The following is a 113432-nucleotide window of genomic DNA, read 5'->3' as shown; positions in this document are numbered from 1 at the left end:
GTCCAATGGGGTGGAGGGCATGCCCGGGTCCGGCGCCGCCCAGGTAGCCATCCCGTCGGGCGGGGCGACGTGGGTCGGGCGGAACGCGAACTCGTCCATGGGCGGCTGCCTGTCTCCCGGCTGCTTCTCGTCGGGCTGCTTCCGGGGTTCTCGCTACTTCGTTGCTTCCGTTGCTCCCGCTATTTCCGCATGATCGCCGGCTCCTGCCGGCGCAGCAGAGCCAGCACGGCGAAGAACAGCACCGTCGACAGGCCCACCAGGATGCCCATACAGCGCAGCCAGCGGGCGCGGTCGGGGCGGAACAGCGGGTCCGCGGTGATGGCGGTCGGGAAGATCGTGTGCAGGTCGACGGTCTGGGCCATGGCGGCCAGACCCCAGCGGGAGGGCACCAGCCAGGCGAACTGCTCCAGGCCGGGCACCCCGTGCAGCTTCAGCATGGCGCCGCTGAAGACGATCTGCACCACCGAGAGGAGCACCAGCATCGGCATGGTGGCCTCTTCCTTGCGGACCAGCGCCGAGACCAGCAGGCCCAGCATCATGGCCGAGAAGGAGAGCATGGCGACGGCCAGGATCAGCTCGGCCAGCGGCGGCAGCACGACGCCGCTGTGCACCCGGACCCCGGTGGCCAGCGTCGGGCTGAGGTTCACCCCGGCCAGGCCGACGGTGGTCAGCACGGCGGCCTGGGCCACCGTGATCGTGCCGAGCACCACCACCTTGGAGACCAGGTACGCCGATCTGGACAGCCCGACCACCCGTTCGCGCTGGTAGATCGGCCGCTCCTTGACCACCTCGCGGACGGCGTTGGCGGAGCCCGTGAGCAGCCCGCCGATGCAGAGCGTGAGGACGACGTTGATGGCGTTGTCGGAGGAGATCCGGGAGCCGGCCATCGCCCGGCACATCACGCCGATGATGAACGGCAGGGCGATCATCACGGTGAGGAAGAGCCGGTCCGCGGCCAGCACGGCGGTGTAGCGGCGGACCAGCGTGGCCAGCTGGGAGAACCAGCCCTGCGGCTTCTCCCGCCCGAAGGGGCTCCCGGCCTCGGCCGGGTGGGCGGCGGGGACGACCGGCACGGAGCCGGTGGCCACGTACCGCTGGTACTGCGGGGACTCCCGGTACCGGCGCTGCCAGGCGGCGTGGTCCTCGCTCTCGAACGCCTCGAAGGCCTCCGGCCACTCGGAGTAGCCGAAGAACTCCAGCGCCTCGCCGGGCGGGCCGTAGTAGGCGGTGCGGCCGCCGGGGGCCAGCACCAGCAGCCGGTCGCAGACGGACAGGCTCAGCACGCTGTGGGTGACCACGACGACCGTGCGGCCGTCGTCGGCGAGGCTGCGCAGCATCGTCATCACCGAGCGCTCCATGCCCGGGTCCAGGCCGGAGGTCGGCTCGTCCAGGAAGAGCAGCGAGGGCTTGGTGAGCAGCTCCAGGGCGACGCTGACGCGCTTGCGCTGGCCGCCGGAGAGACTGGAGATCACCAGGTCGGCGCGGCCGTCCAGGCCGAGTTCGTGGATCACCTGGTCGACCCGGGCCTCCCGCTCCTCCTTGGTGGTGTCGCCGGGGAAGCGCAGTTCGGCCGCGTAGGAGAGCGCGCGGCGGACGGTGAGCTGGGTGTGCAGGATGTCGTCCTGCGGCACCAGGCCGATCCGGCGGCGCAGCTCGGCGTAGTCGCGGTAGAGGTCGCGCCCGTCGTAGAGGACGGTGCCCTCGTCGGCCGGGCGCAGGCCGGTGAGGGCGTTGAGCAGGGTGGACTTTCCGGCGCCGCTCGGGCCGGCCACCGCGAGCAGGGCCTTCTCGGCGAGCGGGAAGCCGACGTCGTCCAGCAGCACCCGGTGGTCGGGGCCGACCCGCACCACCAGGCCCTGGACGTTGAGCGAGATCTCGCCGGTGTCGGTGTACTCGACCAGCTCGTCGCCGGAGAGGCAGAGCGCGGAGTGGCCGATGCCGATGATGTCGGCGGGGCCGACCGGGGCCCGGGTCACCGGGCGGCCGTTGAGGTAGGTGCCGTTGTGGCTGGTGAGGTCGACGATCTCGTGGCCGCCGTCGGGGAGGGTACGCAGCTCGGCGTGGTGGCGGGAGACGAGGAGGTCGTCCAGGACGAGGTCGTTGTCGCCCGCCCGGCCGATCCGTGCCGTGCGGCCCGGCAGCCGGATGATCGCGCTGGGCTGGCGGAAGACGCCGGAGGCCTGCGGGGCGACCAGCGAGGGCCGCTCGGCGGCGGCGGGCGCGGGCAGGCCGGCGAAGGTCGCGGCCGGGCCCTCGGCCGGGTCGCCGAACCGCAGCCGGGTGCCGGGGACGACGTCCTCCTGCTGGATCCGGCGGCCGTCGGCAAAGGTGCCGTTGGTGCTGCCGACGTCCTCCAGCTGCCAGTGGCCGTCGGTGGTGTGCAGCACGGCGTGGTGCCAGGACACCCGGGGGTCGTCGAGGACGATCTCGCTGGTCGGGTCGCGGCCGACGTGGTACGCCCGGCCCGGGTCGATCAGCTGCGAGTCCGTGTCGGTGACAAGAACCATTGGCGGCGCGACGGGCGCGCCTGCGCGCTCTCCCATGGTTGGAGTCTAGTCCGGTGGGGCGGGCGCAGCAGGGTGGAGCGGGCCCGGCAGGCTGGGGAATTGGACTGGACCACTGGATGTGCACCGGGCCGCCGCCCTATCGTTCGGGGTGCCGCCCCGCCCTTCGGGGGTGCCGCCCTGTCATTGCTGTGCACGACTCCTCGCGAGCCCCGGGGCGGACACATGAGCGTCTGGCCGCAGTTGCGCGACTCCCGGCTCGTCCGGGTCGGCCGGGCTTCCGGAACGGTCCTGCGCTGCGGGCTGATGGACACCATGCTGGCCGACCTCTCCGTCTCGGTCGTCCTCTTCTTCGAACAGGCCCTGGACGAGGACCGGCTCGCCGCAGGGCTGGCCCGGGCGCTGGAGCGGGTCCCGGTGTTCGCCGGACGGCTGCGCACCGTCGGCGGCGCGCTGGAGGCCGTCTGTGACGACTTCGGTGTTCCGATGGACAGTTACGACGTGGACGGCACCCTCGCCGAGGCGATGGGCCGGGTCACCTCGGCCGGCGGGCAACTGGTCGACCCGGTGGACGCCCCGGCCGCGCGGGCCGGCGGCGTCCCACTGCTGACCGTCCGGCTCACCCGGCCCTCGGGCGGCGGCACGGTGCTCGGCCGCTCCTGGCACCACGCGATCGGCGACCTGCAGAGCTTCATGCTGCTGATGCACGCCTGGTCCGCCGCGTCCGAGGGTGCGGAGCTCCCGGAGGCAGAACTGACGGAAGATCCATGTCGGGGATCAGGTCCTCCCGGCCGAACGCGAAGGCGGCGGCGCGGCAGTGCACCGGCGCGTTCTCGATGATCTCCCAGGTGGTCGAGGTGAAGTCGACGGCGGCCTGCGGCACCCCGGCGCTCTTCAGCGCCTCCGGCACCGGGGTACCGGCGCGCAGCAGCTCCAGGAAGTCCTCGACCGGCTTCGGGTCGGCGCCGGCCTGCCGCATGCCCTCGACGTAGAGCTCGAAGTGGCTGGTGTAGCCCTCGCCGAGCTCGTCGCTCTCCTCCACCAGGACGATCTCGTTGATCAGCCGCCGGCTGGCGGTCGGGCCGTCCGGGACCCACGGCACGTCGACGTTGGTGAGCTCGCGCTGGAGGCTCTTCAGCAGCGACATGAAGTCCCAGACGGCGAAGACGTGCCGGTCCAGGAACATGCGGACCCGGCCGATGCTGTTCAGGCCGCAGTAGACGGTGTGGCCGACGACCTCGCGGCGCAGCGGGTCGATCGCCTGCTGGAGGCTGGTCAGGCCGGGGTGTGAACGATCCCAGTGGTAACGGTTGTTGGACATGTGAAGCTCCCTCACGGGTGGGGCAGGATTCTGTCACGCTGAAGACACATCGCAAAGAGGTTGCGCCGCAGCCGAGTTACTTCCTGACGGTCCGAGTCCATGACGGCGCTACTTCATGACGGCGCTACTTCATGACGGCGCTACTTCATGACGGCGCGCAGCGCGTGCCGCAACTGCTCGCGGCCGGGCTGGAGGGCGCGGTCGAGCGCGGGGGCGAAGGGGAGCACCGCGCCGTCCGGGCGGGTGATCCGGCGAGGTGGCGCGATGAGCCGCATCTCCTCGGCGGCGGTGGCCAGTATCTCGGCGCCGATGCCGCAGCTGCGGTTGGAGTCGTCGACTCGCCCGGAGTTGCGATCAGTGGTGGAGAAATGGGTCGGAGGCACGTCGCCATCCCCTGTTCGAGGCCGACAGCGCAACCAGGTTCTTCGCCGGTATCTCCGGGCCTGGCCCGGCCGGCCGGGGCGACCGCCCCGGCCACGGGGCCGCGCCACGCCCCCGCCACGTGCCGCGGGGGCGTCCACGCACGGTCCCTCAGGGGCGCCGGCGGTCGTTGAGCCGGGCGGCCCGGCGCGTCAGGTGGTCGCGCTCGGCGAGGTCGGGCGCCTTCCGGGCCGCCTCGGCGTACAGCCGTGCCGCCGTCGCCACGTCGCCGTCGCGCTCGCGGAGGTACGCCGCCACCGCGGTGTGGCGGGGCAGCGCGTCGTCCAGCGCCGCGAGCGCGGCCAGGCCGGCGCGTGGTCCGTCGGCCTCTCCGACGGCCACCGCCCGGTTGAGCCGCACGACCGGGCTGTCCGTCAGCTGCACGAGCTCGTCGTACCACTCGACGATCTGCACCCAGTCGGTCTCCTCGGCGGTGGGCGCGTCGGCGTGGAGTGCCGCGATGGCGGCCTGGGCCTGGAACTCGCCCAGCCGGTCGCGGGCGAGGGCCGCCTGCAGGATCCCGACGCCCTCGGCGATCGCCCTGGTGTCCCACCGGGCGCGGTCCTGCTCGGCGAGCGGCACCAGGCTGCCGTCGGGTGCCGTCCGGGAGGCGCGCCGGGCGTGGTGGAGCAGCATGAGGGCGAGCAGCCCGGCCACCTCGGGGTGGTCGACCTGGGTCGCGAGCTGCCGGGTGAGCCGGATGGCCTCGGCGGCGAGGTCGACGTCGCCGGAGTATCCCTCGTTGAAGACCAGGTAGAGGACGCGCAGGACGGTGGCGACGTCGCCGGGCCGGTCGAGGCGCGTGCCGGAGACGGTGCGCTTGGCCCGGCTGATGCGCTGTGCCATGGTCGCCTCGGGCACCAGGTAGGCCTGCGCGATCTGGCGGGTGGTCAGCCCGCCGACGGCACGCAGCGTGAGCGCGACCGCGGACGACGGCGTCAGCGACGGGTGGGCGCACAGGAAGTAGAGCTGGAGCGTGTCGTCCACCGCGGGTGCGGGCCCGGGCGCCGGCTCCTCGTCGACGAGGTCCTCACGGCGGCGGCGGGCGGCGTCGGACCGGGTCGCGTCGAGGAACTTCCGCCAGGCCACGGTGATCAGCCAGCCCTTCGGGTCCCGCGGCGGGTCGGCCGGCCAGACGCGGACCGCCTCGACCAGCGCTTCCTGCACGGCGTCCTCGGCCGCCGCGAAGTCGGCTCCGCGGCGGACGAGGACGGCGAGCACGCTCGGTGAGAGGCTCCGGAGCAGGGCCTCGTCCATCGATGAGGTCACTCCGTGATGGTGGGCGGCGCGGACAGGAAGGGGCGCAGCTCGAGCCACTCGTGGATCGGCTTCCCGCCCGCCCCGGGGGCGGCCGACAGCTCCCCGGCCAGTTCGACGGCGCGCTCGTAGCTGTCGACGTCGATCACCATCCAGCCGGCGATGAGGTCCTTGGTCTCGGCGAACGGGCCGTCGGTGACCGGCGGGCGCCCCTCGCCGTCGTACCGGACGAACGTCCCCCCGGGGGCGAGTGCCTGACCGTCGACGAACTCACCGGTCTTCTCGAGCCGGGCCGCGAAGTCGTTCATGTACTGCACGTGCGCCGAGATCTCCTCCGGAGTCCACTGGTCCATCGGCACGTCGTTGACCGAAGCCGGGGCGCCACGGTAGTGCTTGAGAAGCAGGTACTTGGCCATCGTGTTTCTCCTCGGTACTGGTGCGGCCCATTGTGGTCGCTCTCAGTGCGGGGACGGAGCCGGCCACCGGTTCTCGACATCGCGGTCGGAATTATTTTGGCGCCCGGGGACGAGCCGGGTGAGCCGCCTCGCGGCGCTCCGGTCCACGGCGCGGCGCGGCGTGGCGCGAGGTCGGGACGGAACGAGGTCCGGTGCCGTGTCCGGCAGGCCCCGCCCGGACGCCGGGGGCCCGGGCACAACGCGGGCCCGCCCCTCGCCGCCGGTCACCTCACCTCCCACTCATGCCGCCTCCGGTGCGGGCCCGGCCGTGCGGGCAGAGACTGGTGGTGGATCCTGCCGCCGAGGCTGGGAGAGCCATGCTGCTCGGACTCACCACCGCGCTGGTCGCGACCGTCTGCTTCGGCTTCGGGTCGGTCTTCCAGGCCCGCGGCGCCCGGTCGGCTCCCCGGGCGGACCGGGTGCGGGTCGGGCTGCTGGCCGCGCTGGCCCGCTCCTGGCAGTTCCTGCTCGGCACCGGCCTGGACATCGCCGGCTTCGCGTTGAGCATCGTCGCGCTGCGCACCCTCCCGCTCTTCCTCGTCCAGGCGGTCACCAACGCCAGCCTGGCCGTCACCGCGCTTGCCGCCGCCCGGCTGCTCGGCGCCAGGCTGCGCCGCTCCGACCTGGCCGGGATCGCGGCGGTGGTGGCCGGTCTGACCCTGCTCGCGCTCGGCTCCGGCCACGAGGGCCGCGACCACGCCCCGCCCGCCTTCCACTGGTCGCTGCTGGCCACCACGGCGCTGATGCTGCTGCTCACCTTGGTGCTGGCCCGGCGCAGCGGCAACGCGGCGGCGGTCGGCCTCGGACTTCTCGCGGGCGTGGGCTTCGGTGTGACCAGCCTGGCCGTGCGCGTCCTGGACACCGCCGGCCCGGCGGATGTCTTCACCGATCCGGCGGCGTACGCGCTCGCCGTCGGCGGGCTGGGCGGCTATCTCGCGTACGCGCTCGCCCTGCAACGCGGGACGGTGACGGCGGCGACGGCCGCAGGGACGGTCGCCGAGACCTTCGGCCCGGCCCTGGTGGGGGTGGTCGCGCTCGGGGACGCGGCGCGCCCCGGCTACGGCTGGTGCGCGCTGACCGGCTTCGCGGTCGCGGTCGGCGGCACCTTCGTCCTCTCCCGCTTCGGCGAGGTGGAGCCCGAGGTGGGCCCCAGTGCCCGTCCGGCGCCGGACGAGGCCGCCGAGGCCGCGCTGCCACCCCGGTAGGCCGGCGGACGGCCTCAAGCACCTCGAACGACACCTGCGCACCCGAACGACACCTGCGCTCGCCGAACGGCACCCGTGCCCCGAACGGTGCCCGGTCGCCCGGACGGCGCTGCCGTGCGAAGGTGGCTTGCCGGGCAAAACATGACGGACCGAACACACCGGACGAACCGAGCAGGCACAGGCCACACGGCACAGGCCATGCAGGGCACACGCGCCGGACGCACGTTCGGGACCCCCGCGCCCGACCCGGCCGACGGCGCGGCGCGCACAGAGCGGCAGGAGCCATGACGGACGAAGCCCAGCACTCCTTCCGGAAGCCATTCCGGAAGCCCCGCCGGCCCGTGGCCGACCCGCCGGTGGTCCTGGTGACCGGCGCTTCCTCGGGCATCGGCGCCGCCACGGCGACCCGCCTCGGTACGGCCGGCTGGCAGCTGCTCCTCTCCGGAACGGATCGCGCCCGCCTGGACGATGTCGCCGCCCGCACCGGCGGCCGGGCCCTGCCCGAGGACCTCGCCAAGCCGGACGGCCCGCAGCGCCTCGCCGAATCCGCCCTCGCCGCCGCCGGCCGGGTGGACGCGCTGATCGCCAGCGCCGGCCTCGGCTGGCGCGGCCCCTTCGCCGAGACGCCCACCGACACCCTGGACCGGATGATCGAGGTCAACCTCGCCGCCCCACTGCGTCTGGTCCGCCTCCTTCTGCCCGGAATGCTGGAGCGCGGCCGCGGCCGGATCGTGCTGCTCGGCTCCATCGCCGGCCAGGTCGGCGTGCGCGACGAGGCCGCCTACGCCGCGACCAAGGCCGGGCTGGCGATGTTCGCCGAGAGCCTCTGGTACGAGCTGCGCGGGACGGGCGTCGGCGTCCGGATCGTGCTGCCGGGTGCGGTCGAGACCCCGTTCTTCGCCCGTCGCGGCACCCCGTACCAGCGCGAACGCCCCCGCCCGGTCACTCCCGAACTGGTCGCCGAGACAGTGTTCGCCACTCTCACCACCGCCTGTGACCGGCCGTTCGTCCCGCGCTGGCTCGGCTTCCCGGCCCGGATCCACGGCGTCGCACCTGGGGCGTTCCGGCGGATGGCCGCCCGGTTCGGCTGAGGCAGGCGCCGATGGACCGGGCCCGTACCGTCCGCCGGGCCGCCCTGGCGGTGGCGGGCGTCCAGTTCGTCCACCTCTCCCCGGCCGCCGTCCGCCTGACCGCCGTCCGCCGTACGGTGGCCCGCCGCACCGCCGGGTACGGCACCGAACCCCGCCATGTGGCACTGACCTTCGACGACGGCCCGGACCGGCGCAGCACCCCTTACATCCTCGACGCCCTCGACGGCATCGGAGCCCGCGCCACCTTCTTCCTGCTCGGCGCGATGCTGGAACGCGCCCCGGGCCTCGGCCGCGAACTGGTGGCCCGCGGCCACGAGGTGGCCGTCCACGGCTGGCACCACCGGCAGCAGTGGTACCCGGCCCCGGGGCGTGATCTGCGGGAGCTGCGCCGCGCCACCGAGGCGGTCACCGGGCTCTGCGGTGCCCGGCCGCGCTGGTACCGCCCGCCCTACGGCGTCCGCACGGCCGGCCCGGCGCTGGCCGCCCACCGCCTCGGCCTGCGCACCGTCCTCTGGACGGCCTGGGGCCGGGACTGGACCGACCGCGCCACGGCCGACTCCGTCTTCGCGACCGCCCGCCCCGGCCTCACCGGCGGCGCCACTCTGCTGCTCCACGACTCGGACTGCACCTCGGCCCCCGGCTCCTGGCGCGCCACCCTCGGCGCCCTCCCGCTGATCGCCGCCCACTGCCGGAGCCACGGCCTGACCCTCGGCCCGCTGCGCGACCACGGCGTGCCGTGACGCGCCGGGCGGGCGGCCGTAGCCCCACGTGCTCCGGCCCACGTGCTCCGGCCCACGTGCTCCGGCCCACGTGCTCCGGCACCGCCCGATCCGGCCCCTGCTACCCGCCCTGCTCCGGCCTGCTACAGCCCTGATGCCGCTCTGGTACAGCCCTGCTAGAGCCCCACCCGCTCCAGCGCCGCCGCGAAACCCGTCCGCCATCCCTCGGGGGAGGCGCCGGGCGAGGGGGCCGGGGAGGGGCGGTCCAGGGCGGCGAGGGCGTTGCGGACGACCTCGGCGGGGCCGGCCGAGGTCACGTCGGCGTGGCCCAGCTCCAGTTCGTGCTGGAGGTTGTCGCGGCCGTGCCCCTGGACGACGTCCAGCAGGAGCAGTCGGCGGCCGAGCGCCCGCGCCTCGCTGCAGGTGTCGCCGGAGCTGGTCACCACCAGGTCGGCGGCGGTCATCAGCGCCGGGATCCGGTCGGTGTACCCGAACGGGTGCAGGTTGGGGCGGGGCCCGGCGGCGTGCCGGAGCCGGCGCTCCAGCTCGCGGTTGCGGCCGGCCACGGCGAGCACGTGCGGCCCGGCGTCCGCCAGCGAGGCCGCCGTCCGGGCGAGCGGGCCGAGGCCCCAGGACCCGGACATCAGCAGCACGCACCGCGCGTCCGGCGGCACACCGCACTCGGCCCTGGCCTGCGCCCGCCCCGGCGGGCGGTAGAACGGCTCCCGCAGCGGCGCGGGCAGTACGGCGACCGCCGCGTCGGGGTGGTAGCGCCGCACCGCGCACGCGGCGACCTCGGAGGTGACCAGGAAGAGGTCGGTGCCGGCCTGCACCCAGAGCCGGTGGGGGGTGACGTCGGTGCAGAGGACGAGGTGGCGGAAGACGGGCGCGCCGTGGTCCCTGCCCAGCCGGTTCACCGCCGAGGTCGCGGTGGCGAACACCGACACCACCAGCTCCGGCCGCTGCTCGGCGACCAGCTTCCGCAGGGCCGGCACCAGCCGGGTCCGGGCCGCCGCGTCGGCGAGCAGCGCGATCCGGGCGCCGGGCCGCAGGGCGGAGAAGTGGAAGGCGTCGTAGACCCCGGGCAGGCCGAGCAGCCGGCGGAAGACCAGCTCCCCGGCTGCGCCGGACCGTTGACCGAGCAGGGCCATCGCGTCCACGGTGCTGGTGGTCCACCCGCGGTCGTGCAGCGAGTCCGCGCAGGCCTGGGCCATCACGTCGTGGCCCTGTCCGAGTGAGCCGGAGACCAGCAGCGCGTGCGGCACCGGGCGCGGCCTCAGGGAGTGCCCGAAGCGGGCTTGGGCGCGGGGGCCGGCGCCGCCTCGTCCCGGTACCAGTCGGCGTACTGCCGTACCCCGTCCGCGAAGTTGGTACGCGGCGACCACCCCAGCAGCCGCTTGGCCTGTGCGGCCGAGATGCGGCGCCCGGAGTAGTCGGCTGCCCGCGCCTCGATGTGCTCGATGCTGACCGGACCGAGCAACCGGTCGACGGTGTCGGCGATGTCCCGCACCGAGATCGCGGTCGAGCCCTCCAGGGCGAAGGTCTGGTCCTCGGCGGTGGGGGAGAGGGCCCGGACGTGGGCGTCCGCGAGGTCCTCGACGTAGACGAAGTTGCGGCTCTGCCGGCCGTCCCCCGCGATGGTGATCGGCCGTCCGGCCAGTGCCGCCTGCACGAACCGGGCGACCACCAGCTCGTCCCGCATCCGCGGCCCGTACGGGATGCCGTAGCGCAGGATGGTGAAGTGCCGCCCGTACAGCTCCCGGTAGCTGTGCACCAGCATCTCGGCGGCGAGCTTGGTGGCGACGTACAGGTGCCCGCTGTGGTCCAGCTCGATCGGCACGTGCTCGTCCAGCTCCTGCTCGCCGTTGTCCATCCCGGCCTCGGCGAGCGCGGCGCCGTAGACCCAGACGGTGCTGGCCAGCACGGTGCGGCTGAGCCCGCTGCGCCGGGCCGCCTCCAGGACGGCCTCGGTGCCGTCGATGTTGGTGCGCACGGCGCGGACCGGGTCGGCGGCGACGTGTTCGACGTCGGCCATCGCGGCGAGGTGGAAGACCACCTCGCTGCCGTCCAGGGCGGCGGTGAGCGCGGGCAGGTCCAGGATGTCGATCCGGGCGTGCTCGGCGCCGGGGTTGAGGTACTTGTCGGTGGTGTCCACCGCGAGCACCTCGTGCCCGGCCGACAGCAGCCGGTCCACGACGTGTGAGCCGATGAATCCGCACCCCCCGGTGACGGCTACGCGCACGTTCTCTCTCCTTCTCCGGCTGGCTGGGTCGGGGCTCTCCGGACGGCGGGGTGCTCCCGGCAGGGGCTCATCCCGCGAGCCGCCGGTGGACGGCCGTGACCGCCGCGATCACCTGGTCGGTCTCGTCCTCGGTCATGTCGGAGTGCACCGGCAGGCAGACCTGCCGGGCGCAGAGGTCCTCGGCGACCGGCAGCGGCCCCCGTCGGTAGGGGGCCAGGACCGGCTGCAGGTGCAGCGGGAGGTCGTACACCTCGCCGGAGAGCCGGACGGCGTGCTCCTCGGCCACCGCCCGCTTGAACGCGGCGCGGTCGACGCCGGCCGGCAGCAGCACCACGTACTTGTAGTAGTTGCTGCGCGAACCGGCCGGCTCGGCCATCGGCCGCAGGCCGTCGAGCCCGGCGAGCGCCGCGTCGTACCGCTGGGCGACCCGGCGCCTGGTCTCGACGAACTCCTTGAGCCGCCGCAGGTGCACCGTGCCGACGGCGGCGTTCAGCTCGCTCATCCGCCAGGAGGCGCCGAACCGGACGTGGTGGTTGGTGGTGAACGATCCCTTGCCCTGGTCACGGTGGATCCGGGCCTCGTCGCGCAGCTCGGCCGACTCGGTGAGGATCATGCCGCCCTCGCCGCTGGTGGTGACCTTGGTCGGATAGAACGAGAAGGCGCCGGCCAGGCCGAACGACCCGGCGGGGCGCCCGTCGTAGCTGCTGCCGTGGGCGTGTGCGGCGTCCTCCACCAGCGGGATGCCGCGCCGGTCGCAGATCGCGCGCAGGGCGTCCACCTCGGGGGTGATCAGCCCGCCGATGTGCACCAGCACCACGGCGGCGGTGTCCGGGGTGAGCGCCGCCTCCAGCGTCTCGGGGCTGAGGGCGAAGGTGGCCGGGTCGACGTCGGCGATGACCGGCCGCCCACCCGCGTGCAGGATGGCTCCGGCGGTCGCGTAGAAGGTGACGGCCGGGACGACCACGTCACGGTCGCGGACGTCGACGGTGCGCAGGACGATCTCCAGCGCCGCAGTGCCGCTGGCGACGGCGACCGCGTGCGTGGCACCGTGCTCGGCCGCGAAGGCCTCCTCGAACCGCTCGGTCCAGGGGCCGAGCGTCAGCGCGCCGGTGGCGAGGATCTCCGTCACCGCGTCCGCGACGGCCGAACGGTCGCTCTCGTCGAAGACGATGCGAGCGGCTGGAACGCCCATCGGGCCTCCTCCGGCAGCAGGATGAACACTTCATCGAACAGGCATCTCTGGGAAACACGTATCTCCGGGCAGACCGGGCAAAAACGGTCGGGCCAGGCACATCACGCTACTTCGCCCGCCCGGCCCCGGCCCGTCGTCACCGCCCACCCGGGTGATCCGCGGCCCCCAGCCCGCCGCGCCCCGCCGCCCTCGCCCGCCGCCCTCGCCCGCGCCCGCCGCCCGCCCAAGGGCTCCGGGAGGCGACCCCTCTGTCGCCCTGCGCAGGCCGCGGATACTCCGTCCGGGTGTCGCCATCGCTGCGCACACAGCACTCACCGGGCGTGTCCGAGGACGCCCGCGGCGCCCTCCCAGGCCCGGGCGCCCTCCCAGGCCCGGGCGCCCGACCAGGTCCGGCCGGGTCCGGCCGGGCCGGAACGGGGCGGCGGGGTGCCCACGACGGAGCGACAATTGACTCGGCCCGACTCAAGGCCCGCAGCCCGGCGGGGCCTGTGCGGAAGGAGGCCGGCGATGGTTCGTTCGGTCGGGATAGACCTGGGCACCACCAACTCCGTCGTCTGTGTCCTGGAGGGCGGCGAACCCACCGTCGTCCCCAACGCGGAGGGCGCCCGCACCACGCCGTCGGTGGTGGCGTTCGCCAAGGCCGGCGAGGTGCTGGTCGGCGAGGTGGCCAAGCGGCAGGCGGTGACCAACGTGGACCGCACCGCCCGTTCGGTGAAACGGCACGTCGGCGAGGCGCAGTGGCGCTTCCCCGAGGCCGGCGACGTGGACGGCCGGCGCTACACCGCGCAGGAGATCTCCGCCCGCGTGCTGCAGAAGCTGAAGCGCGACGCCGAGGCCTACCTGGGCGAGGACGTGACCGACGCCGTCGTCACCGTCCCGGCGTACTTCAACGACTCCCAGCGCACCGCGACCAAGGAGGCGGGCGAGATCGCCGGCCTGAGGGTGCTGCGCATCGTCAACGAGCCGACCGCGGCGGCGCTCGCGTACGGGCTGGACAAGGAGAACGACCAGACGATCCTGGTCTTCGACCTCGGCGGCGGCACCTTCGACGTCTCGCTGCTGGAGATCGGTGACGGGGTGGTCGAGGTGAAGTCCACGAACGGCGACACCCGTCTCGGCGGCGACGACTGGGACCAGAAGGTCGTGGACCACCTGGTGCAGCAGTTCAGGAACGGCTACGGGATCGATCTCGCCAAGGACAAGATGGCCGCGCAGCGGCTGCGCGAGGCCGCCGAGAAGGCCAAGATCGAACTCTCCTCGGCGAGCGAGACCAGCATCAACCTGCCCTACGTCAGCGCCTCCGCCGACGGTCCGCTGCACCTGGAGGAGAAACTCACCCGCGCCCAGTTCGAGCAGCTCACCGCCGACCTGCTGGAGCGGTGCAAGGGCCCGTTCCACCAGGCGGTGCAGGACGCCGGGATCCAGGTGTCCGACATCGACCACGTCATCCTGGTCGGCGGCTCGACCCGGATGCCGGCCGTCACCGAGCTGGTCAGGTCGCTCACCGGGAAGGACCCGCACAAGGGCGTCAACCCGGACGAGGTGGTGGCGGTCGGCGCCTCGCTCCAGGCCGGTGTGCTGAAGGGCGAGGTCAAGGACGTCCTGCTGCTCGACGTCACCCCGCTGTCCCTCGGCATCGAGACCAAGGGCGGCATCATGACCAGGCTGATCGAGCGCAACACGACCATTCCGACCAAGCGCTCGGAGATCTTCACCACGGCCGAGGACAACCAGCCGTCCGTGCAGATCCAGGTCTTCCAGGGCGAGCGCGAGATCGCCTCGTACAACAAGCGGCTCGGCATGTTCGAGCTGACCGGCCTGCCGCCCGCGCCCAGGGGCCTGCCCCAGATCGAGGTCACCTTCGACATCGACGCCAACGGCATCATGCACGTCGGCGCGAAGGACCTCGGTACCGGCCGCGAGCAGAAGATGACCGTCACCGGCGGCTCCTCGCTGCCGAAGGACGACATCCAGCGGATGATGCGGGACGCCGAGCAGCATGCCGAGGAGGACCGGCAGCGCAGGGAGACCGCGGAGACCCGCAACCAGGCCGAGCAGCTCGTCTACTCGACCGAGCGGCTCCTCGCCGACAACCCCGAGAAGGTCCCCGGCGAGGTCAGGACCGAGGTGGAGGCGGCGCTGGCCGACCTCAAGGAGAATCTCAAGGGCGAGGACACCGCTGCCGTCCGGATCTCGCTGGAGCGGGCGGCCCTCGTCGCGCAGAAGATCGGCACGGCCATCTACTCCCAGGCCTCGTCCGGCTCCGGCACCCGGCCCGCGGAAGGCGCCACGGACGGCTCGGCAGGCGGCCCGGCGGGCGGCTCCGAGGGCGCGCCGGGTGGCGAGGAGGAGGTCGTCGACGCCGAGATCGTGGACGAGGAGAGGCCTGGCCGTCCGGGCGGCTGAGCCGGGCCTCTCCTCGTCCGGAACGGCCGGCCGCGGCCCGCCGGCCTTCGCATAGAGTCCGGCCCATGGGGAACAGGGTGGGAGCGCGTGAGCTCTACGAAGGACTGCTGGGACACGAGGGCACGGATGCGTACGGGGAGGTCGTCACCCCGTGGCTGGACCGTGCCCAGGGTGGCTACCGCACCTCGCTCGCGGTGGCGGCCGAGTGCAGCGGGTGGTGGACGGCCTACCGCACCGACGACAGCGTCCTGAGCCTGCACCGGCAGCTCTACGCCCTGAGCCGGGTGAGCGACATCCTGCTGCTCGGCCGGCAGCCCTCCGGCGATGCGGTGGACGACGTCATGCCGTGGCCCGCGTTCCCGGACCACGAGTACCTCGGGCTGTTCGGCGCCCTCGGCATGACACCGGCCGGGGCCGGGGCGGGGCGCCGGTTCGACCCCGTCCTGCACGAGATCGTCGAGGTCGAGCAGGCCGACGACCCCCGGTCGCCGATCGAGGTCACCGGGGTGCTCTGGCCGGGCCTGATGCTCGGCGACCTCGTGTTCGGCCGGGCGGGCGTCCGGGTCCGGGCCGGCGCCGAGCATGCGCAGCGTGGTGTGGCCGACCGCTCGCCGCTGTACTGGGGCTTCCGGCGCCGTCACCGGCCGACCGTCGACCTCTCCCAGGGCTGGGGCGGCAACTCGCAGTGGGCGACCGGCCTGCGGCTCGACTACCGGACCTCGTCCGGCGACCGGCTCAACGTGGACGGCGACCGCCCGATCGACGGCAGCACGGCACTCGGCCTGGACCACCCGGAGAACCTCAGCCCGCAGGAGCGGCTGCTGACACCCCGCGAGCGCCGCGAACTGCTCCGCCACCGCTGCCTGCTCCGGACACCCGAAGCCGCCGCCGACCTGGCCGCTCTGGCCCCCTGGGAGAAGGAGCTGACGCCCTTCGACTGGATCCTCCCCGCCGGCGAGGAGTGAGCGGCGTGCCTCCTCCCCGCAGGCGCCGGCCCACCCGGCCGTGCGGCGGGAGTACGGGTAGTGTCGGCGGTCGTCAGGCCGGGGTGCGGCGCCGTGCCGGGCCCCGCCTCCTGCGGACGGAGGGCGATCGCCCGTCCGGTTCCGCGCGGCGGCGGAGGCCTCCGCCTGGCCGAAGGGTGGGTGGTCCCATGCCGTCGGGTCGTAGGGATCCGCTCGGACCGGCAGCCGGTGCCTGGGTGGCCGGCATCGACGTCGGCGGCACCGGGATCCGGCTCGCCCTTGCGCCCGGCACCTGGCCCGAGGATCTTTCCGGCGCGCGGACGACGGCCGTCGCCGTGGCTGCCCGGGTCGGCGCGTCGGGCCATGACGCGGACGCGCTGCTCGCCGCACTGCTCCCTGCCCTCGACGCCCTGGCCGCCGGGCTGCCCACGGGCGCGAGGATCGGCGCCGTCGCCGTGGGCGCCACCGGGATGGCCCTGCTCGGCCGCGACCTCGCCGCCAAGCTCCCCGGTCCGCTGGCCCGCGCCACCGGCGCGGCGCGGCTGGTGCTGGCCGGTGACGCCGTCGCCGCGTACGCGGGCGCGCTCGGCACCCGGGCGGGCGTCGTGGTGGCGGCCGGCACCGGCCTGGTGGCGGTCGGCTACCACCCGGTCGCGGGCTGGCGGCGGGCCGACGGCTGGGGCCAACTGCTCGGCGACTGCGGCAGCGGCGGCTGGATCGGGCGCGCGGGCCTGGAGGCGGCTCTGCGCGCGTACGACGGGCGGGCCGGCGGCTCGCCCGCCCTGCTGGCGGCGGCCGAACAGCGCTACGGCCCGGTGACCGGCCTGCCCGCCGCGCTCCAGCCACGCCCCGACCGTGCCGCGCTGCTGGCGGCCTTCGCCCCGGACGTGGCCGCCGCGGCCGACACCGGCTGCCCGGTCGCGGACGGGATCGTCCGGCGTGCCGCCGGGGAGATCGCCACCAGCGCGACGGCCGCCGCCACCGCAGCCGGGCTCACGGCACCCACGCTCGCCCTGACCGGAGGCCTGTTCCGTCTCACCCGCCTTCGCGAAGCCACCCGCACCGCTCTGACCACCCGCCTCCCGTCGGCCCGTCTCCACCGGCCCGACGGCCCGCCCCTGCTGGGAGCCCTCCGCCTGGCCGCCACCGCGGCGACGGGCCTGCCCTGGCCGGTCGATCCGCCCCTGCTCGACGTCCTGCGCACGCCCGCCGCCTGAACGCCGACCGAACGCCGCCACCGGCGGGAGGTGCGCCGTCAGGCCGTCCGGACGGCGAGCGTGCCCTCGAAGCGCGCCCCCGATGGGCGCTCCTGACGGTGCCCCCGGCGCGTCCTGCGGACCCGCCCCGGCTCCCTCGCCGGGCGAGCCGGGGCAGAGCGGCGCAGGATGGATCCTCCCGGGCAGCACGAGGCTCCCGGGTTCCACCAGCGGAACGGGCCGGCGATGGGAGGCCGTCATGATCGGTATGGCGGACATCAGGGAATGGCGCGGCCAGGCCGTGGTCGACGAGAAGGACCACCGGATCGGCACGCTCGAATCCGTCTACGTGGAGACCGCCAGCGATCAGCCGTTCTTCGCCACGGTGACGGTCGGCCTGCCGACCCGCCACCGGCTGGCGTTCGTCCCGCTGGACGGCGCCGTGGTCGGGCCGGGGTACGTACGGGTCGCGTTCCCCAAGAGCCTGGTCAAACAGTCGCCCTCGATCGATCCCGACGACGTCCTGCCGGCCGAGGACGAACCGGCGGTCTTCGCCCACTACGAACTGGCCTACGAGACCGGTGCCGGCGGCGAACGCCGGCTCGCCCGGCGCTGAGGCCGGCCCCGGGCCGGTCCCGGCGCGCCGTTCCCCCGTGCGGCCGCGCCGGGACGGGACACTCGGTCGTCGCCTCCCGGCACCGCCGGGCGGAGTCCCGACCTGTCCGACCGCCACCTCCCACCCCCGGGCTGCCACCGATGTCCGTCTCCATCGCCCTGTTCACCCAGGACCTCCGCCTGCACGACAACCCCGTCCTGCGGGGCGCCCTGGACTCCGCCGACGAGGTCGTGCCGCTCTTCGTCCTGGACCCGGACGTCGCCGCCGCCGGCTTCGCCGCGCCCAACCGGGCCGCATTCCTCGCCGACTGTCTCGCCGACCTCGACGCCGGGCTGCGCGCCCTCGGCGGGCGGCTGGTGCTGCGACGCGGACCGGCCGCCGTGGCGACGGCCCGGCTGGCCGAGGAGGTCGGCGCCGCCTCGGTGCACGTCGCGGCCGGTGTCAGCGCCTTCGCCCAGCGCCGGGAGCTGGCCCTGCGGGCACTCCTCGGCCCGCGCCTGCACGTCCACGACAGCTCGCTCACGGTGGCCGTGCCCGGGGCGCTCACGCCCGCGGGCAAGGACCACTACGCCGTGTTCACCCCGTACTTCCGCGTCTGGCAGCAGGCGCCGCGCCGGCCGGTCCACCGCGCGCCCACGGCGGTGCGCACACCGGCAGGCGTCGGCGGCGAGCCGCTGCCCGCCGCCGTCCCCGACTCTCCGGGCCTGCCGGCCGGCGGGGAGCGGGCCGGGAGGAAGCTCTGGCGGGGCTACGCCCTCGCCCGCTACGACGAGTTGCACGACGACCTCGCGGCCGACGGGACATCACGCCTCTCGCCGTACCTGCACTTCGGCTGCCTCTCCGCCGCCGAACTGGCCGCCTCCGCCGGACGGAAGGGCGGCAGCGGTGCGGACGCGTTCGTCCGGCAGCTCGTCTGGCGGGACTTCCACCACCAGGTGCTGGCCGCCCGCCCGGAGGCCGCCCACCGCGACTACCGCACCCGCGGCGACCGCTGGCTCTCCGACAGTGCGGAGGCCGAGGCCTGGCGCGAGGGGCGCACCGGCTTCCCGCTGGTGGACGCCGGGATGCGCCAACTCGCCCACGAGGGCTGGATGCACAACCGCGCCCGGCTGGTCACGGCGTCCTTCCTGGTGAAGACGCTCTACCAGGACTGGCGGACGGGGGCCCGGCACTTCCTGCGCCTGCTGGTCGACGGTGACGTGGCGAACAACCAGCTCAACTGGCAGTGGGTGGCCGGGACCGGCACCGACACCCGGCCGAACCGCGTGCTGAACCCACTCGCCCAGGCCGACCGGCTGGATCCGGACGGCGCCTACGTGCGGCGCTGGGTGCCCGAACTCGCCGCCCTCCCCGGGCGGGCCGTCCACCGCCCGTGGCGCCTGGACCGCCCGCCCGCCCGCTATCCGGCACCACTCGTCGACCCCGACGCGATCTCCGCCCGCCTCCGCCACGGCCGCGGTCTCGACTGAGCAGACCGGCCGCTTGGTCGCCCGCGCCGCCCGTACCCGCATGCCTGCCGCGCCCGGCCGCCGTGCCCGCCGTGCCCGCCCGGGACGTCGGAAGCGGGCGCGCCGCGGACCCGCGGGTCCGCCTGGATCGTCCCGGAGTTCCCGGACCGCCCGATATTCCGTCATGCGTCGTTCATGTCCCGGTCGCTGACCTTCGGATGAATGGGGCCGCACGCAGTTGTACAGCCAACTGCGGAAACCCTCCTCCCGCCTCCGTGACCAGCCGCCGACGGACCCGGCCCTGCCCGTACCCCCGGGCGGGCCGGCTGCCCGAGCGCGGCGGACAGGACAACCGTGGCCACCGGCAGCGCCCTGACGCTCACCTCACCCGCCAGCCCCGTCGAGGGTGACCGGCTCACCTTTCACTGGACGACCGACGCTCCCGACGCCAAGAACTGGGTCGGCATCTACGACGGCACCCGCCAGCCCGGCACCGGCAGCTCCCTGCTCTGGAAGTACACGGCGGCCGCCGCCGGCGACGTCCAGCTCGACACCTCGGCGCTCACCGGCGGCCCGTACACCGCCTACCTGCTGGCCAAGGACGGCTACGGAATCCTGGCGAAGACCGCCCCGTTCACCTTCCGCCCCAAGCCCGCCGTCGTCCGCCCGCACAGCGCCGTCGACGCGCTGACCACCGCCCCGGTCGCCCCCGGCGCCGCCGTCTCGGTGCGGCTCGGCGGCCTCTGGTCCCGCCCGGCCGGGAACCCGGCGGGGACGGCCACCTTCCGCAAGATCAGCGGAGCTTCCTGGCTCTCGGTGGCCGCCGACGGCACGGTCACCGGTACCGCGCCAGCCGGCGCGACCAGGAACCCCGAGACGGTCGTCGTCGGCGTCCGGGACAGCGCCGGTGCCACCGACAGCGTCACCGTGCAGGTCCCGGTCGCCGATCCGGCCGGCCCGCTGCGCCTGAAGGTGGCGAGCTGGAACCTCGCCGAGGCGGGCGCCGCCTTCACCGACGCGCCGGAGAAGCAGCTGCGCGTCGTCCTCGCCCAGGGCCTGGACGTGCTGGCGCTCCAGGAGACCGCCGGGACGGCCGCCCAGAGCCTGGCCGGCGCCCTCGGCTGGTACGCCTACCAGAGCGCCGGCAGCGTGGGCATCCTGAGCCGGTACCCGCTGACCGCCGTCACGGCCGTCACCGCCTCGCTGCCCGCCGCCGGGGCCACCCTCCAGCTTCCTGGCGGCCGCGCCGTCCGTTTCTGGGCCGCCCACCTGGACGAGGCCGACTACGGCCCGTACGCCGTCCAGGACGGCCGGAGCGCCGCCCAGGTGGAGGCCGCCGAGACCGCCTCCACCCGCGGCCGGCAGGCCAAGGCGCTCGCCGCCGCCGTCCAGGCGGACGTCACCGCCGGGCGGGCCGTCGTCCTCGGTGCCGACCTCGCCTCGCCGTCGCACCTGGACTGGACGGCCGCCACCGCCGCCTCCCACAACGGGGTCGGCCCGGTCGGCTGGCCGGTGACCACCGCGCTCCAGGCCGCCGGACTGACCGACAGCTTCCGTGAGGAGAACCGCGACCCGGCCAAGGCGCCCGGCCACACCTGGTCCCCGGTCCGCAAGCAGCGCGGCAGCAAGCCGGAGCCGCAGGACCGGATCGACTACGTCCTGTACGGCGGCCCGCTGAAGCTGGTCGAGGCGCACACCCTCGTCGCCGACTGGCCCGCCACCGGCACCGACCCGGCCGCCCTCGCCGCCAACCAGTGGCCCTCCGACACGGCCGCCGCCGTCGCCACCTTCCAGCTCTGACGGCCCGGCGCGCACCCGCGCGCCTCCGCGCCCCGGCGCCCGCCCACCCTCCTCCGCCACCCCCGAGAGGCCCGTTCGCCATGTCCGAACTCTCCCGCCGTACCTTCGTCGGCGCCACCGCGGCCGCCGGCGCCGCCGTGCTCACCGGCCTTCCCGCCGCACCCGCCGACGCCGCACCCGTGCCCGCCGCAGGCCGGCTCACCGGCACCATCGCCGACGTCAAGCACGTCGTCGTCCTCATGCAGGAGAACCGCAGCTTCGACCACTACTTCGGCACCCTCAACGGCGTCCGCGGCTTCGGCGACAAGCAGGCCCTCCGGTTCCCGGACGGGACGGACGTGTTCCGCCAGCCCGACGCCGGGCGCAGCGACGGCGGCGTGATGCTGCCGTACCGCATGGACACCTCCAAGTACAACGCGCAGAACGCGGGCGGCCTCGCCCACGACTGGGCCACCGGCCACCAGGCGATCAACAACGGTGCGATGAACAAGTGGATCGCCGCCAAGGGCGAGCGCACGATGGGGTACTTCACCCGCGCCGACATCCCCTACCAGTACGCGCTGGCCGACGCGTTCACCCTGTGCGATGCCTACTTCACCTCGTTGGCGGGCCCGACCGACCCCAACCGGCTCTACCTCTGGACGGGTACCGCCGGTCCCGGCCGGGACGGCACCACCGGCCCGTGGATCGACAACACCCCGGTGACGGACAACCCGGTCGCCGACTGGACGACCTACGCCGAGCGCCTCCAGGCAGCCGGTGTGAGCTGGCGCGTCTACCACAACCCGAGCAAGGACGACCGGACGGGCGACTACGACGACAACGCCCTCTCCTACTTCAAGCAGTTCCACAACTTCCCCACCACCGACCCGCGTTACGTCAACGCGATGACCAGGTTCGACCCGGCCGCGTTCGACGCGCACTGCAAGGACGGCACCCTGCCGACCATCTCCTGGCTGGTCGCGCCGTACCTCTTCTCCGAACACCCGGAGGCCGGGCCGGCGTACGGGGCGCACTGGGTCGACATGGCGCTGCAGTCGCTGATGTCGAACCCGGCGGTCTGGCAGCACACCGTCTTTCTGGTGATGTACGACGAGAACGACGGCTACTTCGACCACATGGTCCCGCCCACCCCCGAACCGGGCACGCCCGAGGAGTACACCCAGGGGCGGGCGATCGGCCTCGGCAACCGGGTGCCGCTCTGGGCCATCTCGCCCTGGTCACGCGGCGGATACGTCAACTCCCAGGTGTTCGACCACACCTCGGTGCTGCGATTCATGGAGCAGGTCACCGGCGTCGCCGAGCCCAACATCTCCGCGTGGCGGCGGGCCGTCTGCGGCGACCTCACCAGCTGCTTCGACTTCACCGCCCCCGACTACTCGATACCGGCGCTGCCCGACACCAACGCCCTGATGGCCAAGGCCGACGCGGGCACCAAGCTCCCGGGCGTCCAACTCCCGGCCGCCGGCGCCCAGTCGATGCCCGTCCAGGAACGCGGCGAGCGCCCGCACCGCCACCTGCCCTACCAGCCCTGGGCCGACGTCGACGTGGACCGGAAGACCGGCAAGGTCACCTGCACCATGACCAACGACGGCACGGTCGCCTTCCCGTACACCGTCTACCCGAACATCGTGCTCCCGTTCGCCGGCACGCCCTACACGGTGGCCCCCGGTGCCACCGCCACCTACGTCTGGGAGGCCGCCGCGACCCACGGCCGCTACGACTTCACGGTCCACGGCCCCGACGGCTTCGTCCGCCGCTTCGCCGGCACCGTGGTCCGTGACGGCCGGAACGCCCCGGACGGCCCGGACGGCCAGAACGACGTCGGCGTGCCGATCGTGACGGCCGACCTGAGCAACTCCTCCCGGCTCACCCTCCAACTGGTCAACGACGGCATGACCGACGTCGCCTTCACCGCCGCGCCCAACGACTTCGCGGGCACCGCGCAGACCGTCTGGGTCAAGCCCGGCAAGCAGGTCAACCTGGCCTGGCCGCTGGACAAGCAGGGCCGCTACGACGTCGTCGTGACGGCCGCCACCGGCCTGCGGTTCACCCAGCGCTACGCGGGCTGGGTCCACTGACCACCCCTTGAGCGAGACCGCCTGCTGAGCGCGACCACCCGCCCCAAGCCCGGCCGCACCACCGTCCGGGGGCTCCGAACCGGTGACCCCCGGACGTGGCGCGGCCACCCCGCCGGGCCACGCGGCTACCGTCGGGCGCATGCAGAAAATCATCACCTTCCTCTGGTTCGACGACCAGGCCGAAGAGGCCGCCCGCTTCTACACCTCGCTGTTCGCCAACTCCCGGATCACCGTCATCACGCACTACGGCGCGGACGGCCCCGGCAAGCAGGGCTCCGTCATGACGGTCGAGTTCGAGCTCGACGGCCAGCGCTTCGCCGCCCTCAACGGCGGTCCCACGTTCCACTTCACCGAGGCCATCTCGCTCCAGGTGGAGTGCGCCGACCAGCAGGAGGTCGACCGGCTCTGGACCGGGCTCCTCGCCGACGGCGGCGAGGAGAGCGCCTGTGGCTGGCTCAAGGACCGCTACGGCCTCTCCTGGCAGATCACCCCCCGCGTTCTGATCGACCTGATCGCCGATCCGGACCGGGGCAAGGTCGACCGCGTCATGGCGGCCATGATGCGGATGCGGAAGCTGGAGATCCAGCCGCTCCTCGACGCGGCGCGGGGGTGAGGCCGTGAGTGCCGCGCCCTACCGCTGCATCCTCTACCTCAGGGCCACCCCCGAGCACGTCTGGCACGCGCTCACCAACGCGGACGAGTCCGCCGTCTACTGGGGCCACCGCAACGTCTCGACCTGGCTGCCCGGCGCCCGCTGGGAGCACCGGCGCGCCGACGACTCCGGCATCGCCGACGTGGCCGGCACCGTCGAGACCGTCGAACGCCCGCACCTGCTGGTCACCACCTGGGCCGGTCCGGACGAGCAGCGCCCGGCCGGCCCCTCCCGGGTCACCTTCGAGCTCCAGGGGCACCTGGACCTCACCCGGCTCACCGTCACCCACGACCGGCTCGCCGACGAGGCCGAGCGCGCCGACGCCGAAGCCGGCTGGGCGGCCGTCCTGTCCAACCTGAAGACCTACCTGGAGAGCGGCCGGCCGCTCCCGCAGGAACCCTGGTCGATGCCCTGACACCCGGCCGTGGGGCGTGTCCGACCGCTCCCGCCCGGCGCTCCCCAGGTCAGAACACCTAGGCCCGCTCGCCCGCCCGGTTGCCGCGCCAGAGCCGGGCCAGCCGGGCGGGCCGCAGCCGTCCGGAGCGCAGCCGCTCGCCGCGGGCGAGCCGGCGCAGCCACGCGAACCGGGAGAACCGCTCCCGGTTCGCCACCGAGGCCCGGTCCAGCTCCTCCATCAGCCGCCGGCTGCGGTGTTCGAGGTCCAGCTCGTCCAGGATCCGGTCCACCTCGGCCAGCAGCGCGCCGTGCAGCTGCCACGCCTCCGGGTGCTCCTGCACCTGCCGCAGCAGCAGCTGGGCGACGTTCTCGCGGCTGGCCCAGGCGGCGGCCAGCTCTGAGGTGAGCCGCCGTTCGGCCTCCTCGGCGTTGCTGCTCACCTGGGTGGTGACCAGCACCGCGAAGCTCACCAGGGCCCCGCCGACGTGCGCCAGCAGCTCCTCCAGCGCCACCGCGACCTCGGCCGGGAGGAGCCGCTCGCCCGGTGCGCGCCGCTTGGCCAGGTCGGTCAGCGAGCGGGCCAGCACCCGGATCACCACCACGCAGATCTCCAGCGTGTCCAGCCCCGTGCGCAGCACCAGCCGGGAGAGCAGGCCCTCGCTGATCCGCGGGTTGAGCCGCAGGCTGTCCTCGGCCTGCCGCAGTGCCCCGTCCACGTCGGCGATGGCCTGGTCCAGCCGCCGGGCCTCGTGCAGGCGCTCGGCCGCGCGCTCGACCGGAGTGGGCCGGCCGAGCTCCTCGGCGATGCCGTTCAGCAGGTGACGGGCGCGCCGGGCGAGGTCCTCGATCGACTCGCCGGCCGTGTCCACCCAGACCGGCGGCGCGAACACCAGGTTGAACAGCAGCCCGACGACGGCGCCGATCAGCGTCTCCAGCACCCGGTCCCAGGCCTGCGAGGTCACCTGCGAGACGCCCAGGATGAGCATCGCGCTGATCGCCACCTCCTGGACGAACTCGTCCACCCGGACGAACCGGCCGATCGTCAGCGAGGCCAGGATGATCAGCCCGAGGCTCCACCAGGAGAGCCCGACCACCGAGCTGAACCCGATCGCGATCAGCACCCCGACGACCACCGAGTTGACCCGGCGGATGCTGGTGGTCAGCGTCGAGTAGACGGTGACCTGGACCACCAGCAGCGCCGTCAGCGGCGCGGTCAGCGGGGCCGGCTCACTGCTCAACTGGGTGGCCACCGCGTACGACAGGGTGGCGGCCACCGTCGCCCGGATCGTCTGGACGACGAAGGGTTCTCGGGTGCCGCGGCGCAGTGCGGTCGCGAAGGACTCCGGTAGTAGGGCCATGCCGCCCTTCTTCCCCCGTGACGCGGCCTCCACCGCCGAACCGCCGGACCGCTACCCGAAAGAGCCGCCCGCCGGTGCGGCCGGGGGTGGTGCTACGGCTGCTTGCGCTGGTCGCGGAGCAGCTTCCACGGCGCCATCGCCGACTCGACCTGCACCCCGAGGCTCATCTTCGACGCGCCCTTGATCCGCTCCTCGAAGCGGATCGGCACCTCCCGGACGGTCAGCCCGCGCTTGACGACGCGGTAGTTCAGCTCGACCTGGAACGAGTACCCGTTGCTGTTCACCGAGGGCAGGTCGATCGCCCGCAGGGTCTCCGCCCGCCAGGCCTTGAAACCGGCGGTGGCGTCCCGGACCCCGAGGCTGAGGATCGTGTTGACGTAGAAGTTCGCCCAGGCCGACAGGGCCTTGCGGTGCCACGGCCACTCCTCGGCGGTCGAGCCGCCGGGCACGTAGCGGGAGCCGATCACGACGGCGGTGTCGTCGGCCAGCAGTGTCTCCACCATCACCGGGAGCACCGACGCGGGGTGCGAGAGGTCGGCGTCCATCTGGATCACCACGTCCGCGCCCTCCTCCAGGGCCCGGGTCATGCCCGCGATGTACGCCCGCCCGAGGCCGTCCTTCTCGGTGCGGTGCAGCACGCCGACCGTGCCGGGGGAGTCCGCCGCGAGCTTGTCCGCGACGTCCCCGGTGCCGTCGGGGGAGTTGTCGTCGACCACCAGCAGGTTCAGGCCGGGCAGCTCGAGGTCCGCGAGCAGCCCGGCGAGGACCGGGAGGTTCTCCCGCTCGTTGTACGTGGGTACGACGACAACGACCTTGGGGGAGGCCTCGACCATGTTCTATCCCTCGCGCGATCCCCGGCCCGTGGCGCGCCGTCGGCGCCTGCACCCGGCCGGACAGTTGTTCATGTCGGTCGGGCGAGTCTAGCCGCGTGGGGATGGGCGGGTTCCACCGCGGGTGCCCGGTGGTAGGCCCAGGGGCGCCGAGCGGGCGACGCGCGGGGGCACGCCCGCCGCGTTCCCGGGTACCGGTGACCAGGTCACATAGCCTGACCGGGCCGTCCGTCCGGCGGCCAGTGGTCGGGAGCCGCACGAGGGTGGGCGGCCGGCGTCGTGGACAGGGGAGTACGTGGGCTCGTCAGCTTCGGCCGATCCGGGGGCCGCTCGGGGGCCCGCCCCGTCGGTACGACAGCGAATTCGCGCGTGGATGCTCCAAGGCGCCGAAACGGCGACACAGCACCCGGGCCCCCACGCCCAGGCCCCCGTCGAGCACAAGGGCCAGCGCTGGTGGCGGGTGATGTGCCTGACCGGCCTGGACTACTTCTCCACGCTCGGCTACCAGCCCGGGATCGCCGCGCTGGCGGCCGGCCTGCTGTCGCCGGTGGCGACCATCGTGCTGGTGCTGGTCACGCTGTTCGGTGCGCTGCCGGTGTACCGGCGGGTGGCGCAGGAGTCCCCGCACGGCGAGGGCTCGATCGCGATGCTGGAGCGGCTGCTGTCGTTCTGGAAGGGCAAGCTCTTCGTCCTGACGCTGCTGGGCTTCGCCGCGACCGACTTCATGATCACCATCACCCTGTCCGCCGCCGACGCCACCGCGCACCTGGTGGAGAACCCGCACCTGCACAGCGCGCTGAGCGGCCGGCAGGTGCTGATCACGCTGATCCTGGTCGCCCTGCTCGGTGGCGTCTTCCTGAAGGGGTTCAGTGAGGCGATCGGCCTGGCGGTGGTGCTGGTCGCGGTCTACCTGAGCCTGAACGTGGTCGTCGTCATCACCGGTCTCTGGGAGGTCCTCCGGGCCCCGCACCTGGTCACCGACTGGAAGGACGCGCTGACCGCCGAGCACGGCAACGCGATCGCGATGATCGGCGTCGCGCTGATCACGTTCCCCAAGCTGGCGCTCGGCCTGTCCGGCTTCGAGACCGGCGTCGCCGTGATGCCGCACATCGAGGGCGACCCCGACGACACCGAGGAGAAACCGACCGGCCGGATCCGCGGCGCCCGCAAGCTGCTGACCACGGCGGCGCTGATCATGAGCGTCTTCCTGATCACCACCAGCTTCATCACCACGCTGCTCATCCCCAAGCCCGCCTTCCAGCCCGGCGGCGCGGCCAACGGACGCGCCCTCGCCTACCTGGCCCACGAGTACCTCGGCAACACCTTCGGCAGCATCTACGACCTCTCCACCATCCTCATCCTCTGGTTCGCCGGCGCCTCCGCGATGGCCGGGCTGCTCAACCTGATGCCCCGCTACCTGCCCCGCTACGGCATGGCTCCGGACTGGGCCCGCGCGGTGCGCCCGACCGTCCTGGTGCTGACCGCCATCGGCTTCCTGGTGACGTGGCTCTTCGACGCCAGCGTGGACGCCCAAGGCGGCGCGTACGCCACCGGTGTGCTGGTGCTGATCAGCTCCGCCGCCATCGCCGTCACCATCGCCGCCCACAAGGCGAGGGAACGGAACTGGACGATCGGCTTCGCGGTGATCGCGGCGGTCTTCCTCTACACCACGGCGGTGAACATCGCCGAGCGGCCGGACGGCGTCAAGATCGGCGCCTGCTTCATCGCCGGCATCATGCTGCTGTCGCTGCTCTCCCGGCTCAAGCGCGCCTTCGAACTGCGGGTCACCGACGTCGTCCTGGACGAGGCGGCGGAACGTTTCGTCCGCGACTACACCCACCGGCCGCTGCGGCTGATCGCCAACGAGCCCAACAACCGCGACCTCGTGGAGTACCAGGAGAAGAAGCGGCAGATCCGGGCGGACAACGACATCCCGGCCGAGGACGACCTGGTCTTCGTGGAGGTCACCGTACGCGACCCCTCGGAGTTCGAGGCCGTGCTGCGCGTCCACGGCGAGGTGCTGCACGACCGCTACCGGGTTCTCTCGCTGGAGAGCTCCAGCGTGTCGAACGCGCTGGCGGCGCTGCTGCTGACGGTCCGCGACCGGACGGGGCAGCAGCCGCACATCTACTTCGAGTGGACGGAGGGCAATCCGTTCGCGCAGTTCCTGCGGTTCTTCCTGTTCGGCCACGGCGAGGTCGCCCCGGTCACCCGCGAGGTGCTCCGGGAGGCCGAGCCGGACCGGCACCGCCGCCCCCGCGTCCACGTCGGCTGAGTCCTCGGCCGCTCCCGGGCGGCCCGCCCGGGCCCGGGGCCGTCACCTGCTGGGGCGGGACCTGCTCCAGGCGGGGGCGACGAGGGCGATCAGGCCGATGGCGAAGACGAGCTGGAGGAGGTGGCGGATCCAGTCGATGCCGGAGGTGTGGCGGACGCCGACCCAGCCGGCCACCGCGTTGCCGAGCAAGGCACCGGCGGCGCCGAGCAGCATCGTCAGCCACCACGGGATCGCCTGCGGGCCGCGCAGGATCAGCTTGGCGATCACGCCCAGCACGAAGCCGATGAGCAGAATCCACAGGAGCTGGAACATCGCATTCCACCTTTCGAGGCGCGTCGTCACATGATCGCCCGGATCGCCGGGCCCGGCACGTCGGAGCGGTGCGTGGCGTCCGCGTGCCCGGTGTCCGCACGCCCGCAATCTGCGTCAAGTTGTCTGGACAGCTTGGGGTCGACGGGTCGTCACCGAGCCGACATGCGGCACTCCGGCACCGTCCATCTGGGGCACGTAGACATAACGGGTCCGGGCCGAAACCAGCCCCCGCCCGGCGCCCGTGACAAGGAGCAACCCCCCGATGAGTCCGATGCCCGAACTGTCGCGCCGCACGATCCTCGGTGGTGCGGCGGCGGCCGCCGCGCTGTCCGCCCTCCCGCTCAGCGTGCGCGAGGCGCTGGCCGCGCCGGCGAAGCCCGGCAAGCCGGCCGCAAGGGCGTCTTCGACTCCACCCTCGTCTCGCCCGCCGTCCCGATCCCGGCCGGCACGGGCACCCTGCACCTCGCCTTCGACTCCCACTACCGCCAGGAGGCCCCGCAGAAGGCGACGGTCACCGCCGTCTTCGACGACGGCACCGAGACCCGCCTGCTCGCCTACGGCAGCGACGCGACCGGAAACGACAACGCCGGCAAGGACGTCCAGGTCACCTTCGTCACCAAGCAGTTCGCCGTCCCCGCCGGCGCCCGCACGGTGACCCTGAAGTTCCGGATGTACGACGCCGGCAACAACTGATACTGGGCCGTCGACCACATCCGCCTCGACACCAGGCCCATCACCGTCTGACGCCCCGGCAGGCCCCGGCCCGCGCACCCCGCCCGCCCGGGGTGCCCGGGCCGCGCGCGTGGGGAGCGGATTCGCGCCGGGTGATCGCCGGAACGGGCCGGAAAGTCGCTGTGCGTCAACGCGGCGTCACGTCAGGATGTCATGGACGCGGACACGCCGCGTCGACGAGAGGAGCCGAGAGCCGTGATCCGTCTTCGGGCTGCCGCCCTGACCCTGGGCTGTACCGCTGCTGCGCTGACCCTGACGATGTCCACCGCGCACGCCGCGCCGGGGGACACCACCAACGTCTGCGGGTCCGTGCTCACCCCGAGCGGGTTCGTCGACGTGCAGTGGTGGAACAGCGCCGGCTGCGGGGCGGGCACCTTCAGCCCCAACTCCAAGAAGATCATGCAGCTCACCGGCTACCCGGTGGGTACCGTGGTCAACGCCTGCGCCTCCACCTGGCCGCCGGCGGGCTGGGTGCAGGTCAGTGACTTCTACAGCTCCAGCTGCAACTACTCCGCGGTGCCCAGCTTCAGCAAGAACTCCTGGCAGCTGAAGCGCGTCTCCTGACGCTCCGCCGCTGCTCCCCGCGGACCCGGAGGTCCTGGCTGCTGCCTTGCTGGAAGCCTCCGGGTCAACGCGGTGAGGTCGTGCACACGGATGTGCCGGTGGCCGCACAGACGGCCACACCCGCGCCGAGCTGCATGGGGACCGAGTTGCCGCTCTGGCCCAGCTGTTCCCAGGCGGCAGCAGCCTGGGCCCGCGCCGAGGGGGCGAAGCAGCCCGGGTTCTCCTTGACGACGATGGCTGCCGCCCGTGTCTTGATTGTGCGCACGGTGTCCTCCGTGCCCAGCTTCGACCACTCGTCCATGAGGTCCGCCGCCGTGCGCCGCGGCCCCGAGCACGACGGCTCGGACGGACTGTGCACCTGCGCCCCCACGACGTACCCTCCACTCGCGAACACCACAGCACCGGCGGCCAGAGCCAGGACGATCCCCCAACGCCTTCTCATGGCAACCCACCGTAGGGCCGCCCGGCTCACGAGACCAGTGATTACGTCGGGCCGTCGGCGGCCCGCCGTCCCGGCCGGAGGGAATTCCTCCTGACGTGTCGAATCCGGCGGAGGAGCCGCGTCGTACAGGATGAGGCCGCGGATGCGAGGACGCCCTCCAGGGCGCCTGGATCACCGTCGCCGCCCGGCGCAAGGCGATCGACTGGCTCCGGCGCGGATTGGCCGTCGCCGACCGTGCCCGCCCGGCTCGCCCCCCTCGCCCGTCTCGACGCCCAGGAGCACCCCGCCGAGCCGGACGACCCGGGGCGCCCGAGGGCGACCGGCTGCGGCTGACCTTCACCTGCTGCCACCCGGCACTGGCCCTGCCGGCCCGGGTCGCGCTCACCCTGAAGACCCTCGGAGGCCTGAACACCGGCGAGATCGTCCGGGCCTTCCTGGTCGGCGAGACCACCGTGGCCCAGCGGCTGGTCCGCGCCAAGCGAAAGATCGCCCAGGCCGGCATCCCCTACCGGGTGCTCGGTCGGCTGGACCCGTCCCCGGTGGTCGAGGTGAACCGCGCGGTGGCCGTCGCCCGCGCCACCCGCCCGAAGGCCGGCCTCACCCTGCTCGCCCCGCTGCTCGACGACCCCCGGCTGGCCCGCTACCAGCCCCTGCACGCCGCCCGGGCCGACCTGCTGCGCCGGGCGGGCCGCTACGGCGAGGCCGCGGACGCGTGCCGGGAGGCGATCCGGCTGACCGCCAACGAGGTCGAGCGGGCCGAACTCGAACGGCGGCTGGGCGCCCTGCCGGGCTGACCGTGCCCGGCGCGCGCGGTCAGGCCTCGCGGCCGGGCAGGGCCGTCCGGCCGGGCATGACACCCCGACCGGAGGGCCTCGCGGCAGGTCGGGTCTCTCGACCGGTCAAGTCTCTCGATCATTGAGATATATGATGCGACCGACCGTCACCGGCCCCGGCACGAAGGGCGCTTCACGATGCTCACCGGCAGCCCCACCGCCCGGCGCCGAGCCCGGCTGCTGATCCCGCTCGCCCTGCTGATCGTCTGGCTGGGCCTCGGCGGGGCGTTCGGCTCGTACGCGGGCAGGCTCTCCGAGGTCGCCACCAACGACCGGGCCGCCTTCCTGCCGCGCAGCGCGGAGTCCACCGAGGTGGCCCGGCTCGGGCAGGAGTTCCAGACCGCCGCCACGCTGCCGGTGATCGTGGTCTGGGAGGGCCGCACCGGGGCCGTCGGCGACGCGCAGCGCGCCGCCGCCGAGCGCGCCCTGGCCGCAGCCGCCCGCGTCCCCGGCGCCACCGGGCGGGTGTCGCCCGCCGTGCCCGCTGGGGACGGCCGAGCCCTGCAGGGCGTCGTCCAGCTCCGTGCCGACCTCGGGCGGCAGACCGGCGACAGCGTCCGCGCCGTGCGCGAACTCGCAGCCCGGGTGCCGGACACCACCGTCGGCCTGGCCGGCCCGGCCGCGGTCGCGGCCGACCTCGGCAGCGCCTTCGCCGGCATCGACGGACTGCTGCTCGGCGTCGCCCTCGGTGTGGTGCTGCTGATCCTGCTCGCGGTCTACCGGGCCGTCCTGCTGCCCCTGCTGGTCATCCTCGGCGCGGTCTTCGCCCTCGGGATCGCCTGCGCCCTGGTCTACCTGCTCGCCGGCCGCGGCCTGGTCCGGGTGGACGGCCAGGTGCAGGGCCTGCTCTCGATCCTGGTGATCGGTGCGGCCACCGACTACGGGCTGCTGCTCTCCGCCCGCTTCCGGGAGGAGCTGCACCTGCACGGCGACCGGTTCGCCGCGATGCGCACCTCCTGGCGGCGGTCGGTCGAGCCGATCGCCGCCTCCGGCGCGACCGTCGCCCTCGGGCTGCTCGTCCTGCTGCTCTCCGACCTGACCAACAACCGGGCGCTCGGGCCGGTCGGCGCGGTCGGGATCGGCTGTGCGGTCCTCTCCGCGCTCACCTTTCTGCCCGCCGCCCTCGCTCTGCTCGGCCGCGCCGCCTACTGGCCGGCCCGGCCGGCCGCCGACGGACGGGCTCCGGTACACGCCGTCTGGGAGCGGGTGGCCGCGCTGGTCGGCCGCCGGCCGCGCGCCACCTGGGCGGCGAGCCTGGCGGTGCTCGCCGCCCTGGCCGCGTTCGCGCCCACCCTGGACTCCGGCGGCGTGCCGCAGAGCGAGCTGTTCGTCAAGGCCCAGCCCTCGGCGGCCGGCCAGCGGCTGCTGTCGGCGCACTTCGCGGGCGGCTCGGGCAACCCGGCCGTCGTCCTCGCCGAGGCCGGGCAGGCCGAGGCGGTGGCCGCCGCGGCCGCCGTCCCCGGGGCGGCCGGCGTCCGGCCGTACACGGGTGGGGCGCCGGGAGGCGTTCCCAAGGTGGTGGACGGGCGGGTCCGGCTGGACGTGACGCTCGCCGACCCGGCCGACAGTGACGAGGCCATCGCCACCGTTCGCCGCCTGCGGCAGGCGGTGCACGCGGTGCCGGGCGCGGACGCGCTGGTCGGCGGGTACACCGCGCAGCAGTACGACACCCGGGTCACGGCGGAGCACGACCGCTCGTTCATCATGCCGGTGGTGCTGCTCTGCATCCTCGCCGTGCTCGTCCTGCTGCTGCGCTCGCTGCTGGCACCCGTCCTGCTGGCCGCCACCGTCGCGCTCTCCTACCTGGCCACACTCGGCGTCAGCGCGCTGGTCTTCCCGCACGTCTTCGGCTTCACCGCCACCGACCCCTCGGTGCCGCTGTACGGGTTCGTGTTCCTGGTGGCGCTGGGCGTGGACTACAACATCTTCCTGATGACCCGGGTGCGCGAGGAGGCGCAGCGGGTCGGCACCCGGGAGGGGGTGCTGCGCGGGCTGACCGCGACCGGCGGGGTGATCACCTCGGCCGGGGTGGTGCTCGCCGCGACCTTCGCCGCGCTCGGCGTGATCCCGCTCGCGTTCCTTGCCCAGATCGCCTTCATCGTGGCCTTCGGAGTGCTGCTGGACACACTGCTGGTGCGGTCGCTGCTGGTGCCCGCGCTGGTCCGCGACCTCGGGGAGGGGGTCTGGTGGCCCGCCCGGCCGGGCCGGGTGACGGCTCGTCCGGCGGTGCCGGAGCAGGTCGGCGAGCGGGTCTGACGGCGCCCGTCGGCGGGTGCCGTCGGCGCGCGCCGCGGGTGAGCGCCGCCCGTTAGGCTGAACGGGTCAGCACGCCGTACACGACCCGGAGCGGATGATCTTGTCGGAGCAGGAGCCGAGCACGCCCCCGACGATGCCGGTAGCGGCCGACGCGCCGGCTCTCGGGCGGCTCCTCCAGGACCTCGCCTCCGAGCTGCACCTGCTCGGCCACGGCTTCGCCGCCGCGAGCGGCCTGCATGCCACCGACGTCCAGGCGCTGCTGGCCGTCATGCGGGCGGCGCCCGGGCAGGACGGCGGCCCCGGCGGGATCACACCCGGCCGGCTGCGCGAGGAGCTGGCCCTCACCTCGGGCGCCGTCACCGCGGTGCTGGACCGGCTGGAGCGCGCCGGGCACATCCGGCGCACCCGGGACGCCGCCGACCGCCGGCAGGTGCTGGTGCACTACCTGCCGGGCGCCGGGCTGATGGCCGCCGAGTGGTTCGCGCCGGTCGCGCGGCGCACGGAGGTGGTGCGCGGGGAGTTCACGGCGGCGGAGCTGGCCGCGGTGGCCCGCTTCCTCGGCCGGCTCACCGGCGAGCTGGAGGAGCTGCGGTACACGCGCTGACCGCGGCGCCCGCCCCGGCCGGGGCACATGCGCCGGCAGCGGCACCTGCACAGACCGCGCCACCTGCGCTGACCGTGCCTCCCGCGAGCTCTATCGGCCGAGCCGACGGGTGATCAGCGCGTCCAGGCCGTCCAGGATGCGCTCCAGGCCGAACGCCAGGGCCTGGTCGTGGCCGTCCTGCGCCGTCATCGCCACCGCGAGCGCGGGGAAGCGGTCGGCGTGCTCCTGGACCAACCCGCCGAGGACGGCCAGCATCTGCGACTCGGGTCCGCCGCCCGGCCCGGCGGCCCGGGCCTGCTCGGCGATGCCGCGGACGTGGCCGGCCAGCAGGACGGCGGCGTCCATCCGCTCGGGCCCGGTCAGCCCGTTTCCGTCCAGCGCGGCCACCACCCGCTCCAGCCAGGCGAGTTCCCTCGGGCCCATCACCCGGGGGCCGACGGGGGCGTCCAGCAGCCAGGGGTGGGCGCCGAAGACATCGGTCAACTGCGCGGACCAGTCGCGGAGTTGCTCGCGCCAGTCGGGCGCGCCGGTGGCCGGGGCGGGTTCGCCGACCGCCTCCTCGACCATCAGCGCGACCAGCTCCGCCTTGCCCGGCACGTACCGGTAGAGCGACATCTTCGTGTAGTCGAGCAGTCCGGCCACCCGCTGCATCGAGACGGCGCCGAGCCCCTCCGCGTCCGCGATCTCGATGCCGGCCCAGGCGATCCGCTCCAGGGTGAGCGCCGGCTTGGGCCCCCGGGTCGGTTTCGGGTGGGGGCCCCAGAGAAGTCGGGCCGTGTCGGCCGCCCCGCTGCCGGATCCAGTGCTCAATTCCCGCTCCCGTCCTGCCTCCGGCGCCGGCTCCTTGCCGAACCGGCCCCACTGTGTCTACCGTACACAGCAGCAATCAGTGTCCGACAGACACAGTTTCTGGAGGGCGACGGACCTCGCCGCGCCCCGCCGGCTTGCGGCGGGCTGCGGCGATCTCATCGGATGGAGCGGTTTCTCATGGGCACGAAGGTCCTCATCTCGGGGGCGAGCATCGCCGGGCCCGCGCTGGCCCACTGGCTGGGGCGGTACGGCTTCGAACCGACCGTCGTCGAGCTGGCCCCCGCCCTGCGCGGCGGCGGCCAGGCCGTCGACTTCCGCGGCGAGACCCACCTGACGGTGCTGGAACGGATGGGCGTGCTGGACGAGCTTCGCCGGATGGGCACCGGCGGCAGCCCGATGAGCTTCGTCGACCGCCGCGGCCGTCAACTGCTCCACCTGCCGGCCGACTTCGCCGGAGGTGACGTCGAGGTGCCGCGCGGCGAGCTGGCCCAGGTGCTGTACCGGCACAGCCTGCCCGCCACCGAGTACGTCTTCGGCGACTCGATCACCGCGCTGGAGGAGACGCCCACCGGCGTCCGGGTGGAGTTCCGGCACGGCGCGCCGCGCGCGTTCGACCTGGTGATCGGCGCCGACGGGCTGCACTCCAACGTCCGCCGGCTGGCCCTCGGGCCCGAGCGGCGCTACGTCCGCCACCTCGGCTACTACGCCGCCACCTGGCAGCTTCCCAACGACCTGGGCCTCGCGCCCGGTTCGGTCGGCCTCAATGTGCCGGGCCGGCTCGCCTCCGTCGGCGCGGACCACCGTGACCCGGGCAGGGCCGGCGCCTTCTTCCTCTTCGCCTCGCCCGAACTCGCCTACGACCGGCACGACATCGAACAGCAGAAGAAGCTGGTCAGGGACGCCTTCGCCGGCCTCGGCTGGGAGGTGCCCCGGCTGCTGGAGAGCCTGCGCGAGGCCCCGGAGCTGTACTTCGACTCGATCAGCCGGGCGGACGTGCCCGTCTGGTCCACCGGCCGGACCGCCCTGGTCGGCGACGCCGCCTGCGGCGCCACCATCGGCGGCATGGGCACCGGCACCGCCGTAGTCGCCGCGTACGTCCTGGCCGGCGAACTCGCCCGCGCCCGCGGTGACCACCGCGCCGCCTTCGCCCGGTACGAGAACACCGTCCGCGGCTACGCCGAGGGCTGCCAGAAGGGCGGCGACCGCACCGGCCCGTTCCTCGCCCCGGGGACGGCGGCCGGACTGCGGGTGCGAAACGGGCTGCTGGGGCGGCGGTGGATCCTCAACCGGATGCTGGAGCTGGGCAGGAAGGTCGGCAGCACCATCGAACTGCCCGACTACGAAGCCGAGTCGGCGGCACACTGACCGGTGCGGCCCCCGCCGTCCGGCGGGTTCATCTCATGGGCGTGATCCGGGTGCCGCCGTCCAGCACGGCCTCCACCGAGACGGTGGCCCGGGCGGGCCGTTCGACGGCGAGGGTGTGGTCGGGCGCGGGCCGGTCGGCCGTCCAGTCGGGGCCCTTGGCGGTGATCCGGGCGACCCGGCGGCTGCCCGCCGCCAGCAGGAACTCGGTGCCCTGCGGGGAGCGCCACCACGTCCAGCCGACGGTGTCCTGCTCGAACCGGCTGCACGCCCGCCCGGGCCCGCCCCCGGTGCGCTGCGGGCTGCGCGCCCCCGGCAGCAGGACGGCGGTCGCGGCGCTGCCTTCGCCGTTCCACCGGTCGGCCCGCAGACAGACCCAGGACGCCGCGCCCGCGTTCTGCGGCAGCTGCTGCACCGCGAACGCCCAGAGGTCCAGCTGCTTGACCCCCGGCGTGCCGTCCGGCACCGCGCAGCCGCCGTGCGCCCAGGCCTGGAGCGCCTCCGGAGTGACCGCCTCGCGGGGCTCGCGGTCCGGCTGGGTGCGGTCCGGCGGCGGGGTGTAGCTGAGATGGGCGGGGACGAGCCCGCCGAGGTCGGCCAGCAGGAAGGCGTGCTTCTCGGCGATCACGGGGGAGGAGTACAGCTGGAGCACGGCGGCGCCCCGGCAGTCCGCGAGCGGCCCGGGGGAGCTCATGGCCGCCGGGGCGCCCGGGGCCACGGCCGTCACCCCGTCCGCGCGGTCCAGCGGCTTGGCGGGAGCGTCCGGCTGGTCGATCCGCCGGGTTTCGGCCGCGTCGATCCAGGGTGCGAGCAGGTAGCGGGCGGAGGTGCCCTGGCGGCGCAGCACCACCGCGCCCGCGGTGGTGACGGAGGAGCCGTCGGCCCGGGCGAGGTCGAGCCCGCCGCCGCGCCCGTCGCTGTAGCGGGCCAGCCGCCCGCCGTCGTACAGCACCACCACGGCCGTGCCGTCGACCGTGCCGGCGAACAGCAGGTGCGGCGTCCCGGTGGGCGGGGCGGTGTCCGTGCCCGGCTCGGCCCTGGTCTGCGGGCCGGGCCGGGCGGCCTGTGCCCAGGCGGTGAGCGCCTGGCCGAGCAGGGTGGTGTCGTCGCGGCGGTCGCCACGGGCGGGCCACGCGGAGAAGTCGAGCCGTGCGGTGTGCTGCCACTGGTCCGGCGCGACCCGGACCAGCCGGGCCGGGTCGGGCGCCGCCCCGGCCGGCGGCGCGGGGAGCGGGTGGGCGGCGGCCGGGCCGCCGCCGGAGGATCCGGACAGCACGGCGGCCGTGGTGGTGAGCGCCAGCGCGGCCGCCGCGAGCGAGGCGCCCACGGTGCGGCGGCGGCGCAGCAGGTCGGTGGGCTGGACACGGACGGCGCAGGGGTCGAAGGCGGGCAGTTCCGGCGCGGCGGAGGGGAGTTCGGCGGCCCGGTCGACGGCCCGGTCCGGCTCGGCGGCCCCGGCCGCTCGCAGCACCTCGGCGGCCTCCCCGGGCGTCAGGCCCTCGACCGCCAGCAGCGCGAACGCCGCCCGCGCGGACGCGTCCAGACCGGCCAGCTCCCGGTCCAGCGCCGCGTCCTCCTCCCCGCCGCCCGGGGTGAACAGCCGCACCCCCCTGACCCGTGGCGCGAGCAGCCGGTCCACGGGCCGCGGCCGCAGGGCGGCGCGGAGCACCCGCAGTCGGAGCGCGGCGTACACCGGGTCCTCGTCCGGGCCGGCCGGGGCGCCCGGGCCGGCGGGGCGGCGCCAGCGGGAGGGCAGGGCGCACTGGACGGCCGCGTGCGCGGCGAGGACGCGGCTGTGGCGGTCCCGGTCGGCGGGCAGGGCCAGGTACGCCAGCCGCACCAGCCGGCGGTAGTGGCGTACCAGAGCCGCCTCGGCCTGTGCCACCGGGCGCACGGAGGCGCCTTGCGGCGATGGTCCGGCTGTCCGTCCTGCCAACGCGTCCTCCCCGGAGCCGTGCGTGGTCGTGGTGGACGGTCCAACGAGTCGATCATGTGATGGTTGCGCCGTCCGGGGCGGGTCTTCGCGGTGCGGGCGGTGGCGGGGCCGGCGCGCGGGCCGTGAGGGGGGTGTTGGGCGGGCAGGGCCGTTGGTCCCCGATTTTCAGCCCGTTGGCCTCTGGCGGTGTGCCTGGGCAGGGGCGATGCTCCAGGCGTACCCGGCCGGACGACGGTCGTCCGGCCGACATCCTTCGCGGACGAGGTGAACCGGCGTGCGGCATGCCACCGTCGAATCTGTGATGACCAGCCCTGTGGTCCGGGTCGCGCCCGAGACCGGCTTCCGGGAGATCGTCGCGCTGCTGGCCGAGTACGACATCACCGGTGTGCCGGTGGTGGACGCGCAGGGGCGGCCGCTGGGCATCGTCTCGGAGGCGGACCTCCTGCTCACCCTGGCCGCGCAGGAGGACCCGGGCAGTCTCCTGCCGGCCCCCGAACTGCCCCGGACCGGGCCGGGCGGCGCCGTCACCGCCGCCGACCTGATGACCGGCCCGGCGGTCTGCACCACGCCGGGCACCAGCGTGGTCGCGGCGGCGCGGCAGATGCGCCGGCACGGGGTGAAGCGCCTGCCGGTGCTGGATGCGGAAGGCCGGGTGTTCGGCATGGTCAGCCGGGGCGATCTGCTGCGGGTCTTCCTGCGCGAGGACCGGGTGATCCGGCGGGAGATCGTCGAGGAGGTGCTCGGCCGGATCGAGGGTGTCAGCCCCGCCGAGGTGGGCGTGGAGGTGGACCAGGGCCGGGTGGTGCTCAGCGGCACCGTCCCGGAGCCGCACCTCGTCCCGATCGTGCTGAACCTGTGCCGTTCGGTGGACGGTGTCGTCTCGGTCACCGACCGGCTGGGCAGCAGCGGCGCGGCGCCGGCCCCGGTCGGCTGACGGCGGCCGGCCGCCGGTCGCCGGTCGCGGACCCGGAGGATCCGCTTCGCATACTGCGGAGCGTATCGGGTAAGTCACTCTGTGTACCGGCCGGCATCGGGCCGCCGGTGCGCAGGGGCACCGGGGAGGCGGCCGTGGCAGTCGTGTTCGATGCGGACTTCACTTCGACCAGGCAGTGGACGGCGGGCCGCAGCAGCGCCTATCCCCGGATGGGGCCGACCAACCGGGGCGATCACAAGCTCGACTTCCTCGGCCGCGCCTACTGCCCGGGCGGGGTGTTCACCGCCACCCGGCGGCACGGCGGCGAGCTGTGGACGTGCAGCCTGCTCACCACCGAGGGAAGCGCGGAGGGCTTCCAGGTCCGCACCGGCGACGTGATGGATGCGCGGGTCACGCTCCCGGTCGAGCTGGGTGCCTGGCCGGCCATCTGGACCTGGCGGGACGGCGGCAACGAGGTGGACGCCTTCGAGTACCACCCCGACCACCCGGACCTGCTGGAGATCTCCAACCACGTCCGTGGCGGCTTCCGGTACTGGCACGGCGGCGCCGCCGGCATAGCCCCGGGCGCGACCTTCGACCTGAGGACCGTGCTCGGGGCGTACTCGGTCGACTGGTTCGTCGACGGCACCCTGGTGCATGCGGACCGCCGCGGGGTCGGGCCGGACTGGCACGCGTACCTGATCGTCAACATGTCGGTGGCGGACGGCACCTACCACGACCGCCCGCCGGCCGACGGGCCGGACCGGCTCAGCTGGGTCTGCCACAGCCTGCGGGTCGAGCGCTGAGGCCGTCGCCTGCGGGTCGAGCGCCGAGGCCGGCGCCCGCGGCAGGGCCGCCCGGCCTCAGGCGGCCGGCGGGAACGTCGCGGTGATCAGGCCGCGCGGGCCGGAGCGCTGGAACCAGACCACCCGGCGGTGCGGACCGATGAACGCGGGGTGCGTCACGTAGAGATCGTCGCGTGGGGCCTGCTCGTTGCCGGGCGTGAGGGCGGCGTCATGCGCGTCGTCGGCGATGGCGCGCAGGAGCGCGTGGGCGGTCGCGGTCGCCGCGGACGGGGCGATGGCGAGGGCGGTGAGCTCGTCCCAGAGGCGGGTCGAGACGTAGGCGATCGGCGAGCGGCCGAGGGCCGGGTGCGGGCGACCGTCCTCGTAGCGGCGCAGCACCCCGGCCGCGACGAGCCGCTCGCGGTCGTCCGCCGGCGGATGGTGGTCCATGGGTCGCAACGCTACCCGCTGGCCCTGACCGGCGGGGCGGGAGAGCTTTTCCGGGCATTCTCAGACAGCCTCACGTCCGCCCGGTCGCTTGCGGGCGCACGATGGTGGGTGGGGTGCCGCGGTGGACGGGGCGCCGGACACCTCGGCGGGCCCGGGCGGGCCGGAAGAGGAGGTCGTCATGAGGCACTGGTACGGACACGGGCACGGACACGCCCTCGGCGGCTGGGGCCTGGGGCTGATGGCGATCGTGATGCTGCTGGTCGTGGCGGTGCTGGTGCTGGCCGTCGTCGCGCTCGTCCGCCATCTGTCGCGGACGCCGCGGACGGTGCCGCCCGGCGCGTGGGGGCCGGGTGGGGCGGCAGCGGTGCCGCCCGGGCGGGCGGAGCCGCCGACGGCGGAGCAGTTGCTCGCCGAGCGGTTCGCCCGCGGGGAGATCGATGCGCCGGAGTACCGCCACCGGCTGGACACGTTGCGCGCCGCCGAGGGGCCGGGGCCCGGCACGGGCGGCGGAGGGTGAACGGGCGGAGGGCCGCCGCGTCGACTTGGGTTCGCGCGGCGGCCCTCCGGTCTGTGTCAGGTGCTGTTACTCGACGACCAGCTCGACCGGGATGTTGCCACGGGTGGCCCGGGAGTACGGGCAGACCTCGTGCGCCTGCTTGACGAGCAGCTCGCCGCTCTCGCCGGCGAGGGCATCCGGCAGCTCGACGCGCAGGACCACCGCGAGGCCGAAGCCGGCGCCGTCCTTGCCGATGGAGACCTCGGCGGTGACCGAGATCTCGCCGGTGTCGACCCGCGCCTGCCGGCCGACCAGGCTCAGGGCGCTCGCGAAGCAGGCCGCGTAGCCGGCGGCGAACAGCTGCTCCGGGTTGGTGCCCTGTCCGCTGCCGCCGAGAGCGGGCGGCATCGCCAGGGCGAGGTCCAGCTGTCCGTCGGAGCTGACGGTGCGGCCCTCCCGGCCGTTCGCGGTGGCCACTGCGGTGTAGAGCGCGTCCATGGGTCCGTTCCCTTCCGTCCTGCGTCGGTCGTGCTTCTGTCCTCGGCGGCCGGGTTGACCGCCTTGCGGGTTCAAGTAGAGCACGCAATTCAATTGCGCACAACTGAATCGCGCATGTGGCCGGTACGATGGGGTTCATGGCCAAGCTCCCCGAGACCGATCGCTCCGACTCGACCGACGCGTACCTGCTCCGCGACGAGGAGCTGCTCCGCCTCGACCAGCAGATCTGCTTCTCGCTGAACGCCGCCTCGCGCGCCTTCGGCGGCGTCTACCGGGTGCTGCTCAAGGACCTCGGCCTCACCTACCCCCAGTACCTGGTCATGCTCGTGCTCTGGGAGCACGGCGACCTGCCCGTGAAGCGGATCGGCGAGCGCCTGCGACTGGACTCCGGCACCCTCTCCCCGCTGCTCAAGCGGTTGGAGGCGGCGGGCCTGGTCCGCCGCGAGCGCAGCCCCGAGGACGAGCGGTCGGTGAACGTCAGCCTCACCGACGCGGGGTTGGTCCTGCGTGAGCGGGCGGGCCAGGTGCCGCGCCGGCTCCTCGCCGCGACCAGCCTCCCGGTCGAGGACCTGGCCGCCCTGCGCTCCCTGCTGGACCGGGTCACGGGCGCGCTCGACTCGGCCGTCCTCGCGGGCGGCGACGGCGCCTGACGTCGGCGGACGACGGCGGACCTGCGGAAACGGCGGCGGACCCCGGCTGGCGCCGGCGGACCTGCGGCGACGGCTCAGGGCGTGTTGGCGGGGGAGCGGCGGTGAGTTGTGATCGGCTTGGCGGCATGCTCGGGGCCCGCTCCCTGAGCGGACCTCGCCGGATGGATCAGAAGGGCCTGCGATGGAGCTGTTCCCGCCGATGCCGCTCGCAGGGTGGCAGGACACCAAGGAGACGCTGCACCGCTTCGCTCAGATCGTCGGGAAGATCCGGCTCGCGGCGAGTGTGCGGCGCAACCACTGGTGGAACGTGCCGTTCCACCTCACCGGGCGAGGGATGACCACTCGCCCGATGGGCCGGATCGACGGCATTCCGGCCGCCGGCGCGGTCTCCGGTCCGATCTTCACGATCGACTTCGACTTCGTCGAGCACCGGCTGGTCGTCGCCACGGTGGACGGCCGGACGGTCTCCTTCCCGCTGGCCGGCCAGTCCGTGGCCTCGTTCCACCGCGCGACCCTGGACGCCCTGGCGGCCCTGGGCGTCCAGGTCGAGATCCGGATCCCCCGCCCGTACGCCCTGCCCGACGCCGCCCGGCCGTTCGCCGAGGACGTCGAGCACGCGTCGTACGATCCCGACTGGGCCAACCGGTACTGGCGGGTCCTCGGCCAGGTGGCACTGGTGCTGGAGGAGTTCGCGGCCCGGTTCTCCGGCAAGGCCAGCCCGGTGCACCATTTCTGGCACAGCCTGGACATCGCCCACACGCGGTTCTCCGGGCGGATCGTCCAGCAGCCCCCGCAGGCGGACCCGGTCACCCGGGAGGCGTACTCGCGTGAGCTGATCAGCTTCGGGTTCTGGTTCGGCGACGCCGACCTGGGCGAGCCGGCCTTCTACTCGTACACGGCCCCCGAGCCGGCCGGGCTCGCCGAGGAGCCGCTCACGCCGGCCTCCGCGCGGTGGCTCGCGCGCAACGGCGGCCACCTGGCCGTCCTGCCCTACGACGCGGCGCGTTCCGAGGCCGACCCGGTGTCGGCCGTGCTGGCCTTCTACGAGAGCGCCTACCAGGCCGGGGCCACGCGTGCCGGCTGGGACGCCGACGGCCTCGCCTGCCCCGGCGGCATCACGGACCAGCACCTGCGGGGTCCGTCGCTCTGAGGCGGTCAGTGCAGGTGGAGCTGCCAGTCGGCGGGCACCTTGCCGCGCGGTCCCGGCGTCGGCTGGGAGAGCGGGTGTGCGGCGGGCGGGGCCAGCTGCGGGCCCTCGTAGTACTGCCCGGTCTCGACGTTCCAGAACCACGCCTCGCCGGGTTCGAAGCTCGCCAGGAAGGGGTGCCCCGCCGCCCGGGCGTGCTTCGTGGCGTGCTGGGAGGGCGAGGAGTCGCAGCAGCCGATGTGGCCGCACGCGGTGCAGCGCCGCAGGTGCAGCCACCACCCCGGTCCGTCATCCGTCAGGCACTCCACGCATCCGTCCCCGCTCGGCCGTGCAGTGGGGTCGATGCCCGGGATGTCGTCATCGCTCATGTCGCATGCCTCCCTGGTCGGGCGCGGGCGCGGGCGCGGGCTCGGGTGCTGCGGCGCTCGCGGGCACTCCGGCGGTCCCGGGCACTCCTGCACTCCGGCCCCACGACGGTCCGGCGCCGGGTGTACCGGGCCGTACTTGCATCGTAACGGCGGGAGGGGCCGGCCGGCGGACCCGTTCGGACGCAGTGCCCCGAGCATCGCCGTCGGGGCGGGAGTGCGCCGCGTCGAGCGGCCGGGGCGGTCCCTCCGGGGCGGCGAGGCGCACCGTGTCCGGCACTCCGAAGTCCGGCGCGTTGGCACCGGAGGCGGTTCGAAGTGTCCGGTACGGGCGATATGGGTCCACACTCTAGGGAAGAGCTTGTCGCCCGTCCGGCGGCAGGCCCGCACTCCTCTCCCGGAGGTACTTCATGTCCAGGATCAGTGACAGCGACTCCATGCCCACGCCGGACCACCTGCTCCACACGGGGGCCGAGCACCCCGTCGACCCCGAGGACATGGTGCGCGCCTCGGGGCGCGAGCCCACTCCCGCGCTGATCGAGAAGGCCCGGCAGGACCTCGCCAAGTACGGAGCCGCAGCGGTGGAGCGCCTGCTCCCCTGACCCGCCATCTGCGGGAATGCCGGCCACCCCCCCGAACGCCGGCGCCCGCGCGAAGAGCCGGCACCGCCAGAAGGCCCCGCAGCGAAGCGGGGCCTTCTGCATGTCCGGGGCCCGTCGCCGGTGGAGCGCGTGGGGGCGATCGGCGTCACCTTCCGCGGGTGCCGCGGGTCTGCATATGCAGGTAGTCGACATATCTTGTCTGATGACTTATGGTCCTCATGTGGCGGCCCGTCAGCTACGGGCGTCCAGCGGCCCCGTGCCCGCCGACGCCCCTGCTCGCCGACCTCCGTGACCGCTGCCACGGCGTGCTGGTCCGGCAGGTCGGGCGGACCGGCCGCGAAGTGACCGTTCATCAGATGCCTGCGTGTCGCCGGCACAGATCCGTGTTCCACGAGAGGAGCGCAGTGCACCACCGTTCCCGCACGCCCAGGGTGTTCGGCGTCGGCATAACCGCCGCCCTGAGCCTGGCCCTGGCCGCGCCACCCGCGCTGGCCGGACCGGCCACGGACCCCGATCCCGTCCCCGGCCTGGTGGCCGGCCAGGGCACCGCCGCCCCGCAGCTGGTCACAGGCCTGGCCGAGCCGGCCTCCGGCAGCCCGGCCGACGCCGCCCGGGCCCATCTCGCGGCCCACCCGGACCGCTACCGGATCGATCCCGGTGAGCTGGCCGAAGCCGGTACCGAGCGCAGCGCCGACGGCCGACGTACCGTCAGGTTCCAGCAGCACCACGGCGGTGTGCCGGTGCTCGGCGCGCAGTACCTGGTCCACCTCACCGGCGACGGTGCCGGGCAGAAGGTCGAGTCGGCCGGCGGCAAGTACTTCACCGGCCTCACCGCGCCGACCACCCCGGCCGTCCCGGCCGCGACGCTGCGCGACCTCGCGCTCGGCTCGCTCACGGACCCGCGCGCCCGCGCCGCGGCCACCGCCGAGGACGCCGGACTGGTGATCCTGCCCGGCGGCGCCGGCCGGCTGGCCCAGCACTTCACCCTGCGCGGCGCCGACCCGGCCACCGGCGGGCGGCTGGTCCGCGAGGTCTTCGTGGACGCCACCGCCGGAGCGATCGCCCTGGCCTTCGACGCCCACGCCCCGTACGACGTCGGGGGCAACACGACGACGCGCGCCGCGGCGGCCGCCGTCGAACCTGCCACCGGCACCGCCCCGGACGCGTTCGGGCGCTCCGTCAAGGTGAACATCGGCCGCCTCCCGGACGGGAGTTACCAGCTGACCGACCTCACCCGGCCCGCCACCATCACCACCTACGACGCGGCCGGGCGGGACGCCGAGGACTTCCGGGGCGCCATCCCCGCCGACGCCCTCCCGGCCCACTCCCCGACCCCGGACTTCCCGGCGGCCAGCGGCACCAGCGGCGCCACCGACGCCCACCTCAACGCCGCCACGGTGTACGACTTCTACCACGACCGCCTCGGCCGGGACGGTCTGGACGGAAAGGGCGGCCCGATCACCTCGGTGGTCAACGTGACGGCCGGCGGCGATCCGTTCCCGAACGCCTACTGGGACGGGAAGAAGATGGTGTACGGCGCCGCCGACGCCACCAAGTACCAGCCGTTCTCCGTCGCGCTCGACATCGCCGGGCACGAGATGACCCACGGTGTCGTCCAGAACACCGCCAACCTGATCTACGCGGGCCAGTCCGGCGCGATGGACGAGGCGCTGGCCGACTACTTCGGGAACGCCATCGAGGTGACCGCCCGCGGCCTGCAGATGAACGACCCGAAGGCCGCGCTGCTCGGCGAGAGCAAGTGCCGCACCGGTACCCCGGAGGCCTGCGCGGACCGCCGGTTGGACGACCGCCGCACCACCGTGGACGACTACGTCGGTGCGGGGCGCGGGCTCGACGGCGGCGGGGTGCACCTCAACTCGACGATCTTCTCCGGCGCGTTGTGGGACATCCGGCGCACCCTCGACCCGCTCACCGCCGACCGGCTCGTCTACCGTGCGCTCGCCGACTACCTCACCCCGCTCGACGACTTCGTGGACGGGCGCAACGCCGTGCTCGCCGCCGGGCGTGCGCTCGACCTCAGCCCGGCCCAGCTCCGTTCGGTGGCGAAGGCGTTCGACGGGCACGGGATCCGGGCCGGCTGGCAGTCCCGGATCGGCCTGGACAGCCGCACCGTGCTGCCCGAGGTGAACAGCATGCTCGCCGCGCCGGCCGCCGCCAACGGCCGCTGGGTGATGTCCAACAGCGATCCGCTGGGCAAGACCGTGCCCGCCCTGTACACCGGCTCCGTCACCGGCGGCGGTGCCCCCACCCGGCTCAGCCCGGACGACGGCCGCTACCACATCGCGGCCGCCACCGACGGCAAGTCCGCCGCGTGGCAGGTCCAAGGACTCGACTCCGAGCACCGGTGGGGGGCCGAGGTGCTGACCCGCTCGCTGTCCGGCGGCGAGATCCGCAGCCTGTTCCGCTCCGCGACCCAGCAGCCCAGCGAGGTCCGGATCTCCGGCAACGACATCGCCTTCATGGTGTCCGACTCCGACGGACGGTCCCGGGTCCACCTCTCCCACAACGGCGCCCCGGGGGTGGAACTCCCGCTGCCCGACGGTCACGCGCCGATGGGCCTCACCCTCAAGGACGGCACCCTCGGCTGGACCGAGTACTGGACGGCCGGGGAGGACCGCGTCTACGCGCCGACCGTCTACTCGATCGCCGCCGGCAAGGTCACCGCCCAGTACCTGCCGCAGGACGGGAAGGCGCGCATCGCCTCCACCGTGCTCGCGGGAGGACGGCTGCTCTGGGTGGAGACGCCCGGTGACCCGACCAAGCACACGGCGATCCGGTCCGGGGCTCCGGACGGATCCGGGGTGACCGATGTGCTGCCCGGCAACGCGCCGTACGCCGCGCCGAGCGCCACCATCACCGCCTCGGACCGGGCCGTCACCTACGAGTCCCCGAGCAGCAAGCCGAGCACCGGCTGGTCCAACGCCGCGCTGCCCAAGCTCTGGCAGATCCCGGTCACCGGCGGCACGCCCCAGCGGCTCTCCTGCAACCGGGGCGGCCAGTACCAGGCCTCGGCCGACCAGGGCACCCGGGTGATCTGGCTGGACGCCACCCCCGGCCGCACCGACCTGGTGGTCCGCGACCGTCCGGCCGGCGGCTGCTGACCCCTCCTGCTCCACGGCCGGCCGGCCGCCGAACCCTTCGGCGGTCGGCCGGCCGTCGGTTCGTCCGTCAGGCCGACCGGCCGACCGCTGCTGTGCGATGCGCGCACCCCGGTGCCGCCGCGAACCCGCCCGCCACGGTGTCCGTCATGTGAGCGTCCCGGGCCCCGAACCGGCCGACCGGTCAGCCCCGCACCTCTTCGGCGGCTCTCCGGGCAGGCCCGTGGTCACGCTCGGACGGGGCTCCGGCCGCCGATCGCGCCGCCGGCCGCCAGCAGGTGCAACGCCTGCGCGCTCGCCCCCGCCCACCACAGGAGTGCCGTCAGCAGCAGCCCTCCGGCCAGTGCCGGTATCGCCGCGCGCCGGTCATGTGCTGCCCCCCGTTGTGGTCGTGCAATCCGTGAATCCCCAGGTCAGGTGGATAGTACGGGATGCTGCGCCGACGACCGGTCGACCGTCCGGGGGGCGGGCACGGGCGGGGCGGGGACTCCCGGGCCCTCTTCGGTGAACCGGGCCGACGAACCGTCACCGGTACCAGATCCTCAGCACCCTGATGACCAAGGGCGACGCGAAGTACTCCACGCCCTTCCTCACCGACCTCGCCGACGACATCGTCGACAGCGAGAAGAAGCACCCGGGCCTGTGGAGCTACCGCGCATCGCACGACGGCACCTCACTGGGCGCCGACCCGCTGGACGAGGTCCTCGGGGTGATGGGCCGCCGGCCCGAGGCGGCGACCTCCTACCTGGACCCGGGCGCGGACGCCTCCAACAAGCGGCTGCACTACCTGTTGAAGGAACGGGACTGGCCCGAGGGCTACCTCACCGGCTACACCGGCATGATCAAGATGGAGGACCCGCTCTCCCAGAGCGCCCCGGCCGCCGCGATCGAGGCCGCCTCCACCGGTGAGCGGGCCGGTACCGCCCACGACGGCAAGCACACCGAGGGGCAGGCCCGCGTCATGCACGACACCATCGTCACCATGGACGAGGGGCACGGCGGCGACAGGATCAAGGACACCCTGCGCCAGCCGCTCGCCAACGCCCTCGCCGACTACGTCGGTGACACCCACGAGCTGCTGAACGGCCGCAACGACGCCTACAACGGCCACACCGGGCACGACTCGGTCTGGAAGGACGGCGACACGACCCGGATGGCCGTCGGCCAGGACAGCCCGGTCCGGTTCATGCGCGGTCTCTCCGAGGATCCGGCCGCGTACGGCACCCTGCACCAGGCGGAGACCGGGAAGATCGCCCAGGAGCTGGCGGCCATCGGGCCCAACCCCACCGGGTCCCAGATGAAGGACCCGATGGGCAAGGGCGCTGCCGCGCTCGGTGTCTTCGACGCCATCCGGGCCGACGCCGCGATGGACATGCGCGACGACAAGAACGCCCAGGCCGACTGGAAGGCCAAGGTCCTCTACCACACCATCGGCGCGCCGATCACCCCGATCGCCCCGCTCGGCGACGGCGCCCAGCGCATGGTGGACACCTGGACGTACGCCGTCAGCCTGGAGGAGAAGGACCAGAACAACACCGAGGCCAACGCGAAGATCTCGGACACCTACCTGGGCGCCAACCGCGAGATGTCCGACCTGGTCGGCATCTGGGCGCGGGACCGCGGCCAGAACCCGGACAGCCCCGAGATCAACTCGCTCCAGGACGACATGCTCAACAGCCGCAACCGCAGCAACGACGTCGCGAGCCGCTACCTCGGCCGGGGCAACGCCTGATGGTGTCCGCCCCCGTCTCCCGCCGCACCGCGGCCGCCGCCACCGCCCTGGTGGCGGCCGCGGTCGGCGCGGGTCTGTGGTGGTCCGCCGGGCGTGACGTCCCCGACCGCGACTGCGCCGGACTCCGCGGCGACGACCGCGTCCGCACCGTGCTCGGCGCCTCCTGGCGGTCCGACCTGCCGTGCGGCGAACTCGCCGAGGGCCTGCGCCGGGCCACCGTCGGCGGCGACCCCGGTAGCCACACCCTGGAAGACCCTGGAACAGGCCCGCGCCCTGCGGACCGTCCTGCTGGCGGTCGCAGGCCGGGCGGACCACCGCGTCCACCCCGACGTCCGCAGGCCGCTCGCCGAGGCGCTCGCCGACTACGCCCTTGACACGCATGCCGTGCTCACCGGGATCAACGACGTCTCCACGGCCCACGACGGGCCCGGCGCGGACGCCTGGCAGGACGGGCTGGCTCCAGCAGGTGGCCGCCGCTCCCGACCGCTTCGCCCGTCTCCACGACCAGGCCGCCGGCCTCCTCGCCCTCTGGGCCGAGGCCACCCACCGGGACAAGGAGAAGACCGGCCTGCCCGCGCTCCAGGACCGGGCCCGCACCACCACCGACCGTGAACGGGCGGACACCGTCAAGCAGTGCGAACAGGGCAGCGACTGACGCCCGGTCTCCCGGGTCGGCGTGGGGACCACCGGCGCGCGGGCTACCGGGGCGGGCCGCAGAGGTGGGACTCTTCGGGTATGGACCGGGAGCCCGAGTACGGCGGAGCCGGGCCGGCCGGGGTACTCGATGTCGCGCCGACGGCCCGTACGGCGCTCGCGTGGCTTCCGCCCGAGCAGCTGTGGCCGCCGATCCAGGACATCCGCTGGGAGCACGACCCACAGGTCCGCCGGTGGCCGCCGCACGTGAACCTGCTGTTCGGGTTCGTACCGGAGTCCGAGTTCCGGCGGGCGGTCCCGGCCGTAGCCGCCGCGGTGGCGCGGACGCAGCCCTTCACGGCCCGCCTGCACGGGGTGCGCAGCTTCCGGCACCGGGCGTATGCGACGGTCTGGCTCGACCCGGCTGCGGCCGGTGCGGCACCGTGGACCGCGCTGTACGGGCTGCTGCTGGCGCGGTTCCCGCGCTGCGGCGGCCGGCGCCCGGGGTTCACCCCGCATCTGTCCCTGGGCCGGACCCGGGATCCGCAGGGCCTCGCCGCCGAGTGCGCGGCCCGGCTCGGGACGGCGTCCGCGGAGGTGCGGGAGGTGGTGCTGCTCTCCCGCCGCGGCGGCGACGATCCGATGCTGCCTTGCGCGACCGTCGCCCTGGGCAGCGGCGAGGTCCGCTGGGCGCCCGGCCCCTCCCCGCCCGGCCCCTCCCCGCCCGGAGCCGGCTGAGCCGCCCGGGCGACGCCGGCCGGTCTGCCCGTTCTCCCACGGCAACGGGCCGGCTCACGGCGGCAGCGGGGCCCTCCTGCCCTCCGCCCGGAGCCAACCGGCCGAGGCGGCCCGCAGGATGCGGCGGAATTTCGGGCACTCCCGGTGGCTGGGCGCGGGGCAGTCGGCGGCGTGCTGCAAGGAGTCGCGCAGGGCGCTGAGTCTGCGGATCGTCGCGTCCAGCTCCTGCGCCTTGGCGGCGAGCATCAGCCGGTCGAAGCGCGGCTGTCCGTCGGGCGCGAGCATGCCGGCGGTCTCGTCGAGGGAGAACCCGGCGGCGCGGGCCAGGGCGATCAGTCCCAGCTGTTCGATGACGCCGGGATCGAACTGGCGGCGCAGGCCGCGCCGGCCGGTGGAGGCGATCAGCCCTTTCTCCTCGTAGAAGCGCAGGGTGGAGACGGGCACTCCGGTGCGTCGCACCACCTCGGCGATGTCCAGGTCTGTCATCTGTTGACCTCAAGTCGGCTTGAGGTGGAACGGTGTCATCCCCGGCCCGCGAAGGCAACCGACAGGAGACGGCCATGGAGAACACGCAGAACGCGCAGACCACCGCCGAGGACCAGGCGGCACGGTGGAACGGCCCCGGCGGCCGCGCCTGGGTCGAGGCCCAGTCCGTGCTGGACGCGATGCTCAAACCGTTCGAGGACCTGCTCCTGGAAGCGGTCTCCGTCGGAGCCGGAGACCGGGTGCTCGACGTCGGCTGCGGCACCGGCGGCACGACGGTGGCAATCGCCGGGCCGGCCGGCGCGCAGGGCCGCTGTGTCGGCGTCGACATCTCCGAGCCCATGGTCGCCGCCGCCCGGGCGCGCGCCGAGCGGAAGGGCTCGCAGGCCCGCTTCGTCTGCGCCGACGCGCAGGAGTACGCGTTCGAGCCCGCCGCCTTCGACGTGGTCGTCTCCCGTTTCGGCGTGATGTTCTTCGACGACCCCGTCCGGGCCTTCGCCAACCTGCGGCGCGCCGCGCGGGACGGCGCCGAGCTGCGGTTCCTCTGCTGGCGTGGCCTCGAGGAGAACCCGTTCATGACGACGGCAGAGCGCGCCGCGGCGCCGCTCCTGCCGGACCTCCCCCCGCGCCGGCCGGACGCGCCGGGGCAGTTCGCCCTCGCGGATCCGGACCGGATCCGCCGTGTGCTGGCGGAGAGCGGCTGGGACGGGATCGACCTCCGGCCGGTCGACGTGGTCTGCACCCTGCCCGAGCGGGAGCTGGTCCCGTACTTCACCCGGTTCGGCGCGCTCGGTCCGGTACTGCCCGGGGTCGACGAGCGGACCCGCGCCCAGGTCGTCGAAACGGTCCGCGCGGCCTTCGACCCCTTCGTGCACGGCCCGGAGGTCCGCTTCACCGCGGCCTGCTGGCTGGTCGGCGCCCGCGCCTAGCCGGCCCCGGGCGCCGGTCACGCCCCGTCCCCAGCGTCGAAGCGCGCAGGGGACGGGGCATGACCGGGACGTCTCGCGGCCGGTTGCCGGCGGAGTCAGCCCATGGTCTTGGCGCCGTCCAGGGCCTCGCGGATGATGTCGGCGTGGCCGGCGTGCTGGGCGGTTTCGGCGCTGATGTGCAGCAGGACACGGCGGGCGGACCAGCGGGCGCCGGGTTCGAACCAGGGGGCCTTGGGCAGCGGGTGGGAGGCGTCGAGGTCGGGGAGGACGGCGATGAGTTCGTCGGTGCGACGGGCGGTGTCGGCGTAGTCGGCCAGTACGCCGACGAGGGTGTCACCCGGGAGCATCCGGAACTCGTCGGCGCGCCGGGCGAAGTCGGCTTCGGTCATGGCGCTGAAGTCGCCCATGGCCGTGGGGCCTTCGAGGATGAAGTCCACCCATCCGCGCTCGACCGAGGTGACGTGCTTGATGAGGCCGCCCAGGCAGAGCTCGCTGGCGGTGGTGCGGAGTCCGGCCTGCTCGTCGGTGAGGTCGCGGGTGGTGAAGCGCAGGAATCGGCGGTGCTGGCCCAGCACGGCCAGCAGGTCGGCGCGCTCCCCGCCGACCGCGACGCCGCTCTGCTCGGGGGCGCTCTGCTCGGGGGTGGTCGACTCGGGGGTGGTCGTGGTGTCGGTCATGGTCTCCGCCTTCGTTGGTCCTGTTCCGTGGCCAAGAACTACGGTAGGGGCCATGTGGGTCAGATCATGTCCTAGTTGACGAGTGATCGGGAGTCGGTTGCCTACGCCGGCCCGACCGTCCGGCGTACCTCGTCCTTGCTGACCACGGCCACGGCCGCACCGACCATGCCCATGGCCGTGAACTCCTCCCGGAACTGCCCTGCGAACTCCGCCCAACCGCCGCGGCCGCCGCCGCCCGCGCCGAGGTCGTCGCCCGGCCGCCGAGCCCCGCCGCCGGCCCTCCCGCCGCCACCGCTCGCAAGACGGCCCGTCGCGTCGGTCCGCCCGGCGTGGTTGTTCCGGCCGCGCTGAGATCCATCACTGTCCCTGGGGCGAGGTCCGGGGCGTCGGGGGCCGGGGGTCGGGTGACCGGCCTCGGCCGCCGACCACGGGCCTTCGAACGCCGGGGTGCTGATCGTCAGTAACAGGGGGCTGCCGTGAGCACCACGAGAGGCCGACGTGACGGCGTGTTTCCTACCGTCCGATCATCAGCCCGTGTGTGTGAGCGGTCCCGCTCCGGACGGGTGGCCGGGGCGCACCTCAGGTGAGGAAGCCGGCGTGGACGTGGTCGCGGTGGGTGGGATCGGAGAAGAACTGGTTGGCGGTACGGCCGCCGCTCAACTGCCGGGGCCCGCCCACGTTGTAGGAACCCGCGGCGGCCGCTGCACGCATGAAGCCGTCGACGAGTTCGGCCGGGGTGGCCGGGTCGACGACCGGATGGCCGTCGATCTGCCAGGTGTCGAAGGCCCGGCCCTGCGGGTGGTCGCTGGGGCGGGTGGTGCCGAAGACGTCCAGCGGGTGGCCGGAGCGCACCACGCTGACCTGGAAGGTGTAGTCACGGGCGAGGGCCAGCATCGTCTGCAGCACGCTGTCGTGGACGGTGCCGCTGCGCAGGTCCGCGACAGCCGCCGGCGGCAGCTGGATGCGCTGCTCGGCGAGTACCTGCCCGGCGGCCGTCGGCAGGACGGCCGCGGCCTGCCCGGGCTCGGCCGGGTGCAGGGCGGTGACCGTCCAGAGCGGCTCGGCCCGGCTGAGCCGTACGTCCACCGTGGTGCCGCCTGGGGTGAGCGTGCCGTCGGCGGCCAGGGTCCACTGCCGGCAGACCACCAGCACGCTCGCCGAATCGGTGAGGATGCCGCCGTACTGGGCGTCGACCACCTGGAGCGCGGCCTGCGGCGCGGCGGGCAGCAGGGCCCCGGCCTGGTCCGCGAGGGCCGCCGGCAGCCCGAGCGCCGCCACCCGCTGCTGCGCCGCCGCGGCGCCCTGGCCGCCGGGGCCCCACGCGCCGAGCGCCTGGACGACCTCGACGGCACGGCGTTTGACCTCCGGACTGACCTCGCCCGGGCCGGGCTCCCAGGGCGTGGTGGCGGGCAGTGCCGCCGCGGCGGAGGGGGACGTGGAAGCAGCGGGGGATGCAGAGGCATCGGGGGCCGCGGTGCCGGACGGGGCCGACGGGGCGGCCGGGGCGGTCGACGGGGCTGCGGAGTGGCCGCCGGTGCCGCAGCCGGCCGCGCCGAGCAGCACCGCCAGCCCGCCGGCCAGCACCGTCCGCCGCCCGGGGGCGCAGGGGAGGTCGCTCACGCCCCCACTATGGGCAACAGGGCGCCCGCTGCGCGAGCGGACGCGGCCGGTGCCGGGCGGGCCGCTTGCGCGCGACGGGGTGGGCCGTGGTGGCGGACGGGGCTGCGCAGTGGCCGCCGCTGCCGGCACGCTGCCGGTGCCGGGCCGGCCGGCGCGGTTTCCCCGCCGTGGCAGGGCTGCCGCGGCGGGGAACAGGAGGCCGCCGGGGCGGTCCCGCGGTGGCGGGACGGCCCGGCGGCCCGGGTGCCGCGTGGGGCGGGCGGGGGTTACGTGGCGGTCCGCTCGTTCACGCAGAGGATGTTCCCTTCGCTGTCCTTGAACCAGGCCGCGCGCATGCCCTCGGCCTCCGCGACGCCGTTGACGGTCTTCAGTCCCGGCATGTCGTACTCCTCGAACGTGATGCCGCGGCCTCGCAGCGTCGCCATCTCGGCGTCGAGGTCCGAGACCTTGAAGCTCGCCAGCGTGTGGGCTGCCTGCCCGGCGCTCGGCGTCTCGTAGAGGCCGAACTCCGTCCCGCCGCACTCGAAGGTGAGGTCCTGCGGGCTCTCCTCGCTGACCTTCAGGCCGAGAGTGTCCGTGTAGAACCTCCTCGCCCGGGCAATATCGGCGGCCGGGATGATGGCCACCAGCGGTGCGTCTCCAAGCATTGCCATCGCCTCCTCCTCCTTCCAGGCTAGGGACCTCGGCGCGGTGGCGCGCGGTGCCGGTGCGGCAGCCGTGGCGGGGCGGTCCGTGGAGCCCGGGTGTCCGGCCCGGGTGTCAGGCCATGGTGTCCGGCCATGGTGTCCGGCCGGGGCGACGTGCCGGGGGAAGTCACCCCGGCGGTGCGGGCCGCCCGCGGAGGGCCCAGCCCCGCGGTACCCGTTCCAGCACACCCCCGGCGAAGACCTCGTAGAGCGGCAGCGTCTCCAGGTGCACATAGCCGATGTGGCAGTCGCAGACCGGCAACGGGCACTCCCGGGGCAGGAGTCGGGCGCGGTACGAGCCGTCGTAGAGGTTGCCGAGCACGTCACGGACGAAGTGGCAGCGGCGGGCGGTGCCCTCGCCGTCGACCGAGAGCACCGACTCGCCGGTGCGGCAGGGCCGGCCGGCGCTCGGGTGTGCGTGCCGGCTGTAGCCGAAGTGCGGGTCGAGCGCGTGCCAGTCGGCGGCCTCGGCGTCGGTGTAGGTGCGCCCCTCCTCGGCGTTGATCCAGAGGTAGACGGCGGGGGAGAGCGCGGCGCGCAGCCGGCGGGCCTCGGCGAGGTGCTCGGGCCGGCCGACCACGCCGACGCTGTAGCGCACGCCGAGCCGGTCGAGCTCGCGGCACTTGGCGAGGAAGCGGTCGTGGCCGACCTGCCCGGGGTGGTAGGTGACCCAGAGCGCCAGGGTGGCGAGGTCGGCCTCGGCGAGCCAGTCGGTGCGGCAGCTGAGGTTGGTCTGGATCGCGACCCGCCGTACGTGCGGCATCCGGCTCAGTTCGACCAGCGCCCGCCGGTACCAGGACCGCACCAGCCCCTCGCCCCAGGGCGTGAACAGCAGTGACAGCGTGTCGCCGGTGCCGGCTCGACCGGCGGCCCAGCCGGTGAACCGGTCCAGCGCGGCGCGGTCGGCCCGCAGCTGCCCGGGTGTGTCGCGCCGCTTGGCGAACGGGCAGTAGGGGCAGTCGTAGTCGCAGGAGGCGAGCGGGCCCCGGTAGAGCAGGGTCAGGTCGAGCCCGCCGTCCGGGACCGGGGGAACGGCCGGGGCCGGGCGTATGGCCGGGGCCGGCCGCGCGCCTGGGGCCGCGGTGACGGCGTCGTCCCCCTCCGGGCCGGTCGCGGGCATGCCGAGGAAGGTCATTTCACCTCGTATTCGGCCATCAGGCGGTGCACCTCGGGTGAGAACAGCATCGGACCGGCGAGGTCCGAGTGCGCCAGGCCCTCGGGGGAGAGCACCAGCCGCAGCGGGTCGGCGGCCAGCCAGCCCCGTGCCTCGAACTCGGCCAGTTCGGCGGGGAAGTCCTCGGCGGGTGTGGAGCCGAACCGGTCCCGGTACTCCGCCAGCGGCATTCCCTCGGCCTGGAGCAGCGACTGGACGAGGTGGCGCCGCCGCGCCTCCTCGGGCGTCGTGTACCGGCCCACCTCGGCGCGGTGGAAGTCCCCGGTGGCCACGTAGTCGTCGATGATGCCGCGCACCTCGGTGGCGTTGACCGCGTAGTCGAAGGAGTAGTGCAGCCGCGAGGTGTACGAGCGGGCGCCGCAGCCGAGGCCGACCATGCCGTCGGTCTGGCACGCGTACTCGCCGCTGCCGGCCTGCGGGGAGGCGGCGCGCCGGAACATCCGCATCGACACCTGCTGGTAGCCGTTCGCGAGCAGGTGGTCGCGGCCCGCCCGGTAGAGGGCGAGCCGCCGGGCGTCCCAGTCGGCCGGGCTCTCCTGCTCGCCGCGCCTGGCCAGCCCGGTCAGCGGCCGGACGTACAGCGGGTAGAGGTACAGCTCCTCGGGCTGCCAGGCCAGGGCGGCGTCCAGTGAGCGCAGCCAGCCGGCCTCGGTCTGGCCGTCGATGCCGTAGATCAGGTCGATGTTGAGCACGGGGAAGCCGGCGGCGCGGATCCGGCCGAGGGCGGCCTCGACCTCGGCGCGCTTCTGGGGGCGGACGGCCGAACGGGCCTCCCGGTCGTCGAAGGACTGCACGCCCAGGCTCAGCCGGGTGGTGCCCCGGGCGGCCAGCACCTCCAGCCGGTCGGTGGTGGCGGTGGCCGGCGAGGCCTCCACGGAGAGCGGGACCGCCTGAAGGTCGGCGCCCATCCGCCGCTCGGTGATGTCGCAGAGCCGCTCCAGCTCGGCGGCGGTCAGGTACGTGGGCGTGCCGCCGCCGAACGCGGCCAGCGCGAACCGGGCGCCGCCGTCCAGCGATCGGCGGACTGCGGCGGCCTGGCGGTCGAGCGCGTCCAGGTAGGCGGTGGTCAGGCCGTCAGGGCTGCCGATCCGGGTGAACAGGTTGCAGAAACCGCAGCGGACCTCGCAGAACGGGATGTGGAGGTAGAGCGAGAGCGCGTGCTGTGGCTCGCCGGCCCACAGCTCGCGCAGCGCCGGGCGCTCCGGCAGTGGGCGGTACGCGGTCTTGTGCGGGTAGGCGTAGACGTACGAGCGGTAGGGGGACTCGGCGGGTCGGGCGGGCACCGTGGTCATGAGGTCTCCTCGGCGGTGGCCGTCGGGCGGGGCGGCTCGGCACCGCCGGCGGTGCCGGAGGGGCCGGTGCCGACGGGAACGGCGCGTACGGGGGCCGGGCCGGTGCCGGCGGGGATGGTGAAGTGCGCGTACGGGACCGTCCAGACCACCTCGTGGCCGATCCGGTGGCCCGTGTAGCCGTCCTCGCCGTACGCCGTGCCGTGGTCGGAGCAGACGATCGCGAAGCACGGCCGGCGGGCGCTCATCGCCGCGAAGAGCCGGCCGATGTGCGCGTCCACGTACACCAGGGCGGCTGCGTGGCTCCCCCGAGAGTCCCCGTGCTCGCGCGTGGCGCCGGGCAGGTGGAACCAGTTGGGCTGGTGCAGCGCCGAGACGTTGACGAAGAGGAAGAGCGGTTGCCCGTCCGGCTGTGCGGCGGCGACCTGCTCGGCCCGGGCCACCTGAGCCTCGAAGGAGACGGGGGAGGGGACGCCCATCTCGGGCGCCCAGTGGCTCTCCTGGAAGAGCCCGGGCAGCACCGAACCGAGCGGCCCCTGCTTGTTGAAGAAGCCGACGCCGCCGATGCAGACCGTCCGGTACCCGGCCGTGGCGAGCGCGCCGGGCAGGTCGGGCGCGTCGAAGACCCAGGTCCGCGGCGCGGTGGTCTCCGAGCCGGCGAACCGGGCGGCGAACAGGCGCGGGTGCGGCCCGTCCGGGGAGGCCGGGGTCGGCAGGAACCCGGCCAGGATCGCCTGGTGCGCGGCGTAGGTGAAGCTGCCGGGGGAGTGCCGGCGCTCCCACCGGCCGCCCGGGAGGAAGGCGGCGAGGTTCGGGATCCGCCCGGCCGCCGCCAGCTCCTCGGCGACATCGAACCGCAGCGTGTCGAGCGTGACGAGGAGCAGGTCGTGGCTGCCCACGACGGCGTTCATGTCGGGTGACGGTGCCGGAGGCGTGGGCCCGGGGTTCTGGTGGCTCATCGGATCGGTTCCCTGGGTGCGTTGTTCGCCGGCGCCGGAGGGCCGTCGAGGTGGTGGCGGCGGAGGAAGGCGGCGAGCTGGGCGCCGTACGTGTCGAGGCCCTCGGCGGGGCCGCCGGGCAGGCCGGTCAGGTTGGGCAGGAGGTCGCCGAAGGCGTTCACCTCGCCGACCAGCGCGCGGCGCCAGCCGGCGGTGGGCAGCACGTCGACGCCGACCATCAGGGAGTCCGGGAAGCAGGCCGCTGCCCGCTCCGCCGTCTCCAACAGCGCCGGCCAGGCGGCCCCGGCGGCCTCCCGGGCCGACGCGAGGCTGCCGCGGGCGCCGCCGAGGTGGAGGTTGGTCATCGGCTGGGAGCCGGTGCGCACCACCGCGTGGGTGGCCCGCCCGGCGACCACCACCACGCGGAGGTCCGCCGAGCGGCCGGACTGCGAGGCCTTCGGAATCCACTGCTCGACGTGCAGGCCGTCCGGTGCGAGCCGGTCGACCAGCTCGGCCACCTGCCGCTCGCTCCGGTGGCGCCGGACCCGCAGCGAGTTGTGCAGCTGCCCGCCCGCCGGCTCGGCCGAAGTGGTGGCCAGGACCTGCCCGCGCGGGCCGAACTCCAGCGCCACCACGCCGGAGGCCGAGGAGCCGTGCGCGGGTTTGACGAACACCCGGCGCAGCCCGGCGGCGCGCAGCCGCTCCCGGAGGTCGTCCCAGCCGTCGACGGCCGCGCCGCCGAGCGCCCGGGGCACCGGCACCCCGGCGGCCGCCAGCAGGGCGTGCGCCCGGCGTTTGTCGAACATCACGGCGATCTCCTCCGGATCGCCGAGCAGCCGCACCCCCGGCAGCCGGGCCAGCCCGCGCAGGGCGGCCATCACCCCCGCGTACCAGGCCGCTCCGCCCTCCACCCTGGTCGGCGCGTAGGAGGGGCCGAGCGCGGGGCCGCGCAGCAGCTCGTCCACGGCCGCGTCCTCGCCGGGCGACTCGATCCGCACCACGCTCCCCTCGGGCAGGTGGTACGCGCCGCGCAGCACGTCGATCCAGGGCAGGACGGCGGGCTCGGGCAGCCCCGCCGCCCGGGCCGCGGCGGCGAACAGCGTGACCCGCCGGTGCCCGGGGTTGCCGAGCACCGTCAGGAGCGGACGTGTCGGCTGTGTGGTCATGTGCGGTACGGACATCAGGACCTCCGCGCGGTTACTCGGCGACGGCGACGTACCGCCACTGGTCGTCCGGCTTGCCGGCCTCGGAGAGGTCGGTCGCGACCCCGGGCAGCGCCTGGCGCAGCCGCTGCTGCATGGCCTCCGTGAGGTAGTGGTGGTGCAGGTCGAGGGCCTTCAGATGGGTGAGCGGCTGCCCCTCCAGGAGGGCGGTGGCGCCCTGGTCGGTGAGCACGCCCATGGAGAGGCTGAGCGACTCCAGCCGGGCCACCACCGGGGCGTGGGCGACGGCGGCGGCGATGTCGTCCTGCCTCTCGCTGTCCTGCAGGCCGAGGTGGCGCAGCGCGGGGAACCGGGAGCCGTCGAGGAACGGCGCCAAGTCCTCCAGGGTGGAGTCGCCGCCGTAGTTCTCCACGCCCAGCCAGAACTCCAGCCGCTCCAGCGCCGGGAGCTCGCTGTCCGCGACCGCCCGCAGCACCGCGGCCGGCAGGCCGCCCGACTCGAACCGCAGCGCCCGCAGGCGCTCGTGCCGCACCGGCTTCAGGGAGAGGCCGTCACCCTCCACCATGTCCCCCGCGGCGCCGCGCACCACCAGCTCCTCCAGCAGCGGGAACGTCGTCAGCACCGGGGTGACGTCGACCATGTCGATCCAGGAGATCTCGCACTCCTCGTACGTGAGGTCCCCGAGGAAGAGGGCGCGCAGCGCCGGCAGGCGGCCGGCCGCGGCGAGGATGGCCGTCAGCGGCTCGGCGAAGCTCTCCGGCCCCTCGTGCGACCACTCGCCGACGACGACTGCGGTGACCCGCTCGGTGTCGACGGTGCCGAGGAAGTGCTGCCACTGCTCGACGAAGCTCTTCGGCGAGTCGTACTCGATGCCGATCTTCCAGGCGACCGCCGCCGCATCGGGCAGCGCGGCACCCTGCTCGACGGCCGGGACGAAGTCGAGGACGGGGAGGCCGTGGAACTGTTCGATGTGCTTGCCGACGGTCATGCGCTGCTCCTCCGGGGGGTCGGGACCGGTCAACTGTCTACCAGTCGGGTCCGACAATCCGGCGGCCGGGGCACATACCGGGCGCGCTCCCGGGCGGGTCGGCAAGGCGGTCGCGAGGCGGCCGGTGATCCACCACCCGGCGGTGCTCCGGCGCAGCGGCGTGTTCCGCACGTGCGACACCGCCCGCGCCGGAGGGGGTGCGGGCGGTGGGTGGGTGCAACGCGTCGTCAGGAGGCCCCGTTGCCGTTGAAGGAGCCGGCCACGTGGTCGCCGCCGGTGTTGGAGATGTCGGCGCCGGCGAGCTGGTTGGCGGTGCCGATGACGGTGATGGTCGTGGTGGTCACGGTCGGGCCGTCGGCGAAGGCCTGGGCCGGGACGGCCGCAGCGGCGCCGACGGCGGTGAGGAGGACGGCGAGGGCGCGGACGGTGCGGTACATGGCGTAATCCCTTCGTGGGCCAACTTGCCCCGCACACTGGGGACTCGTGTCGCGAACCCGGGGGGAATGTCACTCGGGCGGGGTGTCTCGCGTGTCGTCCGGGGACCGGCCGCCGCCACGGCGAGGAGGGTGGTGACGCCGGTGGGGCGGGGGCGGATCGGCGTCGGCCCCGCCGCCCCGGCCGCCCGGCGGCATCACCACCGCCGCGGAGCGGCCCGGGCGACGCCCGGAAGCATGCTCTACAGGCCCGAAGGCCGGTACACCGTCAGGCCGTTGGGTGTTTTGGCGAGCCGGAGTGCGCCGGCCGCCGGGACGCTTTCGCCGTCGACGGCGATCCGGTCCGCGGTGCCGATCGAGTCGAGGTCGAGCGCGGTCAGCCGGGCGGCGTGGTAGACGCGGGAACGGGAGAGGGTGCCGGAGAGGAAGGCGGCGGTGAGCCTGGTGCGGGCGAACGGGCTGCCGCCGTCGACCACCCGGATGTCGAGCAGGCCGTCGGCCAGGCCGGTCCGGCGGGTGGGGGCGAACCCGGGCGGGTCGTACGCGCCGTTGCCCGCGAACAGCAGCCAGACGCGGCGGGTGCGGCCGCCGGCCTCGACGGTGACCGGTTCGGCGACGGCCAGGGCTCGGGCGACGGCCACCGCCAGGGCCGGCCACTTGCCGAGGCGGTCCTCCAACGACTCGCGCAGCCGGACGAGTTCGGGGTAGACGCCGAGGCTGAAGGTGTTCAGGAAGACCCGCCGACCGGTGTCGTCCACGGCCAGCCCGAGATCGACCCCGCACGCCGAACCGGTCGCCACCGCCTCCGCCGTCGCCTCGGGCGTGTCGATCCCGAGGTCCAGCGCGAAGTGGTTGAGCGTGCCGCCGGGGAAGACGGCCAGCGGCAGGTTGCGTTCCGCGGCCAGCGACGCGGCGAGGTTGACGCTGCCGTCGCCGCCGCAGACCCCGAGCGCGCCGCCGGCCGCGGCTGCCCGGTCGGCGGCCTCGGCGAGCAGCGCGGGCAGGTCGTCGTCCGGGCCGTAGAGCCGTACGTCGGCCTGCGGGAGCAGGGCGCGCAGCTCGGCCGCCGTCTCGTCCGGGTCGGCCGGCAGCAGCGCTCCGCCGCCGGAGCCGCTGTTCACCACCACCGACAGGCCCGCTCCCTCGGGCAGGGCCGGGGCCGAGCGGCGTGGCGGGCCGGCGGGCGGCGGACGGTCGTTCGACCGGGGCCACCAGCGCAGGGTCACCGCCGCCAGGGCCGCACCGAGCCCGAGCCCGGCCAGCACGTCACCCGGGTAGTGCGCCCCGGTGTAGACCCTGGACGCCCCGACGGCGGCCGCCACCGGTGCCAGCGCGGCGCCCAGCAGCGGCGCCTCGATCGCGACGCCGGTCACGAAGGCCGCCGCCGAGGCCGAGTGCCCGGACGGGAAGGAGGTCGTCACCGGCTGCCGCAGCAGCCGCCGGACGGCAGGCACCTGGTCGAGCACCGGGCGGGGCCGCCGGGTCAGTTGCTTGGCGGCGATGTTGGCCGCCGTGGAGGCCAGCGCCAGCGAGCCGATCCCGCGCAGGGCCGCCCGCCGTCCCTCCCGCCCGCCGACCGCGCCGAGCACCGCCGCCGTGCCCAGCCAGAGCACCCCGTGGTCGGCGGCATGGCTCAGCCCGCGCAGCCACGGCTGGGTACCGCGCAGCCGCGCGAGCGCCACCCGGTCGAACAGGGCCCGGTCCACCGCATCGAGTCGACTCATACGGCGAGCCTAGGGCCGACCGGCGCGCGTCGGCAGGTGCGGCGCCCTCCAGGGCACGGGACGAGTACCCGGTTGAGTACGGGTACTCAGGTGCGGCGCGGTGGTGCGGCGGAGACTGGTCGGCAGCTCGCCCGCCCATCGGAGGATCACGTCGCCGCCATGCTCAGCCGCACCGCATCCCTCCTCGTCCCCGCCGTCGGCACCCTGCGGGTCACCGTCGACCCGGGGGCCGACCTCCGGCCGGGGAGCATCGTCGCGGCGAACCACACCGCGCTCACCGACCCGGCGATCGTGCTCGCCGCCCTGCACCGCCTCGACGCGCGGCCGGTGGTGCTCGCGGCGGCCGGTCTCTGGCGGGTGCCGATGCTCGGCCGGCTGCTGCGGCGGGACGGCCACATTCCCGTCCACCGCGGCACCGAGCACGCGGCCGAGGCGCTCGACGCGGCCGCCGACGCGCTCGCCGCCGGGCGCGTGGTGCTGATCTACGGCGAGGGCGGGCTGCCGCGGCGCCGCGACTCCGGCGAGCGCCCGCCCGGCCCCTTCCGCAGCGGCGTCGCCCGCCTCGCGGCGGCCACCGGCGCGCCCGTCGTCCCCCTCGGCCAGGCCGGCGCCCGCCGGGTCGCGTCCGGCGGCCCGCTGAAGCAGCTGGCCGGCCTCGCCACCGCCCCCGCCCGCCGGCCGTCCCTGCACGTCCACCTCGGCGCGCCGCTGCGGCTCGGTGGCGACCCGGTCGCCGCGACGAGGGCGGCGCACGATGCGGTGACGGCGGCCTGGCGCGTGGCGGCGGGGGCCGCGGGGCGCTGAGGGGGCGGGCGGGAGGCGGTGCGGGCACTCGGGCGGCCACGCTGTCGCGTCGCCGCGGAGCCGCACTGCTGCATCGCCGTATCGCCGTATCGCGGACACTGCGGACCCCGCGGCCGCGCCCCGTACACCGCTGCCGGGCCGCCGCCCGGCCGGCCCCGGCCGGGGCGAAAAAAACCGGTTGGCCGGGGCCTCCGGGTGCCGGGATGATGTGGGTGTGTCGCGTACGTTCGAAGAGCTGATTGCCGAGGCCGAGGCCGTGTCCGTGGACGGCTGGGACTTCTCCTGGCTGGACGGGAGGGCCACCGAGCAGCGGCCGTCCTGGGGGTACCAGCGGCTGCTGGGGGAGCGGCTGGAGGCGGCCTCGGCGGCGCTGGACATCCAGACCGGCGGCGGTGAGGTGCTGGCCGCGGCCGGGAACTTCCCGCCGGCCATGGTCGCCACCGAGTCGTGGCCGCCGAACATCGCCAGGGCGACGAACCTGCTGCACCCGCGGGGCGCGATCGTGGTCGCGGACCCGGACGAGCCGCCGCTGCCCTTCGCCGACGCGGCGTTCGACCTGGTGACCAGCCGACACCCCGCGACGGTCTGGTGGGCGGAGATCGCCCGTGTGCTGCAGCCCGGCGGCACCTACTTCGCACAACACGTCGGGCCGGCGTCGGTGTTCGAGCTGGTCGAGTACTTCCTCGGGCCGCAGCCCGAGGCGCGCCTGGGCCGGCACCCCGACGGCGAGAGCGCCGACGCGCGGGCGGCCGGGCTGGAGGTGGTGGACCTGCGGTCGGAGCGGCTGCGCATCGAGTTCCACGACATCGGGGCGGTGGTCTACTTCCTGCGGAAGGTGATCTGGATGGTTCCCGGCTTCACCGTCGACGCCTACCGTGACCGGCTGCGCGAACTCGACGCGCTGATCCGGGCGGAGGGGCCGTTCGTCGCGTACTCCGCCCGCTTCCTGATCGAGGCCCGTAAGCCGGTCTGAGCCGGCACCCCCGCTGCCCGGCGCCCGGGCGGGCCGGGTTCGGGTCGGCGGGCTAGCCTGGTGGGAGGGGCCGGCCTGACGGGTGGGTCCGTGTGGTTCCCGGCCCCCGGCCCGAACCGGTCGAGGCCGCCGGCCCGGGCAGTGGCGTGCGGATCAAGGGCGGGTGACCGAGGGCCCGCGGATGCGCCGGCCGCCCGCCACCGCGTGCCGCCCTTCGGCGAGGCCGCTCGCGCCCCCGGACCAGGCCACCCGGCCTCACCGCTCAGGATTCCAGGAGCTGTTGTGAGCAACGAACCCAACGGATCGGGCGAGCTGGACGAACCCGGCCCCATCGACTACGTGGTCATCGAATTCCCCGGCAGCCGGTTGACCGGTGAAGGGATGCCGCTCCTGGTCGACCTGGTCGATCGCGGCATCATTCGTATCCTCGACCTGACGTTCGTCACCAAGCAGGACGACGGCACGGTGACCGGGCTCGAACTGGCCGACGTGACCGGCGACGGGAAGCTCGATCTCACCGTTTTCGAAGGTGCCTCCTCGGGACTGTTCGACGAGGGCGACCTCACCGAGGCCGGGTCCCTCCTCGCGCCCGGTGACTCCGCCGCCGTCCTCCTCTACGAGAACCTGTGGGCCGCGCCCCTGGCGGCGGCCCTGCGCCGCGCCGGCGCCCGCATGATCGCGGGTGGCCGTGTTCCGGTCCAGGACGTCATCGAGGCGCTGGAGGTGCTCGACTCCACGACCTGACCGGGCCGAAACGACAGGTCCGATGCTCGTACCGTCCCCCTTCTCACCACTGGCAGGAAGCCATGCCCGGACTACTTCGGGGAGTCGCCCGAACCGCGGTCGTCGCCGGAACGGCCACCGCGGTCTCCAACCGCGTCTCCCGCCGCCAGGCCGGCCGCTGGGCCCAGCAGGAACCGGCTGCGGCCCAGCAGCAGGCCTACAGCGAGCCGCCGCCCCCGGAGGCTGCGGCGCCCCCCTCCATGGACGACAAGATCGGCCAGCTCAAGGAACTCGCCGCCCTCAAGGAGCAGGGCGTCCTCACGGAGGACGAGTTCGCCGCCCAGAAGGCCCGCATACTCGGCGGCTGACACGGGCGGGCAGAGCCGCCGGCCCGAGCCCCGCAGCACGCAGGGCCGGCGGCACCCGGCGGGCCCGCTCCGCGGAATCCGGAGCACCCGCCGACCGCGGCACTCGCGTGCGGCCGGGCGCCGGACAGGGTGGTTTCGGCCAGCGGGAGGTGAACCGGCGGGATAGGCGGTCTTGCCGGGGCGGGCGGGGCGGCGCTTCCATGACGGCATGGGTCCACGCGAGCTCGTTCTGATGACCGATCACAGCTCGACCGAGGGTAGCCGGGAGACCCTGTCCGCCGCGGTACGGCTGCTCACCGGCCGAGCGCCCGTCGAGCTCGACGCGCGGCACTTCATGACCGGCGGTACCGGCCGCATCACCCGGGCGGGGCGGGGCGGCGCCGGGGCGGACGGCACGGACGGCGGGGCGGACGCTGCCGGACAGGCCGGCGCGGTCCGTCTGGAGGTGCCCGCGGAGGGCATCGCGGTGACGGCGGAGGCGGTGCTCGTCTACGAGATCCCGCCGCACCGGCGCCGCGAATTCGAGTCGTGCCAGCGTCAGTTGCTTCAGTGCGGCGCCCGATCGCTCGGCACGGACACCGACGCCTGGCGGGCGGCCACCGAGAAGAACCGCACGGTCGAGCGGTTCGCCCGCGACGGCATCCCGCAGATGCCCACCATCGCGCTCTCCCGGCCGAGCCCCGAGGCCGCCGCCGAGGCGTTCGAGCGGCTCGGCGGCGACGTCTGGGCCCGCCCGACCGTCGGCATGGGCGGCAACGACGTCTTCCACGTCACCACCCGCGCCCAACTCGCCACCGCCGCGCGTCACTACGCCGCGGCGGGCGCCGACTGGCTGCTCGCCCGCGACGCCGGGAACTTCACCGCGGAGGGCCGGCGCCACCAGTACCGGGTGGTGGTGCTCGGCGGGCGGGTCGTCCGCGCGGTGGAGCATGTGCAGCCGGACCCGGACGCGCCCTGCAACGAGTGCCAGGGCGCCGTCTCCACCTTGCTGAAGGAGTCCGAGCTGCCCGCCGGACTGGCCGAGTTGGCGGTTTCCGCGACCAAGTCGCTGGGCCTTCCGCTGGCCGGGGTGGACCTCGCGGCGGAGAACGGCGGGGTGGTCTTCGAGGTCAACGTCCACCCGGTCTTCGGCACCGTCGGCGGACTGGAGACCGTCGCCGTCCCGTACGCCGCCGCCCACCTCGCGCCGCGGTAGCAGGCCGGCCGCGAGGCGTCGTGCCGCGGCCGGCCCTCCCCCGGCCGCAAGCAGTCGTGCCAGGCCCGCCCGGCCGCCGGCCGGAGGGGGGATGGTCGGAGGGAGGCCCGGGAGGGTACTAGACTCGGTGAGGTTGTGAAGGCACCTCGTTCGGTGAGGCGTCGCCATGGACACAGGCCACTGACCCCACGACGTCGAGAGACGCCCAGGTTCAGGACAGGTCTCCCCGGCCTAAGGGGTGACCCCAAGTGGCTGCACCTCCGGGTGCTACGCCGTGGCGTGCCAAAGCTCTGACGAGATCAGGGGTGCCCCCCGTCCTGCGGGCCTGCGTGCCCGCGCGGGGTGGATCCTCCTGATGGCCCGGTAACGGCGACCCGGTGTGCGGGCGCCCGACGGCGAGGAGGTGAGAGCTGTGGAGTCCAGTAGTCCGGGCCGAAGTCGGCCCCGTCCCAGGATGTCCCCCTCATCTCCTGGCACCCGGCAACCCTCCTCCCGTACCGCTCCCACCCCCTGCCGCCGCGCCGCCCGCTGACACCGACGGGCACCGCCGCGCGGCCGGGCGCCGTGCGTGGTGGAGGGCGGCCGGGCGTCTCCCCTTCCTGCCCCGCCCGGCGACCGCGGTCCCCGGAGCGGCGGACACCGAACCGTGGAGGTACCCGCCATGTCCGACTGGCGTGTGCGCGCCGTGCGCGCGAGCAAGCGTCCGTTCTCCCGTCCCGTCACCGCCACCGCCGGCAGCGGTGACGGCCAGCCGGCGCCCGAGCAGTCGATGGACCCGCGGCACGAGCAGCCCGCCGAGCCGGTGACGCTGGAGCGTTCCGTCGTGGACGCCGCGGTCTACCGCGAGGGCCGCCGGGCCGGCGAGCCGGCCGGCCTGGCCGACGTCTACCGCCAGCTGCCCGGCAAGCCCGGCACGATGGCCTGGATCGGGCTGTACCGGCCCGCCGAGGCCCAGCTGCTGGAGGCCGCCGAGCGGTTCGGCCTGCACGAACTGGCCGTCGAGGACGCCATCGTCGCCCACCAGCGGCCCAAGCTGGAGCGCTACGGCGACACCCTCTTCGTCGTGCTGCGCGCCGCCCGGTACCTGGACGACGTGGAGGAGGTCGACTTCGGCGAGATCCACCTCTTCGTCGGCCCCGACTTCGTCCTCACCGTGCGCCACTCGCAGGCGCCCGACCTGTCCGCCGTCCGCAGCCGGCTGGAGGCCGACCCGGAGCTGCTCGCGCTCGGCCCCGAGGCCGTGCTCTACGCGGTGCTGGACGCGGTGGTCGACGGTTACGCGCCGGTGATCGCCGGGCTCCAGCACGACATCGACGAGATCGAGACCGAGGTCTTCGGCGGCGACCCGCAGGTCTCCCGGCGCATCTACGAGCTCTCCCGCGAGGTCATCGAGCTCCAGAGGGCCACCCGGCCGCTGCTGGAGATCATGAAGAGCCTGGAAGCCGGCTTCGGCAAGTACGGCACCGACGACGAGCTCCAGCGCTACCTGCGCGACGTGGCCGACCACGCCACGTACGCCGCCGAGCGGGTGGACGGCTTCCGGCAGATGCTGCAGAACATCCTCACCGTCAACGCGACCCTGGTCTCGCAGCGGCAGAACGAGGAGATGAAGCAGCTCGCCGAGGCCGGGCACGTGCAGAACGACGAGATCAAGAAGATCTCCTCGTGGGCCGCCATCCTGTTCGCACCCACGCTGGTGGGGACGATCTACGGCATGAACTTCGACAACATGCCGGAGCTGCACTGGGCAGCCGGCTACCCGTTCGCCATCCTGCTGATGGCGGCGGTCTGCACGAGCCTGTACGTGATCTTCAAGAAGCGGGACTGGCTGTAGGCGGCGGGGCACCCGGCGGACCGGGCGCCCCTCGGGCTGCGGCACGTCGTCACCGGCCGGAGCGCGTCCAGGGTCCGGCCCGCGTCAAGAAGGCGTCAAGAGGGGTGGCATACGGCGTCAAGGAGGCGTCAGGGACGGCCCGTCCCCCGATCACCGCGGCATAGCGTCGGCGGTGAGGAAACGGTTCCGCTTCTGCTTCGTGGGGAGTACGGGCGGGTCCGCTCTACGGGGGAGGGGGACGCGCGGCCATGGCCACGGCGGGTTCGGGTACATCGGGTTCAGGTGCAGCGGGTGCGGGCACGGTGGCCGCCGGCCCGGGCAGGACGGGCTCACCGGGGGAGGCGGGGCCCGGACCGACCGCCCCGCGGCCGCGGACCGCGACCATCGCGCGCACCCTGCGGCGGCGGGCCGGCCGGCCGCTGCCCTGGACCACCCCGCGCCTGGTCCGCGCCCTCACCGCGCTCTGCCTGGCCGCCCTGCTCGGCACAGGCGCCGCGGCCGCCGCCGTGCTGACCGGTGCCCGCGCCGACACCGACGCCATCGGCCACCGCGACGCCCCGCAGGCGGCCCGCGCCGCAGACCTCTACTTCGCGCTCAGCGACATGGACGCCCAGGCCGCCAACCTCCTGCTGCTCGGCGCCGACCCGGACTTCGCGCCGCTGCGCCGTCAGACGCTCGACACCTACGAGCAGCGCCGAACCCAGGCCGACGCGGACCTCCAACAGGCCGCCGAGGCCGCCGCCGGCGACCCGGCCGGACAGCGCGCGGTGCACACCGTACTCGGCCAACTCGGCGGATATGAAGCGCTGGTGGCCCGCGCCGAACTGCTGGAGGAGCAGGCCGGCGCCCCGGCCGGGCAGCCTTCCCCGGCCGCGCTGGACGCCTACCGCCAGGCCACCGACCTGTTGCGGCAGCGGCTGCTGCCCGCCGCCGACGAGGTGGGCGCGGCGAGCGGCGCCACCGTGGACCGCGTCTACGGCGGGGGCCGCGCCGGCCTCGCCACCGGCCGGTGGTGGATCCTCGGCACCGGCCTGCTCGCGCTGGCCGCCCTCGCCGGGCTCCAGCGGCTGCTGACGGTGCGCTACCGCCGCCTGGTCAACCCGCCGCTCGCCGCCGTCACCCTGTTGACCGTCGTCGCCCTGACGGTCGGGCTCCACCTGGTGACCCGGGCCGACGAGCATCTGGTGGTCGCCAAGAGCAATGCCTACGACTCCGTGATCGCGCTCAGCCGGGCCCGCGCGGTCGCGTACGACCTGAACGCCGACGAGAGCCGCTACCTCACCGACCCGGCCCGCGCCGCCGCGTACCAGCAGAGCTTCCTGGACAAGACCCAGGCCGTCGCGCGGGTCGACGGTGCCACGCTCGCGGACTACAACGCCGGGCTGGCCACCGTCGCGGGCCGCCACCGCGCCGACCACGCGGCCGTCCCGTTCGGCGGCTTCCTCGGCACCGAGCTGCGCAACATCACCTTCCCCGGCGAGCAGGAGGCCGCAGAGCGCGTGCTCGCGGCGTTCCAGGCGTACCAGCTGGACGACCGGCGGATCCGCGAACTGCGCGACGCCGGGCGGCTGAAGGAGGCGGTCACGCTCAACACCGGCCTGGCGCCCGGGCAGTCCAACTACGACTTCGAGCGGCTGGCCCGCGCGATCGGGGACACCCTCGACGTCAACGCGCGGGCGATGGACGAGGCGGTCGCGAAGACCGGCTCGGACCTCGACACCACCACGGCCGCCCTCGGTGCGCTGACGCTGGCGGCGTCGCTCGCCCTCACGGCGTTGGGCGTCCGGCCGCGGCTCCGGGAGTACCGGTAGGGAGCCGACGGGTGGTCGGAGGGGAGCCGGACACCTCGAGCCGAAGGACGAGGGCGCGTTTTGCCGCGACCTCCCGCGCCCCTGGCTCGTCACCGGCATCCACCCAGGCGCGCGTACTCGGCCTCCGGATCGAGCTGGGCCCGGTAGCCGAAGTGCAGCCGTAGGGTGCCGTCCGGGCCGGCGTGGGTGGTGAGCGGGGTCCGGCCGGCCGGGAACAGGCGTGGCGCCGCCCACTGCTGGGCCAGGACGGCGAGCGGCGTGGCGTCGCCGGCCGTGGCGATCCAGGTGGCCCGCCCGCCGGCGACGGTGGCGAGATAGCCGGCGGACAGGATCCCGTCGAGGAGCGACCGGACGGAGGTGTCGTCCGGCACGTCCCGCGTCACGGCGTGTGGCGCGGCGACGTCGTCGCCCATCGCGACACTGTCCCGGGTCAGTTGGACTCGCACCCCCGGCAGCCTAACCGGTCGTTCCGGATGAGACCGGCGCAATCGACGTCGAGTCGCCGGCGTTCCTGCGGGGAGTCACCGGAGCCGGACAGGCCGGCGAGCACCCGGGTCGCGCTGCCGGTGCTCGCCGGCCTGTCACCGGCCACGCGGCGGCGATGCCGCTGATCGTGCCGCGGTCAGCGGGCGGCAGCGAAGTGGGCGAGGGTCTCCGCGAGTTGCGAGTGCTGGGGCTGGGGAAGGTCCTCGAGGCCGAACCAGTCGAGGGCGTCGAACTTGTGGGGCTCGCCGATGACGACCTGAGCAGGGTCCACCTCGACGGCGAACAGGACCGCGACCCAGTGCGAAACCGGAGTGCCGCGCAGGATGTTGCGTACGCCCAGGGTCTCGACGGCCAGGGCCTCGGCGCCGTACTCCTCGCGGACCTCGCGCCGCACGGCCGACTCGAAGGACTCCCCGTGCTCCAGCGCCCCCGCTCCGGTGTCCCAGGTGCCCGGCTCGTCCCGGGCGCCGGCGCTGCGCCGGGCCAGCAGGATGCGGCCGTTGCCGTCGTGGCAGACGAAGACGCAGGACACCGTGGGGGCGGTGAGTGCCCTTTCGGCGGGACGTTCGGTCGAGGTGGGGTTCATGCGGTGGTGCCTCCGGTGGCGAGGACGGTCAGAAGTGGTCGAGGAGCTCACGGAAGGTGCGAAGCCGCAGGACGGCGTCGTCGGCTGGGTCCAGCTCGCTGTGCTCCAGCACCCAGGTGTGGTCGTTGGGGATGAAGACGGCGTTCATGCCTGCTGCCCGCGCCGGCAGGATGTCCGACTTCGGCGAGTTGCCGATCATCCAGCTGGTGGCGGGGGTGAGGCCGTGCTCCGCCACGAAGCTGCGGTAGGTCGCGGCGTCCTTCTCGTCGACGATGTCGATCGCCTTGAAGTGGTGCGCCAGTTGGGAGCCGTCGATCTTGCGCTGCTGCTCCTCCCGGTTGCCCTTGGTCAGCATCAGCAGGGTGTGCCGGCCGCTGAGGACGGAGAGGGTCTCGGCGACGTCGGCGATGAGCTCCACCCGGTAGCCGACCAGGACGGCGGCCAACTCCTCGATCTCGGAGAGCTCCTGGGCGGTGGCGGGCCTGCCGCGCAGCTTCTCGACGCAGTCACCGAGACTGCGCAGCAGCATCCGGCTGCCGTACCCGTGGGTGACGGCGTTGGCCCTCTGGACGTCGTCGAGGACGGCCCGCAGCTGGGCCTGGTCGAGCGTGGGGTGCCGGAGCCAGTTCAGGTAGTCGTGGATCACGCGCTCGAACAGCACGTTGTTCTCCCACAGCGTGTCGTCCGCGTCGAAGACGAGTACCTGCCCGGTGTGCGGCATCAAGACCCCCAAGATCATTACACTGACTACCCGGTGACCCTAACCGGAATCGCGCCGGCCTGCCCGGATTATCGGGAAGGGCTCCCCCGGGCCGAACGGCCCTGCTCACCCCTCGGGTACGGAGCAGCCGGCAGGCTCGGCCGGGCACCCGGCATCGCCGGGCCCGCCGGCGGATCCCACCCGGACACCCGCCCACGGACCCCGCCCACGGGCCCGCTCTGCGGATGCGCCGCGCCTCGCCCGGGTGCTGCCCGTTTGACAAACCCGGTTGCCGGAGCGGCAGATGGATGGCATGGCCCATTCCCACCACACCGACGACGCCGCGGACGGACCCGGTGCCACCGAGGAGCTCTCCACCGTCCTGGACGCGGTGGGCCCGCGGCTGCGGGCGCTGCGGCGTGAACGGGGAACCACGCTGGCCCGGTTGAGCGAGGCAACCGGGATCTCCCTGAGCACCCTCTCCCGCCTGGAGTCCGGCGGGCGCAAGCCCACCCTGGAACTGCTGCTGCCGTTGGCCCGGGAGTACCGCGTCCCGCTGGACGAGCTGGTCGGCGCCCCGGCCACCGGGGACCCGCGGGTCCACGCCCGCCCGTTCACCCGGGGTGGCCAGACCTTCGTCCCGCTCACCCGCCACCTCGGCGGGCTGCACGCCTACAAGCAGATCATGCCCCCGGGCTTTCGGGCCGGCCCCGAGGTGGAGCCCAAGGTGCACGAGGGCCACGAGTGGGTGTACGTCCTGGCGGGCCGGCTGCGCCTGCTGCTCGGCTCGCAGGACCTGGTGCTCACGGCCGGCGAGGCGGCCGAGTTCGACACCCGGATCCCGCACGCCTTCGGCAACGCCGGGCCGAACGCGGTCGAGTTCCTGAGCCTGTTCGGCGCCCAGGGCGAGCGCATGCACGTCCGGGCGAGACCGGGAACCTGCGATCGTTAGCTGACAAGCGGGGGTTCCGTCCGGGCCCCGCAGGCCGTTCGGAGGGGCCCAGGGATGAGTGGCGAGAACACTGCGGAGACCGGCGGGACGGCTGGGGCATCGGATGCGGGTGATGCGGCCGGCCGGAGCGAGGTGATCGTCACCGACGAACTGGCGCGCGGCGCTGCGGAGTCCGGGAGCGCGGACGGGTCCGACGCCGGCGGGGAGCCGAAGCGCGGCCGGGCGGAGCGCAGGAAGCGCCCGTTCTGGCAGGAGCTGCCGATCCTGGTGGTGGTCGCCCTGCTGCTCTCACTGGGCATCAAGACCTTCTTCGTGCAGGCGTTCTCGATCCCCTCCGGCTCGATGCAGCACACCCTGGAGGAGGGTGACCGGGTCCTGGTCGACAAGCTGACCCCGTGGTTCGGCGCCACGCCCGAGCGCGGCGAGGTGGTGGTCTTCCGCGACCCGGGCGGCTGGCTGGAGACGGAGCCGGAGGAGTCCGGCAACTCCGTCGTCCGGGGCATCAGGAAGGCGCTCAGCGTGGTCGGCCTGATGCCCTCGCAGGACGAGAAGGACCTGATCAAGCGGGTGATCGCGGTCGGCGGCGACACCGTCGAGTGCAATGCCGGCACCCCGGTGAAGGTGAACGGCGTGGCACTGGACGAGCCGTACATCTACCCGGGGGCGACGCCCTGCGGCGAGGCGCCGGTCGGGACGGTCAAGGTCCCCAAGGACCGGATCTGGGTCATGGGCGACCACCGCAATGCCTCCCGCGACTCCCGCTACCACGTCAACGAGCCCGGCGGCGGCTTCGTGCCGGTGGACAACGTGATCGGGCGCGCCTTCGTCGTCGCCTGGCCGGTAGGTCACTGGGACACCCTGTCCGTCCCCGGCACCTTCGACCAGAAGGCCCTCGACAACCAGCAGGCACAGGCCGGTACGGCTGCGGCGAGCGGCGTCGGCGGCGCCGACCCGCTGGAGGAGTTGCCGGCCCCGGAGGCCGCCGCGCTCGCCGCTGTCGTCCCGCCGGCCCTCTGGCAGCGCCGCCGGGCCGCCCGGCGGACGGGCGCCCAGGAGGCCGACGGCGCGTCGTCCTGAGCTCCTCCGAGGGGTGGGGTGAACGGTTCTGCCCCGCCCCCGCCGGCCGGTCCGCACGGAGCACGCCGCCACCTGGTCCTGGGCCGGGCGGGGCGGACGGGGCCGGGCGTGAGGGTGTGGCAGCTTGTGCCGCGTTCCGTCCCGCTGAGATCTACACCGCTGTAGAGTCTGGCGGGTGAGCTGTACGTCCGGTCGCGCGGCCGTCCCGTTGCGGGGGCCGGCGGCCCGGTCCGGAACGGGAGGCGGAACCGTGGTGGAGAGTCGGCGCAGTCCGGTGCGGGACGGCGGGCACGGCGGTCCGGCGGTCGCGGAGGCGGACGTCGAGTGGGTCTACCAGCCGGTCGAGGTGCACTTCGGCGACGGCAGTTGGGCGCTCGGCCGGGTCAGCGGGTGGTGGCAGGACGCGGCCGGGATGCGCTGGTGCCGGCTGCGGGTGGCCCGCAGCGGCTCCCCGGCGTGCTGGGAGCCGTTCGACCCGGCCCGAGTGGTGCTGCTGCCGGGAGGCGGTCTCTGAGCCGGGCGTTCTGATTCAGGCGTTCCGATCCCGGCGTTCTGAGCCGGGCGTTCCGGCTGGAACCGTGGTCGCCGAGCCAGTCTCCGAACCGTGGCCGCCGCCCGGTCCACTTGGCCGGGATTGGCCCTGGCCGTCGCGCCCCGCGTCCGCCGAGGATGGGCGGCATGAGTGACTTCCCCGGCGCGCTGCGCCCCGAGAGCCGGACCGTCCACCCGCCCGTCCAGGAGGTGACCGGCAGCCGCCCGCTGGGGGTGCCGCTGCACCAGGGACACCTGTTCGCCTTCGAGGACTCCGACTCGCTGGTCGAGGCCTTCGCCGCCCCGGACCAGGCCTTCTTCTACAACCGGTTCGGCAACCCGACGGTCCGTTCGCTGGAGGCCGCGGTCGCCGGCCTGGAGGGCGGCACCGGCGCGATCGCCACCGCCTCCGGCATGGGGGCGATCAATACCGTCCTGCTCGCCCTGCTGCGCTCCGGCGACCACGTCATCGCCCAGCAGAGCCTCTACGGCGGCACCTTCGCGATGCTCGCCGACCTGACCCGGCGCTGGGGCATCGAGGTCACCCACGTCCGCGGCGACGACCCCGCCGAGGTTCGGGCCGCGCTGCGCCCCAACACCAGGCTGTTGCACCTGGAGACCATCTCCAACCCGACCACCCGGGTCACCGACCTGCCCGCCCTGCTCGCGGTCGCCCGTGAGGCCGGGGTGGTCGGCGTGGTCGACAACACCTTTGCCAGCCCGCTGCTCTGCCGGCCCATCGAGCACGGCGCCGACATCGTGATCCACTCCGCCACCAAGTACCTCGGCGGCCACGGCGACGTCCTGGCCGGCGTCGCCGTCTTCGCCGAACCCGAACTGCACCGCACCGTCTGGCACTACGCCACCGAACTGGGCGCCTCGGCCGACCCGTACGCGGCCTGGCTGACCCTGCGCGGCATGCAGACGCTGGCGCTGCGGATGCGCCGCCACTGCGACACCGCGCTCGACCTGGCCGGCCGGCTCGCCGCGCATCCGGCCGTCACCGCCGTCCACTACCCGGGCCTGCCCGCCCACCCCGACCACGAGCTGGCCCGCCGCCTGCTGCCCGAGGGCCACGGCGGCGTCCTCGCCTTCGACCTGGCCGGCGGCCGCGAGGCGGCCCGCGCCCTCACCGAGTCGGTCCGGCTCGCCTCCCTTGCCCCCTCGCTCGGTGGCGTGCACACCCTGATCATCCACCCGGCCAGCACCTCGCACCGTCAGCTGGACGACGCCGAACTGGCCGCCGCCGGCATCGGCCCCGGCACCGTCCGCCTCGCGGTCGGAATCGAGCACCCCGAGGACCTCTGGACCGACCTCGACCAGGCACTCGCCAAGCTCTGAGCAGGCGTCAGCACGCCGACCTGATCGTCGCCGCGCCGCACGTCGCCGCGCCGCACGGGCGCGGCGCCGATCATCGGCAGCGCCGGCCGGCCGGGTGAGCCGGTCCGGAGCCGGTCCGGAGCCACCCGAGCGGGGGGCGGCGGGCGCCGTCCGGGCCCCACGGCGTCCGCTCCCGCTCGGGGGACCCGTGGTCAGGCGTCGCCGTCCCGGGTGGCGCATCCGCCTCAGGCGTCCCCGCGCGGGCGGATGCCGTCGAGGGCGAGTTCGATGAAGCGTCGCCAGTCGCCGTGGCCGGTGCGGATGACTCCGGACATGCAGCCCACCAGGGTGTAGACATCCGCCACGGTGAGATCGTGCCGGAGGGTGCCGCTCGCGCTCCCCTGGTCGATCAGTGCCCCGACCGCGCTCTCGAGCCGGGTGAGCATCTCGCCCCTGGGCGCCGACGAGCCCACTGCTGCCGCGAGGGCCACGGACAGCCCCCGGTCCTCGGCGAGCAGCCGGCCGACATGGTGGAGGTACCGGACCAGCCCCTGTCCGGACTCGGGGTCGGACAGGCCTTCGGTGCGGGCGAACTCCAGGATCTCGGCGAACCGGTGCTCCGCCGCGGCCTCGACCAGGGCCTGCCGGGTCGGGAAGTGCCGGTACACGGTGCCCATGCCGACCCCGGCGGCGCGTGCCACCTCCGGCATCTGGACCTCGTCGCCGCGCTCCTCGAACAGGGCGCGCGCCGCTGCCAGGACGCGGGCGCGGTTGCGCTCGGCGTCGGCACGCGGCTTGCGGGCACCGGGTGTTGACGGCGTTGGCGGCGTTGACAACGCGACCACTCTCCTGCCTGAATGTAAACGGAAGCGGATTCCGGTTCCGATTATGCCATGCGAAGAGAGGCTGAGCTCATGTCCGAAGGCCGTTTCATCCTGCTCGGGCCGGGGGCCGCCCGCCCGGGGCGGGTCCCGCTGCCGCCCGCGTTCGCCGTCAAGGCGTCGACCGCCGACACCGAGGGCCGGTTCTCCCTCCTGGAGGTGACTCTCGCGAAGGACATCCCGCGGCACACCCACCACCAGGCGGACGAGTGCATCTACGTGCTGGACGGCGTCCTCGCGATCGAGTTCGACGACGTGACGCACTCGGCGCCGAAGGGCACGTTCGCCCTGCTGCCGCGCGGCGTCCCGCACGCGCTCCGCCGCGCCTCCGACCCGCCCCCGCGCGTCCTGCAGATCTCCTCGCCCGGCGGCTGGGAGCAGTACGTCGAGGACCTGATCGAGGCCGGTCCCGCCGTCCTGACCGACGGTGAGCTGGATCCTGCGAAGATCAACCCGATCGCGGCCCGGCACCACATCGCCTACGACGAGGGCGGGCAGGACTGACGGACCCGTACGAGGCCGGCCACCGTCGGCGCCCCGCAGGCGGTCAGCGCAGTGCGGCCGCTGCGGGCCCCGGCCCGTCCGCCCGCGGGCGCGGCCTGGCCGCCAGGACGGCGATGTCGTCCTCGGCGGCCGGGACGGTCGGCCCGGTGGGGGCGAGGGCGTGCAGGACGGCGTCCAGCAGGTCGTCCAGCTCGCCGCCGGCGGGCAGGCGGAGGGCGGCGAGGCGGGCGAGGGAGGCGTCGATGTCCACGTCCCGTCGTTCGACCAGGCCGTCGGTGTAGAGCAACAGCGTCGCGGGTGTAGCGGCGGGCGTTGTCGATGCCGGTGGCGGCGCGGGCGGCGAGGTCGCCGATGAGGGCGGCCTCGTCCGGGGTGAAACCGGGCGAGGCGGCGGTGCGGGCCAGGGTCAGCAGGCCGACCAGCCGGCCGCGGGCGGACAACGGCACCGCGAGCAGCGAGGTCAGCCCGGCGGCCCGGCAGGCGGCCAGGGCGGCCGGATCGGGCGCGGCATGGGCGAGTCCGTCGTCCGCCCCGTTCGCGAGCACCGCGACGCCGGCGGTCAGGGCGCGCGCCGCGGCCGATCCCTCCCGGTACCGCACGGTCTCGCCGGGCCCCGCGGGTGCCGCCGCCGCCTCGCTGAGGCGCCCGGTGCACTGGACGGCGGCACGGTGGAGCCGCAGACCGCCGGCCCGGCCGGTGTGGGCGGTGGAGTCGGGCGGCAGGACGTCGACGGTCACCAGCTCGGCGAGCCGGGGGACGGCGAAGGAGGCCAGTTCGGTGCAGGTGGTGCCGACGTCGAGCGTGGTGCCGATCCGTTCGGCGGCCGCCTCCAGCAGCGCCAGCCGGGCCCGGGCCTGCGCGAGTTCACGCCGCAGCTCCTGCTCCGGACCGGGGTCGTCCAGCACGACGACCACCACGCCGGTGATGCGCCCGCCGGCCTCCAGCGGCCGGTAGCGGACCCGCAGGCCGGCCGGCACCGGGGCGCCCGCGCCGTCCGGCCCGCCGGTGGTCTGCTCGCGGCGCCGGCCGTCGGCCAGGACGTGGTGCAGTGTGCCGACCGCAGCCGCGAAGGCCGTGCTCTCGACCGGCCGGCCGAGCAGGTCGGCGCGGCGCAGCCCGGTGGCGGTGGTGAACGCGGCGTTGAGGCACAGCCAGCGAAGCCGCTCGTCCAGCAGCGCGACCCCGACGGGGGCGACGGCGAGCACCTCGCGGAGCAGATCCGGGCCGTCACCCACCGTGACGGACTCGCCGCTCGCGGCCAGGGTCGCCGCTGCCGCCGCGCGTGACCGGCTGTCCGGACCCGCGGGCGCGGCACCCTCTCCTCCGTTGCCGTGCCGGAACCGCATACGCCCATGATCACGCGCCGGGCCGCGGCACGCCCACGGATCGGTGAAACTTTGACTCACCGGTGGCGATGTTGTCACCGGCCCGGGCCCGGTGCTCGTTGCCGGAATGTGTGTGACCCCGGCTCCGCGGTGTCGCCGGTCCTGGCCTTGCCCGGCCGCCGGTCGGAGAGCGGGCTCAGGCTCCGCGCCCCGTGGGCGGCCGCTTCAGTTTGGCCCAGACGGTTTCCAGCGCGGCGATGTCCGCGTCGTCCAGCCGGTCGTCGAAGGCCTCGGCGAGCGTCGCGCGCCGGGTGGCGTCGGCCTCGGCGAAGAGCCGGTGCCCCTCCGTGGTGAGTGCGATGCGGACGGAGCGGGCGTCGGTGGGGGAGGGGGCTCGTTCGACCAGGCCACGGGCCTGGAGCGAGTCGGCGACCCGGGAGACCTGGCTGCGGCTGAGCAGGGTCTTCGCGCCGAGGTCGGAGGCGGCGACCGGCTCGTCCTGGCCGTGCAGCCAGAGCATCACCTCGAACCAGGAGAGCGGCAGGTCGTGGGCCTTGGTCAGGGCCTGGTCGACGCGCCCGCTGAGGGTGGCACCGGCCCAGACCAGCCCGTAGAAGGCGTGGTCGCGGGCGGTGAGGTCTCCCAGGGTGAGGTCGGTGCGCGCCATGCCCGGCACTCTACCTGTTTGCGTGTGCGTGCACACAGTGCCTATGGTGTGTGTGCACGCACATACCTGCCCCTGGGAGCGCTCCGCATGACCACCACCCGCACCGTCCTGATCACCGGCACCTCCTCCGGCATCGGCCTCGCCGCCGCCGTGGCCGCCGCCCGCGCCGGCTACCACGTCGTCGCGACCATGCGTGACCCCGGCCGTTCCGACGCCCTGCACGCGGCCGCCGCCGAGGCCGGCGTGGCCGACCGGGTCGAGGTCGCCCGGCTGGACGTCACCGACCCCGCCTCCGTCGCCGACTGCCTGGCCGGAGTCCTCGGCCGGCACGGCCGGCTCGACGCCGTGGTGAACAACGCGGGTGCCGGCTACGTCGGCACCGTCGAACAGGACGGCCTCGACCCCGTCCGCGCCGCGATGGAGGTCAACTTCTTCGGCGTCGTCGACGTCACCCGGGCCGCGCTGCCGCACCTGCGGGCCACCGGCGGCCGGGTCGTCACCGTCACCAGCGTGGGCGGCGTCGTCGGCCAGCCCTTCAACGAGGCCTACTGCGCGGCCAAGTTCGCCGTCGAGGGCTTCATGGAGTCGCTCGCCCCGGTCGCCGCGACCGTCGGCGTCCATGTCACCGTGGTCGAACCGGGCGCCGTCGCCAGCGAGTTCGTCGCCAGCCAGGGCATCGACCTCCCCGCCCTGCTGACCGCCGCCGGCCCCTACGCCCCCGCGCTGAGCGCTTACGTCGAGCGCACCCGGGCCGCCTTCGACCAGGCCCAGACCCCCGCCGAGGCCGCCGAGGCGGTACTCGACGCCCTGACCGCCGTGCAGCCGCCGTTCCGGGTGCAGACCTCCGACCGGGCGCGCGCCTTCGTCGGTGCCAAGCTCGCCGACCTGGACGGCGCGGCCGTCCAGCAGCTCACCGGCACCTGGGTCCGCTGACCGCAGACGGCTGACCGCAGACGGCCGCCGGCTGACCACCACAGGCTGACCGCTGACGGCTGACGGCCGGTCACGCCCGGAGCCTCCTGCTCGGGCCGGCCTTGCTCCGGGCGGTAGTGGCCCCGGCATGACAGGCGATCACCTGCCGGGGCGCGAGGCCGACACCGTCGCCGCGATCGTCGACCACGACGAACCGGCCGGGAGCATCCTGTCGGCCGCGCCGTACCGGCTCACCGTCAACGGGCCCCCCACCCCGGCGGCTGACACGAGCGGCAGGTGTCCCACCCTGTGGGCCACCTGCCCCGCAGCCCGGTGGCCCGGCCGGTCACCGGTCATACTTGGGCGGCGGCGCCCGAGCCCGAGCGCCGCCGCGAGCCGCCACCACCGGGCCCGCGGAGCACGCCGAGCCCGGAGGACCCGATGAGCCGCCACCTGCCGACCACAGTTCCGCCGGGCGGGGCGCCGGCGCAGCCGTGGAACCGGCAGCGGCTGCGCAGCAACAACGAGTGGCTGCTGCTCGAACTGCTGCGCACCGGCGGCCCCTCCTCGCGCGCCCAGCTCGCCCGCGACACCGGTCTCTCCAAGCCGACCGTCTCCACCGCCCTCGCCGCGCTGGAACAGGCGGGACTGGCCCGGGAGGCCGGCCGCTTCGTACCCGAGCGCGGCCGGACCGCCGTGCTGTACGAGCCCGACCCGACCGCCGGCCACGTCCTCGGCGTGGACATCGGCCGGGCCCGGCTGCGCGTCGCGGTGGCCGACCTCGCCGGGCGGATCGTCGCCCGCCGGGACGTCCCCAACAAGGGCCGCACCGCCAACGCGGTGGCCGACGCGGTGGTGGCCGCGGCCCGCGAGACCACCGCCGAGGCGGGCCTGGCCGCCGCCGAGATCGTCCACGCGGTGATCGGCACGCCCGGCGTCTGGGACGAGCGGCGGCGCGGCGTCCGGTACGCCGCCAACCTGCCCGGCTGGGGCAGACGCGGGCTGTTCGACCGGATCGGGGAGGGCCTGGAGACCAGGATCACCGTCGCCAACGACGCCAACCTCGCCGCCCTCGGCGAGTACACCCTCGGCGCCGGCCGCGGCAGCCGGATGTTCGCCTACCTGCTGATCGGCACCGGCCTCGGTGTGGGTGTCCTGAAGGACGGCGAGCTCCTCTCGGGTGCCCACGGCGCGGCCGGTGAGGTCGGCCTGGTGCCGCTGCCCGCCCGGCCCGACGGCGAACCGGGCGGGACGATCGAGCAGGCGACCGCGGCGGACGCGGTGGTCCGGACGGCACTGGAGCTGGGCATGCGCGGCCCGCTGACGGCCAAGCAGGTCTTCGAGACGGCCCGGTCCGGCGACCCCCTCGCCGTGGAGGCGGTGCACCGCGAGGCCGAGCAGCTCGCCTATGCCGTCGCCGTCCTGTCGGCCGTGCTCGACCCGGACCTGGTCGTCCTCGGCGGCGGCCTCGGCAACAGCGCCGACCTGCTGCTGGAACCCCTGGAGCGCGCACTGCAGCGCCTCACCCCCCTGCGGCCGAAGCTCGCCCCGAGCGAGCTGGGCGAGGAGGCGGTCCTGCTGGGCGCCGTCGAAACGGCGCTGGAGACCGCCCGCCCCGAGGTCTTCGAACGGCGCTCGGCGCTGGTGGGCTGAGGTCCGTTCCACGCCTCCCGCGCGAGGCCGGGTGGCCTCTGCCGACCGGACGGGCCCGGTCGAGGCGGTGAACCCGGGCGACCGCCCCTGCCTGCGGGAGGAGGGGCGGTCGGCTCTCGGACGGGGCCCTGCGGCGTTCGTCTCCCGGCTACTGGCTGTTACGGGTGGCTACGGGCAGCTGATCGGTGCCGGTGTAGCCGGCGGGCCACGATGCGTCCGTCGGACTGCAGGGCCAGCGCGTGCCCGAACTCCACGCCGCCGAAGTCCGTCGTGACCTTCCCGCCCGCGCCGAACCCGGCGTCCAGGTCGCCCGGCGCGGCCACCGCGACCGCGGGCAGGGACAGTGCGAGCACCAGGCCGACGGAGCCCGCCACCCCGGCCCGGCCGGCGACCGGCGTCGGTGTGGCACGGCTCGCGCGGATCCTGGTCGCGGACCGGAAACGGACAGGGGCATGGACATGCCGTCCACTCTGCCTCTCATCGTCATGCAGCCGGCCACAGCGTCCGGTGGCCGTCACGGCGGCGGAATCTCCTCGCGGGTACCCCACGCACCCGCCGCCCCGGGCCGGACCTTCGGCAGACGATCGCCCTGCCCCGGAGCGTTGGCCGGCATGCTTCTGGCCACCCCTGTCGCGGACTCCCACGGCCGGGCCGCGCCGCGCCCGCCGGCGGCCGGATTCCACCCGCGCGGGTGAGGACGGCCCACGTCGCGGGGCGAGCGGACCGGGCGTCAGGGCCTGCCGCGCCTGCGGACGGCCCACGTCGCGGGGCGAGCGGACCGGGCGTCAGGGCGCGCCGCGCCGGGGCCCGTGCGGCGGATCCTGGAGGACGGCCGCCAGAAGGTTGCCGACGAGCGGGCTCCGGTCGTTCCTGCGCCAGGCGACGGCGACGCGAGTGCGGGCCGTGTCGGGTTCGATCCGGCGGAAGGCCACTCCCTTGAGCCTGATCCGCCGGATGCTCGCCGGGGCCAGGGAGACACCGAGCCCGGTCTCCACCAGCGCGCAGACGGTCTGCCACTCCGTCGCGTGCTGGACAACCCGGGGGGAGAAGCCGGCGGCGACGCACAGACCGGTGATCTGGTCGTGCAGCCGCGGCCCGACCTCGTGGGGCAGGAGAACGAACGGCGAGTCCGCCAGCCGGGAGAGGTGGACGGTTCGCCCGGACGCCAGCGGGTGCGCGGCGGGCAGGACGGCCACGAAGCTTTCGGTCAGGACGGTCTCGAACCCCACGTTCCCTGCATGACGGAGCGACGTACGATCCTCAGCGGTTCGACCTTCGAGGAGCAGATCGGTTATGCCCGCGCCGTGGTCGACGGCGACTGGGTGCACGTGTCCGGCATCACCGGATTCGACTACGCCACCATGACGATCTCCGAGGACGTGGTGGAGCAGGCCGGGCAGTGCCTGCGCAACGTCGGAGCGGCACTCACCGAAGCGGGGTGCGGATTCGCGGACGTCGTACGGGTGCGCTACCTGCTGCCCGACCGGGAGGATTTCGAGCCCTGCTGGCCCGTCCTTCGGCGCTGCTTCGGAGACATCGGGCCGGCCGCGACGATGCTCGTGTGCGGCCTGGCCGATCCCCGGATGAAGATCGAGATCGAGGTGTACGCCCGACGGGCCTTTCGGAAGGCCTGAAATCCGGAGGAGTACCTCGCTTGCAGGGTGCCGGATATGACGCCCCGGCAGTACCTTCGCGTACTGCGGCCGCTCCGCCACCGCGTCCTGCGCACCATCGGAGGCGCCCTGCCGAGGCGGGGTGCGGCCGGACGGGATGGGTCGGCAGCCGGACGGGGGTGGGTCGGCTGCCGGAAGGAAATGCCCGATCGGGCACGAAATACTGCGCTTTCCGCTGCCTTGTGGATCTTGCAGTACCGCGGCGGTGCCGGTAGACATGAGTCTTTGGGCCCGGTCCGGAGGCACCGCCGCGCAGGCACCCGCCGGACGCCGCGATCAAGGCGGGAACCGGTGGGCCGGGGGCGGCAGTCCTAGGGACGGGGGCCTCGGCCCGGAAGGCCGTGCGAGCGTCCGCGGCCTGTACGGGGCGGTGGCCGGATCCGCGGCGGGCCCTCCTCTTCCCGCGCACGTCACAGGGGGCGTCGCGCCCCGACCGAATGGAGTCCGATGTCCGAGATAACCGCCGAGGAGCCGCGCCGGGGTGCGGCCGACCCGACGGTCTTGGCTCTGGCCGCGATATCCGCAGTGATGGCCGCGCTCCTGGTCAGAGTCCTCCTGCTGGACAGTGAGTCGTCGGACTACTACTACTTCCTCGGCCCCTGGTACCAGTACATCTCGGAGCACGGCGGGTTCGGCGCCCTCAGGAACGCGGACTTCTCGGACTACAACGTTCCCTACCTCTACCTCATGGCGGCGCTCACCTACCTGCCGGTGCCGGCGCTGGCGGGCATCAAGTGGATCTCGATCCTCTTCGACCTGGCGCTGGCCTCCTACGCGTTCCGCATCGTCTCCCTGCGGCGGCCGCAGCAGCCCTGGCACGCCGTCGGCGCGGCGGTGGTCGTCCTCTTCCTGCCCACGGTCGTGACCAACAGCGGCTGGTGGGGCCAGGCCGACGCGATCTTCACCACCTTCCTGGTCGGCGGCGTCTACCACGTGCTCCGCGACCGGCCCTGGTGGGCGTGCGCGTTCTTCGGGATCGCGCTGGGGTTCAAGCTCCAGGCGGTCTTCCTCTTCCCGCTCCTGCTGGTGCTGGTGCTGGTGAAGCGGATCCCCTGGTCGAGCCTGCTGGCCGTCCCGGCGGCGTACGTGGCGCTCGACCTCCCCGCCTTCCTGCTCGGCGCCGACCCGTGGCAGTTGCTGACGGTGTACACCCGCCAGCCGGACACGTACAAGCAGCTCACGCTCAACGCGCCGTCCGTCTACCAGTTCGTCTCCGTGCCGCAGGGTGAGGAGGACGCCGTGCGCGGCGCCGGCGTGCTGGTCGCGGGAGCGGTGGTCCTGGTGCTGATCGGGCTGGCCGTATGGGCCGTCCGGCGGGCCGGTGGCGTGGCGGGACGGGGCGGGAAGCCGGTGCTCACGGACACGCAGGTCCTGCTGCTGGCCACCACCTCCGCGATCGCGGTGCCGTTCCTGCTGCCGTCCATGCACGAGCGCTACTTCTACGTCGCCGACGTGCTCAGTGTGATCGTCGCCTTCCAGCGCCCCCGGCAACTCTGGTACGTGCCGGTCCTGGTGCAGTTGTCGTCCCTCGGCAGCTACCTCAAGTTCATCGCCCCCGACGTGTCACCGTACCTGTCGATGCCGGCCCACGGCGTGCTGATGCTGCTCGCGCTGCTCGCCGTACTGCGGGCCACGGCGGGGGAGTTCCGCGCCGAGCCGGCGCCGGGTGTCCCCGCCACCCCGCGGGAGCTGGTCCACAGCTGATCCTCGAAGCCTCCCGCGCGATGGAGGCCGTCACGGCCGGCCCTGCACGAGCGGGGACCGGCCGGTTTCGGGCCGGGACGACGCCGGCCCAGGCTCCCGGCGTCCACAGCGTCATCGGCTGCCAATCCGGTTGACGGCGCTTGCAGACGGCGCGGGGCCACCGGACGTTGGGAGGGCTCTCATCGTCCCGCCGAAGGGGCGGGTTCTCCTGTGGACCTGCGCCGGATCACTGCGATCCGGCGCAGACCTCGGCTGATGTGCGCCGACCCCGCCCACCGCTTCGGCCACGACGCCGTCGGCCGGTTTCGGCCGTGTCCTCGCCCGCTACGCCCACCCTGCGCGGCGAGGGCGACGCCTCGTGGGCCCGACATCCGGAGCCGGCCCTTCGGACAGCCGTCAACCCGTGGGTTCGCCCGTCTGCTGGTCAACCACGCACCTGAGTCCGCTGGGCCGGCCGACCGGATCTCCCCGAATCAGGGGTCACCCGGATGGGCTAATGGGTGTGGTGGGGCAGTTCCAAGGGGCGGAGCGTCGGGAGAGGGGCTCGGACGACGACAGGAGAGGAGCGGGATCATGGCAGCAAGAACACTCGGCGGCAAAGAGAAGATTGTCACCGTGATCGAAGTGGCCCTGCGTGACGGAAAATGGGAGTACAGGGATCTCAACCTCACTCTCCCGGACCCTCAGAATTCCGCCGAGTACGCTACGGAATCACCGGATACTCCCGGCCCGCCGAAGCGGGTCGTACCGCTCGCCTCGACTCGCACAACGGTCTGGCGTCGGTGAAGTCGGGGAAGGACTCCCAGCGCATCTACTGCATCCCTGGGAGGTCAGGCATGGCGAGGCCGTGCGGTGGCGGAACTTCACCGCCGACATCGGTGCGCCGGTCGCCGGCCTCGGGATTCCGCTGGCAGCCACGGTGCCGGGCGGCCTGACGGCCCACTGCTTCGACCCGCAGTGGTCTCGGGCCCCTTCAACGTCGATGACCTCCCGGACCCGACCAAGGAGGATTCGATCAAGGCGGAGGTCGGCAGCGGCGGAGGGCGGAACCGGCCGACGCTCTCCTCGGTCGAACCGGCCCCGGCGGATTCGCCGGAGTGAGCGATCGCGAGAGGACACTCGGCGCAGCGGCGTTCTCCTGGAAATGGGAAATCGACAGCCATGGAGCTCAACCAGTTCATGAAGAAGTGTCCGGGTGGATATCAGATTCAGGCCGCCGACGTCGAGGCATACGGAACGCTGGGGGCGACGGTCCTGTGGGACGACAAGTTGGCGGCCATCACGGCGGCCCATGTGGTGGATTCGGTCGGGGCACCGGTGTTCCAGCCCTCGTGGTATGCGAAGCGCCGTGATGATGTGCATGTCATCGGACCCGTTTCGGGAAGGTCGCGATACTTCACCTATCGGAATGCGCTGGAATATGGCCTCCGTCTTGAGGACATGCTTTATGACTTTGCGTGGATAGCTCCGGTGGCGGGAGAAACCATCTCGCAGATCCCGGGGATTTATGACGGCGATGCTCCACTGAGGACCCGGGACCCCAAGGACGGCGAACCTGTGAGCTGGCTCGGCAAGAAAACTGGCTCCGTTCAACACGGGAAGGTAGTGGACATCGACCGCTGGGTGTTTCGGGGCAACGACACTTTGGGATTTACCAGCCTTGGTCCGTGCATGCAGATCGAAGGTGGTATCGGTCTGGCGGGAGACTCCGGCGCCGCAATCGTTTCCCAGGATGACGGCAGGGTCATCGGTGTGCACGCCTTTGCCGAAAAGGGCAACAGGTATTCGGTGGCATCCAAAATCCCCCCGACTGCTCAGGACTTGATCCAGCACAGTACCCGGACAGTCGACGAGGAGACGTACCTCAAAAGACTGGAAAAATGGAGGAAGAGCAGGCCTTGAGCGGCCCCGGTGGCTGCCGGCGTCACGGGTCGGGGCTCCCGGCGGACCCGAACGGGAGCTGTTGGGGCGGCATGTCGTTGGCCCACCGCCGGAGGGGCGGCAGGGTGATCGCGCCGCCCGGCCGGCCAAGCCGGCGGGTGATCTCCACCGCCCGCCCCGGTCGGTCCGGGTCTGCTCCGCCCGACCGCGCTCGGCTCGCGCCCGGCAGGGCAGTCGGCGCCGACGGCCGGACCAGGGGAAACGACAGGGCGCTGCCTCGGCCTCACGGGCGCGTCGAGCGCCCCGGCGGCGCGGGTGGGCGACGGGCCGTCGAAGCCGGCTGCGGAAATTCCCGGGCGTACGCAACCTTTCGCCCCGCTCGCGGCATCACAAGTGATGTCAGGGCCGCGAGAAGGGAGGGGTGCCGTACGCGAAGCCACGGATGCACGGGTGGGCAACAGGTGTCGGCGCGCATCCGTCGTCGGCGCCTTCCTCGGGCGGATTCCTCCCGGTCCGTGCCACTGGCGGGGGATGAATTGGTTGCAGGCGGCCCGAGTTCCTGCATTCCCATTGAGTACGTATGCGATGTGATATTCCGGGGATGGATTCGGTATCTGTTGCACGGCTGTGACAGTCCCGTGCGACAAATCGTTCGATCCGCGGGGTGCGAAGGCTAGCATTTCGGCATGGCATCGAATCTCCCTCCGATATGGAATTCATCCGACAGCACGGCTCCCCGACCGTCCCGCAACTCGCCGCTTCGGCTGGCGCGCTACGGGGCGACCTTCCTGGGTGTGAGCGTGGTGTCCGGTGCGCTGCTCGCCGGCATGGCCCTGCCCGCCGCCGGGGCGTTAGGGCTGGCTGCGAAGGACACCGCGGAGGGGTTCGACGACATTCCGGACGACTTCAGGACCCCGCCGCTGACCCAGGCCACGCAGATCTTCGACGCCAAGGGCGGGCTGATCGCCAAGGTCTACGAGCGCGACCGTACCGTCCTCGCCGCCGACCAGATGTCGCCGTTCATGCGGCAGGCGCAGGTCGACATCGAGGACGCCCGCTTCTACGAGCACGGCGCCGTCGACCTCAAGGGCGTGCTCCGCGCGGTCAGCAAGAACGCGGAGAGCGGCACCGCCTCGCAGGGCGCCTCGACGCTGACTCAGCAGTACGTGAAGAACGTCAACGTCGAGAAGGCCGGCGAGGACCTGGCCGCCGTCCGGGAGGCCCAGCGCAAGACCCTGGGTCGCAAGATCCAGGAGCTGAAGGTCTCGATCAAGCTGGAGGAGGAGCTGACCAAGGAGCAGATCCTCACCAACTACCTCAACATCACGTACTACGGGAACGGCGCCTACGGCGTGGAGGCCGCCTCCCAGCGGTACTTCAGCAAGAGCAACAAGGATCTGACGATCGCCGAGGCCGCCACCCTGGCCGGGTTGGTGCAGAACCCGTCGGCCTACGACCCGAAGCTGCACCCGCAGGCCGCGCAGACCCGCCGCGACGTGGTGATCGACAAGCTGCTGGAGAACAAGCACATCACCGCGGACCAGGCCAAGGAGGCCAAGGCCGCTCCGCTGGGCCTCAAGTACAAGGAGCCGCAGAACGGCTGCATCACCGCCCAGGCGGGCATGGGCTTCTTCTGCGACTACGTCCGCAACGTGGTCAAGCAGGACCCGGTGTTCGGCAAGAACGTCGCCGACCGGAAGAAGTTCTGGGACCAGGGCGGCCTGAACATCTACACCACCCTCGACCCGGACAAGCAGGCCGCCGCCCAGAACGCGGTGAGCACCAACGTACGGGTCACCGACAGCGTCTCGGCCGCCGCCACCATGATGGAGCCCGGCAGCGGCAAGATCCTGGCGATGGCCCAGACCCGCCCGTACGGCGTGCTCGAAGACAGGAACCAGACCGTCGTCAACCTCAACGTGGACGTCGCGATGGGCGGCGGCAACGGCTTCCAGCCCGGCTCCACGTTCAAGCCGGTCGTCGCGGCCGCGGCGCTGGAGGCGGGTCTGCCGCCGACCCAGGAGTACTCGTCCCCGAACAAGCTCGAGTACCCGACGATGAAGACCTGCGACGGGACGTGGAAGAACGAGGCCCGGCCCAAGACGGTCGTGCCCAACGAGTCCGCGAACGAGAAGGGCCCCTACCAGCTGAAGCAGGCGATGGCGCTCTCGGTCAACACCTACTTCGTGCAGATGGAGCAGGAGATCGGCCTCTGTGCGGTCAAGCAGATGGCCAACAAGCTCGGCGTCACCGCCCGGGCCAGCGGAAAGCCCCTGGACGAGGTCCCCGCGATGGCCCTGGGCGTGGAGGAGGTGAGCCCGCTGACGATGGCCAACGTCTACGCGACCTTCGCCGCCCAGGGCAAGCACTGCGCCCCGATCGCCATCAGCAAGATCACCACCGTGGACGGCAAGGACATCCCCGCCCCGGCCGGCCACTGCGAGAGGGTGTTCTCCGAGGAAACGGCAGAGGCGCTGAACACCGTCCTCAACGGCGTGACCGAGAACAACGGCACCGGCGCGGCGCTCAGCCTGGAGGGCGGCCGGCAGATCGCCGGCAAGACCGGCACCTCGGACCACAAGAAGGCCGCCTGGTTCAACGGCTACACCCCGCAACTCGCCACCGCCGTCTGGCTCGGCGGCCCCAAGGGCGGCGTCGAGATGCGCAACATCACCATCAACGGGAAGTACCACACGGAGGTGTTCGGCGCCGACGGCCCCGGACCGATCTGGCGGGACGCCATGAACCAGGCCCTGCGGGGCACGCCCAAGCTGCCGCTGCCGATGGCCGACATCCCCGACCCGGCGCCCAAGCCCGACCCGAACGCCACCCAGACCGGCACGGGCTCACCGGCCACCACCCCGCCCGCCCCGCAGCACTGACAGCGGTGACCCCCGGGGCCGGCAGCGGCGCCGCCGTCCGCGGTCCGGGGACCGGTCCCGCGCGGGCTGTCCCCGCCAGGCCCCGGCTCCACGCCCACTCGGCGGACGTGGGGCCGGGGCGCGGCCAACCGGCCGGAGCGCGGTCGTTCTCGGGGATGCGGAGACCGATGCCTTCTGAGTCGCCGAGCAGTGCGCTGCCGGACGGGTGGCACCGCCCCGGCGCCCGGCGGTTCGGGTTGGCTCACCAGCCTCCTTGCTCCAGGCGGCAGTCGGCGATGAGACACATTCCTGCGCCGCATGGGAGGGGGATGCCTCGCAATCAGTTCATCTGCGGCCCGAACCGCTCCTTGTATGCGGATGGAGTGATGCCGGTCTCGCGGCGCATCAGCGTGCGCAGATTGGCAGCGGTGCCAAGCCCGCTGCGCCGCGCGACCACCTCGAAGCGGTACTCACCTCGCTCGATCAACCGGCAGGCCAAGGCGAGTCGTTCCCCCGTGAGCCACGCCCACGGTGTCGTTCCCAGTTGTGCCCGGAAGCGGCGGTGCAGCGTCGCCGGACTGACCGCCGCACGTGCCGCAAGGTCGGAGACCGTGAGCGGCGAGCCCAATCGCTCCTGGGCCCAGGCCAGGAGGGGCGCCAGGGACTCGTCCGGCACGTCGGGCATGGGGCGCTCCACGAACTGCTGCTGCCCGCCGTCCCGGTGTGCGGCGAAGACCAGCCGCCTGCTCACCGAGTTGGCGACCTCCGCGCCGTAGTCGCGGCGGACCACATGCAGCCCGAGGTCGAGTGCGGCCGCGCTCCCCGCGGCGGTGAGGATGTCGCCGTCGTCGACGAACAGCACGTCCGATTCGAGGTGGACGGAAGGGAAGCGGGCTCGGAAGGAATCCGCCCACTGCCAGTGCGCGGTGGCCCGCCGGCCGTCGAGGACTCCCGCCTCGGCCAGTGTGAAGGCGCCGCTGCAGAAGCCGATCAGGCGCGCACCACGTGCGTGCGCCCGTCGGACGGCATCGAGCACGGCGGGGCGGCGGGGCACCTCGGTGTCCGGGCGGTTGGGGACGATCAGGGTGTCCGCCGCGTCGGCGGCTTCCAGATCGGCGACTCCCGTGAGCGTGAAGAACCCGTCTCGCATCAGGGTGCGGGGCTTGGGGGAGCAGAGCCTGAAGTCGTAGAGATCACGACCGAGCTCCGGTCTGCGCAGACCGAAGACCTCGGTCGCGCAGCCGAGCTCGAAGGGGTTCGAGTTCTCGTCCACGATCACGACGACCCGGTGTACGCCCGCGGCCTGCACTGCGTGAGAGGATTCTTTCGCCACATGCAATTCCTAGCACTCACACCGACCGTGTGGAACGGCTCAGGATGAGCTCATGAGTAACGAACCCATCCCCCTCGGCGAGGCTCTGGCCTCCTTCGATGCGCTGTGGAGCCCCCGCATCGTCACGCGCGTCAACGACTATGACGTCCGCATCGCCAAGGTCGAGGGCGAACACATCTGGCACGCCCACGACGACACCGACGAGTTCTTCCTGGTGCTCGACGGAGAGTTGCACATCTCCTTGCGCGAGCCCGGTGGCGAGCGCACGGTCCTGCTCCCACAGGGGGCGGTCTTCACCGTCCCCCGAGGTACGGAACACAAGCCGTCTGCTCCGTACGGCGCCGCAATCCTCATGTTCGAGCCCGCCGGGACACTGACCGTAGGCGATCGTCACGACGAGATCCCGGACCACGTGGACTCGACGACCGGACATGCACTCAACGCCTGAGCCGACAGGCTTCGGGCGTCCCCGCTCGGCCGCCGGTGCAACGGAGTCGGGGACAGCCGAGCAGCCCCGCGCCGATGCGGCGCGGGGCTGCTGGAGGTCCGCGGTGGGTCAGCTGTTGGTGGGGAAGTCGCCGGCATGGATGCCGGCGACGAAGGCCTGCCACGCGTCGGCCGCGAAGGCGAGGGCAGGGCCGTGGGCGTCCTTGCTGTCCCGGACCAGGACTGCGCTCTCCAACTGACCGAACTCGACGCAGTTCTCATTCGGGTTGCTTGCGGTGGCCTTCCTCCACGTCACGTGGAGGGAGGAGGCGACGGAGTAGTGGGTCACTTGAGCTGGTCTCTCTTCTCTCGGATGATGTTGAGGGATTCGTCGAGACCAAGGGCAGTTGCCATGATTTCGTCGAAGGCCGTTCGATAGATGTCGACGTGATCGGGCTTCTCCACCCAATTGCTGGCGAGCATGTCGCTGAGCAGCACAAGGTCGAGGTCTCGTTGGCGAAACTCAAGGAGTGCAAAAGGCCCATTCATGCCAGGGTGCGGAGGGGCGAACGCTGGCATGACCTGGATACTGACATTCGGGAGGGCGCTCCACTGGACCAGCTTGTCGAGCTGATCGGCCATCACGCCATCCTGGGCCCTCATCGTCAGCGCGGACTCATGAATGACCGCCCACAGCTTCAGCGGGGCGTCACCACGTGTAAGGACTGACTGCCGATTGATCCGCACATCGACGCGCGCCTCGACGCTGGGAGTCGTGAAGACGCCGCTTGAGATGATGGCGTGCGCGTACCGACGTGTCTGGAGAAGGCCGGGGATGTAGGAAGATTCGTACGACTTGTTACCGATGGCGGTTTCTTCAAGTCGGATCAGATCGTGGTACAGCGGGTTCAGTTGATCAAATCCCGCCACCCAGCCGGGCCGGTGTCGGTCGCGGAGGATCTCTACGAGAACCTCCTTCAGCTCGGGTTCGCACTCGTAGAAGTCGAGGAGTTTTCGAACGATGTCGGGCTTCAACTGGACCCGCGCGTTCTCGTATCTGCTGAGCTTCACGAGGTTGAGGCCGTCGACCTGGGCGACCACTTCCTCGGCTGAGAGGTTCTTGAGCTCGCGGAGCCTCCTGAGCTCTGCCGCGATGCGCCGGTAGCGCACGGCCGGCACTGCAACTGCCATCTGCGTAACCCCTCCAGAGCTGTCCGTGGACCAGTGTGCATGCCGTCGGCGATGGTTCGCCACTGCCAATCCGAGCTTAGGGGCGGCACCTTGGCGACAGAACTGAAAGTTTTCATATTTGCCCGACATGGCTTGCGATGGCCTCGCACCATGCTCCATGCTGATGGTGACGGAGAGATGACGCACGGTGACATGCGTTGCCCGGCGTCTGTCCGTTGATGCCTCATGCCTCCGGCTGTCGCCGTGGCCTGATTCCCCGCATTCGGAAGGTGGTTCCCCCGTGTCCGGAACATCCGAAAGCCCGCCCGCAGCAACCGCTGGAAGCAGCTGCTGGCTGCTGCGCAGCAAGCGATCGCCGGGTGAAGCGCGTCGTCTGCTCGAAAAGCTGCTCGCCGACGTCCCTGACGGTCAACGCTTCGCCGATGTCGGGCTGTTGCTCGTCTCCGAGCTGGTGACCAACGCCGTGATCCACGGGACGCCAAGCGGCAACCGCATCCGCCTGGAGCTCTCCGTCAACCGCGTCCGCCTGCGGATCGAGGTGCATGACGCGCGGGCGGAGCGGGAGCCCGTGCTCCGCCCCAGCTCCGCCGATGACGAGAACGGACGAGGCCTCATCCTCGTCAAGTCCCTCTCCCAGCGCTGGGGTTGCTGCCCGCGAACGGGGCTCGGGAAGATCGTCTGGGTTGAGATCGGCCCGGCCGCCACCGTCGGGGGGTGTGCCGCGTGAGGGATGACCGCCTCGTCACCGTCGAGATCACCGGCGGCGTCATGCCGCCGACGACCTTCCCGCTCCTCCCGAGGGCCCTGGACTCCCTCTGGTCCGCCCTCCAGTTCCGCCCGCTGAGCAGGCCGCAGTGGCTGTGGTTCGAGCGTTACCTCACCGGCCCCTGCGCCGAGCGTGTCGTCGCCGAATACCTCAACTACACCGGGCCGTTGTCCCTCCCGGTCATCCTCCCCGAGGGCGTCCACCACCTGCGCATCGACTGGGCGCCCCCGGGGGACGTTCGGTGATCCGACTCCTCTACCCCTGGTGGTTCGTCCACTGCTCCCGCGCGCCGGTCGCGCGGCTCATCCGGGCCGAACGCCGCCGCATCGAGGCAGAGTTGGCGCACACACTCCCCGACTCGTCCGAGCGGGTCAGGCGTCGCGTCGAGCAGGCCCTCGCCGACCGACACCACTGACGCGCGCAGCCTTGGAGCCGTTGCCCCGAGGTCGCGCCATTCGCGATCGCGAGGCCTCAGGCCGACGCGAACTCCTCCCGTACCTCCCGCGGCCCGAACGGCCAGGTGCGTTCCGCCCGCGCCCAGAGCAGGAACGCCCCGCACCCCGCCGCCACCCACGCCAGCGACCACTCGATGGGGTGGAAGCCGGGCGCGTTCCGGTCGGCGTAGCCGTAGATCACCAGCCAGCCGACCGCGGCGATGACGCCCGGCGCCGGGTAGAGCCACATCCGGTACGGCCGCAGCAGCCCCGGCTGGCGCCGCCGCAGGACGCTCACCGCGAGTATCTGGGCGAGCGCCTGGACGATCACCATCACCGTCGTCAGCAGGTTGATCAGCACCGTGAGCGGCGGGTGCGCCGCACTGCTGCCCAGGTGGCGGCCGAGCAGGAAACCCGCGGCCGTGAGCGCGCCCATCGCGGCGAGCCCGTACACCGGGAACCCGTGCTTCGCGTGCAGCTTGCCGAAGGCGCGGAAGAACACCCCGTCGCGCGCCGCGTCGTACGGGACCCGGGAGCCGCCGAGCAGCCCGGCCAGTACGGAGGCGAACGCGGTGATCAGGATGAGGACGGTGACGACGTCCGCCGCACCCTTGCCCCAGGTGCTCTCCAGCACCGCCGAGGCGACCGACTTCGACGCCACCGAGTCCGGGTCCAGCATCGCGTGCCAGTCCATCGCCCCCAGCACGCCCACCTGCAGCAGCAGGTAGATCGCCATGATGCCGGCGATGGAGAGCACGATGGCGCGCGGCAGTACCCGCCCGGGCTGCCGGACCTCGGCGCCCAGGTAGGCGGCGGTGTTGTACCCGAGGTAGTCGTAGATGCCGATCGTCAGGCCTGCCGCAAAGCCGAGCCAGAACTGCCCGTGTGTGAGTTCGATCGCGTGGGCGGGCCAGTCGAAGGCGCGGCTCGGGCTGAAGTGGGTGTAGCAGGCCAGGATCACGGCCGCCACGGAGGCGATCATGACCACCCACATCACGGTGGTGAGCCTGGCGATGTTCTCGACCCGACGCCAGAGCAGGAGGACCACCAGTGCGCAGAACGCCAGGCCGACCGCGTCACCCTGCCCGTCCGTCATCCCGGGCCACAGGTAGCCGAGGTACTGGACGAAGCCGACCACGCCGGTGGACATGATCAGCGGGATGAAGAGCATCGCCGTCCAGACGAAGAGGAACGGCATCAGCCGGCCCGTCCGGTACTGGAAGGCCTCGCGCAGGTAGACGTACGTGCCGCCGGAGCCGGGGAGCGAGGCGCCGAGCTCGGCCCAGACGAGGCCGTCGGCGAGGGCGAGCACGGCGCCGGCGATCCAGCCGATCACCGCCTGGGGGCCGCCGAACGCGGCGACCATGAGGGGGATGGTGACGAACGGTCCGATGCCGCACATCTGGCTCATGTTGATGGCGGTGGCCTGGAAGAGGCCGATTCTTCGGGACAGACCTGGGGACGACACCGTGGGCCTCCGGAGTTGGGGGAGTGGGCGCCCGGCTGGGGCGCGGGGGTTCAAGTTAGGGAGCTTTACTAGATTCGTCAAGGCTGACCGGAGGTGACGGAGTTGACGGGGGTTAACGGGTCGATCATTGGGAAACTTTCCTAACGAAAGTCATTGACCGCGCGGCCCGGTGCCCCGATTCTGGTGGCGCCCGCCGCGGCTGCCGCGGCGCTCTCCCGTCCTCCCCCCGGCCTGTCGCCTCCGAGTGGCGGGCCGATGAAAGTGAGTTGGCATGCACAAGGCTGTAGGAGTCCGTCTCACCGCCCCGTTGCTGGCCGCCGCCCTCGGCCCGGCCGCCCTGCTGCTGGCACCCGTGAACACCGCGTCGGCCGCCCCCGCCGCCGCGAGCGCCGTACCCGGGATGGCTGCCGCGCCGTACGAGTACCTCGGCTGGGGCAGTCCGCAGAAGCCGACCGACGTGATGAAGGCGACCGGGGTCAAGTGGTTCACCCTGGCCTTCATCCTCTCCGACGGCGGCTGCAACCCGAAGTGGGACGGCAGCCGGCCGCTGGCCGGGGGCTCCGACGAGGCCGCGATCAAGTCGATCCGGGCGGCCGGCGGCGACGTCATGGTCTCGGTCGGGGGCTGGAGCGGCAACAAGCTGGGCGAGAAGTGCTCGAGCGCGAGCGCGCTGGCCGGCGCCTACCAGAAGGTGATCGACGCCTACGGGCTGAAGGCGCTGGACATCGACATCGAGAACACCGAGTTCTCCAACGCGACGGTCCGTCAGCGGGTGGTCGACGCCCTGAAGATCGTCAAGACCAGGAACCCCGGCATCGTCACCTACATCACCATGGGCACCACCCCGAGCGGCCCGGACGCCACCGGCAAGGACCTGATCAAGCGCGGTGCCGCGGCCGGGCTGGCCAACGACGGCTGGGTCGTCATGCCGTTCGACTTCGGCGGCCACAGCGGCACCATGGGTCAGGCCACGGTCAGTGCCCTGGACGGCCTGAAGGCGGCGGTCAAGAGCGCCTACGGCTACAGCGACGACGCCGCGTACCGGCACACAGGCGTGTCATCCATGAACGGGAAGACCGACGAGGCAGGCGAGACCGTCACCACCGCTGACTTCCGCACCATCCTCGGCTACGCGAAGCAGCACCACCTCGCCCGGTTCGCCTTCTGGTCGGTCAACCGCGACCGCGCCTGCGGCTCCGGCGCGGACGCCGACGCGTGCAGCGGTATCGCGCAGTCCCCGTACGAGTTCACCAAGATCGTCGTCCAGTACCAGGGTTGAGGAGCACCCCGATGGCACACCCGCGCCGCCCGCGGACGGCACTCGCCAGGGCCGGGGGCGCAGCACTCGCCACCGCTGGCCTGGTCCTCGGGGTGACGGTGGCGCCGTCGGCGACCGCCGCCCCGGCGGTCACGGCGAGCACCGATTACCAGGCCGAGGACGCCCTGCTGATGCAGGCCAAGACGGCCGCCAACCACACGGGGTACACCGGTACCGGCTTCGTCGACTACACCAACACCACCGGCTCCGCCGTCGAGTTCACGGTCAGCGCCACCGCGGCCGGCACCACCTCGCTGGCCTTCCGGTACGCCAACGCCGGCACGGCGAACCGTCCGATGGACATCGCGGTCAACGGGAAGGTCGTCGCAGCCGGTGTCGCCTTCCCGCCCAGCGCCGACTGGGACGCCTGGGCGGAGAAGACCGTCACCGTCGGCCTCGGAGCCGGCACCAACCGGATCCGGGCCACCGCCACCACCGCCGACGGCGGGCCCAACCTGGACCGCCTGCGGGTGGGCGCCGCGGCCGACACCACCCCGCCCGGCCGTCCCGGCCCGCCGAGTTGCTCCGGCATCGGGTCGAACGGCCTGACGCTCGGCTGGGGCGCCGCCACCGACAATGTCGGCGTCACCGCCTACGACCTGTACGAACACGGCAACAAGCTCGCCGAGGCGCCGGGGACGGCGACGTCCTGGAAGCTCATCGGGCTGACCCCCGCCACTACCTACAACCTCACGGTGATCGCCCGCGACGCCTCCGGCAACGCCTCACCGGCCAGCGTCGCCGTGGACTGCACCACCGCGGCGAGCACCGACCCGCCGCCCAGCCGGCCGGGCACGCCGGTCGTTTCGGCGGTCACCGCCACCGGCGCCACCCTCAAGTGGGCTGCCAGCACGGACGACAAGGGCGTGGTCGGGTACGAGATCCGCAGCGGCTCCGCCGTCGTGAAGACCGTGACCGGCACCCCGCCGGCCACCACGGCGACGGTCACCGGGCTCGCCTGCGACGCCCCGTTCACCCTGGCCGTCGTGGCCCAGGACACCGCGGGAGGCTACTCGGCGCCGTCCGGCACCGTGTCGTTCACCACCGGCGCCTGCCCGGCCGACGGCGGCGTCCCGGGCTCTCCGACCGCCTTCTCCGCCGGGTGGACGGTCCCCTGGGGCATCGGCTGGCTGCCGGACGGCACCAGTGCGCTGGTCACCGAGCGTGACAGCTTCAAGGTCTTCCGGCTCACCACCGCAGGCACCAGGACAGAGGTCGGCACCGTGCCCAACGCCGTCACCACCGACGGCGAGGGCGGTCTGCTCGGCACCGCCGTCGACCCCAACTGGTCGGCCAACCACTACGTGTACTTCATGCACACCGCGGCCGAGGGCAACCGGATCGTGCGGATGACGTACAACGGCAGCAGCCTGGGCGGCTACACGGTACTGCTCCAGGGGATCAAGAAGAACCGCTACCACAACGGCGGTCGGCTGGCCTTCGGCCCCGACGGGTACCTGTACGCGTCGACCGGCGACGCCCAGACGTCCTCCCTGGCCCAGGACAAGAACACGCTCAACGGGAAGATCCTGCGGCTGACCACCGACGGAAAGCCCGCCCCCGGCAATCCGTTCGGCAACTACGTCTACAGCTACGGCCACCGCAACCCGCAGGGCCTGGCCTTCGACCGCAACGGGCGGCTCTGGGAGGCGGAGTTCGGCGACTCCAAGCGGGACGAGCTGAACCTCATCAAGCCCGGGGCCAACTACGGGTGGCCCACGTGCGAAGGCCCGTGCAGCGTGGCCGGGATGACCAATCCCAAGGCGAGCTGGCCGGTCGACCAGGCCTCGCCGAGCGGCATCGCGATCGTCCGCAACGTCGTCTACATGGCCGCGCTGCGGGGCGAGCGGATGTGGCGCATCCCGATCGACGGGGACACCGAGAACGTCTCCACGCCGACCTCCTACTACGTCGGCACCTACGGCCGGCTGCGGACGGTGTCCAAGGTGCCCGGGGCCGACCGGCTCTGGCTCACCACCACCAACGCCGACAACAACGGCGGGGCGGCCGACGGCGCGGACAAGATCTTCACGCTCGCCATCGGCTAGTCGTGCCCCGGCGACGGACCGGCGGGGCCGATGCCTCACTGGTCCGCCGCGTCTGCTTGAGTGGTGGTCGGCTTGCGGGGTATCAGCCGAAGAAATTTCGAGGAGGACTGTCGAATCGGGATCGGCCGTTCGACATAAGGGTGTCGGGCAACAACAACCACCTGGAAGGACGGCCGCCATGGCTCAGTACGCGATCCTCATCTACGCGAAGGCCCACGTCGAGGTGGCCGAGGCCGTTCCCGGGGCGGGGCAGGCCCACGACCGCCACTTCGAGGACATGGTGAAGTCCGGCTCCCTGCTGGCGGCGTTCGCGTTGCAGCCCGCCGCCGACACGGCGACCTCGATCCGCGGCGACCTGGTGACGGACGGCCCGTTCGTCGATGCCAAGGAGGTCATCGCCGGCTTCGCCGTCATCGAGGCGCCCGACCTGGACGCCGCTCTGGAGATCGCTCGGGCCAATCCCGCCACGCAGCAGGGCGGTGGCGTCGAGGTGCGGCCCATCGAAGGCGGCTTCGTCGCGGATCGGCCCGCTGGGGTATGACGCTCCCGGCAGACGTCGAAACGGCGGTCGCCGACGCGCACCGTCGCGGCTGGGCCCTCGTGCTCGCCGCGACGGTGCGCGTCGCACGTGACCTGGACCTGGCCGAGGAGTGCGTGCAGGAGGCGTATGCCGCGGCCCTGGCGAGCTGGGCCGGCGACGGGATCCCGGACAACCCGGTGGCCTGGCTCACCACCGCGGCCAAGCGCCGCGCGATGGACGCGGTACGGCGCGAGCGGACGTTCCGTTCGAAGCTCCCGCTGCTGGTAGTTCCCGAGGAGACGGAGGACGAGGTGGCCATCGACGAACCGGCCGCCGCCGAGCCGCAGGACGTGGTACCCGACGAGCGCCTGCGACTGATCTTCATGTGCTGCCATCCGGCGCTGGCGCAGGAGGCGCAGCTGGCACTCACGCTGCGGTTGGTGTGCGGGGTGACGACCGCCGACATCGCCCGGGCGTTCCTGGTCCCGGAGCCGACGATGGCCGCCCGGATGAAGCGGGCGAAGAAGAAGATCGCGGCTGCGCGGATCCCCTTCCGGCTGCCGGGGGCGGCCGAGCTGCCGGATCGGCTGCGCTCGGTGCTCGGCGTGATCCATCTGCTGTTCACCGTCGGGCACACCGCGCCGTCCGGCGCATCGCTGGTGCGGGGGGACCTGGTGGACCGGTCGCTGCGGCTGGCCCGGATGCTGCGGGAGCTGATGCCCGACGAGCGGGAGGTGCGGGGGCTGCTCGCTCTCCTGCTGGTCACCGACGCCCGGCGTGCCACCCGGGACGACGACGGTCGCCTGCTGCGACTGGAGGACCAGGACCGATCGCTCTGGGACCGCTCGGCGATGACCGAGGCGCATGATCTGATCGTGGACGGGCTGCGCTCCGGGCGACCGGGCCGCTACCTCCTGCAGGCAGCCATCGCCTCGCTCTACGCCGAGGCGCCGTCCTACGACCTGACGGACTGGCCGCAGATCATCACCCTGTACGACGAGCTCCTGTCGGTGTGGCCCTCACCGGTGGTGGCGTTGAACCGCACGGTGGCGGTCTCGATGGTCGCCGGGCCAGTGCAGGCGCTGGAACAGGTCGCGGAGTTGGAGAAGGACGGCCGGCTCGCGAGATACCACTACCTGCCGGCGATCAAGGCGGACCTGCTGCACCGGCTGGGCCGCTCGCGGGAGGCGTCGATCGCCTACCGTCAGGCACTGGAGCTGACCGACAACGACGCCGAGCGCGAGTTCCTGACCGAACGCCTCGCCCGTCCGCTTCGGGCGTAGGTGCCGAACCATCGGCCGACAGCTCCGAGGCTGCCTCGGCCGGCTGCGGCAGATCGGCCGCCGGACTTCGTCCTCCTCCGAGCTCCGGGCGACCGCGACGGTCACGGCAACCATGCCTCGCACCCGTTCACCCGCTCGGCGTCCTCCCGCGGCAGCTCACCATCGAGGACTTCGAGGAACCAATGTCGTGAGACACCACACCTAGGCCTCGGTGCGGTCGATCTCGCTCTCCCGGACCAGCCAGAGCGCGAGCGCCGCGCCGACCAGACTGACCAGGCCGCCGAGCAGCAGCACCGTGTTGAGGCCGTCGAGGAACCCCGCACGGGCGGCGTCCCGGACGGCCTGCCGGGCGGGCTCGGGGAGGGCGTCCAGGGCCTCTGGCAGGCTGCCGGAGGAGGCGGCCTCGATCAGTTCGCGCGGGTGGGCGCCCTCCGCGGTCGGCGTGCCCGCGGTGAGTTCGCGGACCTTGTCGGCGCCCCGGCCGACGAAGATCGCCCCCCAGACGGCGATGCCGACCGCGATGCCGACCTGCCGGAAGGTGTCGTTGATGCCGGCCGCCATGCCGCTCTTCTCCTTCGGCACCACGCTCACCGCCACGTCCGCGATCACCGGGTTGATCAGGCCGACGCCCGCGCCGGCTACGAGGAAGCCGGCCAGCAGGCCCGTCCAGTCGTCGTCGGCCTGGATGCCACCCATCAGCAGCATGCCCGCGCCGACCGCGACGAGGCCGACGCAGAGCATCAGCCGGGCCTGCACCCGGGAGAGCATGAACCCGGCCAGGGGGGCGACGAGGAAGCTGAGCGCGGTGATCGGCAGGTAGCGCACGCCCGCCGCGAACGGGGAGAGCCCGAGGTAGTTCTGCAGGTAGAGCGTCAGGTAGAGGAACAGGGCGAAGAGCGAGCTGGACACCGCGAACGCGGCCAGCTGTACGCCGGTGAACGCGTGGCGGCGGAACAGCCCCAGCGGCAGCATCGGCTCGGGGACGCGGAGTTCGATCACCACGAAGGCGGCGAGCACCACGGCCGAGCCGATGAACAGCGACACGATCAGCGTGCTGCCCCAGCCCTCGGCATTGCCGCGTACCAGCGCCAGGACGAGCAGGAAGAGCCCGGTGCTGAACGTCACCACTCCGGCCCAGTCGACCCGGGTGGCGTTCGGGTCACGGCTCTCGGCCAGCTTGAGGTAGGTGACCACCAGGGCGGCCGCCCCGATCGGCACGTTGAGGTAGAAGATCCACTCCCAGCCGAGCGCGTCGGTGAGCGCCCCGCCGACCAGCGGGCCGACCGCGACCGCAACGCCGATGGTCGCCCCGTACGCCCCCATCGCGGTGCCGCGCTCGCGGCCGGGCGGGAACTCCTGGGCCACGAGCGCGAGCGAGACCGCGAACATCACGGCGCCGCCGACGCCCTGGACGGCCCGGGACACGTTGAGGAAGGTGGGGTTCGGTGCCAGGGCGCAGAGCAGCGAGGCGCCGGAGAAGATCACCAGGCCGACGGCGAACGCCCGGCGGCGGCCGAGCCGGTCGGCGAGCGAACCGGCCGTCAGCACCAGCGCGGCCAGGGAGAGCGCGTAGGCGTCGAACACCCACTGGAGGTCGGTGAAGCTGGCGCCGAGGTCCTTGCGGATCGACGGCAGGGCGACGTTGACCACCGTGATGTCGAGCAGCAGCATGAACGTCGCGACCGAGACGGCGATGAGGGTCCACCACTTGCGTTGCACGGCAGCCGGTCTCCTTGGCCTGCCGACCGGGGTTCGGTCGGGACGGCACCGACCGTATGCAACGGGATGGCGTAAACCCGGGCAAACGCGGCCGATCGGGGGTTTTAGGCCCTGTCCGGCGGAGGGGGGAGACGGCTGCCCGGCGGCGGGCGGCCCGGCTCAGGGGTCGTTCCGGCCCTGCTCCGTCACCGCGCGGGGCCCGCTCCCGCAGCCCCGTCTGCCGACCCCGGCCGCACAACCCCGTGGTCAGCTCCCGGCGGCGCCGAGGGCGGCGGCCACGGCCGGGAGGCGGCCCATGGTGTGGGCGACGGTCAGGCCGTCCATGTAGTCACGGGCGTGGACGATCAGGCCGTCCCGGACCCGCAGCACCAGCAGGCCGGGGAAGCTGAACGGTCGGCCCGTGGTGGTGAGTTCGCCGCGGACGAGCTGCTCGGCGACGATCACCTCGGGGTCGGTGCTCTCGTGCGTGGCGACCTCGCGGATCTCCAGCGGCTTCGCGGGGCTGGCGCTCCAGGCCGCCCGGTAGGCGGCGCGCACCTCCTCGCGGCCGTGGTAGGCGGTGGGCATCCCCGGGAAGAGGAAGGGGAGTTCGTGGACGCCGTCCTCCGCGTAGAGGCCGGCGAGGTCGTCGGCGGACTTGTCGAGGATGGCCTGGCGATAGCGGGCCAGGACGCTGCGGGCAGAGGTGCTGTCCGGCATGTCGCGGACTCCTTCCGGTCGGCTGCTGTGGTCGGCGGGCCGATCCTGCCAGAGGCGCCCGGCGCCCGGGGGCGGAATCACGGCGCCGGCGATCACTGCCGGGGCGATCGCCGACGCTCCGTAGTCGGGAGGTCTCGATCTGCCAACAAGTGCGCGAACCGTGTGGGCACGGTGTCGCCGATCTGATGGAATCACGATCCTCTTTCAAGTGGAACGGAGTGTTCTCCCCTCATGGATTCACGGATGCGCGGCGGCCGTCGCGGACTGGCCTCCGTCGCCGGACTCGTCCTCACCATCGGCCTGGCCCTGACCGGTTGCGACCCGGAGACCGGTGGCGCCGCGGCGCCACCGGCCGCCTCGGCGCCCGCCGTGACGGCGCAGGCCACGCCCAGCACCACGGCCCCCGTGCCGACCACCCCCGCCCCGGCCGTCCCGACCCCGCCCGCGTCGGCCCCGGCCGCCCCGACGCCGCCCCCGGCGGCCACCGTGCCCGCGTCACAGCCGCCCGCGCCGACCGCCCCCAAGCCGCAGGCGCCCGTCACCAAAGCCGCGCCGGAGCCGAAGGCGACCACCCCCCAGCCCCCGGCCGACCCCGAGCCCGAGCCCGCCCAGACCAAGGCCGCCGCCGGCGACTGCGAGATCCGCTCCAACGCCGGCAACTGCTACCAGGCGGGGCAGTTCTGCCGTAACGCCGACCTCGGCAAGAGCACCCATGAGGCCGGCGGCCGGGTGATCTACTGCCGGATGGTCAGCGGCAAACCGCACTGGCAGGCGTGACGTCGCGGGCGTCCGGCGGAGCGGACCACCCGACGCCCCCTCGGGATCAGCCGGCGGGGGTGGTGAGCGTCTCCCAGAAGAGCCGCTCATAGGCCTGGAGGAGCGTGCCGTACTCGCGTGCGGCGGCGAGGGTGAGGTCGTCCAGGCCGGGGTGGTCGTCCGGGGTTTCCGGGGTGCTTGGGGCGCCTGGGGTTTCCGGGGCCAGGGCCGCCGCGGCCTGCTGCTCCAGCGCGGTGGCGGGCTGGGCGAAGGCGTCGCGGCTTGAGCGAGCCGGGTAACCAGCACCCGCACCGCATGCACGACGCGCTGCCACACACGCGCCAGCCGCACGCGTCAGGCCGAGCTCGCCCTCTACGAGGACCCGAACGCGGTCGAGGACGAGGCCGAGCAACCCGTTACCAAAGCCACACGGGTCAGCTGCGGCCGAGCGGTGCGCCGTGCCAGCGCCAGTTCGTTCGGCGGGGGCGATCAGGCGTCTCAATGCGTCCGGTAGCCCACAGAAGAGTCGACCACGGGGTATCGATGACGGTGACGTCGGGGAACAGCCGCGCGAGGACTCGCTCGCTCAGGTCCTGCGGGGGCTCCCAGACGCGGTTCAGACCCTGGGCGATGTCGTGGGTGTGAACCAGGGTCTCGACGACGCCCATCGCTGCGAAGCCTTCCGGGTCGGAGGCGCCGAAGACGTGCGGGGCCAAGGTGGCTGCGTCGGTGGTGTCGACGACGGTCGCGAGCAGTCCGCCGCAGGCCTCCACGACGGTCAGGAGTCCCCCGGGTCCTGCCTCGTGGTCCCCGAAGATGACATTGGCCGGTCCATCCGGTCGATCACTGGAAATGCGCAGCGGGACGCGCGGTGCGGCGATGGGCTGCGCGAGCCCGAACCGTAGCGCGTACGTGAGCAGGTCGTCCGCGAGGTGCTCGAGGGTCTCCCAGCAGGTCCACTCCAAGCCGCCAGCCTGGGCGTGCCATTGGGCAGTCGGGACGCCTTCGAGGACGTGGACGCAGCAGGCGACGGCCTGGCGCACGTGGTCCCCGTTTACCGGCATGTGCGGCTCTTCAGGCTGTGGCATGCGGAGATCCTACAAGGCCGGAGCGGTGTGATCGGCTTGGCGGCCGTAACTCAGCGTCATCTGACCAGGACTCGCAAACTATCGTGCACCACTCGCAAACTGCGGTGCTCCGTCACACTGTCCGCCCACAGGCCAAGATCAAGATCTACAGCTGGTACTAGGTTCACCATGAGATCGGGTACAGGTTTCATGGCACCGTCCTCCTGCGGTGCCCTAGCGTCGTGCCATGACGATTCCAGCTGGACTGAGACGCACGGTCCTCCGGGCGCGGCGGGACACCGGCTTTCTTGCCGCTGGTGTGCTGCCGCACCTGGCGCTGGTGCCCGTGTGGGCCTGGGCGGCGGCGACTACCGCCAGGACGGGGAACTGGCTCCTTACGGTTTCCATGTCGGCCGCCCTGGTCCTGCTCGGAACCCCGGTGCTGACGGCCGTTCAGCGGGCTCGCTACCGGGTGCTCATCGGTGTGGACGTCCCCCGGCTCGCCCCCACCGCGCCGGAACGATGGACGTGGGCCTCGACCGCCCGGTGGCTCGCGGCGACGCGGCCTTGGCGCAAGATCGGCTACCACCTCCTGCTGGGCCCGCTGCTCGCGCTGCTGGAGGTGCTGGTGCTCGCGGTGGCAGCGGCGTGCCTGGCGGGCGTCATCGCCTACGCCTGGTCATGGGCGCTGCCAACCGGAATCCGCCAGGACTGGTTCGGCTACCTGACCCAGCTGCCGGCTTACACAGCGGCTGGACTCCTCCTCCTGTGCGCCCTGCCCTGGACCGCGCGGGCAGTGGCCCGGGCCGAGGCGCGGCTGGCGTTGGGCCTGCTCGGGCCCAGCCGGGCGCAGCGGCTCCAGGAGCGGGTCGATCAGCTGGCCGTGAGCCGGACCGACTTGATCGAGGCCGTCGACGCGGAGCGCCGCCGGATCGAGCGCGACCTGCACGACGGCACCCAGCAGCGGTTGGTGTCTCTCGCGGTCAACCTGGGTCTGGCCCTTGCCGCCCGCCCGGACCTGCCGAGTGATGACCGCGAGGTGATCGCGAGAGCGCACCTGGAGGCGAAGGAGGCGATCGCCGAACTCAATGACCTGGTGCGGGGGCTGCACCCGGCCGTGCTCGAAGACCGAGGTCTGGACGCGGCGTTGTCCGGGCTGGCTGCCCGCACGCCCCTGCCGGTGCGGCTGCGGGTCAATCTGGAGGAGCGGGTGGCGCCCAACGTGGAGTCGGTCGCGTACTTCGTGATCTCTGAGGCGCTGACCAATGCAACGAAGCACGCCAACGCGATGCATGCAGAGGTGATAGTCCGTCAGGTCGGAGAGGTGCTGCGAGTGCGCGTTACCGACGACGGGCTGGGCGGTGCCGACGCCGCCGCCGGCACGGGGCTGAACGGGCTGGCCAAGCGGGTCGGCTCCCTCGACGGGGCCTTCCACGTCAGCAGCCCCGTTGGCGGGCCCACCACCATCACCGCGGAGCTGCCGTGCGCGCGGTGATCGCCGAGGATTCGGTGTTGTTGCGGGTCGGCCTGATCAAGGTGCTGGAGATGGGCGGGTTCCAGGTCGCCGCGGAAGCCGGCGACGCGGAGGGGCTGTTGGCGGCAGTGGCGGAGCACCGGCCCGAACTCGCCTTGATCGACGTCCGGATGCCGCCCGGCTTCACCGACGAGGGGGTGCGGGCGGCGATGGAGATCCGTCGGCGCTGGCCGGGGACGCCGGTGGTGCTGCTTTCGCAGTACGTGGAGGAGCGGTACGCGGCTGACCTGCTGTCTGCGAACACCAGCGGTGTGGGCTACCTGCTCAAGCAGCGGGTCGCCGATGTCGCCGACTTCGTGGCGGCGGTCCGGCGAGTGGCGGACGGGGGCACGGCCCTGGACCCGCAGGTCGTCGCCCAGTTGCTGCTGCTGCGGCGCGACAGCGACCCGCTCGCGCGGCTGACCCCCCGCGAACGGGAGGTGCTCGGCCTGATGGCCGAGGGGCGCTCCAATGCCGGCATCGCGCAGGCGCTGGTGGTCAGCGAGAGCGCTGTGGCGAAGCACATCAACAACATCTTCGCCAAGCTTGACCTGCCCGTGGTCGACGCGGACCACCGCCGCGTCCTGGCCGTGCTGCGGTTCCTCGGAGCGTCCCGGGCCTGACCTTCCCATCCGTGGCGAGACCGACGAGGTCGACACCATTGCACCCTCGCGCAGTGCCTCTCACCAGGGCGGATGAGGCTGTCGGCAAGGGCAGGGCCGTCCGGGGGGATATCCCCGCGCAGTCCCCGCACGGGACCAATCCGGGCATATCAACCGCCCGATCGCGGCTCGTATCGAGTCTCGCGGATGCGCCAAAAACGAAAAGGCCCAGGTCAGTTGGGTTCTGACCTGGGCCTTGAAGAGGTGGGCCGCCAGCGGCTCGAACCCTGAACCTACGGATCGAAGGCCGGTATCAGGAGATGGAGAAGACGGACGCCCAGTTCTGGCTGGCCGAGCCGGCGGAAGCGGTGTTGGCGGTGACCGCCTGGCCCGCGGTCGCGTTGCCGTCCAGGACGAAGCCGGTGGCCGGGTTGGTCAGGGTGTATGTGCCGACGGCGTTCTGCGTCGCCTGCCACTTCTGGTTGGAGCCACCGAGGTTGACGGCCTGAAGGGAGACCTGACCGCCGGCGGTGGTCGGTGCGGTCAGGTAGAGCGGGATCGGGCAGCTGTCGTAGATCCGCACGGTGCCGTCGCCGTTGGCGGTGAACTTCCAGCGCTGCGAGGCTCGGGAGGTGTCCAGCGCGGCGAACTCGGCCACCGACGAGATGGTGACGCTGCAGGTCCCGCCGCGCTGGAGGGCGACGCCACCGCCGTTGCTGAGCGCGTGGTAGGCGTTGTCGCCGACCACCGTGGGGCCGTAGTTGATGGCGTGCGTGTCGAGTGCGGTCAGCGCGGCGCCGGTGGTGGACAGCGGCGGCACGGCCGTCGGGCGGACGTTCTTGAACCAGTCGGCGAAGGTCGCGGGGGTGTGCGAGGCCAGGGTGGTGATGGTGCGGTCCCAGCTGCCGTCCACCTGGTTCCACAGCTGGAGCAACGCGCCGTCCACGTTGCCTTGCACCTGGTCGCCGGTCTGCCAGTTGGCGGCGGCGGTGAACGGGTAGGACGAGCCGTCCGGGAACACGTAGCGCTGGTCGCCCAGCAGGTAGGCGGCCACCGAGTCGCCGAAGCCCTCGGTCCAGGCGCAGGTGGCGGACGACACCCGCTGGATGAAGTGCGGGTTGCAGTTGGTGACGGTCGGGAACGTGCCGTTGTACAGCCGGTTCTGGAAGAAGTGGCCCGCTTCGTGCAGCACGGTGTGCTCGGAGTCCGGGTCGGTGTCGGACAGGTGCACGGTGTTCGACAGGTCGTAGTACGGGCCGTCGAAGGACCCGGTCTGCCAGCGCACCGTGAGCGTGGTGCAGCTCGCGGCGTTCGTCTCGGCGGCCGTCCAGCACGGGGTGGTCGAGTTGGCCCGGCGCGACCAGAGCAGGTTGACGGTGTCGAAGGCGTGCCAGGCGCGGGCCGCGGTGGTCGGTTTGACGGCGCCGAGAGCGACACTGGCCGATATGTTCGACTGCGTCGGCGTGTCGTAGGTGTAGACCGTGCCGCTGGAGTCGGCGACCCGCCACACCTGGTTGTTACGGGTGGCGAAGTGCACGAACAGGTGGTCCATCGCAGTGGTGTTGACCGGGGTGTAGCAGAGGTTGAACGAACCGTCGGCGGCACCGGTCAGCTGGGTGTCGGTGTTCAGCTTGTGGTCGGTGTCGGTCGACTTCTCTCGGCCCCAGAGCTCGACCGAGGCGTTGCGGGCGGCCCGGGTCAGAGTCGGCTTGGCGGTGCCCGCCTCGGCAGACTGGTAGTCGAACTGAAGGGTGCCGCTCAGACAGATCGGCTGCGCGGCGGAGGCGACGCCTGCCGAGAGCGGCACGATGACGCCTGCGGCGAGCGCCGCCGGCACCAGCATGCGGAGCAGGGCGGTGGACCGGTGTGACATGGACGTCCTTCCCGAAGGTGCCCGGATCCGCCGACCGACGGACCTGGCGCAGGGGGGCCGGGTTCCCCGGCCCGGTCCACGACGCATCGTCGGATGACGGGCCGTCCGAACCGTGAGCCATCGTCGGTTCAGCGCCACGCCGCCCACCAGGGGCGCACGGAATCACAGCCATCGGTTGTGGAGTTCGCGTGTACGCCCGCGCATGCTCGGACCGGCCGTGCGCCCCTCATGTGCCGCGGTGTCCTCGTCCAGCCTCGCCGCCGCGCTGCCGGGCGGTCGGGCGGCGGGCCGAGCGTGGAGGCTGAACTCGGCGGTGCGGCAAGACCGTTCGGTGGGAGCGCGCCCGGGCCCCTGCCATGCGCCCCCGCGCCGTGCCTCGGCACCCTCGCGCCGCCTCGCCGCGCCGAACGGAGTGGAAGCCTTCCCGGCCGCCGGGTTGGCCGCCACCCTGCACCGCCACCTCTGGCAAATGTTCCCGACCGGAGCGCTCCCCCAGGCGTCGGGGGCGGACGGCATCGCGACCGAAGGGTGTGCAGAGCTTTAGCTCCGACCCAAACCGAACGGATGCGGACCTGCGCGCGCAGCCGGTCGTGGAACTCCTTGATCACGTCAGCGGCGGAAGAACGCGTATACCCGGTCCCACGGCGGGAAGCCGGTCGGCGTCGCCGCCACTTGATGCCATTGGAGCAGGGCCTCCTGAACATCGTTCGATAGACAAACCCCGAGATCGGTACGACAACAGCCACTTACGTGCCTCTCACGGATTGGGTGTCATGAGGTGGCATCAGGCGTCATGCTGGGCCGGATGAGATAGGCCCTGACCTGCGCGACTCGGACTGGTGAAATCACCCGGCCGACCGCGGCGCTCGCGGCACAGCGGTGGCGCCGGTGAACGCGCCCTCGAGCGATGCTCGACGTGTACCGGGTCGCCGGACATCTCGGTCACGCGGGGGTAGCCGCGGTGGGTAGGCTCGGGCTCTACGGTGGTGACGTCCCAACCGTGGCCGGCGAGTTGACGGGCCAGGGCAACCCCGAGCGGGCGCTCGGCTCCGGTGATCGTGACCCGACCGGGGAGGAGGCCGTGGGCGGGAGCGCGAAGAACGGCTCCAGGTCCCCGTAATGTCGAAGCGGTCGATAGTGCATGTCTGGACTACTGGGCTGGTCCCATGGTTGGCCTGGTCCGGGACCCGGGAAGCGGCGCGACGAAGCTCCGGTTGTCCGGGGCCGTCCTAGGAAGGTCGCCCCGAACAACCGGAACTCGTCACGTCCGTGATGGCCTCAAGCCGCAGTGGCCGGCCAGCCTACGCGCCGTAGACCGCGAAGTCCCACAGGGAGTCTCCGAATCCGGTGGCCCGCTGGGTGCCGAGCATGCGGATGTAGCGGCCTGATCCGGTCAGTCCGGTGAGGTCGTTGACGCCGCCGGTGCCGGTGGTGGTGGCGTAGACGGTGGTCCAGGTGGAGCCGTCGTTGGAGGTCTGGATCTGGTAGGCCTTGGCGTAGGCGTTCTCCCAGGTGAGCTTGACCTCGTCGACGGTGTGGACGGCGCCGAGGTCGACCTGGAGCCACTGCGGGTCGGAGTAGTTGCTCGACCAGCGAGTGGCCGGGTTCCCGTCGACCGCGAAGGACGGCGCGAGCTGGCTGAGGCCCGACTCGGTGCTCGATGCGGTGGCGGGCCTGCCCTGGGCCAGGTCCGCGCGGGAGCCGTAGACCTCGAACTCCCACAGGGAGTAGCCCCAGGTGGTGGCCCGCTGGGTGCCGAGCATGCGGATGTAGCGGCCTGATCCGGTCAGTCCGGTGAGGTCGTTGACGCCGCCGGTGCCGGTGGTGGTGGCGTAGACGGTGGTCCAGGTGGAGCCGTCGTTGGAGGTCTGGATCTGGTAGGCCTTGGCGTAGGCGTTCTCCCAGGTGAGCTTGACCTCGCCGATGGTGTGGACGGCGCCGAGGTCGACCTGCAGCCACTGCGGGTCCGAGTGTGCGCTGGACCAGCGGGTGCCGTAGCTGCCGTCGGTGGCGTTCACGGCGGGGAAGGCCGTGGTCTCGGTCGAGGAGGCCGTGGTCGGCTTGTTGCGGGCCAGGTCGCCTGCGGCCACGTCGAGGGGCCAGCCGGGGTTGTGGCCGACGGTGGTGATGACCTGCTGGAACTCACTGTAGGTGGCCACCGGCTTCGGCGAGCCCCAGGTCTGCTGGGCCAGGGCGCGCAGAGGGTTCGCGATGCCGCCCGCGACCTGCTGCTCGGTCTCGGCGTCCGGGTGGTCGCACCACACGTGCAGCTTGGCCCCGAGGTCCTTGGACTTGTCGTCGATGGTCTGGTTGTTCTGGAAGATGCCGGGGTTCCACTGCTCGTACATGTACGTCGTGTCGGGCTTTGAACCGCCCAGTACGTAGTAGGTGGGCGTCCAGCTGCTGTTGTTCACGACGTGCCCGGCGTTGACGAGCTGCTGCGGGGACAGGCCGTAGTTGTACCAGTAGTCCACGACGATGTCCGAGGCGACCGGAATCGTGCCGTCGCCGGAATGGATGCCGTCGTTCCACATCCGCATGGTCTTGCCCGCGCCGCGCACGACGCCGTCCGCCCAGCGGATGAAGCCGTAGTACACGTCCTTGGCGGTGGCGGCCGACCCGTACTGCTGCTTCGCGTAGGCCTGCAGCTGCGGATAGCTGCTGTAGCTCGCGCCGTACTCGTCGGCTCCCAGGTGCCAGTAGGCGGAGGGGAACAGCGGCACGTACTCGGTGATCAGGTCCTTCATCAGGGTGTAGGACGCGGGGTTGGACAGGTCGATGTTGCTGCCGTCCGGGGTGGATCCGTCGGCGGCCTTGAGCTTGAGCTCGGGGTGGGCGGTCAGGATCGCGTCCATGTGCCCGGGCATGTCCAGCTCGGGCACGATCGTCACGTGGTTCGCCGCAGCGAAGGCGACCAGATCGCGGATCTCCTGCTTGGTGTAGTGCTGGGCGGAGACGACCTCGGGGTGCGTGCTGCTCTCCAGCCGGAAGCCGAGCCGGTCGGACAGGTGGAGGTGGAGGTAGTTGAGCTTGAGGTAGGCCATGTCCTTGATCTGGTTCTGCAACCAGGCCACGGAGTAGTACTTGCGTCCGAGGTCGACCATCATGCCGCGCTCGGTGTAGGCCGCCCAGTCGCGGGCCGAGCCGCCCGGGATCACCGGGCTCTGCTTGAGCAACTGCAGGATGGTGCGTGTTCCGTAGAACACCCCGGCGTCGCCGGCCGCCTGGACCGTGATCGAGGAGCCGACGTTGAGGGAGTAGCCCTCGGTTCCCAGTGAGGTGTCGCTCGCGCCGAGGGTGAGCAGGATGTCGCCCGGGCCCACCGAGCCCGGCGAGGCAGTGACCTGAGGGACACTCACGCCGGTCAGCTGCCGGATGTCGCCGGCGAATACGGCCGAGTCGCCGGCCAGCTGAGAGGCGTACGCGCTGTCCACCACGATGCGCGTGCCGGCGCCGAACGAGTACGAGGTGCTGCCGGGCGTCCACTGCTGCAACGCCGGGATCGTCTGCGGGGGTGCGGTGGCGGCCTGCGCGATGGTCGGCGCGGTGATGCCGACGACCGCCGCAGAGGCCAGGATCAGGACTGCGAGCAGCCCGACCTGACGTCTGGCTATCTTCATGAGGGACCTCTTTGAGGGATGAAGTGGACCGTGTGTACTGCGCTTCCCGCCCGGGTGCGGCGGGGGTGAAGCCTGGAGCAGCTGGACGTTCGGGTGGTGGACGGGGTGGCGCGAGATGCCGTGGCGGCGTCTACGAGCCCGGCCTCGGCCGATCCGGGGTGGAGCACGGCGACTTCGCGGATGGGCCTGGACCAACTGCTCTGGATGGTCTAGACTTTTGGCGAGACCGGTCTAGACCACTCGGGCGGGATCCTAACAGGGGTTCAGGCCCTTTGCTACACCTGCTGTCAGCAGGCCGCATCCTGCGCCCCCCGGGTCCCGGCCTCGCGCTGGCTCAACGCGCCGAGCCGCACCGCCGGTGGGCCGGTCGGAAGAGCGGGCCGCCCAGCTCCGTGGCCACCCGAGACGTCATGCCGCCTCCCGGCTCTCTCAAGGACCGGCCGAGCGGCTGGCCTGGGGCCCTCGGCGGCAGCTGTGCACACAGCGCACGGGTGAATGGCCCTGCCGCAGTGCGCTACGCCCTGTTCGGCAGTCTGTGCCGGGACTCGCCCAGCTGCTGTCACATCGTCACGCAGGCGGACGGTGCGTCAGGCCGCCTCCGCCAGGAGGGTGTCCGAGCTTTGACGCAAGCCGTTTCGCGGAGCACTGCCGTGGTTGAGCGGACGTCTGCCATTCCTATCGCTTTGCGGGGGCCTCGCGGGTGGCGAGACGGGCCCGCGCGCAGGTCCGTCCGGTGGGCTGCCCATGCGGAACCCGAACACGGCCATGTTCATGCCCATTGTCGCCCGGCCGACAGGTGGCGACGATTTCCACGGTACGTTCCTCGGTGATTTCGATCGCGTCATTCAGCGGGAAGCGGACC

105 protein-coding genes, 3 pseudogenes and 1 riboswitch (1 of these 109 running past the window's edge) are annotated in these 113432 nt (G+C 73.2%); of the genes and pseudogenes, 60 read left to right on the top strand and 48 right to left on the bottom strand.

The features are described 5' to 3' along the window. Together OG286_RS04425 and OG286_RS04420 are read right to left on the bottom strand one after the other, a co-directional pair. A protein-coding gene (locus OG286_RS04425) for a hypothetical protein (protein WP_396322231.1) crosses the window boundary here: on the bottom strand, positions 1–99 show its 5' end (the start). It extends 444 nt beyond the left edge of the window; only the first 99 of its 543 coding nucleotides appear in the window; it begins with the start codon at positions 97–99; its stop codon lies off the left edge, out of view. Between the two features lie 80 nt (positions 100–179). Then, positions 180–2543: an FHA domain-containing protein gene (locus OG286_RS04420; RefSeq protein ID WP_396322232.1), complete on the bottom strand. Its 2364-nt coding sequence runs from the start codon at positions 2541–2543 to the stop codon at positions 180–182. Between the two features lie 186 nt (positions 2544–2729). Between OG286_RS04420 and OG286_RS04415 the strand changes: the two are divergent. Beyond that, positions 2730–3185, top strand: a pseudogene (locus OG286_RS04415) (acyltransferase); the annotation flags it as partial. Between the two features lie 10 nt (positions 3186–3195). On the opposite strand, the gene OG286_RS04410 reads toward OG286_RS04415, so the two are convergent. From OG286_RS04410 to OG286_RS04395, 4 genes are all read right to left on the bottom strand, one after another. After that, positions 3196–3825 (bottom strand): DUF3050 domain-containing protein, encoded by a 630-nt coding sequence (locus OG286_RS04410; RefSeq protein WP_405363051.1) that lies wholly within the window; start codon positions 3823–3825, stop codon positions 3196–3198. 140 nt (positions 3826–3965) lie between these two features. Beyond that, a complete protein-coding gene (locus tag OG286_RS04405) occupies positions 3966–4208 on the bottom strand; it encodes a hypothetical protein (RefSeq protein ID WP_396322233.1) in 243 nt (80 codons plus the stop codon). A 148-nt stretch (positions 4209–4356) separates the two neighbouring features. After that, positions 4357–5502, bottom strand: coding sequence for an RNA polymerase sigma factor (locus OG286_RS04400; protein ID WP_405363887.1), 1146 nt, complete (start codon positions 5500–5502; stop codon positions 4357–4359). Positions 5503–5510: 8 nt separating this feature from the next. Beyond that, positions 5511–5918: a YciI family protein gene (locus OG286_RS04395; protein WP_396322234.1), complete on the bottom strand. Its 408-nt coding sequence runs from the start codon at positions 5916–5918 to the stop codon at positions 5511–5513. Between the two features lie 356 nt (positions 5919–6274). On the opposite strand from OG286_RS04395, the gene OG286_RS04390 reads away from it, so the two are divergent. From OG286_RS04390 to OG286_RS04380, 3 genes are all read left to right on the top strand, one after another. Continuing rightward, a complete protein-coding gene (locus OG286_RS04390; protein WP_396322235.1) occupies positions 6275–7162 on the top strand; it encodes a DMT family transporter in 888 nt (295 codons plus the stop codon). A gap of 284 nt (positions 7163–7446) precedes the next feature. Continuing rightward, positions 7447–8253 carry an SDR family NAD(P)-dependent oxidoreductase gene (locus OG286_RS04385; RefSeq protein ID WP_396322236.1) on the top strand — a complete coding sequence of 269 codons (807 nt, stop codon included), beginning with the start codon at positions 7447–7449 and terminating at the stop codon, positions 8251–8253. An 11-nt stretch (positions 8254–8264) separates the two neighbouring features. Further along, on the top strand, positions 8265–8993 hold the full coding sequence (locus OG286_RS04380; protein ID WP_396322237.1) for a polysaccharide deacetylase family protein: 729 nt from the start codon (positions 8265–8267) through the stop codon (positions 8991–8993). Positions 8994–9148: 155 nt separating this feature from the next. On the opposite strand, the gene OG286_RS04375 is transcribed toward OG286_RS04380, so the two are convergent. The 3 genes from OG286_RS04375 to OG286_RS04365 all read right to left on the bottom strand — a co-directional run bounded on the left by OG286_RS04375 (position 9149) and on the right by OG286_RS04365 (position 12406). After that, the gene (locus OG286_RS04375; protein WP_396322238.1) at positions 9149–10237 is read right to left on the bottom strand and encodes an MGDG synthase family glycosyltransferase; all 1089 of its coding nucleotides are present in this window, start codon (positions 10235–10237) and stop codon (positions 9149–9151) included. A gap of 11 nt (positions 10238–10248) precedes the next feature. Then, positions 10249–11214 carry an NAD-dependent epimerase/dehydratase family protein gene (locus OG286_RS04370; protein WP_396322239.1) on the bottom strand — a complete coding sequence of 322 codons (966 nt, stop codon included), beginning with the start codon at positions 11212–11214 and terminating at the stop codon, positions 10249–10251. 67 nt (positions 11215–11281) lie between these two features. After that, the gene (locus OG286_RS04365; RefSeq protein ID WP_396322240.1) at positions 11282–12406 is read right to left on the bottom strand and encodes a DegT/DnrJ/EryC1/StrS family aminotransferase; all 1125 of its coding nucleotides are present in this window, start codon (positions 12404–12406) and stop codon (positions 11282–11284) included. Between the two features lie 507 nt (positions 12407–12913). Here OG286_RS04365 and dnaK point away from each other — a divergent pair. From dnaK to OG286_RS04320, 9 genes are all read left to right on the top strand, one after another. Beyond that, positions 12914–14812 (top strand): molecular chaperone DnaK, encoded by a 1899-nt coding sequence (gene dnaK / locus OG286_RS04360; protein ID WP_405363055.1) that lies wholly within the window; start codon positions 12914–12916, stop codon positions 14810–14812. A 65-nt stretch (positions 14813–14877) separates the two neighbouring features. Then, positions 14878–15777 carry a hypothetical protein gene (locus OG286_RS04355; protein WP_405363057.1) on the top strand — a complete coding sequence of 300 codons (900 nt, stop codon included), beginning with the start codon at positions 14878–14880 and terminating at the stop codon, positions 15775–15777. Between the two features lie 188 nt (positions 15778–15965). Beyond that, positions 15966–16994 (top strand): BadF/BadG/BcrA/BcrD ATPase family protein, encoded by a 1029-nt coding sequence (locus tag OG286_RS04350; RefSeq protein WP_396322243.1) that lies wholly within the window; start codon positions 15966–15968, stop codon positions 16992–16994. Between the two features lie 238 nt (positions 16995–17232). After that, a complete protein-coding gene (locus OG286_RS04345; RefSeq protein WP_405363059.1) occupies positions 17233–17589 on the top strand; it encodes a PRC-barrel domain-containing protein in 357 nt (118 codons plus the stop codon). Between the two features lie 140 nt (positions 17590–17729). Continuing rightward, positions 17730–19058 (top strand): cryptochrome/photolyase family protein, encoded by a 1329-nt coding sequence (locus OG286_RS04340; RefSeq protein WP_405363061.1) that lies wholly within the window; start codon positions 17730–17732, stop codon positions 19056–19058. Positions 19059–19391: 333 nt separating this feature from the next. Further along, on the top strand, positions 19392–20837 hold the full coding sequence (locus tag OG286_RS04335) for an endonuclease/exonuclease/phosphatase family protein (RefSeq protein WP_405364752.1): 1446 nt from the start codon (positions 19392–19394) through the stop codon (positions 20835–20837). 80 nt (positions 20838–20917) lie between these two features. Continuing rightward, entirely contained in the window at positions 20918–22918 is a 2001-nt protein-coding gene (locus tag OG286_RS04330) for a phosphocholine-specific phospholipase C (RefSeq protein WP_405364750.1), read from the top strand. Positions 22919–23057: 139 nt separating this feature from the next. Then, a complete protein-coding gene (locus tag OG286_RS04325; protein ID WP_396322248.1) occupies positions 23058–23531 on the top strand; it encodes a VOC family protein in 474 nt (157 codons plus the stop codon). 4 nt (positions 23532–23535) lie between these two features. Further along, positions 23536–23985, top strand: a complete 450-nt coding sequence (locus OG286_RS04320) for an SRPBCC domain-containing protein (protein ID WP_396322249.1) — start codon at positions 23536–23538, stop codon at positions 23983–23985. 58 nt (positions 23986–24043) lie between these two features. Here the strand turns inward: OG286_RS04320 and OG286_RS04315 are convergent, their stop codons facing one another. Together OG286_RS04315 and OG286_RS04310 are read right to left on the bottom strand one after the other, a co-directional pair. After that, positions 24044–25324, bottom strand: a complete 1281-nt coding sequence (locus tag OG286_RS04315) for an aromatic acid exporter family protein (RefSeq protein WP_396322250.1) — start codon at positions 25322–25324, stop codon at positions 24044–24046. A gap of 92 nt (positions 25325–25416) precedes the next feature. Next, on the bottom strand, positions 25417–26157 hold the full coding sequence (locus tag OG286_RS04310; RefSeq protein WP_405363067.1) for a polyprenol monophosphomannose synthase: 741 nt from the start codon (positions 26155–26157) through the stop codon (positions 25417–25419). 370 nt (positions 26158–26527) lie between these two features. On the opposite strand from OG286_RS04310, the gene OG286_RS04305 reads away from it, so the two are divergent. Then, the gene (locus tag OG286_RS04305) at positions 26528–28429 is read left to right on the top strand and encodes an amino acid transporter (RefSeq protein WP_396322252.1); all 1902 of its coding nucleotides are present in this window, start codon (positions 26528–26530) and stop codon (positions 28427–28429) included. Positions 28430–28471: 42 nt separating this feature from the next. Here the strand turns inward: OG286_RS04305 and OG286_RS04300 are convergent, their stop codons facing one another. Continuing rightward, positions 28472–28741 carry a GlsB/YeaQ/YmgE family stress response membrane protein gene (locus tag OG286_RS04300; protein WP_396322253.1) on the bottom strand — a complete coding sequence of 90 codons (270 nt, stop codon included), beginning with the start codon at positions 28739–28741 and terminating at the stop codon, positions 28472–28474. Positions 28742–28903: 162 nt separating this feature from the next. Here OG286_RS04300 and OG286_RS04295 point away from each other — a divergent pair, with 162 nt between their 5' ends. Then, positions 28904–29434, top strand: coding sequence for a hypothetical protein (locus OG286_RS04295; protein ID WP_405364748.1), 531 nt, complete (start codon positions 28904–28906; stop codon positions 29432–29434). A 234-nt stretch (positions 29435–29668) separates the two neighbouring features. Further along, the gene (locus tag OG286_RS04290) at positions 29669–30037 is read left to right on the top strand and encodes a hypothetical protein (RefSeq protein WP_396322255.1); all 369 of its coding nucleotides are present in this window, start codon (positions 29669–29671) and stop codon (positions 30035–30037) included. 64 nt (positions 30038–30101) lie between these two features. Here the strand turns inward: OG286_RS04290 and OG286_RS04285 are convergent, their stop codons facing one another. Beyond that, a complete protein-coding gene (locus OG286_RS04285; RefSeq protein ID WP_405364746.1) occupies positions 30102–30302 on the bottom strand; it encodes a hypothetical protein in 201 nt (66 codons plus the stop codon). A 395-nt stretch (positions 30303–30697) separates the two neighbouring features. Here OG286_RS04285 and OG286_RS04280 point away from each other — a divergent pair, with 395 nt between their 5' ends. The 3 genes from OG286_RS04280 (at position 30698) to OG286_RS04270 (ending at position 34172) form a co-directional block, all read left to right on the top strand. Next, on the top strand, positions 30698–31273 hold the full coding sequence (locus OG286_RS04280) for a sigma factor-like helix-turn-helix DNA-binding protein (RefSeq protein ID WP_396322257.1): 576 nt from the start codon (positions 30698–30700) through the stop codon (positions 31271–31273). Positions 31274–31450: 177 nt separating this feature from the next. Further along, the gene (locus OG286_RS04275) at positions 31451–33568 is read left to right on the top strand and encodes an MMPL family transporter (RefSeq protein WP_405363071.1); all 2118 of its coding nucleotides are present in this window, start codon (positions 31451–31453) and stop codon (positions 33566–33568) included. 94 nt (positions 33569–33662) lie between these two features. Beyond that, positions 33663–34172: a MarR family winged helix-turn-helix transcriptional regulator gene (locus OG286_RS04270; RefSeq protein WP_405363073.1), complete on the top strand. Its 510-nt coding sequence runs from the start codon at positions 33663–33665 to the stop codon at positions 34170–34172. 90 nt (positions 34173–34262) lie between these two features. Here the strand turns inward: OG286_RS04270 and OG286_RS04265 are convergent, their stop codons facing one another. Then, complete coding sequence (locus tag OG286_RS04265; RefSeq protein WP_405364744.1) at positions 34263–34982, bottom strand: TetR/AcrR family transcriptional regulator C-terminal domain-containing protein; 720 nt, start codon at positions 34980–34982, stop codon at positions 34263–34265. A gap of 177 nt (positions 34983–35159) precedes the next feature. Here OG286_RS04265 and OG286_RS04260 point away from each other — a divergent pair, with 177 nt between their 5' ends. Further along, the gene (locus OG286_RS04260) at positions 35160–36347 is read left to right on the top strand and encodes an FAD-dependent monooxygenase (RefSeq protein WP_405364742.1); all 1188 of its coding nucleotides are present in this window, start codon (positions 35160–35162) and stop codon (positions 36345–36347) included. 28 nt (positions 36348–36375) lie between these two features. On the opposite strand, the gene OG286_RS04255 is transcribed toward OG286_RS04260, so the two are convergent. Then, positions 36376–38238: a hypothetical protein gene (locus OG286_RS04255; RefSeq protein ID WP_405364740.1), complete on the bottom strand. Its 1863-nt coding sequence runs from the start codon at positions 38236–38238 to the stop codon at positions 36376–36378. Positions 38239–38581: 343 nt separating this feature from the next. Between OG286_RS04255 and OG286_RS04250 the strand changes: the two genes are divergently transcribed. Both OG286_RS04250 and OG286_RS04245 read left to right on the top strand, forming a co-directional pair. Next, positions 38582–39214 (top strand): CBS domain-containing protein, encoded by a 633-nt coding sequence (locus OG286_RS04250; RefSeq protein WP_396322263.1) that lies wholly within the window; start codon positions 38582–38584, stop codon positions 39212–39214. A gap of 134 nt (positions 39215–39348) precedes the next feature. Continuing rightward, positions 39349–39999 (top strand): beta-glucanase, encoded by a 651-nt coding sequence (locus tag OG286_RS04245; RefSeq protein ID WP_396322264.1) that lies wholly within the window; start codon positions 39349–39351, stop codon positions 39997–39999. 57 nt (positions 40000–40056) lie between these two features. On the opposite strand, the gene OG286_RS04240 is transcribed toward OG286_RS04245, so the two are convergent. Then, positions 40057–40428: a hypothetical protein gene (locus OG286_RS04240; protein ID WP_396322265.1), complete on the bottom strand. Its 372-nt coding sequence runs from the start codon at positions 40426–40428 to the stop codon at positions 40057–40059. A 178-nt stretch (positions 40429–40606) separates the two neighbouring features. Between OG286_RS04240 and OG286_RS04235 the strand changes: the two genes are divergently transcribed. After that, the gene (locus OG286_RS04235) at positions 40607–40945 is read left to right on the top strand and encodes an SHOCT domain-containing protein (protein ID WP_396322266.1); all 339 of its coding nucleotides are present in this window, start codon (positions 40607–40609) and stop codon (positions 40943–40945) included. A gap of 66 nt (positions 40946–41011) precedes the next feature. On the opposite strand, the gene OG286_RS04230 is transcribed toward OG286_RS04235, so the two are convergent. Further along, positions 41012–41422 carry an organic hydroperoxide resistance protein gene (locus OG286_RS04230; RefSeq protein WP_396322267.1) on the bottom strand — a complete coding sequence of 137 codons (411 nt, stop codon included), beginning with the start codon at positions 41420–41422 and terminating at the stop codon, positions 41012–41014. 137 nt (positions 41423–41559) lie between these two features. On the opposite strand from OG286_RS04230, the gene OG286_RS04225 reads away from it, so the two are divergent. Both OG286_RS04225 and OG286_RS04220 read left to right on the top strand, forming a co-directional pair. After that, positions 41560–42072 carry a MarR family winged helix-turn-helix transcriptional regulator gene (locus tag OG286_RS04225; protein ID WP_396322268.1) on the top strand — a complete coding sequence of 171 codons (513 nt, stop codon included), beginning with the start codon at positions 41560–41562 and terminating at the stop codon, positions 42070–42072. Positions 42073–42253: 181 nt separating this feature from the next. After that, positions 42254–43222 carry a DUF5996 family protein gene (locus tag OG286_RS04220; protein WP_396322269.1) on the top strand — a complete coding sequence of 323 codons (969 nt, stop codon included), beginning with the start codon at positions 42254–42256 and terminating at the stop codon, positions 43220–43222. 5 nt (positions 43223–43227) lie between these two features. Here OG286_RS04220 and OG286_RS04215 read toward each other — a convergent pair whose 3' ends face one another. Then, positions 43228–43587: a UBP-type zinc finger domain-containing protein gene (locus OG286_RS04215; RefSeq protein ID WP_396322270.1), complete on the bottom strand. Its 360-nt coding sequence runs from the start codon at positions 43585–43587 to the stop codon at positions 43228–43230. A gap of 407 nt (positions 43588–43994) precedes the next feature. On the opposite strand from OG286_RS04215, the gene OG286_RS04210 reads away from it, so the two are divergent. The 5 genes from OG286_RS04210 to OG286_RS04190 all read left to right on the top strand — a co-directional run bounded on the left by OG286_RS04210 (position 43995) and on the right by OG286_RS04190 (position 50408). Next, on the top strand, positions 43995–44186 hold the full coding sequence (locus OG286_RS04210) for a hypothetical protein (RefSeq protein ID WP_148640780.1): 192 nt from the start codon (positions 43995–43997) through the stop codon (positions 44184–44186). A gap of 404 nt (positions 44187–44590) precedes the next feature. After that, complete coding sequence (locus OG286_RS04205; RefSeq protein WP_396322271.1) at positions 44591–47308, top strand: M4 family metallopeptidase; 2718 nt, start codon at positions 44591–44593, stop codon at positions 47306–47308. A gap of 550 nt (positions 47309–47858) precedes the next feature. Continuing rightward, positions 47859–49037, top strand: coding sequence for a DUF6571 family protein (locus tag OG286_RS04200; RefSeq protein WP_396322272.1), 1179 nt, complete (start codon positions 47859–47861; stop codon positions 49035–49037). Positions 49038–49503: 466 nt separating this feature from the next. Further along, complete coding sequence (locus tag OG286_RS04195; RefSeq protein ID WP_396322273.1) at positions 49504–49692, top strand: hypothetical protein; 189 nt, start codon at positions 49504–49506, stop codon at positions 49690–49692. 80 nt (positions 49693–49772) lie between these two features. Next, positions 49773–50408 (top strand): 2'-5' RNA ligase family protein, encoded by a 636-nt coding sequence (locus OG286_RS04190; RefSeq protein ID WP_396322274.1) that lies wholly within the window; start codon positions 49773–49775, stop codon positions 50406–50408. A gap of 54 nt (positions 50409–50462) precedes the next feature. Here OG286_RS04190 and OG286_RS04185 read toward each other — a convergent pair whose 3' ends face one another. Further along, entirely contained in the window at positions 50463–50894 is a 432-nt protein-coding gene (locus tag OG286_RS04185) for a helix-turn-helix domain-containing protein (RefSeq protein ID WP_396322275.1), read from the bottom strand. A 74-nt stretch (positions 50895–50968) separates the two neighbouring features. Here OG286_RS04185 and OG286_RS04180 point away from each other — a divergent pair, with 74 nt between their 5' ends. Then, positions 50969–51820 carry a class I SAM-dependent methyltransferase gene (locus OG286_RS04180; RefSeq protein ID WP_396322276.1) on the top strand — a complete coding sequence of 284 codons (852 nt, stop codon included), beginning with the start codon at positions 50969–50971 and terminating at the stop codon, positions 51818–51820. A gap of 95 nt (positions 51821–51915) precedes the next feature. Here OG286_RS04180 and OG286_RS04175 read toward each other — a convergent pair whose 3' ends face one another. The 10 genes from OG286_RS04175 to OG286_RS04130 all read right to left on the bottom strand — a co-directional run bounded on the left by OG286_RS04175 (position 51916) and on the right by OG286_RS04130 (position 62513). Further along, a complete protein-coding gene (locus OG286_RS04175) occupies positions 51916–52497 on the bottom strand; it encodes a DinB family protein (RefSeq protein WP_405363083.1) in 582 nt (193 codons plus the stop codon). Positions 52498–53076: 579 nt separating this feature from the next. Then, complete coding sequence (locus OG286_RS04170) at positions 53077–54117, bottom strand: hypothetical protein (RefSeq protein WP_396322278.1); 1041 nt, start codon at positions 54115–54117, stop codon at positions 53077–53079. Positions 54118–54383: 266 nt separating this feature from the next. Continuing rightward, positions 54384–54770, bottom strand: coding sequence for a VOC family protein (locus OG286_RS04165; protein ID WP_396322279.1), 387 nt, complete (start codon positions 54768–54770; stop codon positions 54384–54386). Positions 54771–54930: 160 nt separating this feature from the next. Next, positions 54931–55938, bottom strand: a complete 1008-nt coding sequence (locus OG286_RS04160; protein WP_396322280.1) for an STM4011 family radical SAM protein — start codon at positions 55936–55938, stop codon at positions 54931–54933. Next, positions 55935–57269 (bottom strand): STM4012 family radical SAM protein, encoded by a 1335-nt coding sequence (locus OG286_RS04155; protein ID WP_396322281.1) that lies wholly within the window; start codon positions 57267–57269, stop codon positions 55935–55937. The genes OG286_RS04160 and OG286_RS04155 overlap by 4 nt, the downstream gene beginning before the upstream one ends. After that, positions 57266–58177, bottom strand: a complete 912-nt coding sequence (locus tag OG286_RS04150; protein ID WP_396322282.1) for an STM4013/SEN3800 family hydrolase — start codon at positions 58175–58177, stop codon at positions 57266–57268. The genes OG286_RS04155 and OG286_RS04150 overlap by 4 nt, the downstream gene beginning before the upstream one ends. A gap of 44 nt (positions 58178–58221) precedes the next feature. After that, entirely contained in the window at positions 58222–59385 is a 1164-nt protein-coding gene (locus tag OG286_RS04145; protein ID WP_396322283.1) for an STM4014 family protein, read from the bottom strand. Positions 59386–59401: 16 nt separating this feature from the next. After that, positions 59402–60355: an STM4015 family protein gene (locus OG286_RS04140; protein WP_396322284.1), complete on the bottom strand. Its 954-nt coding sequence runs from the start codon at positions 60353–60355 to the stop codon at positions 59402–59404. A 227-nt stretch (positions 60356–60582) separates the two neighbouring features. Next, on the bottom strand, positions 60583–60792 hold the full coding sequence (locus tag OG286_RS04135) for a hypothetical protein (RefSeq protein ID WP_396322285.1): 210 nt from the start codon (positions 60790–60792) through the stop codon (positions 60583–60585). Between the two features lie 239 nt (positions 60793–61031). Next, positions 61032–62513, bottom strand: coding sequence for a bifunctional phosphatase PAP2/diacylglycerol kinase family protein (locus OG286_RS04130; RefSeq protein WP_396322286.1), 1482 nt, complete (start codon positions 62511–62513; stop codon positions 61032–61034). A gap of 159 nt (positions 62514–62672) precedes the next feature. Between OG286_RS04130 and OG286_RS04125 the strand changes: the two genes are divergently transcribed. From OG286_RS04125 to OG286_RS04095, 7 genes are all read left to right on the top strand, one after another. Continuing rightward, positions 62673–63317 carry a lysophospholipid acyltransferase family protein gene (locus OG286_RS04125; RefSeq protein WP_396322287.1) on the top strand — a complete coding sequence of 215 codons (645 nt, stop codon included), beginning with the start codon at positions 62673–62675 and terminating at the stop codon, positions 63315–63317. Positions 63318–63531: 214 nt separating this feature from the next. After that, positions 63532–64290, top strand: a complete 759-nt coding sequence (locus tag OG286_RS04120; protein ID WP_405364738.1) for a class I SAM-dependent methyltransferase — start codon at positions 63532–63534, stop codon at positions 64288–64290. A gap of 282 nt (positions 64291–64572) precedes the next feature. Beyond that, the gene (locus OG286_RS04115) at positions 64573–65034 is read left to right on the top strand and encodes a DUF6325 family protein (protein WP_396322289.1); all 462 of its coding nucleotides are present in this window, start codon (positions 64573–64575) and stop codon (positions 65032–65034) included. A 62-nt stretch (positions 65035–65096) separates the two neighbouring features. Beyond that, complete coding sequence (locus tag OG286_RS04110) at positions 65097–65381, top strand: SHOCT domain-containing protein (RefSeq protein ID WP_396322290.1); 285 nt, start codon at positions 65097–65099, stop codon at positions 65379–65381. 232 nt (positions 65382–65613) lie between these two features. Further along, a complete protein-coding gene (locus OG286_RS04105; protein WP_405363089.1) occupies positions 65614–66576 on the top strand; it encodes a RimK family alpha-L-glutamate ligase in 963 nt (320 codons plus the stop codon). Between the two features lie 138 nt (positions 66577–66714). Then, positions 66715–66888, top strand: a riboswitch (M-box (ykoK) riboswitch). Positions 66889–67237: 349 nt separating this feature from the next. After that, positions 67238–68410, top strand: coding sequence for a magnesium and cobalt transport protein CorA (locus tag OG286_RS04100; protein ID WP_396322292.1), 1173 nt, complete (start codon positions 67238–67240; stop codon positions 68408–68410). A 302-nt stretch (positions 68411–68712) separates the two neighbouring features. Continuing rightward, positions 68713–70221 carry a hypothetical protein gene (locus OG286_RS04095; protein WP_396322293.1) on the top strand — a complete coding sequence of 503 codons (1509 nt, stop codon included), beginning with the start codon at positions 68713–68715 and terminating at the stop codon, positions 70219–70221. A gap of 89 nt (positions 70222–70310) precedes the next feature. Here OG286_RS04095 and OG286_RS04090 read toward each other — a convergent pair whose 3' ends face one another. The 3 genes from OG286_RS04090 to OG286_RS04080 form a co-directional block, all read right to left on the bottom strand. Next, positions 70311–70667, bottom strand: coding sequence for a hypothetical protein (locus OG286_RS04090; protein ID WP_396322294.1), 357 nt, complete (start codon positions 70665–70667; stop codon positions 70311–70313). 176 nt (positions 70668–70843) lie between these two features. Continuing rightward, positions 70844–71293 carry an NUDIX domain-containing protein gene (locus OG286_RS04085; RefSeq protein ID WP_396322295.1) on the bottom strand — a complete coding sequence of 150 codons (450 nt, stop codon included), beginning with the start codon at positions 71291–71293 and terminating at the stop codon, positions 70844–70846. 28 nt (positions 71294–71321) lie between these two features. After that, positions 71322–72026: an HAD family hydrolase gene (locus OG286_RS04080; protein WP_405363092.1), complete on the bottom strand. Its 705-nt coding sequence runs from the start codon at positions 72024–72026 to the stop codon at positions 71322–71324. A 280-nt stretch (positions 72027–72306) separates the two neighbouring features. Here OG286_RS04080 and OG286_RS04075 point away from each other — a divergent pair, with 280 nt between their 5' ends. The 4 genes from OG286_RS04075 to OG286_RS04060 all read left to right on the top strand — a co-directional run bounded on the left by OG286_RS04075 (position 72307) and on the right by OG286_RS04060 (position 75894). Then, a complete protein-coding gene (locus OG286_RS04075; RefSeq protein WP_396322297.1) occupies positions 72307–72945 on the top strand; it encodes a helix-turn-helix domain-containing protein in 639 nt (212 codons plus the stop codon). 54 nt (positions 72946–72999) lie between these two features. Next, entirely contained in the window at positions 73000–74022 is a 1023-nt protein-coding gene (gene lepB, locus OG286_RS04070; protein WP_396322298.1) for a signal peptidase I, read from the top strand. A gap of 250 nt (positions 74023–74272) precedes the next feature. Continuing rightward, on the top strand, positions 74273–74536 hold the full coding sequence (locus OG286_RS04065) for a hypothetical protein (RefSeq protein ID WP_396322299.1): 264 nt from the start codon (positions 74273–74275) through the stop codon (positions 74534–74536). Positions 74537–74700: 164 nt separating this feature from the next. Continuing rightward, positions 74701–75894: a trans-sulfuration enzyme family protein gene (locus tag OG286_RS04060; RefSeq protein ID WP_396322300.1), complete on the top strand. Its 1194-nt coding sequence runs from the start codon at positions 74701–74703 to the stop codon at positions 75892–75894. Positions 75895–76118: 224 nt separating this feature from the next. Here the strand turns inward: OG286_RS04060 and OG286_RS04055 are convergent, their stop codons facing one another. Continuing rightward, a complete protein-coding gene (locus OG286_RS04055) occupies positions 76119–76709 on the bottom strand; it encodes a TetR/AcrR family transcriptional regulator (protein ID WP_396322301.1) in 591 nt (196 codons plus the stop codon). A 78-nt stretch (positions 76710–76787) separates the two neighbouring features. Here OG286_RS04055 and OG286_RS04050 point away from each other — a divergent pair, with 78 nt between their 5' ends. Next, complete coding sequence (locus OG286_RS04050; protein ID WP_396322302.1) at positions 76788–77258, top strand: cupin domain-containing protein; 471 nt, start codon at positions 76788–76790, stop codon at positions 77256–77258. A 43-nt stretch (positions 77259–77301) separates the two neighbouring features. Here OG286_RS04050 and OG286_RS04045 read toward each other — a convergent pair whose 3' ends face one another. From OG286_RS04045 to OG286_RS04035, 3 genes and pseudogenes are all read right to left on the bottom strand, one after another. Then, positions 77302–77544 carry a SpoIIE family protein phosphatase gene (locus OG286_RS04045; RefSeq protein ID WP_396322395.1) on the bottom strand — a complete coding sequence of 81 codons (243 nt, stop codon included), beginning with the start codon at positions 77542–77544 and terminating at the stop codon, positions 77302–77304. A gap of 88 nt (positions 77545–77632) precedes the next feature. Continuing rightward, positions 77633–78604: pseudogene (locus OG286_RS04040) on the bottom strand (PAS domain-containing protein); the annotation flags it as partial. 175 nt (positions 78605–78779) lie between these two features. After that, positions 78780–79250 (bottom strand): MarR family winged helix-turn-helix transcriptional regulator, encoded by a 471-nt coding sequence (locus OG286_RS04035; protein ID WP_396322303.1) that lies wholly within the window; start codon positions 79248–79250, stop codon positions 78780–78782. An 87-nt stretch (positions 79251–79337) separates the two neighbouring features. Between OG286_RS04035 and OG286_RS04030 the strand changes: the two genes are divergently transcribed. After that, the gene (locus OG286_RS04030; RefSeq protein WP_405363096.1) at positions 79338–80183 is read left to right on the top strand and encodes an SDR family NAD(P)-dependent oxidoreductase; all 846 of its coding nucleotides are present in this window, start codon (positions 79338–79340) and stop codon (positions 80181–80183) included. Positions 80184–80603: 420 nt separating this feature from the next. After that, positions 80604–81815: an ROK family transcriptional regulator gene (locus OG286_RS04025; protein ID WP_405363098.1), complete on the top strand. Its 1212-nt coding sequence runs from the start codon at positions 80604–80606 to the stop codon at positions 81813–81815. A 158-nt stretch (positions 81816–81973) separates the two neighbouring features. Here the strand turns inward: OG286_RS04025 and OG286_RS04020 are convergent, their stop codons facing one another. Both OG286_RS04020 and OG286_RS04015 read right to left on the bottom strand, forming a co-directional pair. Further along, on the bottom strand, positions 81974–82168 hold the full coding sequence (locus tag OG286_RS04020) for a hypothetical protein (RefSeq protein WP_405363100.1): 195 nt from the start codon (positions 82166–82168) through the stop codon (positions 81974–81976). A gap of 432 nt (positions 82169–82600) precedes the next feature. Further along, a pseudogene (locus OG286_RS04015) lies at positions 82601–83044 on the bottom strand (LysR family substrate-binding domain-containing protein); the annotation flags it as partial. A 9-nt stretch (positions 83045–83053) separates the two neighbouring features. Here OG286_RS04015 and OG286_RS04010 point away from each other — a divergent pair. The 4 genes from OG286_RS04010 to OG286_RS03995 all read left to right on the top strand — a co-directional run bounded on the left by OG286_RS04010 (position 83054) and on the right by OG286_RS03995 (position 89955). Then, on the top strand, positions 83054–83449 hold the full coding sequence (locus OG286_RS04010; RefSeq protein WP_405364736.1) for a RidA family protein: 396 nt from the start codon (positions 83054–83056) through the stop codon (positions 83447–83449). Between the two features lie 486 nt (positions 83450–83935). Further along, on the top strand, positions 83936–85192 hold the full coding sequence (locus OG286_RS04005; protein WP_405363104.1) for a glycosyltransferase 87 family protein: 1257 nt from the start codon (positions 83936–83938) through the stop codon (positions 85190–85192). Between the two features lie 1161 nt (positions 85193–86353). Beyond that, complete coding sequence (locus tag OG286_RS04000; protein WP_405363106.1) at positions 86354–87094, top strand: hypothetical protein; 741 nt, start codon at positions 86354–86356, stop codon at positions 87092–87094. Between the two features lie 773 nt (positions 87095–87867). Further along, positions 87868–89955, top strand: a complete 2088-nt coding sequence (locus OG286_RS03995; RefSeq protein ID WP_405363108.1) for a transglycosylase domain-containing protein — start codon at positions 87868–87870, stop codon at positions 89953–89955. Between the two features lie 319 nt (positions 89956–90274). On the opposite strand, the gene OG286_RS03990 is transcribed toward OG286_RS03995, so the two are convergent. Beyond that, entirely contained in the window at positions 90275–91213 is a 939-nt protein-coding gene (locus OG286_RS03990) for a helix-turn-helix domain-containing protein (RefSeq protein ID WP_396322310.1), read from the bottom strand. Between the two features lie 106 nt (positions 91214–91319). On the opposite strand from OG286_RS03990, the gene OG286_RS03985 reads away from it, so the two are divergent. Continuing rightward, positions 91320–91715, top strand: a complete 396-nt coding sequence (locus OG286_RS03985; RefSeq protein WP_405363110.1) for a cupin domain-containing protein — start codon at positions 91320–91322, stop codon at positions 91713–91715. Positions 91716–91823: 108 nt separating this feature from the next. Here OG286_RS03985 and OG286_RS03980 read toward each other — a convergent pair whose 3' ends face one another. Both OG286_RS03980 and OG286_RS03975 read right to left on the bottom strand, forming a co-directional pair. Beyond that, positions 91824–92042, bottom strand: a complete 219-nt coding sequence (locus OG286_RS03980) for a DUF397 domain-containing protein (protein WP_405363112.1) — start codon at positions 92040–92042, stop codon at positions 91824–91826. Next, positions 92039–92884 (bottom strand): helix-turn-helix domain-containing protein, encoded by an 846-nt coding sequence (locus OG286_RS03975; RefSeq protein WP_396322313.1) that lies wholly within the window; start codon positions 92882–92884, stop codon positions 92039–92041. Before OG286_RS03975 ends, OG286_RS03980 begins: the two co-directional genes overlap by 4 nt. Before the next feature lie 280 nt (positions 92885–93164). Between OG286_RS03975 and OG286_RS03970 the strand changes: the two genes are divergently transcribed. From OG286_RS03970 to OG286_RS03960, 3 genes are read left to right on the top strand one after another with little or no spacing between them, the layout of a single operon-like run. Continuing rightward, complete coding sequence (locus OG286_RS03970; RefSeq protein WP_405363115.1) at positions 93165–93611, top strand: ATP-binding protein; 447 nt, start codon at positions 93165–93167, stop codon at positions 93609–93611. Next, complete coding sequence (locus tag OG286_RS03965; protein WP_405363117.1) at positions 93608–93895, top strand: hypothetical protein; 288 nt, start codon at positions 93608–93610, stop codon at positions 93893–93895. The genes OG286_RS03970 and OG286_RS03965 overlap by 4 nt, the downstream gene beginning before the upstream one ends. Next, the gene (locus OG286_RS03960; RefSeq protein WP_396322316.1) at positions 93892–94065 is read left to right on the top strand and encodes a hypothetical protein; all 174 of its coding nucleotides are present in this window, start codon (positions 93892–93894) and stop codon (positions 94063–94065) included. Before OG286_RS03965 ends, OG286_RS03960 begins: the two co-directional genes overlap by 4 nt. A gap of 56 nt (positions 94066–94121) precedes the next feature. Here the strand turns inward: OG286_RS03960 and OG286_RS03955 are convergent, their stop codons facing one another. Next, complete coding sequence (locus tag OG286_RS03955; RefSeq protein WP_396322317.1) at positions 94122–95552, bottom strand: APC family permease; 1431 nt, start codon at positions 95550–95552, stop codon at positions 94122–94124. Positions 95553–95823: 271 nt separating this feature from the next. Here OG286_RS03955 and OG286_RS03950 point away from each other — a divergent pair, with 271 nt between their 5' ends. The 4 genes from OG286_RS03950 (at position 95824) to OG286_RS03935 (ending at position 100721) form a co-directional block, all read left to right on the top strand. Next, positions 95824–96831, top strand: a complete 1008-nt coding sequence (locus OG286_RS03950; protein ID WP_396322318.1) for a chitinase — start codon at positions 95824–95826, stop codon at positions 96829–96831. Positions 96832–96842: 11 nt separating this feature from the next. After that, positions 96843–98918 (top strand): PQQ-dependent sugar dehydrogenase, encoded by a 2076-nt coding sequence (locus OG286_RS03945; RefSeq protein WP_396322319.1) that lies wholly within the window; start codon positions 96843–96845, stop codon positions 98916–98918. 178 nt (positions 98919–99096) lie between these two features. Further along, positions 99097–99459, top strand: a complete 363-nt coding sequence (locus OG286_RS03940; protein WP_396322320.1) for a YciI family protein — start codon at positions 99097–99099, stop codon at positions 99457–99459. After that, on the top strand, positions 99456–100721 hold the full coding sequence (locus tag OG286_RS03935) for an RNA polymerase sigma factor (protein WP_396322321.1): 1266 nt from the start codon (positions 99456–99458) through the stop codon (positions 100719–100721). Before OG286_RS03940 ends, OG286_RS03935 begins: the two co-directional genes overlap by 4 nt. A 201-nt stretch (positions 100722–100922) precedes the next feature. Here the strand turns inward: OG286_RS03935 and OG286_RS03930 are convergent, their stop codons facing one another. After that, positions 100923–102440 carry an MFS transporter gene (locus OG286_RS03930; protein WP_396322322.1) on the bottom strand — a complete coding sequence of 506 codons (1518 nt, stop codon included), beginning with the start codon at positions 102438–102440 and terminating at the stop codon, positions 100923–100925. Between the two features lie 246 nt (positions 102441–102686). Beyond that, positions 102687–103139, bottom strand: a complete 453-nt coding sequence (locus OG286_RS03925) for a nuclear transport factor 2 family protein (protein WP_396322323.1) — start codon at positions 103137–103139, stop codon at positions 102687–102689. 243 nt (positions 103140–103382) lie between these two features. Here OG286_RS03925 and OG286_RS03920 point away from each other — a divergent pair, with 243 nt between their 5' ends. Further along, positions 103383–103916 carry a hypothetical protein gene (locus tag OG286_RS03920; RefSeq protein WP_396322324.1) on the top strand — a complete coding sequence of 178 codons (534 nt, stop codon included), beginning with the start codon at positions 103383–103385 and terminating at the stop codon, positions 103914–103916. 46 nt (positions 103917–103962) lie between these two features. Here OG286_RS03920 and OG286_RS03915 read toward each other — a convergent pair whose 3' ends face one another. Together OG286_RS03915 and OG286_RS03910 are read right to left on the bottom strand one after the other, a co-directional pair. Next, positions 103963–104229: a hypothetical protein gene (locus tag OG286_RS03915; RefSeq protein ID WP_396322325.1), complete on the bottom strand. Its 267-nt coding sequence runs from the start codon at positions 104227–104229 to the stop codon at positions 103963–103965. A gap of 100 nt (positions 104230–104329) precedes the next feature. Next, on the bottom strand, positions 104330–104983 hold the full coding sequence (locus OG286_RS03910) for a DinB family protein (protein WP_396322326.1): 654 nt from the start codon (positions 104981–104983) through the stop codon (positions 104330–104332). Between the two features lie 226 nt (positions 104984–105209). Between OG286_RS03910 and OG286_RS03905 the strand changes: the two genes are divergently transcribed. Continuing rightward, the gene (locus OG286_RS03905; RefSeq protein ID WP_405364734.1) at positions 105210–106457 is read left to right on the top strand and encodes a sensor histidine kinase; all 1248 of its coding nucleotides are present in this window, start codon (positions 105210–105212) and stop codon (positions 106455–106457) included. Next, positions 106445–107098 (top strand): response regulator transcription factor, encoded by a 654-nt coding sequence (locus OG286_RS03900; RefSeq protein WP_283471430.1) that lies wholly within the window; start codon positions 106445–106447, stop codon positions 107096–107098. Before OG286_RS03905 ends, OG286_RS03900 begins: the two co-directional genes overlap by 13 nt. Positions 107099–107390: 292 nt before the next feature. Here OG286_RS03900 and OG286_RS03895 read toward each other — a convergent pair whose 3' ends face one another. Beyond that, the gene (locus OG286_RS03895; RefSeq protein ID WP_396322328.1) at positions 107391–108950 is read right to left on the bottom strand and encodes an RICIN domain-containing protein; all 1560 of its coding nucleotides are present in this window, start codon (positions 108948–108950) and stop codon (positions 107391–107393) included. A gap of 1301 nt (positions 108951–110251) precedes the next feature. Then, positions 110252–112570: a discoidin domain-containing protein gene (locus tag OG286_RS03890; RefSeq protein WP_396322329.1), complete on the bottom strand. Its 2319-nt coding sequence runs from the start codon at positions 112568–112570 to the stop codon at positions 110252–110254. Positions 112571–113432 lie beyond the last annotated feature (862 nt).

Source organism: Kitasatospora sp. NBC_00039 (assembly GCF_045160625.1).
Classification (GTDB): Bacteria; Actinomycetota; Actinomycetes; order Streptomycetales; family Streptomycetaceae; genus Kitasatospora.
This window is presented reverse-complemented; position numbering and strand designations above follow the sequence as displayed.

Coding starts and splice junctions, on each gene's coding strand:
- OG286_RS04420 (WP_396322232.1), bottom strand. CDS start 2,543: ATGGGAGAGCGCGCAGGCGCGCCCGTCGCGCCGCCAATGGTTCTTGTC.
- OG286_RS04410 (WP_405363051.1), bottom strand. CDS start 3,825: ATGTCCAACAACCGTTACCACTGGGATCGTTCACACCCCGGCCTGACC.
- OG286_RS04400 (WP_405363887.1), bottom strand. CDS start 5,502: ATGGACGAGGCCCTGCTCCGGAGCCTCTCACCGAGCGTGCTCGCCGTC.
- OG286_RS04395 (WP_396322234.1), bottom strand. CDS start 5,918: ATGGCCAAGTACCTGCTTCTCAAGCACTACCGTGGCGCCCCGGCTTCG.
- OG286_RS04390 (WP_396322235.1), top strand. CDS start 6,275: ATGCTGCTCGGACTCACCACCGCGCTGGTCGCGACCGTCTGCTTCGGC.
- OG286_RS04385 (WP_396322236.1), top strand. CDS start 7,447: ATGACGGACGAAGCCCAGCACTCCTTCCGGAAGCCATTCCGGAAGCCC.
- OG286_RS04380 (WP_396322237.1), top strand. CDS start 8,265: ATGGACCGGGCCCGTACCGTCCGCCGGGCCGCCCTGGCGGTGGCGGGC.
- OG286_RS04365 (WP_396322240.1), bottom strand. CDS start 12,406: ATGGGCGTTCCAGCCGCTCGCATCGTCTTCGACGAGAGCGACCGTTCG.
- dnaK (WP_405363055.1), top strand. CDS start 12,914: ATGGTTCGTTCGGTCGGGATAGACCTGGGCACCACCAACTCCGTCGTC.
- OG286_RS04355 (WP_405363057.1), top strand. CDS start 14,878: ATGGGGAACAGGGTGGGAGCGCGTGAGCTCTACGAAGGACTGCTGGGA.
- OG286_RS04350 (WP_396322243.1), top strand. CDS start 15,966: ATGCCGTCGGGTCGTAGGGATCCGCTCGGACCGGCAGCCGGTGCCTGG.
- OG286_RS04345 (WP_405363059.1), top strand. CDS start 17,233: ATGATCGGTATGGCGGACATCAGGGAATGGCGCGGCCAGGCCGTGGTC.
- OG286_RS04340 (WP_405363061.1), top strand. CDS start 17,730: ATGTCCGTCTCCATCGCCCTGTTCACCCAGGACCTCCGCCTGCACGAC.
- OG286_RS04330 (WP_405364750.1), top strand. CDS start 20,918: ATGTCCGAACTCTCCCGCCGTACCTTCGTCGGCGCCACCGCGGCCGCC.
- OG286_RS04325 (WP_396322248.1), top strand. CDS start 23,058: ATGCAGAAAATCATCACCTTCCTCTGGTTCGACGACCAGGCCGAAGAG.
- OG286_RS04315 (WP_396322250.1), bottom strand. CDS start 25,324: ATGGCCCTACTACCGGAGTCCTTCGCGACCGCACTGCGCCGCGGCACC.
- OG286_RS04310 (WP_405363067.1), bottom strand. CDS start 26,157: ATGGTCGAGGCCTCCCCCAAGGTCGTTGTCGTCGTACCCACGTACAAC.
- OG286_RS04305 (WP_396322252.1), top strand. CDS start 26,528: ATGCTCCAAGGCGCCGAAACGGCGACACAGCACCCGGGCCCCCACGCC.
- OG286_RS04300 (WP_396322253.1), bottom strand. CDS start 28,741: ATGTTCCAGCTCCTGTGGATTCTGCTCATCGGCTTCGTGCTGGGCGTG.
- OG286_RS04295 (WP_405364748.1), top strand. CDS start 28,904: ATGCGGCACTCCGGCACCGTCCATCTGGGGCACGTAGACATAACGGGT.
- OG286_RS04275 (WP_405363071.1), top strand. CDS start 31,451: ATGCTCACCGGCAGCCCCACCGCCCGGCGCCGAGCCCGGCTGCTGATC.
- OG286_RS04270 (WP_405363073.1), top strand. CDS start 33,663: ATGATCTTGTCGGAGCAGGAGCCGAGCACGCCCCCGACGATGCCGGTA.
- OG286_RS04260 (WP_405364742.1), top strand. CDS start 35,160: ATGGGCACGAAGGTCCTCATCTCGGGGGCGAGCATCGCCGGGCCCGCG.
- OG286_RS04250 (WP_396322263.1), top strand. CDS start 38,582: ATGACCAGCCCTGTGGTCCGGGTCGCGCCCGAGACCGGCTTCCGGGAG.
- OG286_RS04240 (WP_396322265.1), bottom strand. CDS start 40,428: ATGGACCACCATCCGCCGGCGGACGACCGCGAGCGGCTCGTCGCGGCC.
- OG286_RS04235 (WP_396322266.1), top strand. CDS start 40,607: ATGAGGCACTGGTACGGACACGGGCACGGACACGCCCTCGGCGGCTGG.
- OG286_RS04230 (WP_396322267.1), bottom strand. CDS start 41,422: ATGGACGCGCTCTACACCGCAGTGGCCACCGCGAACGGCCGGGAGGGC.
- OG286_RS04225 (WP_396322268.1), top strand. CDS start 41,560: ATGGCCAAGCTCCCCGAGACCGATCGCTCCGACTCGACCGACGCGTAC.
- OG286_RS04220 (WP_396322269.1), top strand. CDS start 42,254: ATGGAGCTGTTCCCGCCGATGCCGCTCGCAGGGTGGCAGGACACCAAG.
- OG286_RS04215 (WP_396322270.1), bottom strand. CDS start 43,587: ATGAGCGATGACGACATCCCGGGCATCGACCCCACTGCACGGCCGAGC.
- OG286_RS04210 (WP_148640780.1), top strand. CDS start 43,995: ATGTCCAGGATCAGTGACAGCGACTCCATGCCCACGCCGGACCACCTG.
- OG286_RS04200 (WP_396322272.1), top strand. CDS start 47,859: ATGACCAAGGGCGACGCGAAGTACTCCACGCCCTTCCTCACCGACCTC.
- OG286_RS04190 (WP_396322274.1), top strand. CDS start 49,773: ATGGACCGGGAGCCCGAGTACGGCGGAGCCGGGCCGGCCGGGGTACTC.
- OG286_RS04185 (WP_396322275.1), bottom strand. CDS start 50,894: ATGACAGACCTGGACATCGCCGAGGTGGTGCGACGCACCGGAGTGCCC.
- OG286_RS04180 (WP_396322276.1), top strand. CDS start 50,969: ATGGAGAACACGCAGAACGCGCAGACCACCGCCGAGGACCAGGCGGCA.
- OG286_RS04175 (WP_405363083.1), bottom strand. CDS start 52,497: ATGACCGACACCACGACCACCCCCGAGTCGACCACCCCCGAGCAGAGC.
- OG286_RS04165 (WP_396322279.1), bottom strand. CDS start 54,770: ATGGCAATGCTTGGAGACGCACCGCTGGTGGCCATCATCCCGGCCGCC.
- OG286_RS04160 (WP_396322280.1), bottom strand. CDS start 55,938: ATGACCTTCCTCGGCATGCCCGCGACCGGCCCGGAGGGGGACGACGCC.
- OG286_RS04155 (WP_396322281.1), bottom strand. CDS start 57,269: ATGACCACGGTGCCCGCCCGACCCGCCGAGTCCCCCTACCGCTCGTAC.
- OG286_RS04150 (WP_396322282.1), bottom strand. CDS start 58,177: ATGAACGCCGTCGTGGGCAGCCACGACCTGCTCCTCGTCACGCTCGAC.
- OG286_RS04145 (WP_396322283.1), bottom strand. CDS start 59,385: ATGTCCGTACCGCACATGACCACACAGCCGACACGTCCGCTCCTGACG.
- OG286_RS04140 (WP_396322284.1), bottom strand. CDS start 60,355: ATGACCGTCGGCAAGCACATCGAACAGTTCCACGGCCTCCCCGTCCTC.
- OG286_RS04135 (WP_396322285.1), bottom strand. CDS start 60,792: ATGTACCGCACCGTCCGCGCCCTCGCCGTCCTCCTCACCGCCGTCGGC.
- OG286_RS04130 (WP_396322286.1), bottom strand. CDS start 62,513: ATGAGTCGACTCGATGCGGTGGACCGGGCCCTGTTCGACCGGGTGGCG.
- OG286_RS04125 (WP_396322287.1), top strand. CDS start 62,673: ATGCTCAGCCGCACCGCATCCCTCCTCGTCCCCGCCGTCGGCACCCTG.
- OG286_RS04110 (WP_396322290.1), top strand. CDS start 65,097: ATGCCCGGACTACTTCGGGGAGTCGCCCGAACCGCGGTCGTCGCCGGA.
- OG286_RS04105 (WP_405363089.1), top strand. CDS start 65,614: ATGACCGATCACAGCTCGACCGAGGGTAGCCGGGAGACCCTGTCCGCC.
- OG286_RS04100 (WP_396322292.1), top strand. CDS start 67,238: ATGTCCGACTGGCGTGTGCGCGCCGTGCGCGCGAGCAAGCGTCCGTTC.
- OG286_RS04085 (WP_396322295.1), bottom strand. CDS start 71,293: ATGAACCCCACCTCGACCGAACGTCCCGCCGAAAGGGCACTCACCGCC.
- OG286_RS04075 (WP_396322297.1), top strand. CDS start 72,307: ATGGCCCATTCCCACCACACCGACGACGCCGCGGACGGACCCGGTGCC.
- lepB (WP_396322298.1), top strand. CDS start 73,000: ATGAGTGGCGAGAACACTGCGGAGACCGGCGGGACGGCTGGGGCATCG.
- OG286_RS04060 (WP_396322300.1), top strand. CDS start 74,701: ATGAGTGACTTCCCCGGCGCGCTGCGCCCCGAGAGCCGGACCGTCCAC.
- OG286_RS04050 (WP_396322302.1), top strand. CDS start 76,788: ATGTCCGAAGGCCGTTTCATCCTGCTCGGGCCGGGGGCCGCCCGCCCG.
- OG286_RS04035 (WP_396322303.1), bottom strand. CDS start 79,250: ATGGCGCGCACCGACCTCACCCTGGGAGACCTCACCGCCCGCGACCAC.
- OG286_RS04030 (WP_405363096.1), top strand. CDS start 79,338: ATGACCACCACCCGCACCGTCCTGATCACCGGCACCTCCTCCGGCATC.
- OG286_RS04025 (WP_405363098.1), top strand. CDS start 80,604: ATGAGCCGCCACCTGCCGACCACAGTTCCGCCGGGCGGGGCGCCGGCG.
- OG286_RS04010 (WP_405364736.1), top strand. CDS start 83,054: ATGACGGAGCGACGTACGATCCTCAGCGGTTCGACCTTCGAGGAGCAG.
- OG286_RS04005 (WP_405363104.1), top strand. CDS start 83,936: ATGTCCGAGATAACCGCCGAGGAGCCGCGCCGGGGTGCGGCCGACCCG.
- OG286_RS04000 (WP_405363106.1), top strand. CDS start 86,354: ATGGAGCTCAACCAGTTCATGAAGAAGTGTCCGGGTGGATATCAGATT.
- OG286_RS03985 (WP_405363110.1), top strand. CDS start 91,320: ATGAGTAACGAACCCATCCCCCTCGGCGAGGCTCTGGCCTCCTTCGAT.
- OG286_RS03975 (WP_396322313.1), bottom strand. CDS start 92,884: ATGGCAGTTGCAGTGCCGGCCGTGCGCTACCGGCGCATCGCGGCAGAG.
- OG286_RS03950 (WP_396322318.1), top strand. CDS start 95,824: ATGCACAAGGCTGTAGGAGTCCGTCTCACCGCCCCGTTGCTGGCCGCC.
- OG286_RS03945 (WP_396322319.1), top strand. CDS start 96,843: ATGGCACACCCGCGCCGCCCGCGGACGGCACTCGCCAGGGCCGGGGGC.
- OG286_RS03940 (WP_396322320.1), top strand. CDS start 99,097: ATGGCTCAGTACGCGATCCTCATCTACGCGAAGGCCCACGTCGAGGTG.
- OG286_RS03935 (WP_396322321.1), top strand. CDS start 99,456: ATGACGCTCCCGGCAGACGTCGAAACGGCGGTCGCCGACGCGCACCGT.
- OG286_RS03925 (WP_396322323.1), bottom strand. CDS start 103,139: ATGCCGGACAGCACCTCTGCCCGCAGCGTCCTGGCCCGCTATCGCCAG.
- OG286_RS03920 (WP_396322324.1), top strand. CDS start 103,383: ATGCGCGGCGGCCGTCGCGGACTGGCCTCCGTCGCCGGACTCGTCCTC.
- OG286_RS03910 (WP_396322326.1), bottom strand. CDS start 104,983: ATGCCACAGCCTGAAGAGCCGCACATGCCGGTAAACGGGGACCACGTG.
- OG286_RS03905 (WP_405364734.1), top strand. CDS start 105,210: ATGACGATTCCAGCTGGACTGAGACGCACGGTCCTCCGGGCGCGGCGG.
- OG286_RS03895 (WP_396322328.1), bottom strand. CDS start 108,950: ATGTCACACCGGTCCACCGCCCTGCTCCGCATGCTGGTGCCGGCGGCG.
- OG286_RS03890 (WP_396322329.1), bottom strand. CDS start 112,570: ATGAAGATAGCCAGACGTCAGGTCGGGCTGCTCGCAGTCCTGATCCTG.